The sequence below is a fragment of the Streptomyces sp. LaBMicrA B280 genome (assembly GCF_049222185.1).
Classification (GTDB): Bacteria; Actinomycetota; Actinomycetes; order Streptomycetales; family Streptomycetaceae; genus Streptomyces; species Streptomyces murinus.
In genome coordinates this window covers 1-111,424 of sequence record NZ_JBMJCT010000008.1, presented here as the reverse complement: position 1 = coordinate 111,424, position 111,424 = coordinate 1, and the positions used below count along the sequence as shown (strand labels likewise).

Genomic DNA, 111,424 nt, shown 5'->3' with positions numbered 1-111,424 from the left:
TGACGGTGGCGGTGGCGACCTCGGCGACGCGCTTGCCGACGCCGGTGGAGCCGGTGAAGGAGGTCATGGCGACGTCGGCGTGCCCGACCAGGTGCTCACCGGCCTCCCTGCCGGTGCCGGTGACGATGTTGAGCACGCCGTCCGGGAGGCCCGCGGCGGTGGCGGCCTGGGCGAAGAGCAGCGAGGTCAGGGGGGTCAGCTCGGCGGGCTTGAGCACGATGGTGTTGCCCGCGGCGATCGCCGGGAGCACCTTCCAGGCGGCCATCTGGAGCGGGTAGTTCCAGGGCGCGATGGACCCGACGACACCGATCGGCTCGCGCCGGACGTACGACGTGTGGTCGCCGGAGTACTCACCGGCGGACTGCCCCTGGAGGTGCCGGGCGGCGCCCGCGAAGAAGGCGGTGTTGTCGACGGTCCCGGGGACGTCGAACTCGCGGCTGAGCTTGAGCGGCTTGCCGCACTGGAGCGACTCCGCGCGGGCGAAGTCCTCGGCGCGCTCGGCGAGCACGGCGGCGAAGCGGTGCAGGGCGTCCGAGCGCTCGCCGGGGGTGGCCGAGGACCAGCCCGGGAACGCCGCGCGCGCGGCGGCGACGGCCGCGTCGACGTCGTCGGTGCCGGCCAGGTCGTAGGTGTACACCTCGTCGCCGGTGGCCGGGTCGACCACGGCGTGGCGGCGCCCCGAGGTGCCCTTGGTCAGACGGCCGGCGATGAACTGAGCGCCTTCCGCGAAACGGTCCGCTGCGGGAAATCGTTCCTGGCTGGCGGTGCCCGGGTTGTGCATGTCGCTCTCCTCCGCCGATGACCCCCGTCCCGGGGGTGGGTGGCGTAGCTCCAGCTCGATTTGAGTGCCGATCCTGACAGAGCTATAAGCCTCCAACAAGTGATTCCGTTGTTGCCTTTTGGTTACGCGACGGAATCTGTCGACCAGGTGTCGAGTCGGGCGAGGAAAAGCCGGACGGAGTGTCAGTGGTGCGTGCCACACTCGCGTGCATGGGGAGGATCACTGGGCTGGAAGCCCTGGTCAGCGAGGTCCGGGCGGGGTCCCGGATCAAATACCTGCACTTCTGGGGCCATCGCCCCCGGCCGGACGGCAGCATCGGCGCGAGCTGTCTGAGCCAGTGGTGGCCCTCACCCTTCGTGGTCGACGGCAGGCGGTACGCGACGGCGGAGCATTGGATGATGGCCGCGAAGGCCCGCCTCTTCGACGACGCGGAGGCGGAGCGCCATGTCCTCGCCGCGGCGCATCCCGCCCAGGCCAAGAAGGCGGGCCGCCTGGTCCGCGGCTTCGACGAGGCGATATGGGAGCGGGAGCGGTTCCGGATCGTGGTCGAGGGCAGCGTCCACAAGTTCGCCGCCGACCCCGCGCTGCGCGCGTTCCTGGTGAACACGGGCGAGCGGATGCTGGTCGAGGCGAGCCCGGTGGACCGGGTGTGGGGCATCGGCCTGACGGCGGACAGCGAGGCGGCCTTGGACCCGGAGCGCTGGCGGGGGCTGAACCTGCTGGGCTTCGCGCTGATGGAGGCACGAGCGGAACTGACCGGGGGCTAGGCCGGGGCGGGCAAGGGGTGAAGGGGTCAGTCCTGTGCCGTCACCGTCAGCGGCGCCGAGACGGAGTGCAGGGAGCCGTAGTACGGATCGGGGCTGGAGTCGTGGTCGTTGATCGCGGCGGTGATGCCGATCGCGAGGAGCACGATCATGGCGACGCCCACGATGATCCCGATGACGCCCATGATCAGACCGGCCTGGGCCTGGCCGTGGTTGGTCGCCTCGCCGCGCTCGGCCCGGCGCCGTCCCTTGACGCCGAAGACCACCGCGAGGATGCCCAGGATCACGGAGGCGACGCCGTACAGGCAGAACAGGCAGATCGAGAGGATGCCGAGCACCATCGCCGCGGTGCCCATGCCGTTCTGCGGGGTCATCGGCACACCGGTCCAGCCGTAGCCGCCGCCGGCCGGGTAGCCGGGGTAGCCGTAGCCACCCGCGGGCGGCGCGGACACCGGGGGCACGCCGGGGCCGGTGGGCGCGATCGGCGGGGGCGGCACCGGCTCACCCGTGCCGGGGGAGATCCCGCCTCCTGACGACCCTGCTGCGCCAAGCACCGGAACCACCGCAGGCCGGGACCGAGGCGGACAGCCCGGAGGAAACGGCCTCAACTCCGTGACGAGCACTGGGAAACTGACCGACGGGGGCAGGTCGGTCACGGTGGCCTGCTCGTGCACGGACGGCGGCTGCGCCGGGGGCTGTCCCGCACCGGGCGCGGCGGGCTGGTCCTTGTTCAGCGACAGGCCCGGCTCGGGCGGCGCCCACGGGTCATGGCCGCCGCCGGCCGCGCCACTCGACTGCGTTCCGTCTGACACGCGTACTTCCCCCTCGGTCGTTCGTCCCGCCATGCTACGGCCTCCCCGACCCGCCCCGACCGGCCGGTCCCGCCGTCCCGGCGGCGGAGCGGAGCCCGGCCGCACCGCTCGTCCGGCCCCTCCCCGTCCGGCGCCCGCCGCCCCTGCCCCGCGCCCACCCCGGCCGCACGGTTCCTCCACCCCGCGCCACCCGTTCCCACCCAGCATCCGCGCGGCCCTCCCCCCGGCCGGGCCGCGCCCCCACCCGCCTACGATGTCCTCTGACGATCAGCCGATCACCCGCGCCGCGCCCGTGAGGGCCTGTCGGCGCCCCGCCCGGGGAGGCCCCCTTGTCCGACAGTTCCGTACCCGCCACCGGCTCCGCCGACCGCGACCTGCGCGCGTTCATCGCCGGACTGCCCAAGGCCGAACTGCACGTCCACCACGTGGGCTCCGCCTCCCCCCGCATCGTCTCGGAACTGGCCGCACGCCACCGCGACTCCAAGGTGCCCAGCGACCCCGAGGCCCTCGCCGAGTACTTCACCTTCACCGACTTCGCGCACTTCATCGAGGTGTATCTGTCGGTGGTGGACCTGATCCGCACCCCGGAGGACGTCCGGCTGCTCACCTACGAGGTGGCCCGCGACCTGGCCCGCCAGCAGGTGCGCTACGCCGAGCTGACCCTCACCCCGTTCTCCTCCACCCGGCGCGGCATCGACGAGCGCGCCTTCATGGAGGCGATCGAGGACGCCCGCAAGAGCGCGGAGGCCGAGTTCGGCACGGTGCTGCGCTGGTGCTTCGACATCCCCGGGGAGGCCGGGCTCCAGTCGGCGGAAGAGACCGTGCGGCTCGCCACCGACGACCGGATCCGGCCGGAGGGCCTGGTGTCGTTCGGGCTCGGCGGGCCCGAGATCGGCGTGCCCCGCCCGCAGTTCAAGCCGTTCTTCGACCAGGCCATCGCGGCCGGACTGCGCTCGGTCCCGCACTCCGGCGAGACCACGGGCCCCCAGTCGGTGTGGGACGCGCTGAACGAGCTGGGCGCCGAGCGCATCGGACACGGCACCAGCTCCGCGCAGGACCCGGCGCTGCTCGCGCACCTCGCCGAGCGGCGCATCCCGCTGGAGGTCTGCCCGACCTCCAATATCGCCACCCGCGCGGTGCGCACCCTGGACGAGCACCCGATCAGGCAGTTCCAGCAGGCCGGGGTGCTGATCACGATCAACTCCGACGACCCGCCGATGTTCGGCACCGACCTCAACAACGAGTACGCGGTGGCCGCCCGCCTCCTCGACCTGGACGAGCGCGGCGTCGCGGACCTCGCCAAGAACGCGGTCGAGGCGTCCTTCCTGGACCCGGCGGGCAAGGCGCGGCTCGCGGCGGAGATCGACACGTACACCGCCGACCGGCCCGCCGGCTGAGGCACACCACGATCCGCACCACAATGGGGACCATGCAGACCGTGACCGCCGTGGCTCATCGCGGCGACCCCTACCGCTTCCGTGAGAACACCCTCGACTCGCTGCGCTCCGGTCTCGACCGGGGCGCGGACGCCGTGGAGTTCGATGTCCGGCTCACCCGTGACGGGGTGCCCGTGCTGCTGCACGACGACACGCTCGAACGGCTGTGGGAGGTGGCACGGCCGCTGAGCGCGCTGTCCGCCGAGGAGGTGCGCGGGCTCACCGACGGCGGGGTGCCGACGCTGGCCGAGGCGCTCGCGGTGACCGGTGACAGCCGGGTGATGGTGGATCTGTGCGGGCGGGTGACGCGGCGGACGATGGAGCGGATCCTCGACGTGGTCCGGCAGAGCGGGGCCGGGGACCGGGTGTACTACAGCGCGGGCGCCGAGACGATGCTCACCGTGCGCGCCGCCGACCCGGCCGCGGAGATCGCGCTGACCTGGACGACCCTGGCCCCGCCCCGCCCCGCCCTGCTGGCCGCGATCAACCCCCGCTGGCTCAACTACCGCTTCTCCCTGGTCGACCACGACCTGATCGCCCAGGTGCACCGCGCCGGTCGGCTCGTCTCCGTGTGGACCCCGGACACCCGACGCTCGCTGCGCCGCCTGATGGCCCTGGGCGTCGACTCGATCACCACGAACCGCATCGACGCGCTGCACGATCTGCGCTCCCGTTAGGCCAGCGCCTCAAGGCGCTTGATCTTCGCGCGGACGACGTACAGCGGGACGATCCCGAAGACGCCGAAGGACATGTCGATCAGGCTCCACCAGAACGGGATGCCGCGGATCGGGCCGCAGACGAGGGCGAGCGGGACTATGCCGGCGCAGGCGATCATGCCGAACTCGATCACCCAGATGTTGCGCACCGGGTCGCGGTACGGGCCGTAGAAGGCGACGGCGATGACGAGATGGGCGAACGCCAGCCAGTCGGTGCCGTAGAGGACGAACGGGTACTTCGCGTCGACGGCGTCGAGCCCGTCCCGCACCCGCGTGATCCAGTCCATCAGGCCGGGCAGCAGATCCGGCACCCCCAGCGCCCGCAACACGCCCTCCGTCCAGCGCAGTTCATGCACCAGCGGAAAGGCCGTGGCGCCGCTCAGCACCAGGCACACCACGAAGAAGACCAGCCAGCGGCGAATGCCCTTCACCAGGGCGGCTCTGTCGCTCATGGGTAGAGCGTAGCCCTGAATTGAACGCGTTCAAAACCCAAGGGGCGCGATCGCCGAGAGCCTGACCGGCCGCCAATCACGCCCCACTCCCCCCTATGCCTGTACATTTCGGACCACCGTTTCGAGAGGTGGTCGCCGGGCGCCCCGCCGGGAAGGACGGATCCGTCGATGTCATCAACTCCGGTCGGCAGCAGGGAGATCCGAGGGTTCCGGGCCGGTGACGGGCCGCCGCTCGTGGCCGCCTGGTGCCGGAGCGCGCCGGCCGATCCGATCACCCCGGACCGCTTCCGCACCCTCGTGCTGCTCGACGCCAACTTCGACCCCGCCGGGCTCCGGGTCGCCGTGGCCGACGGGCGCGTCCTCGGCGCCGCCTACGCGGTGCGGCGGCTGATCCCGACGCACGGCACCGACCTGGAGCCGGAGCAGGGCTGGATCCCGTTCTTCTTCGTCGACCCCGCCGCCCGCGGGCAGGGTCTCGGCCGCCTGCTGCTGACGGACGCCCTGGACTGGCTGCGCGCACAGGGCCGTACCAGCGTGGACTTCTCCTCCTACACCCCGCACTACATCCTCCCCGGCCTGGACGCCGAGACCTATCCGCAGGCGGCGAAGCTCCTCGACTCGCTCGGGTTCCGGACGCGGTACGAGGCGGCCGCGATGGACCGCTCGCTCGTCGGCCACCGGATGCCGGACGCCGTCGCGCGACGCGCGGACGAACTCACCGCCCAGGGCTACCGGTTCGGCACTCCGGCCGACGACGACCTGGTGGAGCTGATCGCGCTCGCCGGGGACCGGTTCACCCCGGACTGGGCGCGCGTGATCCGGGAATGCCTGGCGGGCGGGGCCCCGTCGGACCGGATCGTCGTCGTCCGGGAGCCCGGGGGGCGGCTGGTGGGGTGGGCGATGCACGGGGCGTACGAGTCGGCCGTCGAGCGGTTCGGGCCGTTCGGGGTGCTCGCGGAGATGCGCGGCACCGGGCTCGGCAAGGTCCTGCTCCACCTGGTGCTGGCCCGGATGCGGGCGCGCGGCGCGCACGGGGCGTGGTTCCTGTGGACCGGCGAGCGGTCACCGGCGGGCCATCTCTACCGCGCCGCCGGGTTCCGCACGACCCGGGTGTTCCGGGTGCTGCGCCGGGAGAGCGCCCGATGACGCGGGCCCAAGGCGGCCCGAACCGGCGGCACTTCGCGCTCGCGCTCCCCGCCGCCCTGCTCACCGCGGGCTGCGCGGCACCGCGCCAGGGCACCGGCCGACCCGGGGACCCGATCGTGCTCACCCTGCTCTCGCACTATTCCAGCGGGGTGCTGAAGAAGGCGCTCCAGGACCCGGTGGACGAGTGGAACGCCACGCACGACCGGGTCAAGGTCCGTACGAAAGCGGTGGAGTTCACCGATCTGCTGACCACGTTCATGGTCCGGCAGGCGGCGGGACAGGGCGCCGACATCATCCAGCCGTACTGCCTGTGGACCGGCCAGCTCGTCCGGGCCGGGGTGCTGCGGCCCGCCCCGCCCGAGCACACGGCGGAGATCCGGCGCGGCTACAGCGCGGCCGCGGTCGCCGCAGCGTCGGTCGGAGGCCGCGTCTACGGCTATCCCACCGAGACGCAGACGTACGCCCTCTACTACAACGCACGGCTGCTGCGCGCGGCCGGCGTCCCCCGACCGCCGCGCACCTGGCCGGAGTTGACCGACGCGGCCGAGCGCACCACGCGCCGGGACCGGTACGGCAACACGCTGGTGCAGGGGTTCGGTCTCTCCTCGTACGACGACTCCACCACCGTCGGCCAGACCCTCGCGCTGCTGAACGCGGCCGGGGGCACCTTCGTGCGCGCGGACGGCCGGGGCACCGCGATCGACTCGGCGGCCGGGCGGGCGGTGTTCGAGCTGGAGCACCGTCTGGTGGCCAAGGGGGCGAGCGCCCCCGGCGTCAATGTCTACCAGGCGTTCCCCGCCGGGCAGGTGGCCATGGTGATCAGTGCGGGCTGGTGGACCGGCAGTCTGAAGCCGCTGATGGGCGCGGGCTACCGAGAGGTCGGCGTCGCCCCCGTGCCCGTCCCCCGCGCGGGCGAGGGGCCCGCCACGCTCTCCACCGGGTTTCTGCTCGGGGTCAACGCGGCCAGCCGATTCCCGCGCGAGGCCTGGGAGTTCCTGCGCTGGCTCAACGCGGAGCGGACCGGCGCGAAGGGCGTGACCCGCATGAGCGCCCTCCAGGTGTCGGTCGGCTCGCTCACCGGCCGGGCCGACGACATGCGGGCGCTGCTCGGCAGGGACGGGGACCCGAATCTGCGGCCGTTCCTGGACGCGCTGGCGTACGCGGTGCCGGAGCCGAACATGCCGGGCGCGCAGCAGGCGAAGACGCTGCTGCGCGCCAATATCGAGGCGCTGTGGACCGGTCAGCAGTCGGTCGAGGAGGCGCTGCGCCGTACGCGCCGGCAGGTCGATCAGGAGGTGTCGCGGCTGTGGTGAACACGCTCGCCCCGGAGCGGGCCGGAGATCCCGCGGCCCGCGTACGGCCGCCGGGCCCCGGTCTCGCCGCGCGCGCCCGCCGCCGTCAGACGGTGGTCGCCTATCTCTTCCTGGCCCCGGTCCTGCTGTTCTTCGCGGTCTTCCTCGTGCTGCCGCTCGGCTTCGCGCTGCTGCTGTCGATGTCGCGCTGGTCCGGGTTCGATCTCGGGGACATCCGACCGGTCGGCCCGGCCAACTTCACGGCGCTGTTCGCCCGGGGATCGACGTTTCTGGCGCCGGTCCTCACCAACACGGTGCTGTTCGCGCTGGGCACGGTGGTCCTCGCGCTCGGTGGCTCGGTGCTCGTCGCCACCTGCGTCGACCGGCTGCGGTTCCAGGGGCTGTGGCGGACGCTGTACTTCCTGCCGATGGTCACGACCGTGGTCGCCGTCGGCAATGTGTGGAAGTACATGTACGAGCCGGGCGGCCTCGTCAACGGCGCGCTGAACGCCCTCGGGCTCGGCTCGGTCGCCTTCCTCCAGGATCCGCACACGGCGCTGCCCGCGGTGGTGGTCGTCCAGGCGTGGGCCTCGGCGGGGTCGGCGATCCTCGTCCTCACGGCGGGGCTGAAGTCGATCCCGCGCTCGTACTACGAGGCCGCGGAGCTGGACGGCGCCGGTACCGGCACGGTCTTCCGGAAGATCACGCTGCCGTTGCTGCGGCCCTCGCTGCTGTTCGTGTGCGTCACCCAATTCCTCACCGGGCTCCAGTCGTTCGCGCTGATCACGGTGATGACCAAGGGCGGTCCCGGTGACGCGACGGCGGTGGCGGCGCTGGAGATGTACCGGCAGGCGTTCTCGTACGGCGACTGGGGCACGGCGAGCGCGGCCGCGTTCGTGCTGTTCGTGGTGGTGCTGGTGATCACGCTGGCGCAGTTGTGGGTGTTCCGGCGCAAGGGGGAGGACGCGTGAGCCGTCGTCGCAAGCGGGTGCCGTGGGTGTCGTACCTCCTGGTCCTGTCCGGTGCCGTGCTCATGGTGGTGCCGTTCCTCGACATGGTGATGACGTCCTTCAAGGGGCCGGGCGAGTCGGGGAGGCTGCCGTACCGCTTCCTCCCCGAAGGGTTCGGCTTCGGCAACTACCGCGCGGCACTCGACCAGTTGGACCTCCCGGTGCTGTTCCGCAACAGCGTCACCGCGACGGCGCTGATCACCGGTTCGGTGCTGCTGACGTCATCGCTCGCCGGGTACGCGCTCGCCAAACTGCGGTTCCGGGGGCGGGACTTCATCTTCCGGCTGGTGCTGGCCACGATGATGTTCCCGCCGTTCCTCTTCTTCATCCCGCACTTCCTGATCCTGGTGCACTGGCCGCTGGCGGGCGGCAACGATCTGCTCGGGCGGGGCGGCGCGGGGCTGACCGTCAGCATCGTGGCGCTCGCGATGCCGTTCCTCGTCAACGGGTTCGGGATCTTCCTGATGCGGCAGTTCATGGTCTCCGTCCCGGACGAGATCCTGGAGGCCGCCCGTCTGGACGGCGCGGGCGAGTTCACCCTCTGGTGGCGCATCGTCCTCCCCCAGACCAAACCGGTCCTCGTCACGCTGGCCCTGCTGACCTTCGTGGACGCCTGGAACGAGTACATCTGGGCCCTGCTGATCTCCACCGCCGACCCGGACGTGATGACCCTCCCGGTCGGCATCCAGCTCCTCCAGGACTACGTCGACCCCACCCGCACCATGCCGGTCGTCATGGCCGCCCTGGTCCTGAGCATCCTCCCGGTCCTCGCCCTCTTCCTGCTGCTCCAGAAGCACTACATCCGGGGCGTGCTGCTCAGCGGTCTGAAGTGAGGCACCAGCGCGCCTCCAGATCCGCGCAGCGGACGGTGATCGAGGCGTCGGTGAGCGCGATCTCGTGCGTACACCCGCCGTCCCCGTCCGGGAGGATCTCGTCCAGCAGCACGGTGTCGACGAGCAGCCAGTCGATGGAGCGGTGGTGGTCGACGGCGAAGTGCCGCACGCCCGAGTAGGTGATGCGCAGCCCCTCCTCGTGCTTCCACCGGTTCGGCGCGAACTCCAGCACCAGTGTGCCGCTCTTGTCGGTGGCGAGGTGGATCCCGGACAGCTCCAGGTCCTTCACACAGCGGGTGGCGCCCGGGATGTCGTAATGCCCGGGGTCGCAGGCGAAGTCCCGCGCGCCGGGCGGCAGTTCAGCGCGGATCTTCGGAAGTTCCGCCAGGTACGCCCGGGGATCCAGGAAGAACCCGTGGTCCTGCCAGACGGCGGTGACGTGTCGCATCCGTGTCCCTCACAGCCCCACGATCTGGTTCCAGCGGCGGGCGAACTCCACGCGTTCCACGGAGGTGATGTCGCGGGCGATGGCGAGACGGGAGCGCATCGTGGAGTCGGGGAAGATCAGGGGGTTGTCGGCGAGGGCCGCGGTGTCCTTGTCGGCGGCATCGGCCAGGACGTCCTTGGCGGCCGGGACCGGGCAGACGTAGTTGACCCAGGCGGCCAGCTTCGCGGCGACCTCGGGCTGGTAGTAGTAGTCGACCAGCCGCTCGGCGTTGGCCTTGTGATCGGCCCGGTCGGGGATCATCAGGGAGTCCGACCACAGCTCGGCGCCCTCCTCGGGGACGACGAAGCGGATGTCGGGGTTGTCCGCCTGGAGCTGGATGACGTCGCCCGAGTACGCCTGGCAGGCCAGGACGTCGCCGCTGACCAGGTCCTTGGTGTAGTCGTTACCGGTGAAGCGGCGGATCTGGCCCCGGCGGACCTGCCGTTCCACCTCGTCGCACATGGTGTGGAAGTCGTGCGCGGTCCACTTGGTGACGTCCACGCCGTTGCCCTGCATCAGCAGCGCGAAGGACTCGTCCAGGCCGGACAGGAGGGTGACCCGGCCCTTGAGGCCGGGCGCCCAGAGGTCCTTGACCGCACGGATCTCGCGGCCGAGCTTCTTGCGGTTGTAGGCGATGCCGGTGATCCCGGACTGCCACGGCACGGTGTACCTGCGGCCCTTGTCGAAGGCGGGCGTGCGCAGCAGCGGGTCGAGGTACCTCGCCACGTTCGGCTGGTGCGCGCGGTCCATCTCCTGCACCCAGCCCAGCCGTACGAACCGGGCGCACATCCAGTCGCTGATGACGATCAGATCGCGCCCGGTGGACTGGTGGTTCATCAGCGCGGGGCTGATCTTGCCGAAGAACTCGTCGTTGTCGTTGATCTCCTCGGCGTACTCCACCCGTATCCCGGTGCGCTTCTCGAACGCGTCGAGGGTGGGCCGACGGTTCGGGTTCTTGTCGTCGGTGTCGATGTACAGCGGCCAGTTCGCCCAGGTCAGCCGGTGATCGGTGGCGGAGACGTCGCTCACCGAGCGATCGCCTGCCCGGACGTAGGCGGCGGGCACTCCACAGCCGGCCAGCGCGCCGAGCGCGGCGGTGCCGCCGAGCGCGCGCAGCAGGGAACGGCGGGACACGGTCGTACGCGAAGAAGTCTGGGGCACCCCGGAAGGATGCCGCTCCCCCGTCCGGGCACACAATCGACGCTGCGTCGAGCGGGGAGCGCCCTGTCCGACACCTTGTCGATCAGTCGGGTTCACCAAAAGGCGGCCCCCGCACAGGAAGGTGAACCTGTGCGGGGGCCGCCGGTGATGTTCCGGGAGGACTAGCCCAGCGACGTCATCACGTGCTTGATCCGGGTGTAGTCCTCGAAGCCGTACGCCGAGAGGTCCTTGCCGTAGCCGGACTTCTTGAAGCCGCCGTGCGGCATCTCCGCGACCAGCGGGATGTGGGTGTTGATCCACACGCAGCCGAAGTCCATCTTCTTGGACATGCGCATCGCGCGGGCATGGTCCTTGGTCCACACCGAGGAGGCCAGGGCGTACTCCACGCCGTTGGCGAACTCCAGGGCCTGGTCCTCGTCCGTGAAGGACTGGACGGTGATGACCGGCCCGAAGACCTCCTTCTGGATGATCTCGTCGTCCTGCTTGACACCGGAGACCACGGTCGGCGCGAAGAAGTAGCCCTTGTCGCCGACCCGCTTGCCACCGGCCTCCACCCGCGCGTGCGCGGGCAGCCGCTCGATGAAGCCCTCGACCTGCTTGAGCTGGTTGGGGTTGTTCAGCGGGCCGTAGAGCACGTCCTCGTCGTCCGGCTGCCCGGTCTTGGTCTCCTCGGCGGCCTTGGCCAGCGCGGCCACGAACTCGTCGTGGATCGACTCATGGACGAGGACGCGGCAGGCGGCCGTACAGTCCTGGCCGGCGTTGAAGAAGCCCGCCACCGAGATGTCCTCGACGGCCTTGGCGATGTCGGTGTCCTCGAAGACGACGACCGGCGCCTTGCCGCCCAGCTCCAGGTGGACCCGCTTGAGGTCCTTGGACGCGGACTCGGCGACCGACATGCCGGCGCGCACGGAGCCGGTGATGGAGGCCATCGCCGGGGTCTCGTGCTCGACCATCAGACGGCCGGTGTCACGGTCGCCGCAGATGACGTTGAAGACGCCCTTGGGCAGCACCGAGCCGATGATCTCCGCGATCAGCACCGAGGAGGCGGGGGTGGTGTCCGAGGGCTTGAGGACGACGGTGTTGCCCGCGGCGAGCGCCGGGGCGAACTTCCATACGGCCATCATCATCGGGTAGTTCCACGGCGCGACCTGGGCGCAGACGCCGATCGGCTCGCGGCGGATGATCGAGGTCAGCCCCTCCATGTACTCGCCGGCCGAGCGGCCCTCCAGCATCCGCGCCGCACCGGCGAAGAAGCGGATCTGGTCGACCATCGGCGGGATCTCCTCGGAGCGGGTGAGCCCGGTGGGCTTGCCCGTGTTCTCCACCTCCGCCGCGATCAGCTCCTCGGCCCGCTCCTCGAACGCGTCCGCGATCTTCAGCAGGGCGCGCTGGCGCTCGGCCGGCGTGGCGTCGCGCCAGGCGGGGAAGGCGCGGGCGGCGGCCTCCATGGCGGCGTCCACGTCCGCCGGTCCGGACAGCGGCGCGGTCGAGTACGCCTCACCGGTCGCGGGGTTGACCACCTCGGTGGTCCGTCCGTCGGCGGCGTCCCGGAACTCACCGTCGATGTAGTTGCGCAGACGACGCAGCTCGGTGCTCACTGCCGGCCTCCTGATCTGGTTCGAGGGTTCGAGCGGCCCAGCCCGGACGGCCGCTGGGGCTGTCCGATCACTGAGACACCCCACCCTAGTCGGCACCCCCACGTTTTCAACACCCCCAGCCCGGCCACTTCTGCGAAATCCGCAAGCTTTGATCCCTCAAACAACGAATTTCATCGATCGGGGCTTGCGAAACTGACGAGACCTCGTGCACAGTGAGCGCGTGGCCAGTCGAAGCGCAGACCAGAGGGACTCCTCCCGCGAGTCCAGGAACGGCAGTCCCACGTTGGACGCCGTCTCCCTCGCCATCATTCAGCAGCTCCAGGAGGACGGCCGTCGGCCGTACGCCGCGATCGGCAAGGCCGTCGGCCTGTCGGAGGCGGCCGTGCGCCAGCGCGTCCAGAAGCTGCTGGACCAGGGCGTGATGCAGATCGTCGCCGTCACGGACCCGCTCACCGTGGGCTTCCGGCGGCAGGCGATGGTGGGCATCCACGTCGAGGGCGATGTCGAGTCGATCGCTGACGTGCTGACTGACATGTCGGAAGTCGAGTACGTGGTGATGACCGCGGGCTCGTTCGACATCCTCGCCGAGATCGTCTGCGAGGACGACGACCACCTGCTGGACGTCATCAACAAACGCATCCGGGCACTGCCCGGCGTGCGCTCCACCGAAAGCTTCGTATACATGAAGCTGAAGAAGCAGACCTACATGTGGGGAACCCGATAACCGTGACCCAGAAGGACCTCAGCCGCACCGCGTACGACCACCTGTGGATGCACTTCACCCGCATGTCCTCGTACGAGAACTCTCCCGTCCCGACGATCGTCCGGGGCGAGGGCACCTACGTCTACGACGACAAGGGCAAGCGCTACCTCGACGGTCTCGCGGGCCTGTTCGTGGTCCAGGCCGGGCACGGCCGCACGGAGCTCGCCGAGACCGCGTTCAAGCAGGCCCAGGAGCTGGCCTTTTTCCCGGTGTGGTCGTACGCCCACCCGAAGGCCGTCGAGCTCGCCGAGCGCCTCGCCGACTACGCCCCCGGCGACCTGAACAAGGTCTTCTTCACCACCGGTGGCGGCGAGGCCGTCGAGACCGCCTGGAAGCTGGCCAAGCAGTACTTCAAGCTGACCGGCAAGCCCACCAAGTACAAGGTCATCTCCCGCGCGGTCGCCTACCACGGCACCCCGCAGGGCGCCCTGTCCATCACCGGCCTGCCGGGCCTGAAGGCCCCCTTCGAGCCGCTGGTGCCGGGCGCGCACAAGGTGCCGAACACCAACATCTACCGCGCGCCGCTCTTCGGTGACGACCCGGAGGCCTTCGGCCGCTGGGCCGCCGACCAGATCGAGCAGGAGATCCTGTTCGAGGGCCCGGACACCGTCGCCGCGGTCTTCCTGGAGCCGGTGCAGAACGCCGGTGGCTGCTTCCCGCCGCCGCCCGGCTACTTCCAGCGCGTGCGCGAGATCTGCGACAAGTACGACGTGCTGCTCGTCTCCGACGAGGTCATCTGCGCCTTCGGCCGCCTCGGCACGATGTTCGCGTGCGACAAGTTCGGCTACGTGCCGGACATGATCACCTGCGCCAAGGGCATGACCTCGGGCTACTCCCCGATCGGCGCCTGCATCGTCTCCGACCGCCTGGCGGAGCCGTTCTACAAGGGTGACAACACCTTCCTGCACGGCTACACCTTCGGCGGCCACCCGGTCTCCGCGGCCGTGGGCCTCGCCAACCTCGACCTGTTCGAGCGCGAGAACCTCAACCAGCACGTGCTGGACAACGAGGGCAACTTCCTCCAGACACTGCAGAAGCTGCACGACCTGCCGATCGTCGGCGACGTCCGCGGCAACGGCTTCTTCTACGGCATCGAGCTGGTGAAGGACAAGGCCACCAAGGAGTCCTTCAGCGACGAGGAGACCGAGCGCGTCCTGTACGGCTTCCTCTCCAAGGCGCTGTTCGAGAACGGCCTGTACTGCCGTGCCGACGACCGCGGCGACCCGGTCATCCAGCTCGCCCCGCCGCTGATCTCCAACCAGGAGACGTTCGACGAGATCGAGCAGATCCTGCGGGCCACCCTCACGGAGGCGTGGACCAAGCTGTAATCAGCTGACGGTGTGACCGCGACCGGCCCCGGAGCCGCCCGTTCGAGTGAGAACGGGGGCCCGGGGCCGTGTGCTGTCCGGCCACCGTGCGGCGGCTGCCTAGCGTGCCAGTGACCGATCGGCCCTGCCTTCGTTCCCCCATATGGAGGAACGGGCACGGGAAAACGGATCAGAACCGAGGTGTACGCCCATGGAGGCTCCGCCGGACAACGACGTGCTGTGGGCACGGTCCCTGCACTTCACGCACCCCGACGGCTCCCCCGGTCTCGCCGGGGTCTCGATCGCCGTCCGGGAGGGCGAGATCCTCGCCGTCAGCGGCCCCCGGGGCAGCGGCAAGACGACCCTGCTGCGGTGTCTGTCCGGCCTGGAGCGGGTGCGCGAGGGCGAGGTCTGGTTCAACAGCACGCCCGTGCACACCCTCGGCCCGGCGCACCGCGAGCGGCTGCGCCGCGACCGCTTCTGCTGGATCGGCCCCGAGCCGGGCCTGGTGCCCGAGCTGAACGCCTGGGAGAACACGGCGCTGCCGCTGATGCTGCGCGGCACCAGCCGCCGCCGGGCCAAGGCCACCGCGCTGGAGTGGCTGGAGCGCCTGGACATCGGGGAGGTGGCCCGCAAGCGCCCGCACCGGCTGCGCCAGTCCGAACGCCAGCGGATCTCCATCGCCCGCGCGCTGGCCCCTGCGCCCACCGTGCTGTTCGCCGACGAGCCGACGGCCCCGCTGCACCGCGCCGACCGCGGCCATGTGCTGCGCACCCTCACCAGCGCCGCCCGCTCGCACGGCATCACCGTGGTCCTCGCCACCCACGACCCGGAGACCGCGGCCCTCGCCGACCGCACGGTGAACCTGCTGGACGGCCGGCCGGTGCGGACCGTACACCTGCCGGAGGTCCCCGACCCGGAAGGCCGGGCCGCGTGCTCGATCTCCGTCTGACCCGCGCGGCCCGGCCCGCCGTCCAGCTGCGCCGCCTGCTGGTGGCGGCGGCCTCGGCGGGCACCGGGTTCCTGCTGCTGTCCTGCCTCGGCTACGCCCTGAAGCGCCCCGAGGCCGCCGGCTCGGGCGCGCTGCGGCTGGCCTGGTGCGGGGTGCCGGTCGCCGCGACGGTGTACCTCGCCCTCGCCGTGGCCCGCACCGACCCCGGTACCCGCCCGCGCCCCGGCCTCTCCGCCATCGGCCTCGGCCCGGCCCGGCTGATGGCCGTCTCCGCCCTGGTCACGGCCCTGTCCACCACCCTGGGCTCGCTCGTCGCCCTCTCCCTCTTCCTGCATCTGCGGGGCGATCTGACGGGGCTGCCGTTCGACGGCGCGGCCGCGTCCTTCCTGGCCGCCGGGAAGGCCCTCCCGCTCGCGGCGACCGTGACCCTGCTGGCGGTGGTACCGGTGGTGGCGACGGTCGCGGTGGCGCTGGCGCTGCGGCCGAGGGACCCACGGCCGGTGGTGCGGCCGCAGCGAAGGTATCTGCCGTTCGTCCGGCAGGCCGGTGGTGCGGCCGCGGGCGGTTCGGCGGGCGGTTCGGCCGCGGGTGGCCGGACCGCGGAGGCGGAGGCGGAGGCGGCGGGCGGCGGGCGCGGCTCCGCCGGGGAAGGCGGCCCGGCAGCCCGGGGCGGCGTGATCGACCCGCGGTTCACACCGCCGTCGACCGCCGCCAAGGACGACGACAAAGGCCCCGGCGACACCCCCTTTGGCCTCCCCTGGGCGGTGGCCCTCGTCGCCGCCGGTCTCACCGCCCAGGCGTACGCGGGCCGCAGGCCCCCCGCCCCCGTCTTCACCTTCACCGCCGCCCCCACCGGCGCCGGTCTCTTCCTGCTCGGCTGGCTCCTCACCGCCGTCGGCCTGGTCCTGGCCGCCCCCGGCCTCACCCACCTGTGCGGCCGGCTCCTGCAGTGCGCCCGCCCCGGCGCCCTCCGCCTCCTCGCGGGCCGGGGCCTGATGGCGGAGGCCACCAGGATCGGCCGCCCCCTCGGCATCCTGTGCGCGGTCACCGCCACCGGGTACGCCATGACCACCCTGTACGACTCCCCCGGCCGCCCCTTCGGCCCGCTGAGCGCCCTCGGCGCACTGGTCGTCGCCGGTTGCGCCTTCGCCACTTTGCTGACCGTGGCCGTCGAAACCCGCCAGAGCCGCGCCGAGACCACCGACGCGCTGCTGCGCCTCGGCGCCCCCGCGACGGTGCTGCGCGGCGCCGCCGCCCTGCGCGCGTTCGCCCTGCTGGCCTTCTTCGCACCGCTCACCCTGGCGATCGCCGCGCTGGCCGCCTTTCCGCTGACCCGCTGACCCGCTGACCCACTGAAGGCTTGAAGACGTGAAGGGTTGGGGGCTGCTTGGGGGGCGTCGCCGCCCACGGACCCGCGCCCGGCACTCCCGAAGCGCCCCGCGCGGCGCTCATCCGAAGTTCGAGTTCTCCAGCCAGAACTCCAGCACCGCACGCTCTCCCACGACTTCGAGCCCCGGCGCGTCCAGGGGCAGCCGCTGGTAGAAGGCGAGCAGCACCGAGGTCAGCGGCCCGCGCAACGCGACCGTCGCCTTCTCGTGGCCGCGCCGCCAGCTGACCCCCTTCTCGTCCATCTCGACCAGCCACTCGGCGTTCAACTCCGGCTCGGCGTCGGTGGCGTGCAGATGGATGCCGCGGGCGGGCCCGCGCAGCTCCGCGGCCCATGGTCGGGCGCCGGTGCGCTGCACCCACTCCACCAGCTCAAGCCACTCGTCCAGCGCGTCGACGGCGATGTCCGGCGCGAGCTCGTACGGCGCCCCCGCGGTGAGCGCCGCGTCGGCGCGGTGGACGGTGATCTCATGGGTCATCCGGCGCGCCCAGAAACCGCTGGTGACCATGCCGGTCCAGCTCCACACCCCGAGGTCGGGGCCCGCCTCGCGCAGCGCGCCGACGACCAGTTCGCCGCACTCCCCGAGCCACGCGTCCAGCGCGGCCGGATCGCCCTGCTGCTCGGGGCCGCCGCCGAGCGGAATCCGGTCCCACGGGATCATCTCCTGGGCCCGCTCCCGCACCAGCGTGCCGGACCAGCGCAGGGCGCCGCCCATGTGTCGTACGAGCCGTTCCAGTGACCACTCCGGGCAGGTCGGGACCGTGGCCGACAGATCCGCGCCGGAGGCGATCAGTTCCCTCAACTGGCCTACTTGGAGGGCGATTTCGTCGCAGTACCGCTCATGCGCGAGGTAGGTCATGGGCCCACCCTAGGCGGCGGCGTTCAGTCGAGCACGACGATTTCGGCGGCGTCGAACTCCGCGCCCACCGTGTCCCCGCTCTCCGGCGCGTCCCGCAGCGCGCAGGCCGCTTCGAGGCGGGGGCCGTCCTGGGGCTGGAGGTGGACGGCGACATGGGTGCCCTTGAAGGTGCGGGCGGCGACCGTGCAGGTCAGCCCGGTGTCGGCGGGGACGAGGCGCACCCCGGCGGGCCGGACGAGCAGGGTCCGCGCACCCTGCGGGGCGTCCTGCGGGACCGGCAGTTTGCCCCAGGGGCTGTCGGCGACCGTACCCGAGACCGTCGCCGGGACCACGTTCTCGAAGCCGAGGAAGTGGGCCACGAACGCGTCGGCGGGGCGCTGCCAGACGTCAAGTGGGGCCCCGGACTGGGCGATCCGGCCGTCCCGCATCACCACCACCCGGTCGGCCAGCGCGAACGCCTCGCCCTGATCATGGGTGACGGCGAGCACGGTCGTACCCAACCGCCCGAAGAGTTCGCGGAGTTCGACCACGAGGCGTTCGCGCAGCGAGCGGTCGAGCTGGCCGAGGGGTTCGTCCAGCATCAGCAGCCGGGGCCGGGGGGCGAGCGCACGGGCGAGGGCGACGCGCTGCTGCTCGCCGCCGGACAGCGCGGCCACCGCCCGGCGGGCCGCGCCCGGCAGCCCGACCAGTTCCAGCAACTCGCCCACCCGGGCGTCCCGTTCGTCCTTCGCCACGCCGTGCATCCGCAGCCCGAACGCCACATTGGCACCGGCGTCGCGCTGCGGGAAGAGCTGGTGGTCCTGGAACATCAGGCCGACCCCGCGCTGATGCGCGGGCACCCCGCCCTGGTCCCGCCCGGCGAGCGACACCCGCCCGGCGTCCAGGGGCTGGAGCCCGGCGACCGCCCGCAGCAGGGTGGACTTGCCGCTGCCGCTGGGCCCGAGCACGCACACCACCTCGTGCTCGGCGACCTCCAGGTCCACCGCGTCCAGCACGGGCCGCCCGCCGAAGCGCACGGTCGCGCCCTGAAGGCTCAGCATCAGAACTCCCCTGTCCGGTCCGTCCGCAGCCGTTCCAGGAGGAGCAGGGCGGCGGCGCACACCACCATCAGAATGGTCGAAAGGGCCATCGCCTGGCCGTAGTTGAGATCGCCGGGGCGGCTGAGCAGCCGGGCCACGGCGACCGGCAGGGTCGGGTTGTCGGGCCGGGCGATGAACACGGTCGCGCCGAACTCGCCGAGCGAGACGGCGAACGCGAACCCGGCCGCGACCAGCAACGCCCGCCGCACCAGCGGGAGATCGATCTCCCGCCACACCCGCCAGGGCGAGGCCCCGAGCACGGCCGCGGCCTCCCGCAGCCGGGTGTCGACGGCGCGCAGCACCGGCAGCATGGTGCGGACCACGAACGGGGCGCCGACCAGGGCCTGGGCGAGCGGCACCAGGATCCAGGACTGGCGCAGGTCCAGCGGCGGCTTGTCGAGGGCGATCAGGAAGCCGAAGCCGACGGTCACGGCGGACACCCCGAGCGGCAGCATCAGCAGCGCGTCGAAGCCCCGTACCAGACGGCCCGCGTCCCGGCGGGCCAGCGCGGCGGCGGCGAGGCCACCGATCAGCACGGCGATGGCGGTGGCGGCGACGGCGTACTGGAGCGAGGTCCACACCGCGTGCACCGGCGCCACCAGGAACGTACCGCCGTCGGTGCGGGTCAGTGCCCGGTAGTAGCCGAAGCCGGGGGCGTCCAGGGAGCGGCGGACGAGGACGGCGAGCGGCAGCACCAGGAGCAGCGCCACGGTGGCGAGGACGCCCGCGAGCAGGGCCCGCTGCCCGGCGCCGCGCGGCCGGCGCGCGGTGAGCCGGGGGTCGACCAGGCGCAGGGCGCTCTCCCGGCGTCGTACCGTCCAGGCGTGCACGCCGAGGATCGCGCCGACGGCGGCGAACTGGACGAGGGTGAGGACGGCGGCCGTGGTCAGGTCGAAGACCTCGGAGGTCTGCCGGTAGATCTCCACTTCGAGGGTGGAGAAGGTGGGGCCGCCGAGGATCTGGACGACGCCGAAGGAGGTGAAGGTGAACAGGAACACCATCAGCGCGGCGGCGGCCACGGCGGGCGCGAGGGCGGGCAGGGTCACCTTCCGCCAGGCGGCGAACGGTGAGGCGCCGAGCATCCGCGCGGCCTCCTCCTGGCGCACATCGAGCTGGGCCCACAGTCCGCCCACGGTCCGTACGACCACCGCGTAGTTGAAGAAGACGTGCGCGAGCAGGATCGCCCACACGGTGGTGTCCAGGCGTACGCCCCACAGCTGGTCGAGCAGTCCGCCGTGGCCGACGAGCGCGAGGAAGGCGCTGCCGGCGACGACGGTGGGCAGCACGAACGGGACGGTGACCACGGCCCGCAGCACCTGTTTGCCGGGGAAGTCGAGGCGGGCGAAGACGAACGCGGCGGGCAGCGCGAGCAGCAGGGTGAGCGCGGTGGAGGCGAGCGCCTGCCAGGTGGTGAACCACAGCACATGCCGGATGTCCGGCTGGCTGACCACGTCCGCGATCCGCCCGAGCTGCCAGCCGCCGCCGGTCTTCAGGCCGCGGGCCACGATCGCGGCGACGGGCCAGGCGAAGAACAGCGCGAAGAACGCGACGGGCAGGGCCATCAGCCCCAGCCGCGCCGCGCTCCCGCGCCGGGTGCGCGCGCGGGCGGTCACTTGAGTACGAGTGACGTCCACGTCTTGACCCACTGATCACGGTTGGCGGCGATCTTCTCGGGGGCCATCGTCTCGGGGTGCCGGGCGGCCGGACCGTACTTCGTGAAGTCCGCGGGCACCTGGGCGCCGGCGACCACCGGGTAGACGTACATGTTCAGCGGCATGTCCTCCTGGAACTCCTTGGAGACCAGGAAGTCGAGGAACGCCTTGGCGCCCTTGGGGTTCTGCGCGTTGCTCAGCAGCCCGGCGAACTCGATCTGCCGGAAGCAGGTGCCGGTCGCCACGCCGGTGGGTGCGGTGGCGGGGCGCTTCTTGGCGTAGATCACCTCGGCGGGCGGGGAGGAGGCGTACGACACGACGAGCGGCCGGTCGCCGCCGGCCTTCTTGCCCTCCGAGGAGCCGGAGAACTCCTGGTAGTAGGCCTGCTCCCAGCCGTCGACGACCTTGACGCCGTTGGCCTTGAGCTTCTTCCAGTAGTCCTGCCAGCCGTTGTCCCCGAACCGCGCGGCGCTGCCCAGCAGGAAGCCGAGGCCGGGCGAGGCGGTGGCCGCGTTCTCGGTGACCAGGAGGTTCTTGTACGCGGGCTTGGCGAGGTCGGCGTAGGACTGCGGCGGCGCGAGGTGGTGCTTGCTGAAGTACGCCTTGTCGTAGTTGACGCAGATGTCGCCGTGGTCGACGGGCGTGACGCGGTGCTTGCCGTCGAGCTGGTACTGGGCGCCGACCTTGTCCAGGCCCTTGGCGGTGTACGGCTGGAACAGCCCGTTGTCGAGGGCGCGCGAGAGCAGGGTGTTGTCGACGCCGAAGAGGACGTCGCCCTGCGGGTTGTCCTTGGTCAGGATGGCCTTGTTGACGGCCTGTCCGGCGTCGCCGTCCTTGAGGACGCGGACCTTGTACCCGGAGCGCTTCTCGAAGTCCGCGAGCACGCTCTTGGAGACGGCCCAGGAGTCATGGCTGACGAGCGTGACGGTCTTGCCGTCCGCCTTGTCCTGGCCCTGGGTCGAGCCGCACGCGGACAGCGCGACCAGGCCGAGCCCGACCGCCGCGACCACGAAGGTCTTGTTGTGCACTTGGTTGTCCTCCTGGGGTTGACCAGGAAGAACGCGGCCCTGTCCGGAGGATCCGGACAGGGCTCAACAGCTTGAGTAGTGACCGAACTTCCTACCCAGAATGACCTGGGCGAGGTTCAGAGGGTCTGCGGCCTGATGCCGCACTCTCAGCGCTGTGGCGCTCCCCTGTCGGAATATGAAGATGTTTCGACTATTTCAACGGCGGGCCCAGACTACCGCTCGGTGGCGGCGAGCTGACCACAGGCTCCGTCGATCTCCTGCCCACGGGTGTCCCGGATCGTCACCGGCACACCATGGGCGGCGATCGCCTCCACGAACGCCTTCTCGTCCTCGGGCCGCGAGGCCGTCCACTTGGAGCCCGGCGTCGGGTTCAGCGGAATGAGGTTGACGTGCACGGGCCTGCCGCGCAGCAGCCGGCCGAGCCGGTCGCCGCGCCACGCCTGGTCGTTGATGTCACGGATGAGGGCGTACTCGATCGACAGCCGGCGCCCGCTCTTCTCGGCGTACTCGAACCCGGCGTCCAGCACCTCGCGCACCTTCCACCGCGTGTTCACGGGGACGAGGGTGTCGCGCAGCTCGTCGTCCGGGGCGTGCAGCGAGATCGCCAGGCGGCACTTGAAGCCCTCGTCGGAGAACCGGTGGATGGCCGGCACCAGCCCGACGGTGGAGACGGTGATACCGCGCTGGGAGAGACCGAGGCCGTCCGGCGCCGGGTCGGTGAGCGCGCGGATGGCGCCGACGACCCGCTTGTAGTTGGCGAGCGGCTCGCCCATGCCCATGAACACGATGTTCGACAGCCGCGCCGGGCCGCCCGGCACCTCGCCGTCGCGCAGCGCCCGCATGCCGTCCACGATCTGGTGGACGATCTCCGCGGTGGACAGATTGCGGTCCAGGCCGGCCTGCCCGGTCGCGCAGAACGGGCAGTTCATCCCGCAGCCCGCCTGTGAGCTGATGCACATGGTGACCCGGTCCGGGTACCGCATCAGCACGGACTCCACGAGGGTGCCGTCGAACAGCTTCCACAGCGTCTTGCGGGTGGTGCCCTCATCCGTCGACAGATGCCGGACGACCGTCATCAGCTCCGGGAACAGCGCCTCGCGCAGCTTCTCCCGGGAGCCGGCCGGGATGTCGGTCCACAGCTCCGGGTCGTGCGCGTACCGCGCGAAGTAGTGCTGGGACAGCTGCTTGGCACGGAACGGCTTCTCACCGATCCCGGCCACCGCTTCCTTGCGCTCGGCGGGCGAGAGATCGGCGAGATGCCGCGGCGGCTGCTTGGCTCCGCGCGGCGCGACAAAGGTGAGTTCTCCGGGCTTGGGCATGGTGGTACCAGTGTCGCAGATCCATTGGAGTGACCCGCGGCATGCGCTCGCCCCGGTCCCCCCGTCCGCATCCGCCGTCTACATCGGGGCGGGCTTGATCATCGCGAAGGGGGCGCCCTGGGGGTCGGCGACCACGGTCATCCGGCCGGCCATCATGTCGAAGGGCGGGGCCAGGACCGTGCCGCCGCTTCTGACCAGGGCGTCCACGGTGGAGTCGACGTCGTCGACCGCGAAGTAGCTGAGCCAGTGGGCCGGGGTGCCGGGCGGGTCGTCGGCGAGCTGGGTGACGCCGCCGACCGCGCGGCCGCCGACCAGCAGCGCCCAGTAGGAGTCCGCGCCCTCCATGGGCTCGATCTCGATGCCGAACGCCTCGCCGTAGAAGCCGGTGGCCCCGGGCACGTCGCTGGTGTGCAGCTCGTTCCAGGTCAGCGCGCCGGCCTCGTTGACCACCTGGGCGCCGGAGAACTCGCCGGGCTGCCAGACACCGAAGACGGCGCCCTGCGGGTCGGCGGCGATCAGCATGCGGCCGAGGCTGCCGACGTCCATCACCGGGACCAGCAGGGTGCCGCCCGCCGAGACGATCGCGTCCTGGGTGGCCTGGGCGTCGGTGGACGCCAGATAGCTGGTCCAGACGGTGGGTGGCGGCTCCGGCATGTCCTGGGGCTTGGGGCCGAGCCCCGCCACGGCCTTGCCGTGCAGCTCGCAGACCGTGTAGCCGCCGAACTCGGCCGGTCCCGGCTGACCCTGCCAGCCCAGCAGGTCGCGGTAGAAGTCCAGCGCGGCCTGCTGGTCCGAGGCCATCAGGTCGACCCAGCACGGGGTGCCGGTCGCGTACGGAGTGGTGACTTCGGGCATCTCTCGCTCTCCCTACCAGGGGCCACGCCAGGGGCCGCTCTTTGTCACCATCGTGTGGCCAAACGTGAGCGCCCGCGCGTCAGGGACGAGGCCCTGGGGGGACCGGGTGATCCCTGGGGTGCCGGGTGAGCGGACGGCCGTACGACGACGGGCCCCGGCCCTGGGGAACCAGGACGGGGGCCCGTCGTCGTACGGACGTGACGACGCGCGCCACCGGGTTTCGCGCGCGCCACCGGGTTTCGTCAGGTGGAGCCGACGAAGAGCACCAGCAGGAGCCAGACCACCGGCGCCGTGGGCAGCAGGGAGTCCAGGCGGTCCATGATGCCGCCGTGCCCGGGGAGCAGGGTGCCCATGTCCTTGATGCCCAGGTCCCGCTTGATCATGGACTCGCCGAGGTCGCCCAGGGTGGCGCTGGCCGCGACCGCGAGGCCCAGCAGCAGGCCCTGCCACCAGTGGCCGCCGTCGATCAGGAACTGCATGCACAGCGCGCCCACGACCATCGCGAACGACACCGCGCCGAACAGGCCCTCACGGGTCTTGCCGGGGCTGATCCGGGGGGCGAGCTTGTGCTTGCCGAAGCGCCAGCCGACGGCATAGGCGCCGGTGTCGCTGACGACGGTGAGCAGCAGGAAGGTCAGGACCCGCCAGGGACCGTCGTCCGCGGTGAGCATCAGGGCGACGAAGGTGGCCAGGAAGGGCACGTAGAACGCCGCGAAGACACCGGCCGTGACGTCCTTGAGGTAGCCCTCCGGTGGCTCCGTCATCCGCCAGACCAGCACCGCGAGCGCGGTGAGGGCCATGGCGACCCAGGCGCCCTCGGCGCCGCGCACATAGCCGGCGACCACCATCGCCGCGCCACCGACCGCGAGCGGCACGAGCGGCGCCTTGATCTCCTTGCGCTCCTGGAGCCTGCTGGTCAGCTCCCACAGGCCGACGACGACGGCGACCGCGATCACACCGACGAACACGGCCTTGACGATGAACAGCGACGCGATGATCACCACGCCGAGGCCCACGCCGACGCCTATGGCCGCGCTGAGGTCGCGGCCCGCGCTCTTCTTCTGCGGCGCCGGCGTCGGCTGCGGGGCGTCGGGCATGGGTACCGGATTCTGGCTCGGGCTCGGGCTCGGGCTCGGGGTCGGAGCCGGGGTCGGCTGGGGCGTCCCGTACGGGGGCTGCGGCTGCGACCCGTAGGGCTGCTGCTGTCCGTACGGCGGCCGCTGCTCGAACGGCTGCTGCGGCGGCTGCTCGTACGACGGCGGCGCCCCCGTAGGGGACTGGGTCCCGTAGGGGTCGTACGGTCCCGAACCCATGGGCGGATGCGGGGTGCCGTGGCCAGGCCCCCGCTCGTACGGCGACCGCTCCCCGTAGGGGGGCTCGGTGCCGTACCGCGGCGGTGTCCCGTACTGCGGCTGGGGCTCGTCCCGGAACAAGGGGCCGCTCAGCCGAGCAGCCCCCCGGGTGTCGTCCTGGTCTCCGCCATACGCGGGTACATCGGGCACGATGGGCATGGGGCGCGTCTGCTGCGCCGCGGGCGCGTCGTACGCGGGACCCGCCGGGGCGTCCCCGCCCTGGGCGGGCCCACCCTCGGTGGGCCCCCAGTAGCCGGTCTGCCCCGCCGGTGGCGGCGCCCCCCAGGAAGAGTCGCTCATCAGACTTCGAGCAGCTCCGCTTCCTTGTGCTTGAGGAGCTCGTCCACCTGAGCGACGTACTTCGACGTCAGGTCGTCCAGCTCCTTCTCCGCACGGCGGCCCTCGTCCTCGCCGGTCTCGCCATCCTTGATCATCTTGTCGATGGCGTCCTTGGCCTTGCGGCGCACGGAACGGATGGAGACCTTGGAGTCCTCGGCCTTGCCCTTGGCGACCTTGATGTAGTCGCGACGGCGCTCCTCGGTCAGCTCGGGGAACACCACCCGGATGATGTTGCCGTCATTGCTGGGGTTGACGCCCAGGTCGGAGTCGCGAATCGCCTGCTCGATGTTGCGCAGCGCGCTCTTGTCGAACGGCGTGACGACCGCCATCCGCGGCTCCGGCACGGAGAACGAGGCCAGCTGGTTGATCGGCGTCAGGGCACCGTAGTAGTCGGCCACGATCTTGTTGAACATCGCCGGGTGCGCACGGCCGGTGCGGATCGCGGCGAAGTCCTCCTTGGCGACCACGACGGCCTTCTCCATCTTCTCCTCGGCTTCGAGGAGGGTCTCTTCGATCACCACTTGCTCCTGCGTGTCTTGAGTAAGGCCCGGCTGCGGTTCCTCAGCGGTTCGCCGGCCGGCTGCGTCGCGTCTTCTTCCTGCACGGTTCCCGACCGGCAGGACATTGTCCATCCCCCGGCCGAGGCGCGTCCCGTCCGTCCCTCGGACAGGTGTCGTACCCGGGCGACGGGGGCGTGCCGGTCAGTTCCGGCTGCCGTGGTCACCCACCAGCGTGCCGATCTTCTCACCCTTGACGGCACGGGCGATATTGCCCTCCGCGAGAAGCTCGAAGACGAGGATCGGGAGCTTGTTGTCGCGGCACAGCGTGATGGCGGTGGCGTCGGCGACCTTCAGGTCCCGGGTGATGACCTCGCCGTAGCCGAGGGCGTCGAACTTGACGGCGTCGGGGTTGGTCTTGGGGTCGGAGTCGTAGACCCCGTCCACCCCGTTCTTGCCCATGAGCAGCGCCTCGGCGTCGATCTCCAGGGCGCGCTGGGCGGCGGTGGTGTCGGTGGAGAAGTAGGGCATGCCCATACCGGCGCCGAAGATGACCACGCGGCCCTTCTCCAGGTGGCGCACGGCGCGCAGCGGGATGTACGGCTCGGCGACCTGGCCCATGGTGATGGCGGTCTGCACCCGGCTGTCGATGCCCTCCTTCTCCAGGAAGTCCTGGAGGGCGAGGCAGTTCATCACGGTGCCGAGCATGCCCATGTAGTCGGAGCGGGCACGGTCCATGCCGCGCTGCTGGAGTTCGGCGCCGCGGAAGAAGTTGCCGCCGCCGATGACGACCGCGACCTGCGCGCCGTCCCGTACGACGGCCGCGATCTCGCGAGCGATCTTGTGCACCACGTCCGGGTCGACACCCAGGCCGCCGCCACCGGAGAACGCCTCTCCGGACAGCTTCAGCAGAAACCGGCCGCGTACTTTGCCGTCGTCGCTCTTCTGGGCCTTGTCGGTCATGGGAGATCCCGCCTCTTTCACGTGTTGCACATACGAAGAAGGCCATTGCCGGTGGGGTCGCTATTCGCTCCCATACTCGGCAATGGCCTCCTCGTCAGATCTGCTGCCGTCCGCCCCACACCCGGGTGTGGCGGTGGTCGCGGACGACTGCTGTCGACCCTATCGGGATTTCTCCGCGGGTCGCGCGTCGATCGCGGTACGGACTCAGATGCCGACCTTGATGCGCGTGAAGCGCTTCAGGGTGACACCGGCCTCGTCCAGCACCTTCTGGACCGACTTCTTGTTGTCCAGCGCGTACGGCTGGCCAAGCAGGGTGGCGTCCTTGAAGAAGCCGTTGACGCGACCCTCGACGATCTTGGCGATCGCGGCCTCGGGCTTGCCCTCGGCGCGGGTCGTCTCCTCGGCGATGCGACGCTCGGACTCGACGACCTCGGCCGGGATGTCCTCCTTGGCCAGGTACTTCGGCGCGAACGCGGCGATGTGCTGGGCGATGCCCTTGGCGACGTCGGCGTTCGGCTTGTCCAGCTCGACCAGGACACCGATCTGCGGGGGCAGGTCGGGCATGGTGCGGTGCATGTAGGCGGTGACGTAGCCGTCGGAGAACTGCGCGAAGCGGTCCAGGACGATCTTCTCACCGAGGTTGGCGTTGGCCTCGTCCACGAACGCCTGGACGGTCTTGCCGGCCTCGATCTCCGAGGCGAGCAGGGCCTCGAGGTCGGCCGGGGAGGTCTTGGCGACGTGCTCGGCGATGGTCTTGGCCACGGCCTGGAACTTGTCACCCTTGGCGACGAAGTCCGTCTCGCACTTCAGCTCGACCAGGACGCCGGAGGAGTTGTCGTCGGCGATGATGGAGACCACGGCGCCGTTCTCGGCGGAGCGGCCCTCGCGCTTGGCGACGCCCTTCTGGCCCTTGATGCGCAGCGCCTCGACGGCCTTGTCGACGTTGCCCTCGGCCTCGTCCAGCGCCTTCTTGCAGTCCATCATGCCGGCGCCCGTGAGCTCACGGAGCTTCTTGACGTCGGCGGCGGTGTAGTTCGCCATGAGTCAGTGAGTCTTTCTCGAAGTCTGGGAGATCTTCAGATCCGCACGGTTTGCGATCCACATGTAGTCGCAGAGCGCATATGTCGTACCGACCTATGGGTGAACAGCGGGGGCGGAGTTGATGTCGCCGCCCCCACTGTCAAACGCTGACGCGGCGGATCAGGCCTGCTCGCCCTCGGCGGCCTTCTCCTCGGCCGGAGCGGCCTCGGCGGCGGGAGCCTCGGTGGCCTCAGCGGCCGGAGCCTCGGCGGCCGGAGCCTCGGTGGCCTCGGCGGCGGGGGCCTCGGCAGCCGGAGCCTCGTCCTTCTTCTCACCCTCGAGCAGGTCGCGCTCCCACTCGGCGAGCGGCTCGGACGCGGCCTTCTCGCCCTTGTCACCGGTGGCGACGCGCGAGCGGGAGATGAGGCCCTCGGCGACGGCGTCGGCGATCACGCGGGTGAGCAGGGTGACGGAGCGGATCGCGTCGTCGTTGCCCGGGATCTTGTAGTCGACCTCGTCGGGGTCGCAGTTGGTGTCGAGGATCGCGACGACCGGGATGTTCAGCTTCCGGGCCTCACCAACGGCGATGTGCTCCTTCTTGGTGTCCACGATCCAGACGGCGCTGGGCACCTTCTGCATCTCGCGGATACCGCCGAGGGTCTTCTCCAGCTTGGCCTTCTCGCGGGAGAGGACCAGCAGCTCCTTCTTGGTCAGACCGGAGGCCGCGACGTCCTCGAAGTCGATCTGCTCAAGCTCCTTGAGGCGCTGCAGACGCTTGTAGACGGTCGAGAAGTTGGTGAGCATGCCGCCCAGCCAGCGCTGGTTGACGAAGGGCATGCCGACGCGGGTGGCCTGCTCGGCGATGGCCTCCTGCGCCTGCTTCTTCGTGCCGACGAACATGACCGTGCCGCCGTGGGCGACGGTCTCCTTGACGAACTCGTAGGCGCGGTCGATGTACGACAGCGACTGGAGCAGGTCGATGATGTAGATGCCGTTGCGCTCGGTGAAGATGAAGCGCTTCATCTTCGGGTTCCAGCGACGGGTCTGGTGACCGAAGTGGACGCCGCTCTCCAGCAGCTCCCGCATCGTGACGACGGCCATGGCCATCTCCTTGAGTTTCTCGGTTGTGCCGCGTCCGCCGGACGGCGGTCGCGCCTGACGCCCGCGTGCGCCGTGCCGCGAAGGACCGAGAGGCGCTTGGTACGGACCGTTTCCGGATGCCGTACCGGGGCGTGCGAAGTCGACCCGGTGACCCGGATCGCCAGAAGAAGTGTACGGGACCGCCGGGCCACCGGGTGACGCAGCTGTCCACAACCGGGGAGTAGCCCACAGGTGAGGAGGCCGGGGCGGTGGGGTGCGGGACGGTGGGGGCATGCGACGACGTGTGTGGTGCGGGGTGGGCTGGGCGGTCCTGGTGACGGCCTTGACGCTGATCGGGTACGGGCTCGCGTTCGGGAGTCGGGCGTGGGCGGGGGCGGCGGGGCCGGGACCCTCCCGGGCGGGGTCTTCGGCTCCGGCTCCGGCTGCGGGCGTGGCTTCGGAGTCGGCCGGGGCCAGGGCTGGGACCGGGACCGAGGCCGGGGCCGATGTCGCAGTGCCCGCGATCGCCCGGGTCTGGCCGGTGGGTGTACGGCCGTCGGTCCTGCGCGGCTGGGAGCCACCGGCGACACCGTACGGGCCCGGGCACCGGGGCGTGGATCTGGCGGCCGCGCCCGGGAGCCCGGTACGGGCGGTGGCGGCGGGCCGGGTGGCCTTCGCGGGCCGGGTGGCCGGGCGCGGAGTGGTGACGGTGGAGCTGGCGGGGACGGGGCTGCGCACGACGTACGAACCGGTGAGCCCCTCGGTGGCGGAGGGGGCGGAGGTGGGGGCGGGCGACGTGGTCGGGGTGGTGGTGGCGACGGGTGCGCACTGCGGGGCCACGGCCTGTGTGCACTGGGGTCTGCTGCGCGGCGGGACCTATCTGAACCCCTTGTCCCTGCTGCCGCCGTGGCTGCTGGGGCGGGGGCCGTCGAGACTGCTGCCGGTGCTCACCGGCTGACTCCAGGGCGCTCAGCCCTGTACGCCCCGAAGCGCCATCCTGACCGCGGCCTCCGTCACCGCCGCCGGGTCCTCCGCACCGATCTCGATCCGCCGGACCGCCGCGTCCACGACGCCCTGGAGCAGCATCGCCGCCAGCCGCGGCTGCGCCTGCCCCAGCTCTCCCAGCGCCTCGACGATCATCGCGACCAGCTCGCCGTGCGCCGCCCTGATCTTCTCCCGGGCCCCGGCGTCCAGCTCGCTCGCGGAGATCGCCACGACCGCACGGTGCCGCCGGTCCCCGACGAGGGCCAGCTGCCGGCGGACGTACGCCGCCACCTTCCCCTCGGGTGAGTCCGCGCGCTCCATGGCCGCGGCCACCTCCGCCGCCCACAGCGGGAAGTCGACCTCGCACAGCTCCTCGACCACGGCCGCCCGGGACCGGAAGTACTCGTACACCGAGGAGCGCGCGAGCCCCGTGCGCTCGGCCAGCGCGGGGAAGGTCAGCGCTTCCGTCCCGCCCTCGGACAACAGGGAACGAGCCGCGTCCAGCAGGGCGGCTCGCTGCATCGACCGGTGCTCGGCCACGGAGGCCGCTCGAATCCTTGGCACGTCGACCACTTTAGGACGCGCCCTCGCGAACCGGCGTCCGCTCAGCGTCCAAAGCTCGCCAGCTTGGCCCGCAGCTGGAGCACCGACTTGGTGTGGATCTGGCTGACCCGGCTCTCGGTGACCCCGAGGACATTGCCGATCTCGGCGAGCGTGAGGCCCTCGTAGTAGTAGAGCGTGACGACGGTCTTCTCCCGGTCGGGCAGCGTGTTGATGGCCCGCGCGAGGAACCTCCGCAGCTCCCGGTCCTCGGCCACCTCCACGGGGTTGTCCGCGGCGGTGTCCTCCAGCGTGTCCATGAGGCTGAGCCGGTCCCCGCCCTCGCCGCCGACATGCAGCAGCTCCTCCAGGGCGACCACGTTGGCGAGCGACAACTGGCTGAAGACGGCGTGCAGTTCGTCCACCTCCATGCCCAGCTCCGCGGCCACCTCGCTCTCGCTCGGGGTGCGCCGCAGCCGGGCCTCCAGGGTGGCGTAGGCGCGCTCGACATTGCGCGCCTTCTGCCGCACCGAGCGCGGGATCCAGTCCAGCGCCCGCAGCTCGTCGATCATGGCGCCGCGGATCCGGGTGATCGCGTACGTCTCGAACTTGATCTCCCGGTCGATGTCGAACTTCTCGATCGCGTCGATCAGCCCGAACACCCCGGAGGAGACGAAGTCGGCCTGCTCCACATTGGGCGGCAGGCCGACGCTCACCCGCCCCGCCACGTATTTCACGAGCGGCGAGTAGTGCAGGATCAGCTGCTCCCGCAGCCGTTCGTCCCCCGTCGCCTTGTACGACCGCCACAGCTCGTCGAGCGTCGAGGGAGCGGGCGGCCGCACGCTGCCACCGTCGCGGGCGGCTGGGGGGATCGCCGCCCGGTCGGACCCGGAGGTGTGCTGGGGCATTCGTCGCCTTGTGCCGTTCTGCCGTGAAGTGCCGTCAAGTGCCGTGACCGTGTGTGCGGTGCGGGGAGGTCATGGGTCGAAAGGGGGCCGCCTGGGTGAGGTGTCGGTCTGATGTCGAGTTGGGTGGTCTGTGGAGACGTCTTCGTGAGCGTAGCGTGACTGGGGAGTCGCGGTGCGCGAACGGCGAGGCGCCACCCCTGCGCGGGTCCCGGAGGCCCCTTCGGCATCACCTTGCGCAGCTCGCTCTGTGTGATGGCCGATGGGCGCCAACTCCGGGAAACCCCAAGGGCGTCGGGTGTTCCCCCGGACGGCCGAACACGCTCGGTCAGCACGGGGGGCGACCCGTGCGGGCCGAGATCACCGCCTGGCGTGTCAACTTCCAGCCATCGCCGTGTCGTTCGACGTAACCAAGCGCTCGGAGTTCGTACAGTCTCGCGATCGCCTCGTCCGGGGTGGTGCGGGCGGCCGCGGCGATCTCCCCGGCCAGGGACGCGCGGTCGCCGGGGAGCGCGGCGAGGACGGTCCTGGCGGCCGGGGTCAGCAGGTCGCGGGGCAGCACCGGACCCCTGCGGGGCGGGGCCAGGTCACCCATGTCGCCGACGAGTTCGGCCACCTCGGCGGCGTCGGTGACCAGGGTGGCCTCGCCGCGCAGCAGTTCGTGCACCCCGGCGCAGAGCGCGCTGGTGACCGGGCCCGGTACGCCCATGGTGTGTCTGCCCAGGCGCTGCGCGGCCCGCGCGGTGGCCAGCGAGCCGCTGCGGCAGGCGGCCTCCACGACGACGGTGCCCCTGGTCAGGGCGGCGATGACGCGGTTGCGCAGGATGAAGCGGCTCGGGGTCGGGTGGTCGCCCGGGGGCAGCTCGCCGATCACCAGGCCCTGTTGCGCGATCCGTTCGATCAGGTTGGTGTGGCCGCGGGGGTAGGGCCGGTCGACGCCACCGGCCAGGACGGCGACGGTGGCTCCACCGGCGGCGAGGGCGCCGCGATGGGCGGCGGCGTCGATGCCGTAGGCGCCGCCGGAGACGACGACCCAGCCGCGCTCCGCGAGGCCGGCGGCGAGGGTGGCGGCGACGTGGGCGCCGTACTCGGTGCAGGCGCGGGCGCCGACCACGGCGACGGAGCGCAGGGCCCACAGGCGCAGGCTGGGGCCCCCGCGGACCCAGAGCCCGAGGGGGCGGGCGTCCGCGAGATCGTCCAGCTGGCTCGGCCACTCGGGGTCCCCCGGCGCGACGAACCGGGCGCCCGCGGCCCGCGCCTGCGCGAGATCCCGCTTCGGCTCGGCCCGCGCGCCGCGCGCCACCAGCCCGGCCCACCGCACCTCGCTGACCCCCGGCAGCGCCTCACCCCCGTCCCTGACCCGCCGCATCACCTCCCTCACCCCGAACTCCCTCACCCAACGCCCCCCGACCTCGTCCCCGGGCTCGATCACCCGCCCCAGGAAGATCCGGCCGAGTGTGTCCTCGTCCACGGTGGGATCAGGGACCGGCCGAGCGGCCCCGGCCGACCCGCGGCCCGGGAAGGCGGTCTGACTACGCCCCGTCCCGGAGCCGCGTGCCTCGGCCGCACCAGGACCGGCCTCGATCCGGTCACCTCCAGGGCCAGGAGTCGGTGGCCCCTTCTCGGCCGGTCCCTGGGTCGACCGGCCGGGTTCGGGAGCAGCACCGTTCATGTCAGCGCGCCGATGGCCATCGGGACCCCGCGGGGGACGCCGGTGCGCAGATGCAGGGCGAGGGCGACGTCGGTCGCGCCGGGCCGGTCGTGCCCGACGAGGTCGGCGACCGTCCAGGCGACGCGCAGCACCCGGTCGATGCCGCGAGCGGTGAGCACGCCCCGCTCCAGATTGCGCTCGGCCTCGTCCATCGCGCCGCTGACGGCCTGGAACCGGCCGCGCAGCTCTCTGCCGGGCACCTCGCCGTTGGTGCGCCAGGGTGTTCCGGCGAGGCGGGCGGCCGTACGCTCCCTGGCCGCCCGGACCCGGTCCGCGACGGTCGCCGTGGACTCTCCTCGGGCGCCCGGCGCGGTGAGCTGGGCCCGGGTGAGCGGATCGACCTCGACGCGCAGGTCCACCCGGTCCAGAAGGGGTCCGGAGAGCCGGGCCTGGTAGCGGCGGATCACCGAGGGCGGGCACTCGCACAGGGCGTCGCGCTGGGAGAAGCGGCCGCAGGGGCAGGGGTTGGCGGCCAGCACCATCAGGAAGCGCGAAGGAAAGCGGACCACTCCCGCGCTGCGCGCGATCACGACATGCCCGGACTCCAGGGGCTGCCGCAGGGCGTCCAGGGTCTGGCTGTGGAACTCGGGCGCCTCGTCCAGGAACAGCACACCGCGATGGGCGAGGGACACCGCCCCCGGTCGCGCGATGCCGGGGCCGCCGCCCACGAGCGACTGCATCGTCGCCGAGTGGTGCGGGGCGCAGTAGGGGGCGATGTCGATCAGCGGCCTGCCCGGTGGCAGCAGCCCTGCCACCGAGTGCACCGCGGTGACCTCCAGGGACTCCTCCCTGGTGAGTCTCGGCAGCACGGCGGGCAGGCGTTCGGCCAGCATCGTCTTGCCCGCTCCCGGCGGCCCTTCGAGGAACAGATGGTGTCCCCCGGCGGCGGCCACCTCCACGGCCGTACGGGCCGAGGTCTGGCCGACGACGTCCGCGAGGTCGTGCTCGGAGTCGTGCTGGGCCGCGCCGAGGCTGTGCATGCCGGTGGCGGCGCCGGTGCCCGGCATCCGCAGCCCGGCCAGCAGCGGGTCGGGGCGGCCCAGTTCGTGGGGCTCCTCCTCGGGCACGGGTTCCTCGGCCAGTACCGCGATGAGCTGGCGCAGACTGCGGACGCCGAGCACCGAGACGCCGGGGACCAGCGCGGCCTCGGCGGCGGCGCACTCGGGCACGACCACCTGCTCGTAACCGGCGTCGGCGGCGGCCAGCACGGCGGGCAGGATGCCGCGCACCGGGCGCACCCGGCCGTCCAGGCCCAGCTCGCCGATCATGACGATGTCGGCGAGGACCCGGGGGTCGATGCGTTCGGCGGCCCCGAGCACCGCGCAGGCCACGGCGAGGTCGAAACCGGAGCCGGCCTTCGGCACCGAGGCGGGGCTGAGGCCGACCGTGAGCTTCTTCTGGGGCCATTCGGCGCCGGAGTTCACCACCGCCGCGCGCACCCTGTCCCTGCTCTCCGTCAGGCTCTTGTCCGGGAGGCCGACCAGGGTGAAGGCGGCGACGCCGGGTTCGAGGTCGGCCTGGACCTCGACGACCACGCCCTCGACGCCGACGAGGGCGACGGAGCAGGTGCGGGCGAAAGCCATTCAGGCCACCCCCCTGGCGTGCTCGACCCGGGGTGCGCCGCGGCCGGGGACGAGGACGCCGACCAGGTCGATGCGGACACCGCCCGGTGGGGCGCCGCCATGGGCGTGGATCCAGTGTTCGGCGAGGTCGCGCAGCCGGGCGGCCTTCTCGGGGGTCACCGCGGCCATGGGATGTTCATAGCGGTCGCCCGCGCGGGTCTTGACCTCGCAGACGACCAGGACCTCGCCGTCCCTGGCCACGATGTCGATCTCGCCGCTGCGTCCGGCGCGCCAGTTGCGCGCCAGGATCGTCATCCCGCCCTCGGCCAGCCGCCGGGCGGCCAGATCCTCTCCGTACCTGCCGATCGCTTCTCGTGCGTTCATGTCGGCACCACCTCCGGCGCCAACCGTCACGCATCCCGCCCCACCGAGTGGATCTTGGTGGGCTACCGGGCGGTTGTGGAAAACCCTGTCACCCGGATGGAGCAAGCGGGCGAAACCCGCAGGTCATCAGCCGCCCGGCAGTTCCAGATCGCTCTTGTTCAGCTCCTCGATGTTCACGTCCTTGAACGTGAGCACCCGGACCTGCTTGACGAACCGAGCGGGCCGGTACATGTCCCAGACCCAGGCATCGGCCATCGACACCTCGAAGAACACCTCGCCCTGGACGGAGTGCACCTGCATCTCGTAGTCGTTGGTGAGGTAGAAGCGCCGTTCCGTCTCGATCACGTATTTGAACAGACCGACGACGTCTCGGTACTCCCGGTAGAGCTTCAGCTCCATCTCGGTCTCGTACTTCTCGAGGTCCTCGGCGCTCATGGCATGTTCCCCTTCAGCCGTGCGATCCACCCATTGTGCGCCAGTTCCGCCGGCCCTCAGACGATTTCCGTGTCGAGGGTCACGGGGCCGGCCGGGGGACCCTCGTCGAGCAGGGTGCGCAGCAGCTCGGCGAGCCTGGTCGGATACACCGTCTCATGCGCCCGGGTCAGTTCCTGACACGTCCACCAGCGCGCTCCGGCGACGCTGCGCCGTTCCAGCTCCGTCAGGCCCGTCGCCGCGATCGCGGTCCGGGTCGTACGGGCCAGGTAGTACCACTCGTCCTGGTCCCAGCGGCGGCCCGCGAACGGGAAGGAGCAGCGGCGCCGCCACAGCACCGGGCCGAGGTCGACCTCGGTGATGCCGGTCTCCTCGGCGAGTTCCCGCAGCGCGGCCTCCTCGCGGGTCTCGGCGCCCTCCACGCCGCCGCCGGGTGTGAACCACCAGTCGTCGGCGGGGTCGTCGGGCTCATGTCCGTGCAGCAGGAGAATGCGGTCCTGGGGGTCGAGCAGCACCACGCGGGCCACCTTGCGCAGGCCACTCTCGTACGGCTGTTCGCACTCGGGCTCAGCGGACACCGGCCGCCTCCGCGCGGGCGGCACGGGCCCGGGAGCGGCCGGTGCGCTTGGCGATCGGGCCGTAGGCGCCGCCGCCGAGAACCAGGACGGCGCCGATGACGATCAGCAGCTCGATGGTGGAGAGCGGTCCCGGCTGCGAGAGGGCGCCCAGGGCCTCGAATCCGGTGGGGCGCTTCAGCCCGCCCTTCCACGGGAAGACGACGGCGTCCACCCGGGCGATGACCGCGGTGCGGGCGACGGTGCCCTTGGCCGCGTCGGTGAGGTGGGCGGTGGAGTCCAGGGAGCCCTGGCGTTCGTCGCCGAGCAGGAAGAGCCGGCCCTGAGGGACGGTCACGGTGGCGAAGTTCTGGTTCTCGGCCAGGGTGCCCTTGGGCAGATACGGCTCCTCGATCTGCTTGCCGTTGACGGTCAGCTTGCCGTCCGTGCAGCAGGAGACGGTGTCGCCGCCGACCGCGACCACGCGCTTGACGACATCGGAGCCGGTGACCCAGCTGTTGTCGCGGAAGACGACCACATCGCCGCGGCGCACCTCGCCGCCGTCCACGCGCTGGGCGAGCACGCGGTTGCCGGCGTCGATGGTGGGGGTCATGGAGCTGGTGGGCACGGTGTAGGGCCGATAGCTCAGTGCCGCCCAGCCGAAGCCGCCGAGGAACAGCACCAGGCCCAGGGCCACGGCCACTCCGGACAGCCGCTGCCCGAGCCGGCCGCCGCTCGCCGCCGTCCCGGTGCCGCCGCTGCGCGGGGCCGTACGCGTCGTACTCTCACCACCCATGGACCCGCACCCTACCTGTCGGTACCGAGCGAGGTCAGCCCCTCTTTCAGGACCCGGGGCACAGCTTTCCCGGAGCTTCACACACAGCCCGGGAAAGCGACGGCGCGGGGCTCAGCGCTGTCCGCTGACCGACTTCCGCACGGCGTCCGAGCGCAGCCGGTCCGCGCGCCGGCGCCGCCACACCACGACGGGGGCGACGGCCGCGACGGCGACGCCCTCGGGGGCGACCGTCAGGGAGGCGGCGGAGGAGGACTGCTGGTTGCCCAGACCGGGCTGGTCGAAGGTGTCCGGGACGGGCAGGGTGCCCCAGTGGCTGATGGGCCAGGCCTTGACGATGGCGCGGCCGACGACCTTGTCGACGGGCACGAAGCCGTGGTTCTTGTCGGTCTGGTTGTAGCGCGAGTCCCGGGAGTTCTGCCGGTGGTCGCCCATCACCCAGATGAAGCCCTTGGGGACCTTCACCTTGAACTGGCCGCCCTGGTCGTCCTGGCTGCACGGGGTGTTGCCCGCGTAGACGTACGACGATTCGTTCAGCGCCTTGCCGTTGACCAGCAGGGGGCCCGTGCCCTTGCACTCGATGGTGTCGCCGCCGACCCCGATCACACGCTTGATCAGGTCCTTCTCATTGGCGGAGGGCATCAGCCCGATCCAGCTGAGGACCTTCTGCACCGCGTTCGGGTTCGGCGCGGGCTCGCCCGCCAGCCAGTCGTCCGGGTCGTGGAAGACGACGACCTCGCCGCGCTCGGGCTCGGAGCCGAACCACGGGGTGAGCTTGTCGACCAGGACGCGGTCGCCGATCTGGAGGGTGTTCTCCATCGAGGCGGAGGGGATCGAGAACGCCTGGACCAGGAAGGTCTTGATCAGCAGCGCGAGGACCAGCGCGATCACGATCAGGATCGGCAGCTCCTTCCAGAAGGAGCGCGGCTTCCTGGGCGGTGGCGTGGCGTCGCCGGTGCCGCCGCTGCCGAAGCCCTGTCCCTCGCGCGGGGTGCCGTCGCCGCCCGTCGCGTCATTTCCGGTGGTCATCGCGCCGCCCGAACCTGAGTCGTCCGCCGCCGCGGGGTTTCCGCGGGGCTCCTCGCCGTCGTGACCCGACCGTGCGCCAACCGCCACATCCCCCACGCCAACTCCTCACTCCGTGCCGCCGCCCGCGCCACAGACGGCGCAGGCCCACCACTCCCATAACGAGCGGGAGTTCCGCAGGGGTCGGGAGCCGGGTCATTCCGTTCGGATTCTCATGGTCAACCCTATGCGACGGGGGCGGGGCCGCAGCCGTCCGCGTCCCGGCGCGGGCAACGCTTGCAAAGGTTTTAGGTTCCTCCAGGCGCGTCCAGTGGCCGATCGGCCAGCCGATCCACATGGCCCGCCCGACCACCGATTTCACCGACACCGTTCCGCCGAACGGGGAGTCCCGGTGGTAGCGGGAGTCCGCGGAGTCGGCCCGGTGATCGCCCATCACCCACAGCCGGCCCTTGGGGACGGTGATGTCGAAGCGCATGTCGGACGGGTCATTGCCCGGATAGAGGTAGTCCTTCTCGGACAGCGGCACGCCGTTGACGGTGATCCGCCCTTGCGCGTCACAGCACTTGACGTGGTCGCCGCCGACCCCGATGACCCGCTTGATCAGGTCTTTCTCGTTGTCGGACGGCAGCAGCCCGATGAAGCTGAGGCCCTGCTTGAGCTGCTTGACGACGACCGGGTCGGGCTTCTGGGCGGCCTGTTCGCCCGCCAGCCAGCCGCCCGGGTCGTGGAAGACGACGACGTCACCGCGCTTCGGCTCGGCGCCGAACCAGGGCGTCAACTTGTCGACCAGCACGCGGTCGCCGATGCGGATCGTCTGCTCCATGGAGCCGGACGGGATCACGAACGCCTGGACGAGGAAGGTCTTCAGGACCAGCGCGATCAGCACCGCGACACCCACCAGAAGGGGGATCTCCCGGACGGCTGAACGTCTGCGCTTGCGCTTGACCTTGCGCTGGAGTTTCCGCCGTTCCGCGCGGGTACGGCCGCCACCGGGCGCGGAGCTGCGCCGGGAGCCGGCGCCTGACGACCCGGGGCCGGCCGGGCCGGAGCCCGCGGGGCCGGCCGGGCCGGAGCCCGCGCGCGGCCTGCCGCGGTTACCCATGGGCGCCGCCCGTCGCGGCGGGCACGCGCGCGTAGGCGGGCGGCCGGGTCAGATGGGTCCAGCGGGAGTAGGGCCAGACGATCCAGTCGGCCCGTCCGATGACGCGGCCGACCGGGACCATGCCGCCGCCCGGCGAGCCGAGGTGGTCGCGGGAGTCGCTGGAGTCGCTGCGGTGGTCCCCGAGGAGGAAGAGGGTGCCCGGGGGCACCACGAGGTCGAACGGCACGCTGGAGGGGCTGTCCCCGGGGTAGAGGAACGACGACTCGTCGACCGCGCGGCCGTTCACCTCGATCCTCCCCCGCTTGTCGCAGCAGACCACATGGTCCCCGCCCACCCCGACGACGCGTTTGATGTAGTCGCCGTCCCCGAAATACCCGCTTCCGTCGAACACAATCACGTCTCCGCGGGCAGGCCCGGCGCCGAAGCGGTAGGTCAGCTTGTTGACGAGGACGCGGTCGCCGATCCGCAGGCCCTCTTCCATGGATCCGCTCGGGATCTGGAAGGGCTGCACCACGAAGGTGCTCAGCAGGAGCAGGAACACCAGGCAGGCGAAGAGGGTGAGGGTGACGCGGCCGCCCGGCAGCCATTCGGTGATCCGCGTCAGCGACGCGAAACGCGACCGCTCCTCCGGACCCGGGGAATCCGGGCGGGAGGTGCGGTCGCGTTTCGTCGGCTGTGCTTCGGTGTCCATCGGGGCGAGATGTTATCCGGCCCCGCTATGACTCCGGGGAGGCGCTCAGCTCTCGCGCTTCTCCTTGATCTTCGCGGCCTTGCCGCGCAGCTCACGGAGGTAGTACAGCTTGGCGCGGCGCACGTCACCACGGGTGACCAGCTCGATCTTCTCGACGATCGGGGTGTGCACCGGGAAGGTGCGCTCGACGCCGACGGAGAACGAGACCTTGCGGACCGTGAAGGTCTCGCGGACACCGGAGCCCTGGCGACGGATCACAACGCCCTTGAACTGCTGCACACGGGAGCGGTTGCCCTCGATGACGCGCACGTGGACGTTGACGGTGTCACCCGGGCGGAAGGACGGGAGGTCGCTGCGCAGCGACGCGGAGTCGACGGTGTCGAGCAGGTGAGACATTTCGTCTGCTTTCTTCGCTGATGCCACAGGTCATCAACGGAAGTGGCGATGTACAGGGAGCTGCCGCGCGCGTCGGGTCGGGCGTCTTGTCCCCCTGTGGCAGGGGCGCACACCGGACGAGCGCACAGCAGCGGCCTATTCTTCCATGCCGGGGGCCCGGCGCCAAAATCGGCCGTACGAGTGACCGTCCGGGTCCGGTTCCCAGCCCAGGATGGACAGCATCTCGCGGTCCTTCTTGTCGAACGCCTTCGGGTCGCAGTGCTCGATCAGATCGGGCCGGTTGCGGGTCGTACGGCGCAGGGCCTCGTCGCGGCGCCAGCGGGCGATCCTGCCGTGGTGGCCGCTGAGCAGCACCTCCGGTATGTCCCGGCCGCGCCAGGCGGGCGGCTTGGTGTAGACGGGGCCTTCCAGGAGGTTTGCCATGGCGCCGGGCGCGAAGGAGTCGTCGCGGTGGGACTCGGCGTTGCCGAGGACACCGGGCAGCAGCCGGGCGACGGCCTCCGTGACGACCAGGACGGCGGCCTCGCCGCCCGCCAGGACGTAATCGCCGATGGAGACCTCGTAGACGGGCATCCGGGTGGCGTACTCGTCGAAGACACGCCGGTCGATGCCCTCGTAGCGCGCCGGTGTGAAGATCAGCCAGGGCCGCTCGGAGAGCTCCACCGCGAGTTCCTGGGTGAAGGGCCGGCCGCTGGGGGTGGGGACGATCAGCGCGGGGGCGTGGGCGCCGCTCTCGTAGCCGTCGGCCAGGACGGTGTCCAGGGCGTCGCCCCAGGGCTCGGTCTTCATGACCATGCCGGGGCCGCCGCCGTACGGCGTGTCGTCGACCGTGTTGTGCCGGTCGTACGTCCATCCGCGCAGGTCATGGATGTGGACGGCGAGCTGTCCGCGGTGCCGGGCCTTGCCGACAAGCGAGACGTTCAGGGGATCCAGGTACTCGGGGAAGATGGTGACGACGTCCAGGCGCATTACGCGTCTTCCCCCGGCTCGCGGCTGGAGGCGATCTCGGCGCGGTCGTCGATCAGGCCGGGCGGGGGCGTGATGACGGCCCGCTGCTCCTCCAGGTCGATCTCGGCGACGATCTCCGCCACGAAGGGGATCATGACCTCGGTGCCGTCCGGGCGCTCCACGATGAACAGGTCCTGCGAGGGCAGGTGCGAGATCTCGGTGATCCGGCCGACCTCCACCCCGTCCACGGTGACCACGTCCAGGTCCATCAGCTGATGGTCGTAGTACTCGTCCTCGTCCTCCGGCATCTCCTCCGGGTCCACCTCGGCGATCAGGAGGGTGTTGCGCAGGGCCTCGGCGCCGGTCCGATCGGTGACGCCCGCGAAGCGCAGGAGCAGACGGCCGCTGTGGACGCGGCCCGTCTCGATGGTCAGCGGCCCCGTGGCGGCGGGATCCGTGGCGAGTACGGCGCCGGGGGCCAGCCTCAGCTCCGGCTCGTCGGTACGTACCTCGACGGTGACCTCGCCCTTGATGCCATGGGCCCGGCCGATCCGTGCGACTACCAGCTGCACCTGTCCAATTCTCCTGTCATCTGCTGCGCGTGTCCTGCCGATACGACTGCTCGTACGACTGCGGGCTGATACGACTACGGGCCGGGGACGGCCGAGTGGCCCTCCCCGGCCCGAGCCGGTTGCGATGAAGCGTCAGCGGACGTTGTCCACGTCGACCAGGTCGACGCGGACACCGCGACCGCCGATGGCGCCCACGACGGTACGCAGAGCGCGCGCGGTGCGACCATTGCGGCCGATCACCTTGCCGAGGTCTTCGGGGTGCACCCGGACCTCCAGCACGCGCCCGCGGCGCAGGTTGCGCGAGGCGACCTGCACATCGTCAGGGTTGTCGACGATGCCCTTCACGAGGTGCTCAAGCGCCTCTTCGAGCATGCTGCTCAGGCCTCGGTCGACTCGGACTCAGCCGCGGCCTCGTCCTTCTTCTCAGCCTTCTTCTTCTGGGTGATGGCCTCACCCTTGGCGTCGTCGTCGCCACCGAGGGCCTCGAACGACGGACGGGCCGGCTTCGGCGCAGCGACGAGCAGCGGCGCGGGGGCCGGCTCGCCCTTGAACTTCTGCCAGTCGCCGGTCTTCTTCAGGATGGCGAGCACGGGCTCGGTCGGCTGGGCGCCGACGCCGAGCCAGTACGCCACGCGGTCGGCGTCCACCTCGATGACCGACGGGTTGTAGGTCGGGTGGTACTTGCCGATCTCCTCGATGGCCCGGCCGTCACGGCGGGTACGGGAGTCGGCGACGACGATGCGGTAGTGAGGCGAACGGATCTTGCCCAGACGCTTCAGCTTGATCTTGACTGCCACGGGAGTGGATTCTCCTGGTTTTGACGTGGTGGGGCACGGCGCGTTGCCGCGTGGGGTTGCGGTACCCGTGTGCCCGACGGACGCGTCAGCCGGAGGAGAGAGGGGTCCTGTGCGGCTGTCGAGTACAGCCATCCATTCTGCCATACCCGGCGGACCGCTCTCGGCCGGGGGCGGATACCCGGCCGCGCCCGCCGGCCTGGGGTGCCGACGGGCGCGGGGTGTGGTCGTGGTGTGGGGTCCGGCACCCACGAGATGCCGGGGCGAGGGTCAGGCGGCGCCCGACATCTCCGGGATGCGGAAGGGTTTGCCGCAGCCGCCGCAGACGATGGGCGCCTGGGCGAGGACGGAGGGGACCACGCGGACGTTGCGACCGCAGTCGCAGACGGCCTTGACGCGGACGCCGCCACCGGAGGAGCCATGGCGGGCGGCGGGTCCCCGGAAGGTGCGGGAGGTGTCCTCCGTCGTGGCCGCCGAGTGCGCCTTGAGGGCGCGCTGGAGACGCTCGATGGTCGGCCGGTAGCGCCGCTTCGCCTCGGGGTTGAGCGTGACCAGGGAGAAGCCGCTGCTGGGATGCGGTTCCTCGGGGTGGTCCAGGCCCAGCTCCTCGGCGATCGAGAGGAACCGTCGGTTGTGGTAGCGACCGGCGCGGGAGGTGTCGCGCACCCCGCGCGCGGCGGCGATGCCGTGGACTGCCTCGTGAAGCAGTCGTTCGAAGGAGAGCTCGTGTCCGCACGCGGACGACGACTCTCCGATCAAGGACTCTGGCGCGGCGAGATCCGGCAGATCGGGGTGGTACCGCTGAATGTCGGCCCACGCCTGTGCCAGCTCTGCGGCGAGAACAGGTGGTGTCTGTGTCGTGCTCACGTAATGACAACGAGCGGAGGGCACGCTGTGTTCCTATTCCGGGGCATCCCAAATAATTTGCACGTACCCGTCAGTTGGCACTGATGCGTCCTGACGAGGGCGCGTGCGCCGATGTGCGGAGGAAGCCTCACAGCTCGTAACAAGCCGGTGCGTAGGCGGCACTGCGATCCGCCCGGTACGCCCTGTCACGACGGTGGCCCGCGGCTGTGCAAGGGGCGATTCGGCCGCTCTGGATGCCGAGCATCACCTCGGCCGGCGCCCGTGCCGGTCGCGACGTTACCGTGCGCGACCGCGCCCCCCGGCACCGGCCCGTCCTCCGGCGTGATCACCGTAAGGGCAGCCTGATTGCCGGGATGTGAATTCTCGCCACACCGGCGCACTCCGTCCAAGCGGGCCCCCTCGACCCCTGGACGGGGCCGCGAGGCGGGAGTTACCTGGCATACGTGGAACGTCCGCGAGGGCGGCACGGGGGCCACACACGGCCGGACACAGCGGCGAACCGTCGGCGGATGGGAGCGCTTATCCATGACAGCCTCGCTCGTACGGCGGCATCCGCCGCACGTGGCCCCCGCGGCTCACGAGGACGCGGGGGCACGCGCGCGGGACTGGGCCGAGATCCAGGAACGCGTGCTCGTCCCGCTTCACGAGGCCGTGTACGAACGGCTCGACGTGGGCCCGGACACCCGCCTGCTGGGCCTGCGCTGCGGCTCCGGCCTCGCCCTTCTCCTCGCGGCCGCCCGCGGCGCCACCGTCACCGGCGCCGACCCCTCCCCCGGTCTGCTGGCCCTCGCCCGCGAACGGCTGCTCCCGCCGAACGGCGGCGTCCCGCGCGCGGAACTCCTGCACGGCTCACCGGCGGACGCCAAGACCTTCGAGTCGTACGACCTGATCACCGCACTCGACCCGGTCCGGGGCCCCTCGGGCGACCCCCGGGCGCTCGCCGACCTGCTCGTGGAGGCGCTCCCGCGCGCCGTGCCCGGCACCGCCGTGGTGCTCGCCGGCTGGGGTCCGCAGGAACGTTGCGCCACCTCCGGCGTGCTGCGCGTCGCGGCGAAACTGGCTGATCCTTTGCGCAGCGACGGCGGCTGGCGCCCGGCCCGGCGGGACGATCTGGAGGAGGCCGCCCAGCGGGCGGGGCTGCGCCCGGACGGCTCCGGGCGGGTCTCCTGCCCGTTCGGCTACGCCGACCCGGACAGCGCGGTGCGCGGACTGCTGTCCACCGGGCTCTTCGACGCGGCGATCGCGGCGACCGACGCCAAGCAGGTCGACAAGGAATTGACGGAGGCCCTGCATCCGTACCGCCGCGCCGACGGCACCGTCTGGATGCCCAATGTCTTCCGCTATCTGATCGCCCGCGTCCCATGAGGCACGGTCAGCGCGGCTCCTCGGGGTCCTTGGCCAGTCGCGTGATCCCGGCGATCCGGTACGCGTCCGCCTCCTCCAGCGTCTCGTGCTCAAGGAGCGCCAGCGCCAGCGCGTCCAACTGGCCCCGGTGGTCCCGGAGTTTGTGCCGCGCCTCGTCGTAGCACTCGTCCACGATCCGCCGCATCTCGGTGTCGATCACATCGAGCGTCCCGGGCGCGGCGGCCAGCCCGTACGCCTGCTGGGCGTCGCTCGGCAGCGCGGACAACCGGCCGACCCGCTCGCTCATGCCCCAGCGGGCCACCATCGCACGGGCGATGTTCGTCACCTGTTCGAGGTCGCTCTCGGCGCCCGTGGTGACCACGCCGTAGACGACCTCCTCCGCGGCCATGCCACCCAGCGCACCGATGATCCGACCGCGCAGATACTCCTCCGAATGGGCGTACCGCTCCACCTCGGGCGTGGACATCGTCACCCCGAGCGCCCGGCCGCGCGGCACGATGGTGATCTTGCGGACCGGGTCCGCGCCCGGCTGGAGCATGCCCAGCAGCGCATGGCCGCTCTCGTGGTACGCCGTACGCCGCCGGTCCTCCTCCGGCATCACCAGGGTCCGCTCGGCGCCCAGCTGGACCTTCTCCAGCGCCTCGGAGAGATCCGCGCCGGTCACCCGCTCCTGCTTGCGCTTGACCGCGAGCAGCGCGGCCTCGTTGGCGAGGTTGGCCAGGTCCGCGCCGGTCATACCGGGGGTCGCGCGCGCCATCCGGGCCAGGTCCACGTCCGGCTCCAGCGGCACGTCCCGGGTGTGGATCCGCAGGATCGCCTCACGGCCCGCGCGGTCCGGCGGGGCCACCGTGACCACCCGGTCGAAGCGGCCGGGGCGGGTCAGCGCCGGGTCCAGGATGTCGGCGCGGTTGGTCGCCGCGATGACGATCACACCCTCCGAACCCGAGAACCCGTCCATCTCGGTGAGGATCTGGTTGAGCGTCTGCTCGCGCTCGTCGTGCCCGCTCATGGCCGTACCGCCGCCGCGCGCCCGGCCGATGGTGTCGATCTCGTCGATGAAGATGATCGACGGGGCCACCTTGCGGGCCTCCGCGAACAGCTCGCGCACCCGGGAGGCGCCGACGCCGACGATCATCTCGATGAACTCCGACGCCGAGGCCGAGAAGAACGGCACCCCGGCCTCGCCCGCGACCGCCCGCGCGAGCAGTGTCTTGCCGGTGCCGGGCGGGCCCGCGAGCAGCACGCCCCGGGGCAGCTTGGCGCCCATTTTGCGGTAGGCGTCGGGGTGCTCCAGGAAGTCGACCACGTCGTCCAGCTCGCCCTTGACCTCGTCGATCCCGGCCACGTCGGCGAACGTCGTACGGCGGGTCTCCGGCTCGGGCCCCACCGGCTTGGGCGGCGCCCGGCGCCCGAACAGACCGCCCGCGCCGGGCAGCGAGCCGCCGAGCTTACGGGCGAAGAACACCCACACCGCGACCAGGACGAGGATCGGGATCAGGGAGAGCAGCAGATTGGACAGGAAGCTGCGCTCCTGCACCATCGGCCGGGCGGTCACCGTGACGCCATGACCGCTCAGGTTCTGCCACAGCCGGTCGTCCGCGAAGGCGGGACGCTGCGTCTTGAACTTGGTGTACCGGCCACCGCCCTCGGGATTGCTCCGGGACGTCTTCAGCTGCCCCTGGATCGCGTCGCCCTTGGAGTAGATCGTGGCGACATTGCCCTCGGAGACCTGCCGGCTGAACTCGGTGTAGGAGATCGTCGGCTGATTGGCCTGGCCGAGGTAGTTCAGGCCGAGATAGGCCAGCAGGAAGACGATCACCGCGGTGACGAGGAGCCCCCACCACTTCCCGCCCCGAAGCCCTCCCCCACCGGACCGCCGGGGCCCTTCCGGGGTGCCCTCGGCGCGCCACGGCTGCTCCGGGTCCTTGCGCGGGGGCGGCGCGTTGCTCATATAGGGACGTTAAGGCAGATAGCGGCTCACGGCACATGATGAAGGGCGCCCCCTCGGAGAGGAGGCGCCCTTCCAAGCCGTACGGCAAAGTCGTACGGCCGTCATGTCATACGGCCATGTCGTACGACCGTCAGCCCATGAACTTCTTGAACTCGTCCGGCAGCTCGAACTCCTCGGCGCCCTGCTGGGGCAGCTGGAAGGCGTTGCCGCTCTGGGCCGCGGCCTCGCGGCGCTGGGCGTCCTCCAGCTCCTGCTGCTTGCGCTTCATCGGGTTGCCGGAGCGCTGCTTGCCCTTGGCCTTCTTCTGCTGCTTCTTCTGCCGGCCGGGGCCGCCGCCCATGCCCGGGATCCCCGGCATGCCCGGCATGCCGCCGCCCTGGGCCATCCGGGACATCATCTTGCGGGCCTCGAAGAACCGCTCGACCAGGCCCTTCACGGCGCTGACCTCGACACCGGAACCCTTGGCGATACGGGCGCGGCGGGAGCCGTTGATGATCGTCGGGTCCTGGCGCTCGCCCGGGGTCATCGACTTGATGATCGCGGCGGTGCGGTCGACATCGCGCTCGTCGATGTTCTGGATCTGGTCCTTGATCTGCCCCATGCCCGGCAGCATGCCGAGCAGCTTGGAGATCGAGCCCATCTTCCTGACCTGTTCCATCTGGGACAGGAAGTCGTCCAGGGTGAAGTCCTGGCCCTTCTTGGACGCCAGCTTGGAGGCCATCTTGGCGGCCTCTTCCTGGCTGAAGGTCTTCTCCGCCTGCTCGATCAGGGTGAGCAGGTCACCCATGTCGAGGATGCGGGAGGCCATCCGGTCCGGGTGGAACGCGTCGAACTCGTCCAGCTTCTCGCCGTTCGACGCGAACATGATCGGCTTGCCGGTGATCTGCCGGATGGACAGCGCGGCACCACCGCGGGCGTCACCGTCGAGCTTGGAGAGGACGACACCGTCGAAGCCGACGCCGTCCCGGAACGCCTCGGCCGTGTTGACGGCGTCCTGGCCGATCATGGCGTCGACGACGAAGAGGATCTCGTCCGGGGAGACGGCGTCGCGGATGTCCGCGGCCTGCCGCATCATCTCCTGGTCGATGCCGAGACGGCCGGCGGTGTCGACGATGACGATGTCGTGTACGCGGGTCTTCGCGAACTCGATGGAGTCCTTGGCGACCTTGACCGGGTCGCCGACGCCGTTGCCCGGCTCCGGCGCGTACACGGCGACGCCCGCGCGCTCGGCGACGACGCTGAGCTGGTTGACGGCGTTGGGGCGCTGGAGGTCACAGGCGACGAGCAGCGGGGAGTGGCCCTGCTCCTTGAGCCAGCGGCCGAGCTTGCCCGCGAGGGTGGTCTTACCGGCACCCTGGAGACCCGCGAGCATGATCACGGTGGGCGGCTGCTTGGCGAAGCGCAGGCGCCGGGTCTCGCCACCGAGGATGGTGACGAGCTCGTCATTGACGATCTTGAGGATCTGCTGGGCCGGGTTCAGCGCCTTGGAGACCTCGGCGCCGAGGGCACGTTCCTTGACGTTCTTGATGAACGTACGGACGACAGGAAGGGCCACGTCCGCTTCGAGGAGCGCGATGCGGATCTCGCGTGCCGTGGCGTCGATGTCCGCCTCGGACAACCGGCCCTTGCCGCGGAGGTTTTTGAAAGTCGCGCTGAGGCGGTCGGAGAGGGTATCGAACACGGTGGCGTCGGTCCTCGGGGTCGGAGGGATCTGGGCTGCCCTCCAGGGTATCCGGCCCGGCAGGCCATCAGTCCCCGCCCGTCGCATTCGGCGTCCCTCAGGGCGCCCGCAGCGTCTCCTCCAGCACCCTCGCCACCGACCCCGCGTCCTGCTCCGGCAGCGGCGCGCCCGCGCCGGTCGTCACGTAGAAGGCGTCGACCGCGTTGGCGCCCAGCGTCGAGACGTGCATGCTGCGGACCCGGACGCCCGCCTTCTCCAGGGCCATGCCGATGCGGTGCAGCAGGCCGGGGGCGTCCTGCGCGCGGACCTCGATCACCGTGGCGTGGTGGGAGGCGGCGGGGGCCACCGTCACCCGGGGCGGCGGGGCGAGCAGGCCCCGGCGCCTCGGATAGGCGGCGTCGCGCTCGGCGAGGCGGCCCCCGATGTCGAGCGAGCCGTCCAGGGCGCGGACCAGGTCGGCGCGCAGCCGGGCGGCCTCGGGCAGGGAGCCGTACTCGGCGGCGACCCGCCAGTCGAGCAGCAGCACCGAGGCGTCGCCGTCGCCGTCGTGCACGTCCTGCGGCAGCCGCAGGGTGCGCAGCTCGGCGGTGCGGACGGTGAGCCGGTGCACCGCGAGGACACCGGCGACGGCGGGCAGCACGGCGCTCTGGTCGGGTACGGCGATGAGCAGCTCGACGCCGAGGGGCTCGGGCGCGCCGGACGGTTCCTCGGCGGGCACCGGCTCGCTGCGGGCGCGCAGCGCGAGGACCGGGCCGCCGGTGCGGAACGCCTCGACGGCCAGGCGTTCCTGCTCGGCGCTGGGCGCGGTGGGCGCGGGCTCGTCCGGCAGGCCCCCGGCGAGCAGGGCGCCGACGCGGCGGACGAGGTCGGTGACGAGGGAGCCGCGCCAGGAGGACCAGGCGGCGGGTCCGGTGGCGAGGGCGTCGGCCTCGGTGAGGGCGTGCAGGAGTTCCAGCGTGCCCTGGGTGCCGACGGCGTCGGCGACGGAGCGGACGGTGGCGGGGTCGTCCAGGTCGCGGCGGGTGGCCGTGTCGATCAGCAGGAGGTGGTGGCGGACCAGGGTCGCGAGGACGGCGGCGTCCTCGGGACCGAAGCCGATACGGGTGGCGACGTCCTTGGCGATGATCTCGCCGGCCACCGAGTGGTCGCCGGGCCAGCCCTTGCCGATGTCGTGCAGCAGGGCCCCGACCAGGAGGAGGTCGGGGCGGTGGACGTGCCGGGTGAGCGCGGCGGCCCGTACGGCGGTCTCGATCAGATGGCGGTCGACGGTCCAGATGTGCACGGCGTTGCGCTGGGGGCGGCAGCGGACCCGCTCCCAGTCCGGGAGCAGCCTGCTGATCAGCCCCTCGGCCTCCAGGGCCTCCCAGACCTCGACGGTGGGGCGGCCGGAGCCGAGCAGGGTGACCAGTTGCTCGCGGGCCTCCGCGGGCCAGGGCGTGGGCAGCGGGCGGGCGGCCGCGGCCAGGCGTCGCACGGCGTACGGGGAGAGCGGGAGGCCGGCCTGGGCGGCGGCGGCCGCGGCGCGCAGCGCGAGCACGGGGTCGCGTTCGGGGCGTGCGGCGCGGGCGAGCACCACCTCGCCGTCCTGTTCGACCACGCCCTCGGCCAGCGGGGACCGTTCGGCGACCTGTTTACCGCCGCCGATCATGGCGCGCAGGCGCGGTCGTACGGCGCGCGAGCGGAGCACGCGCCCCACCTCGCGCCAGGTGACGTCCGTGGCGTAGGAGATGACGCCGGCCGCCTCGTAGACCTGCCGGAGCAGGACGTCGGCGTCGAGCAGCCCCAGCTCGGCCGCGACCTGGTCCTGTTCCTGGAGGGCGAGCCGGTCGGTGGCGCGGCCGGTGCTCAGATGGAGGGCGTCACGGACGTCGAGCAGGGTGCGGCGGGCCTCGGCCAGGCCCTCGCGGGGGGCGTCGGCGAGCCAGGAGGCGGCGACGGCGCGCAGCGCGGTGGCGTCGCGCAGTCCGCCGCGGGCCTCCTTGAGGTCGGGTTCCAGCAGGAACCGCAGTTCGCCCTGGCGCTCGGCGCGTTCGTCGCACAGCTCCTTCAGCTCGGGCAGCCGCTTGGGGGCCTGGTTGCGCCAGTCGGCGAGCACGGCGGTGCGCAGTCCGGCGGTCAGGCCGAGGTCGCCCACGAGGTGCCGGGCGTCCAGCAGGCCGAGCTGGACCTTGAGGTCCTCGCCGGCCGTCCTGCGGGCCTCGGCGAGGGTGCGTACGGAGTGGTCGAGAGCGAGGCCGAGGTCCCAGACGGGGTACCAGAGGCGGTCGGCGAGGGCGGCGACCGCGGCGGGGTCGGAGCCGTCGTGCAGCAGCAGGAGGTCCAGATCGCTGCGCGGGGACAGCTCGCCGCGGCCGTAGCCGCCGACGGCGACGAGGGAGATGCCCTGGGGTTTCCCGGCCCCCGCGGTGAAGAGTCCGGCGAGCCAGTCGTCGGTCAGTTCGGCGAGGGCGGCGCGGCGCGGCGGCCCGGTCCGCGCCCCCTCGGTGAGGAGGCGCAGCCGGGCCGCCGCGTAGCCGCCGGGTCCGGGGCTCTCGGCCGATGTCCGCTCTTCCGTTCCCGTCACCCAGCGACTCCCGTTCCGTTCCGGTGTTCCAGGGCTGATCTCGGTTCCAGGGCTGATCTCAGAGGGCGTCCGGGCCGCGTTCCCCGGTGCGGACGCGTACGGCCGTCTCGACCGGGACCGACCAGACCTTGCCGTCGCCGATCTTGCCGGTGCGGGCGGCCTTGACGATGGCCTCGATCAGTTCCTCGGCGTCGTCGTCCTCGGTGAGGACCTCGATACGGATCTTGGGGACCAGGTCGACGGTGTACTCCGCGCCGCGGTAGACCTCGGTGTGGCCCCGCTGCCGACCGTAGCCGCTGGCCTCGGTGACCGTCAGTCCGTGGACGCCGAAGGACTGAAGGGCCTCCTTGATCTCGTCGAGCCGGTACGGCTTGACGACGGCCGTGATGAGCTTCATGCGTCCACCTTCTTGGTCTGCTTCCCGCTCTTCTTGTCGCCCTGATTCTCCGGCTGCTTCCCGCCGCCCGCGCCGGCCGCGGCGGAGAGGGCGGAGCCGAGGACGCCGCCACCGGCGCCGCTGTAGTCGTAGGCGCTCTCGGCGTGCTCGGCGCGGTCGATGCCGGAGACCTCCTCGTCCTGGGTGACCCGCATCCCGATGGTCTTGTCGAGGAGGAAGGCGAGGACGGCGGAGACGATCAGGGAGTAGGCGAGGACACCGCCGACACCCGCGCACTGCTTCCACAGCTGGGTGAAGGAGTGGTCGCCGTAGAAGACGCCGGTGGCGGTGGACTGGCCCGTGCCGCTGGCGAAGAAGCCGATCAGCAGGGAGCCGATGATGCCGCCGACCATGTGGACGCCGACGACGTCGAGGGAGTCGTCGTAGCCGAAGCGGAACTTCAGTCCGACGGCCGCGGCGCAGGCGACACCGGCGATGGCGCCGACCGCGATCGCGCCGAGCGGGGTGACCGCGCCGCCGGAGGGGGTGATGGCGACGAGGCCTGCGACCGCGCCGGAGGCGGCGCCGAGGGTGGTGCAGGCGCCGTGCCGGATCTTCTCGTAGCCGAGCCAGGCGAGCATGGCGGCGGCGGTGGCGATCTGGGTGTTGACGAACATCAGGGGGCCGACGCCGTCGTCGTTGCCGAGCCAGGAACCGGCGTTGAAGCCGAACCAGCCGAACCAGAGCAGACCGGCGCCGAGCATGACCAGGGGCAGGCTGTGCGGGCGCATCGGGTCCTTCTTGAAGCCGACGCGCTTGCCGATGACGAGGATGACGCCGAGGGCCGCGGCACCCGCGTTGATGTGGACCGCCGTACCGCCGGCGAAGTCGATCACGCCCAGTTCGTAGGCCCAGCCGCCGGTGCCCCAGACCCAGTGGGCGACGGGGAAGTAGACGATGGTGACCCACAGCACCAGGAAGACGGCCCAGGCGCTGAATTTCACCCGGTCGGCGAGGGCGCCGCTGATGAGGGCCGGTGTGATGATCGCGAACATCATCTGGAAGACGGCGAAGACAAAGACCGGAATGGTGTAACCGGGCCACAGGTCCATCTTGCCGATGCCGGTCCAGCCGACGAAGTCGGAGGTCCAGCCGATCAGCGAGCCGTGGTCCGTGCCGAAGCTCATCGAGAAGCCGTAGAGCACCCACAGAATGGTGACGATGCCCATGCTGATGAAGCTCATCATCAGCATGTTCAGGGTGCTCTTGACGCGGACCATGCCTCCGTAGAAGAAGGCCAGGCCCGGGGTCATGAGCAGCACCAGGGCGGAAGCAATGAGCATGAAGCCTGTGTTGGCGGACGACAGCTTGGGTGCGTCCGCCGCAAGCATGATGGCTGGGGCCATCGGCGTCTCCTCGTCGATCGGGGCGCCCCGTGCGGGCGGTGCCTCGGCGGTCCGGTGGGGTGGGGGGCCGGTATGCGCCAGAGACTGACGTAGCACCGTTTCCACGGAAGCCACTCGTTGTTTCACCGGGGTGACGAAGACGACCTGTGTGTTACGCGTCCATGAACCGGCCGCGGCGCGGGCCTCTCGATGACCTGGCGTTGGGGGAGCCGAGTCGGGCGGTTCGGGAGGTCCGGCCGCGGCCGGGGTTTCGGGGGTGCGGGCCGGGTCAGACGGCCTCGGACTCGGGGAGGTCGACGGCGAGCTGTTCGGCGAGGTCGACCACGGCACCGAGATCGCCGTGGTCCCGCACGGCCGTGCCGACGGTCTTTCGGATACGGGTGTTCACGCGCTCGGAGCGGACCTTCTTGGCCACGGTCATCGCCCGCGAGGCGAACTCGGTGCCGGCCTCGGGCTCGTCCTGGAGCAGATGCACGGTGGCCATGCCGATCAGATTGAGCGCATACGACCGCTGGTGCTCGCTGTCCTTGGCGAACAGGTCCACCGCCCGGCGCATCAGCGGCTCGGCGAGGGAGGCGTAGGCGGGGCTGCGGCCCGCGCTGTAGGCGAGGTCGCGGAAGGAGTGGGAGTTCTCCGCGTACAGCTCGGCCTCGGAGAAGAAGCGGATCCAGTCGGGGTCCGGCTCGTCCCACTCGTCGGCCTCGGAGAAGGTGTCCTCGGCCATCCGCACCGCGCGCTTGGTGCGGCCGGGCTGGCCCATGTTGGCGTAGGCGCGGGCCTCCATCGCATACAGCATGGACTGGGTGCGCGGACCCGCGCAGTCGCGGCTGCCGTACTGGGCGAGGTGGATCAGCTCCAGGGCGTCGTCCGGCCGCCCGAGGTGGATCATCTGGCGGCTCATGCTGGAGAGGATGTACGAGCCGAGCGGCCGGTCCCCCGCCTCCTTGGCGGCGTGCAGCGCGAGGACGAAGTACTTCTGCGCGGTGGGCTGGAGCCCGACGTCGTACGACATCCAGCCGGCCAGTTCGGCCAGTTCGGCGGCGACCTTGAAGAGCTTGCGGGTGGTGGCCTCGGGCTGGGGTTCCTGGAGCAGGTCGGTGACCTCGTGCAGCTGGCCGACGACGGCCTTGCGGCGCAGTCCGCCGCCGCACTGGGCGTCCCACTGGCGGAACATCCGGGTGGTGGACTCCAGCAGCTCAAGCTCCGGCTTGGACAGGCGGCCGGGCCTGCGGGAGTCGAAGGCGGACTCGGGGGCGGGCGTGGCCGGGGTGCCGGGGGTGGGCACCAGCCAGCGCTGCATGGGTTCGATCAGGGAGGGGCCCGCGGACAGCGCGAGGGAGGTGCCGAGGAAGCCGCGCCGGGCGAGCATCAGGTCGCTGCGGGAGAACTCGCCGAGCTGGGCGACGGTCTGGGGGCCGGTCCAGGGCAGGTCGACACCGGAGGCGGCGGTCGACTGGCGGGCGGCGCGCAGGCCCAGGTCCTCGATGGAGACCACGCAGCCGAAGCGCTCGGAGAACAGCTCCGAGAGGATGCGCGGGATCGGCTCGCGCGGATTCTCGCCGTCCAGCCAGCGGCGCACCCGTGAGGTGTCGGTGGAGATGTGGTTGGCGCCCAACTGGCGTGCCCTGCGGTTCACTTGGCGGGCCAGCTCGCCCTTGGACCAGCCGCTGCGCACGAACCACGAGCCGAGCAGCTCATTGGGGCGCTTGTCAGCGTTTGTCCCGCTTCCGCCATTGACGCCCACTGGAACGCCCCCATCCCTGAGACCTCTTGCCGCCTGAGTGCGCCAAGCCCTATCAGAATGCCGGTAAATACGGTCCGGCGTCCCCCGGTTCTCAGCCTTCGAACGCGATACCGAGCCGTTCTCGGGCCTCAATCGGGTTACCGCCGAGTCGCCTTCGGGTTGCCCCCGGCATACCCGGGGGCGCATGTGCCCCGAGGATTCCGCACACTCACAGTAACCCTGTGATCACCGGCTCAGCCACGCGGATCAGAGAAACGCCACCATTCGCCACCCCTTCGAATGAACTCCCGTTCCGTCGCACGCGATTCACTTGACACAGGACGAACGCAAGCGGGCGGAGCGATGCACAAAGGGGCGCGTGAATCCCGGCGCGCCACCCGGCATGCTTCAAAGCGCCGCCCCGGTTCCGTCACGACGAAGGCGGTCGGAGCCGTAGCGTTACGTTCCGCTTCCGTCTCGTTCCGTGTCGTAACCACCGGCGCGCTGGACCCGTTGGAGGGGGCATGGGCTTCACGATCGGCGGCATTCGCGAGATCCGCTCCGGCACGCGTCGGCGTGGCCGGTCCGCGGAGTGCACCACCGTCGCCGAGTTCACCGGGCTGTGGGGCTGGGACGTGGTGCCGGGCGCGCGAGCCGCGGCGGGCGCCTGCTCCTGCGGGTTCGAGGACTGTCCGGAGCCGGGCGCGCATCCGCTCGACTTCGCGCCCGAGGTGCCGGCCGGGGCCACGCTGGACGATGTGGCCAAGGCGTGGGCGGAGTGCCCGGGCGCCTCGGTGCTGCTGCCGGTGGGCCGCGCCTTCGACGTCGTGGAGGTCTCCGAGTCGGCCGGCCGGCGCGCCCTGGTCCGGCTGGAGCGGATGGGCCTGCCGCTGGGTCCGGTGGCGGTGACCCCGGAGGGCCGGGCGCACTTCTTCGTGGCCCCGGGCGCCGCGGCCGAGCTGCCCCGGCTGCTGTACCGCATGGGCTGGGACGACCCGCGCACCCTCGATCTGCGCGGCCTCGGGGCCGGTACGTACATCACCGCGCCGCCCTGCGACCGGGGCGGCCGGGGCCCGGTGCGCTGGCTGCGCCCGCCCGCCCTCGACTCCGCGACCCGCCCCCCGGCGGCCCGGCTGCTGCTGGGCACGCTGGCGTATGTGGCGCACCGGTCGCGGTGGCGGTCGTAGGGGCGTCCCGTCCGGGGAAGGCGGTCGGCACGCGGCCCGGAAAAGCGAAGTGCCCGTCCTCAACTGCACCTTGAGGGCGGGCACTTCTTCATGTCAGGTGATAATCCGGCGACGGTCAGTCTCCGATCAGCGCGTCCACGAACGCCTCCGGCTCGAACGGCGCCAGGTCGTCCGCGCCCTCGCCGAGCCCGATCAGCTTGACCGGCACGCCCAGCTCGCGCTGGACGGCGACCACGATGCCGCCCTTGGCCGTGCCGTCCAGCTTGGTCAGCACGATGCCGGTGATGTCCACGACCTCGGCGAACACCCGGGCCTGCACCAGACCGTTCTGCCCGGTGGTGGCGTCCAGGACCAGCAGCACCTCGTCCAGCGGCGCGTGCTTCTCGACCACGCGCTTGACCTTGCCCAGCTCGTCCATGAGACCGGTCTTGGTGTGCAGCCGACCCGCGGTGTCGATGAGGACGACGTCGACCCCCATCTCCTTGCCCTCCTTCACCGAGTCGAAGGCCACGGAGGCGGGGTCGCCGCCCTCGGGACCGCGCACGGTGTAGGCGCCGACCCGCTCGCCCCAGGTCTGGAGCTGGTCGGCGGCGGCGGCACGGAAGGTGTCGGCGGCGCCGAGCACCACGCTGCGGCCGTCGGCGACCAGGACGCGGGCGAGCTTGCCGGTGGTGGTGGTCTTGCCGGTGCCGTTGACGCCGACGACCATCACGATGCCCGGCTTGCGGTCGGCGGGCTCGGTCTTCACGGTGCGGTCGACATCGGTGCCGACCAGCTTGAGCAGCTCCTCGCGCAGCAGGCCGCGCAGCTCCTCGGGGGTGCGGGTGCCGAGCACCTTGACGCGCTCGCGCAGGCTCTCGACCAGTTCCTGGGTGGGCTGCACACCGACGTCGGCGGTGAGCAGGGTGTCCTCGATCTCCTCCCAGGTGTCGTCGTCCAGGTGCTCGCGCGAGAGCAGCGTGAGCAGGCCCTTGCCGAGGGCGTTCTGGGAGCGGGACAGGCGGGTGCGGAGCCGGACCAGCCGGCCCGCGGTGGGCTCCGGGATCTCGATCTCCGGAGCCTCGACAGTGGGGACGGGAGGCTCTTCGACGGCGACCGGCGGGCCGCCCGGGAGATCCACCTCCTCGATCGTCCGGCGCGGTTCGTCGCGCGGCGTCTCGGCCTCTTCGCCGACGTGCGGCTCGGCCGGGGGCGCGGTGATGTCGGGCGCCTTCGGGGGCGGCGGGGGCAGCGACTTCCGGCGTCGGGTGCCCACGATCAGCCCGCCGAGCGCGCCGAGCACGACCACGGCGATGACTACAGCAAGGATGATGGTTTCCATAACGCCCCCAGTATCGGCCATGGGTTCCGCCAGGAGGGGGCTTGTGTCTTCCTCCGAGAGACAAACGCCACGTTTGGCGAGGAGTCGGAGCAAAGTACGATGGTCCGGGCTGCGTTGACGCGCGTAGAGTCCGACCGTCCCCTTCCCCCCACCTCTAGGGCACCCTTCCCCATGAGCAAAACCGTCGAGACCGAAGGCGCTCTCGAGACCCGTGGCATCGAGCAGGTCCCGGACCATGAGCGGACCGGCCGGACCCGTGAGCTGTTCCCGACCTGGGTCGGCGCCAACATCAGCGTGCTGCTGCTGACGATGGGCGCGAGCCTCGTCGTGGCGTACCACCTGAACATCTGGCAGGCGCTGGTCGTCGCGGTGGCGGCGCCCGTCGTGTCGTACGGCCTCGTCGGCCTGATCGGCATCGCGGGCAAGCGGGGCGGGGCGCCGGGCATGGCGCTGTCCCGCGCGGTGTTCGGCCAGCGGGGCAACCTGCTGCCGGGCTCGCTGATCTGGGTGGCCCGCTGGGGCTGGGAGACGATCAACGCGGTGACCGGCGCCTACGCCATGCTCTCCATCCTGGAGATCGTGTTCGGCATCAAGGCGAACAGCGTCCTGGACATGGTGACGCTGCTGGTGTTCGTGGTGGCGACCTTCGCGATCTCCGGGCTCGGCATCAACGCCGTGCAGAAGTGCAACAAGTACGCCACCTACTTCTTCGGCGCGTTCTCGGTGCTGGTCCTCGTCTACCTTGCGGTGAAGACGGACTGGTCCAAGGTGATGGACCACAGCGCCGGTTCCACGGCCGCGGTGATCACCGGCATCGGCATGATCGCGGCCGGTGGCGTCAGCTGGATCCCGACGGCCCCGGACTTCACCCGCTATCTGCCGCGCACGGCCTCCTCGAAGGCGATCGTGGGTACGGCGGTCGGCGGCGCCGGTGTGGTCGTGCTGCCGATGGTCCTGATGGGCGCGGTGATGGCGGTCGCCACCCCGGACCTGGCCTCGGCCGCCGACCCGGTGTCCTTCCTCGGCAAGATCCTGCCGACGTGGATCGCGGTGCCGTACCTGCTCATCGCGCTGGTCGGCATGCTGCTGATCAACTCGATGTCGATGTACTCGGCGGGCTTCACCGCGCAGACCCTCGGCTTCAAGGTGCCGCGGCACTGGGCGGTGTCGGTCAACGCGGTGATCTCGCTGGTGTTCGGCGGGGTGCTGATGCTGGTGGCGACGAGCTTCATGGGCTCCTTCATCGCCTTCCTGTCCCTGCTCGCGGTCGCGTTCTCGGCGTGGGTCGGCGTGTTCGGCGCGGACATGTTCCGCCGCACGGAGTACGACGGCCGGGCCATGGCCGACACGACGCGCACCAGCGCCTACTGGTACAAGGGCGGCTTCTCCCCCGCCGCCGTGGCCGCCTGGGCGATCGGCCTGGTCTCGGGCCTGCTGTTCACCACCTCGGACTGGTTCACCGGCCCGCTGGCCAAGAACAACGTCATCGGCGAGTACGGCCTCGGCTGGGTCGCCACGATCGTGATCTCCGGCGCGCTGTACATGGTCCTGCCGAAGCCGGGGATCGAGACCCCGGCGAGCACCGAGGACGCCGCGCGGGCCGAGGGGTCGGCCGAGCCTGTCTCCGGACCTACGGGTGAGCAGGCGACCGCCGCGGTCTGACCGACCGACACCACGTCACCCAGAGCCCCCTCCGGCGCCGCGCGCGGGAGGGGGCTTTCGGTTGCAAGGGCGGGAAGCGTTCGCACGCGACGGGCGCACTCCGGGCGCGCGCCGAAGAGCCCGCGCCGACCGCCAGAGCGGCCGGGAGCGGTCCCGGCCCCACCGGTGGGTGGGCGGCCGGTCACGCGCCCGCCGGGCTCAGTGGCCGCTCTTGTGCAGGGCGGCACTCGCGCGAAAGCGCAGCCGGGCGCAGCGGGACCTGGTCTCCTCGTCCGCGTCGGCCGGGCAGCAGCAGTGGCCGGCGAGCCACCGCAGATCGTCGGGGCCGAGCCAGAGCGCCACCCGGCCCCGGCCGGCCTCGGCCTCCGGGTCCGTGGGCAGGCCGGTCAGCCGGTGGCTCCGGCTCCGCGGCGGTTGCGTTCGTATGACGGCACGTCAGCCGCCCTTGCGCTCCGACGCCTCGCGCCGGGGCGGGACGCCCGCCTCGATGGACGCGAGCTGGGCCGCGAGGATCTCCTCGAACGCGGCGCGGCGGTCGACGCCGAGGGGGCGGACGTCGCGGGCGTAGTGGGCGAGCGCGGGGAAGCGCTCGGGGTCGGCGCCGAGGACGGCGACGCGGAAGTGCTCCATGCCCTGCTCGAACTCCTGCGGCGAGATGGCGCTCATTCCGGCCTCGGCGGCGATCAGCGCGGCGATGAGGATCACGATCCGGTGGTAGCGGGCCGGGATCTCCTCGTCGGGCAGGCCCGAGGCCCGCAGCGCCTGGAGGATCTCCTCCATGACCAGCCGGGACCCGGTGCCGCTCGACGCGTAGCGCCCCCAGACCGCCGCGAGCTGGGGCTGCCGGCCGAAGGCCTCGCGCAGGCGCAGGGCCAGCGCGGTGATGCGCTGCTTCCAGTCGCCCTCGGGGCGGTGGCCCTCCAGGGCCGCCAGCAGGATCCGGTCGGCGACCGCGCGCAGCAGCTCCGTCTTGTTGCGGAAGTGTCGGTAGAGGCTGGAGGAGTCGGTGCCGAGCACCGCGGCGAGCCCGCGCACGCTGAACGACTCCGTGTCGCCCGTGCGCAGCAGCTCCGCCGCCGCGTCCAGGATCTCCTCGCTCGACCAGCGCCTTCGGCCTGCCATCTCGCCCCTCTCGTCGGGCGCCAGTCTAGCTGTGCACTTGTTGTTGCACGCACCGCGTGCATAATGAGGACACATGCCTGGGGAGGGAGCAGGGGACATGAGCGAGGCCACTGCCGCGACACGACCGCCGGAGCCGGACTGGTCGACGATCACGGCCGGGGAACTGGCCGCCTACCGCACCGCGGAGAACCGCTTCCGGGCCTCCGGCGCGGCGCGCGCGATGACCGGGGAACCGGATCCCGGTGCCGTCATCGAGTGGCGGGAGGTGGCGCTGCCCGGGCGCGGCCTCCCGGTCCGGGTGCACCGCCCGGCGGCCGGGAGCGCGGACGGGGGCGGTCTGCCGTTCGTGCTGCATGTGCACGGCGGTGGGTTCGTCGGTACGGCGACGCAGTGCGACTGGGTCACCAGCCATGTCGCCGCCCGGCTGCCCGCCGTCGTCGTCTCGGTGGAGCACCGGCTGCTCGACCCGGACACCCCGCTGTCGGCCGCCGCCGCCGATGGCTGGGACGTACTGCGGCATGTGCTGGAGCACGCGCGGGAATGGGGTGTCGACCCCGCGCGCACGGCCGTGTTCGGCGAGAGCTGCGGCGCGTTGATCGGCGCCCTCGCGGTGCTGCGGGCCGGCGAGGCGGGCCTCGCGCTGAGGGCACAGGTGCTGGTCAATCCGGCCACCGATGTGACCGACGCGATGCTCGACCACCCGTCGATCGCCGCGTACGGGCAGGGCCCGGGCCTCTCCGTGGCCCAACTGCGCTTCTTCCGGCGGCTCGCCGTGCCGCCCGGCGCCGACGCACGCGCGCTCTCGCCGTTGTACGCCGCCGACCTGTCCGGGCTGCCTCCGGCGCTCGTGGTGGTGCCGACCGACGACCCGCTGGCCGACCACGGCCGCCGCTACGCCGAACGCCTGCTCGCGGCCGGGACCCTCGCACGGCTCACCGAACACCCCGGCGCCCGGCACGCGTTCCTCAGCGTGCCGGGGCTTGAACGGCGGGCGGCGGTGGCGCGGACGGAGATCCTGGATTTCCTGCGGACCGCGCTGGCTGCGTGAGCGGGAAGCCGTGAGCCGGGGCCGTCGCGGCGATGGACGCGGGGCTCACGACCGCGCGCGTGAAGCCGGCCGCGGCACAACGTGGCACGGGCGCTCGGTCATCCCGCCCTGTCGGTCGTCGCCGCGAGCCAGGTGGTGAAGTGGCCGACCTCGTCGCCGAGCAGCGGTGTGCCGTGGGAGAAGCCGACGGCGGTGACATCGCGAGGCAGCCGGGCGTACGAGGCGTCGCGGGTCGCGGGGTCGGCGGCGAGGGCGTCGGGGCCGGTGGCCAGGGCGCCGCGGTGGAAGACGGCGTCGCCCACCAGCAACGCTCCGCTGGGCTCGTGCAGCAGCGCGATGTGGCCGGGGCTGTGACCCGGGGTGTGGATCACCCGCAGGGAACCGACGCGCTCGCCGTCGGTCAGCGTTCCGGTCGCGGTGACGGGCTGCCAGTGGAGCAGGGGCAGCCGGTCGATCGTCCGGCCCAGGCGGCCGGACCTGCCGTGGCGGGGGACGCGGCCGGCCGCGAGCCAGGGCGCGTCCTGCTCGTGGACGAGTACGTCGGCACCGGTGCGGGAGGCCAGTTCGGCGAGGCCGCGGACGTGGTCGGGATGGGCGTGGGTGATCACGATGCGCCTGACGTCGGCCAGCCTTCCGCCCGCCGTTTCGACGGCGTGGCGGATGACGGTGGGCGCGCTCTTCCAGCCGGCGTCGACCAGGGTGAGTCCGTCCTCGTCGGTGACGACGAAGCAGTTGTCGCCGTCACCGCGGGTGGGGATGCGCAGGATCCCGGGGGCCAGGTCGCTCATGCGCCGCTGCCCTGGCCGGCCGCCGCCACCGCGGGTGAGCGCAGGACGTCGGCGAGGTCGGCCGGCAGATAGCCCTGCCGTGCCAGCCGGGACAGGGCTCCGCCGCCGGCGATGATCTCCAGGACCAGGCCGGGCAGCACGGGTACCTTGCCGGTCGTCTTCGTGGTCAGGTTCGTCCAGGTTCCGGTGGCGAGATCGATCGCGGCGCGGTCGCCGTCGCTGAAGACGGACGTCGCGTCGGGCACCGTCATCGCCGGGAGGCCCGCGTTGACGGCGTTCCTGAAGAACAGGGAGTTGAATTCCTCGGCGACGAGCGCCGCGACACCGAGCTGGTTGAAGAGCGCCGCGACCGGTCGCGAGGAGCCGAGTCCGAAGTTGCGTCCGGCGACCACGATGTCGCCGCGCCGCACCTGATCGGTCCAGCCGGGGCGGACGCTGTGGAAGACCTGTGTCGCGGCCTCGGGGATGTCGCGTTTCATCGCGTCCGGCGGGTACATGTCGTCGGTGGTCAGTCCGTCGCCGAACACCCAGACCCGTCCGGTGACCCGCAGGCCCTCGGTTTGCGGCGTGCCGCTCATCGCGCGCTCTCCTCACGTGCGTCGACGATGCGCCCTGCGACCGCGGAGGCCGCGACCGTGGCCGGGGACGCCATGTAGATCTCTGCTTCGGGCGAGCCCATCCGGCCGGTGAAGTTCCGGGTGGACGAGGTCAGGCACACTTCGCCGGGGCCGACGAGCCCCATGTGGTAGCCGAAACACGCGCCGCACGTCGCGTTCGTGACCACACCCCCGGCGTCCGCGATGTCCTGGAGGTAGCCCAGCCGCATCGCGTCCCGGTAGACCCGCTGGCTGGCGGGTGTGACGATCAGCCGCACCCCGGCGGCGACCCGCTTGCCGCGCAGCACGCCGGCGGCGATGCGCAGGTCGTCGAGCTGGCCGTTGGCACACGAGCCGATGAATGCCTGGTCTATCTTCCGGGGCTCGATCCCGGTGACGGGCAGCCCGTTGCGGGAGACCGTGCCGGGGCGCGCGACGTAGGGCACGAGGGCCGACAGGTCGATCTCGCGCACCTCGGCGTACTCGGCGTCCGGATCGGCGGCGGCGGGCTCGTAGCCGGTGACGCCCAGCGCCTCGAAGTGCGCGGCGAGCACGTCGTCATGGGCGAAGGTCGAGAAGTCCGCCGAGACCTCGGCCCCCTGGGTGGCGATGGTGCGCCGGTCGTGCAGGGGGATCGAGGCGAGGCCGGAGCCGCCGTACTCAAGGTTGAGGTTGGTGGCGTCGCCGAACTCGTTGGCCAGGTGGAGGAAGACGTCCTTGCCGCTGACGCCCTCGGGCAGCTCGCCGAGCAGCTCGTACCGGATCGTCGGGGAGACCTGGAACCAGGTGCGCCCGGTGCACAGGATCGAGTAGACCTCCGCCGGGCCGAGGCCGCGCGCCGCGGTGTTGTACGCCCCGCCGGCGCAGGTGTGGCTGTCGGTGCAGGCAAGGATCTCGCCGGGCCTGGCGAGGCCGTTCTCGGCGATGACCTGGTGGCAGATGCCGTGCCGGCCGACGTCGTAGAAGCGGGAGATCCCGAACTCGGTGGCGAACCGGCGGGCGTGCGGCCCGCCCGCGGCGTCCTTGACCGTGGGGGCGGGGACGGCGTGATCCATCACGATCGCGACCTTGTCGGGGTCGGCGATCCTGAGCGGCTGCATCCACATCGTGGCGAATTGCAGGTCGATCAGGACCGTCATGTCGACATCCACGGTCACGGTGTCGCCGGGCGCGACGGAGGCGAGTCCGGCCTTGCGGGCCAGGATCCGCTCTATCATGGTCATGCCCATATCAGGCTCCTGTTCCTTCTCCGGCCGGAACACCGGCCGGAACGGGCCGGTGCTTCTCGCCGAGTTCGAACCACTCGGCCATGCCGACGAGGTCGAAGAACTCCTCCGGCCCGGTGGGCAGGAACGCGTCGGCCTCGATCCCGCGCAGCCGGCACAGCGCGGTCAGTGATCCGAGCGCGCTGTGCGCGAGCGCGGCGGAGGGGTGGATCGCGATGGCGAAGCCGAGTTCCTGGAGCCGCTCGGCGGACTGTTCGGGGGTGAGGCCCCCGATGACCAGGTTGAGCAGGAGCGGCGCCTCGACCTCGGCGGCGATCCGCTCGATCTCCACCGTGCTCCGCGGTGCCTCGACGAACAGGATGTCCGCGCCCGCGGCGGCGTACGTGTTCGCCCGGGCGATCGCCTCGTCGATGCCGAGCGGGCCGCGGGCGTCGGTGCGGGCGATGATCAGCATGCCGCTGTCGGTGCGCGCCGCGCGGGCGGCGTCGAGCGTCCGGACGAAGTCCGCGGCGCCGACCAGCTCCTTGTCGGGCAGATGACCGCACTTCTTCGGGAACGCCTGGTCCTCGAGCTGGATCGCCGCGACTCCGGCGTCCTCGTACTCGCGTACGGTCCGGATGACGTTGAGGGGGGCTCCGTAGCCGGTGTCGGCGTCGGCCAGGAGGGGCACGTCGCCGAGCGCGCGGACCATCATCCGGGCACGTTCGACCATCTCGGTCTGGGTGACCAGCCCGATGTCGGGCAGTCCGAATCCGGAGGCGGCGACGCCGGCGCCGGTGAGGTACGCGGCGACATGGCCGGTGCGTCTGGCCAGTTGGGCGCTGATGCCGTCGAAGACGCCCGGTGCGACGACGAGCCGCCTGCCGTCGAGCAGCTCGCGCAGGCGGGCGCGGGCGGGTGTGGTGGTCATGGTTCCTCCGGTGCTCTTCATCAGTCGAGCGCCCTTCCCACGGGTGCGGCCAGCAGGGCGACGAGCGGGGTGATCGAGTCCGCCTCCGCGAGTCCGCGCACGGCGTCGACGATCGCCGAGGCGCGGTCGGCGTCCATGACCCGGCCGGTCAGGGCGTGGAACTTGGCGACGACCTCGTCATTGGTGACCGGGTCGAGCGGATTGCCGTGCGGGGAGACGACAGACTCGCTGTCGGCCGACCCGTCGGTGAACGTGAGGGTGATGTGGGTCTGGAACCGTTCGCTCAGCGGCAGTTCGTCGATCGAGCGGTCGAGGGTGACAGTCGTGCGGTCGATGAGCCGCCAGACGTCGTCGGCGTCGAGCCGCTCGGCGGTGAACTGCTCGGGCATCGCGGTGCCGTCGAGGAGCGTGACGGCGGTGGCGTAGCCGATGTTCATCTGCGCGCCGATCGCCTCCAGCGGGCGCTGCGGCGTCCACCAGCCGTGGTGGTGGACCACGCTGCCGACACGGAGTTCGACGCGTTCGACCGTGCGTCGCGCGAGCCTGCCGCGCAGCGCACGGGCGCCCTGGACGGCACCGTGCAGACCGCCCATGACGGCCCAGGACTTCACCATCGCCGTCATGGTCTCCCAGTTCTCGCCGAGGCCCCGGACGATGGCTTCGAGATCGGTGGGGTGCCCTTCTCCGTACACCGCGACATAGCCGCCGTATTCGCGTTCGAAGACCTGGTCGATGCCGGTGTAGCCGGTGGCGGCGAGGGCCGCGGAGTAGAAGCCGTTGCGGGCGGCGAAGCCGTGCTGCATCCGCTTGCCCATCGCCTCGTACTGCGCCGACATGAGCCCCGCCGACTGGGTGGCGGCGAAGCCGAGGGCGTCCTCGGTCCGCGCGGGGTCGAGTCCGCGCAGCTTGGCGCAGGCCGCCGCGGCGGAGGCGTTGCCGAACACGGGGCCGGAGTGCCAGCCGCGCAGGAGCATCTCGGTGCCGCCGATCGAGCAGCCGATTCGCGGACCGACCTCGAACCCGGTGAGGGCCGCAAGCAGCAGGTCGCGACCGCTCACCTCGCCCCCCAGATGGCTCGCCGTGGACAGCAGCGAGGGCACCAGCAGCGAGGCGCTGTGCAGGGGCGCGAGCGGGTGGAAGTCGTCGAGTTCAAAGCCCTGGATGTAGGCGCTGTTGAGCAGCGCCGCGCCCGCGGGGGTGGTGGTGCGGCCGGTGCCGATGACGACGGCGTCGCCGCCGCCCTCGATGCCGAGCACCGCCTCGGTCGCCAGCCTCGACCAGGGCAGTTGGGCGCCGACCAGGGCGCAGCCGAGGCCGTCGAGCAGCAGATGGGCCGCGCGGTCGCGGACGTGGGTGGGGACGTCGTCCCAGGTGAGGCCGTGGATCCAGGTCACGAGGCGGCCTGTGACGCCGTCGGCGTCGGACGGAGCGTTCATGGGGGTATTGCCCCACGGCCCCGGTCGCCGCTTCCACTTTACTTGCGTATTCCGCAAGCATGGCAGCATGGCCGGTGTGAGTACGGCGCTGCGCGGATTGCAGATGCTGGAGGTCCTCGCGGGGATGCGCCAGCCCGCTTCGCTGCGCGCGGTCGCCGAGCGCGTGGGACTGTCGCAGTCCCAGACCTTCCGTGTCCTGCGGGAGTTGGAGCGGGCCGGCTACCTCGACCATCTCGGCCGCAGTGGCTACCGGCTCGCCGGCCGGTCCGTCGCCCTGGCCACGCTGATCGGGCCGCGCCCGGCCATGCTCCGTGCCGTCCAGCCTGCCGTCAGCCGACTGGCCCACATCACGGGGGAGGCCGTCGTCCTGCATCTGCGCTCCGGGTCCGCGCGCGTCCTCGTGCTCGGTGTGCCGGCCCCTACGGGCCCGATCGCGGAGCCCGCGGGTGTGCTCGGCGAGCGCTCGCCCCTGGCGGTCGGCGGCAGCGGCCGTATCATCCTCGCCCATCTGCCCCCGTCGGAGCTGGCGACGATCGACCTCGCCGGTACCACTCCCGCGCAGCTGGCCGCGATCCGCGACCGCGGCTACGAGACGTCGTTCGGCGAGAACCACCCCCGGGTCAACGGCGTCTCGGCGCCGCTCCTGGCCTACCGGGACGAGCACGACCCGGACGAACCGACCGCGCTCGGCGCGATCACCGTCGCCGGGCCGGCCTCGCGCCTCGCCGAAGCCGACTTCCCCCGCGTCCTGACGCCTCTGCTCTCCGCCTGCCGCGACCTGGGCCCCCGGCTGGCCGCCGTCCTCGGACCCTGTCCCGGCGAGACGATCCGCGCGCTGGACCTCTGACCACCTCGAAGCCCGCGCGGCGGCCCGGACCCGAAGGGGCACGGGTACGGCTCGCCCCCCCCTGTGCCGCGCCGACGGAGAAAAGCCCTCGCCCCCGGCCCGGGCAGTGGCCGGGCCGGGGGCGAGGGGAGGAACGAGGAGAGGGGCAGCGGGGTCTGAAGGCCCTTCTCCCCGGGTTCGGGGGTGCCTCGGGGGCGGGGCTCAGCCCATCTCCTCCAGGGTCTTGCCCTTCGTCTCCTTGACGAACTTCAGGACGAAGGGGATGGAGAGGGCGGCGAACACGGTGTAGATGACGTACGTGCCGGAGAGGTTCCAGTCGGCCAGCGACGGGAAGCTCGCGGTGATCGCCCAGTTGGCGATCCACTGCGCGGCGGCGGCCACGCCCAGGGCGGCGGCGCGGATCCGGTTCGGGAACATCTCGCCGAGCATGACCCAGACGACCACACCCCAGGACAGGGCGAAGAAGAGGACGAAGATGTGCGCGGCGATCAGGGCGACCCAGCCCTGCGTGGCGGGCAGCTTGCCGTCGACCAGGTGGTACGAGAACGCCCAGGCCTCCAGCGCCAGGCCGACGACCATGCCGACCGAGCCGATGAGCGCGAGCGGCTTGCGGCCGATCCGGTCCACGAAGATCATCGCGATCACGGTGCCGACGATGTTGATGATGGACGTGGTGAAGGAGTAGAAGAACGAGTCCGTCGGGTCGACGCCGACCGACTGCCACAGCGTCGAGGAGTAGTAGAACGCGACGTTGATGCCGACGAACTGCTGGAAGACCGACAGGCCGATGCCCACCCAGACGATCGGCTTGAAGAAGAAGCCGCCGCCCAGCAGGTCCTTGAAGGTGGAGCGGTGCTCGCTCTTCATCGCGTGCTCGATGTCGGCGACGCGCTTGTCCAGGTCGGCGCTCTCGCCCTCGACCTCGGCCAGGATCTCCTTGGCGCGCTCGCGCTTGCCGACGGAGAGCAGGAAGCGCGGGGACTCGGGGATGGCGAAGGACAGCAGGCCGTACAGGGCGGCCGGGATCACCATGACGCCCAGCATGACCTGCCAGGCCTCCAGGCCCATGAGGTGGCCGCGCTGGTTGCCGCCTGCGGCGTTCAGCAGGCCCCAGTTGACCAGCTGGGAGATGGCGATGCCGACGACGATCGCGGCCTGCTGGAAGGAGCCGAGCCGGCCGCGGTAGGCGGGCGGGGCGACCTCGGCGATGTAGGCGGGGCCGATCACGGAGGCCATACCGATGGCGAAACCGCCGACGATGCGCCAGAAGGCGAGGTCCCACAGCGCGAAGGGCAGCGCGGAGCCGACGGCGCTGATCGTGAACAGCGTGGCCGCGATCTGCATACAGCGGATACGGCCGATCCGGTCGGCTATCCGGCCCGCGGTGGCGGCACCGATGGCACAGCCGATCAGGGCGATGGCGATGACCTGCGCGAGCCCGGCGGAGCCGATGTCGTAGCGGTCGCGGATGGCCTCGACGGCGCCGTTGATGACGGAGCTGTCGTAACCGAAGAGGAAGCCGCCCATGGCCGCGGCCGCGGCGATGAAGATGACATGCCCGAGATGTTCGGGATGAGCCGTCCCGGCTCCTGACTGAGGTGCCTGCGCTGTGCTGGTCACGTGAAACTCCTCGGGCCACGGCAACGCTGCCGGGGTGGGGTGAGCCCTTCCAGGTCTCCAGTGGCGCATACGTTTGCGCTACTTACACCTGAAGGAAAAAAGCAACGTTGCAGAGACTATGCCTTCAACTTCCGAAGTCAATAGGCAGAATGCTGTGAGTTAGGAGATACGGCTCCTCGCTCCGTGTTCAAGAAATGAACAGGGAGTGAGGTGATCTTGATCGTCGGTATGAGTTGATCTTGAAATGGGTCAGCGCAGGCGCTGCGAGATGACCTTCGACACACCGTCGCCCTGCATGGAGACGCCGTACAACGCGTCGGCCACCTCCATCGTGCGCTTCTGGTGCGTGATCACGATCAGCTGCGAGGACTCCTGCAACTCCTGCATGATCCGGATCAGCCGCTGGAGGTTGGTGTCGTCCAGCGCGGCCTCGACCTCGTCCATCACATAGAAGGGACTCGGCCGGGCCTTGAAGATCGACACCAGCAGCGCGACGGCCGTCAGCGACCGCTCACCGCCCGAGAGCAGGGACAGCCGCTTGACCTTCTTGCCCGGCGGCCGCGCCTCGACATCGACGCCCGTGGTGAGCATGTTGCCGGGGTCGGTGAGCACGAGCCTGCCCTCGCCGCCCGGGAACAGCCGGCCGAAGACGCCCTCGAACTCGCGCGCGGTGTCCCGGTAGGCCTCGGTGAAGACCTGCTCGACCCGTTCGTCGACCTCCTTCACCACCTGGAGCAGATCGGCCCGGGTCTTCTTCAGGTCCTCCAGCTGCTCGCTGAGGAACTTGTGCCGCTCCTCCAGCGCCGCGAACTCCTCAAGGGCCAGCGGATTGACCTTGCCGAGCTGCTGGTACGCCCGCTCGGCCGCCTTGAGCCGCTTCTCCTGCTCGGCCCGCACGAAGGGGCGCGGCTGGTTGCGGGGGTGCTCCGGGTCCTCCGGCAGCGCCTCGCCGTCGGCGGGGGGCGAGGGCGGCACGGGCTGGTGCGGCCCGTACTCCGTCTCCAGCCCCGCCGGTTCGACACCCAGCTCCTCCAGCGCCCTGGTCTCCAGCTGCTCGATCCGCAGCCGCTTCTCGGCGCCGAGTACCTCACCGCGGTGGACCGAATCCGTCAACTTGTCGAGTTCCGACTTCAGTTCACGTCCGGTGCCGCGGGCGGCGGTCAGTTCCTGCTCACGCCGGGCCTTGGCGGCCTCGGCCGCGGCGCGCTCCTGATCGGCGCGGACCAGGGAGATCTCGACATGCGCCAGCAGCTGCCGGGCGCCGTCGGCCACGGCCCGGGCGACGGCCGCCTCGTGGCGCAGCCGGGCCTTGCGCTGCTCGGCCCCTACACCGCCGACGTGGTGGGCACCGACAGCTCCAAGGACCTCGCGCTGATCAAGCTGCAGGGCGCCTCGTGGCGCAGCCGGGCCTTGCGCTGCTCGGCCCGCGCCCGCGCCTCCCGCTCCGCGCGGGCGGCGCGGTCGAGGGAGTCGGCGCGACCGGCCAGGCCCTTGACCCGCTCCTCGTGGGTACGGACCTGGAGGCGGGCCTCCATCTCGGTCTGCCGCGCGTTGGCGCCGTCGGCGGAGAGCCGGTCGCGCACCGCGGTGTCCGGCTCCTCCGCCACCGGCATCTCCTCGGCGACAGCGAGCCGCTCCGCGAGTTCCTCCGCTTCCTGTACGGCGCCCTCCAGCGCGTCCTGCGCCCGCGCGGCCGCGGCGGCGGAGCGGTCGGCCTCACCGGCGGCGGCACGGGCCTCACCGGCGAGGCGGCCGAGCTGCTGGGCGACGGTGGACTTCTCCCGGTCGGCCGCCCGGCGCCGTTCGCCCAGCTCCTCCACCAGGGCGGCGGCCTCGGTACGGCGGTCCGTCGCGGTGTTCTCCGCCTCGGCCAGCTCCGCGCAGCGCACCGAGAGCTCCGCGAGTTCGGCGGCGGCCTCGTCCACGGATGCCTGGACCTCCAGGAGGCTCGGGGCACCGGCGGAGCCGCCGTGGGCGAAGTGGGCGGCCAGGAGGTCGCCTTCGGCGGTGACGGCGGTGAGGTGGGGGCGGGAGCGGACGAGGTCTTCGGCGGCGTCCAGGGTGTCGACCACGACGGTGTTGTGGAGGAGCGTGCGGATCGCCGGCATCAGATCCGATGGGGCGCGGACGTATTTTTCGGCCAGGACCGGTCCGCCGTCGGGTGCGGGTACGGGTGCGGATGCGGATGCGGATGCGGATGCGTCGTGGTTGCTCGCGCAGTTCCCCGCGCCCCTGAGGGGCGCCTCCGGTGAGCCGGTGATGAGCAGGGCCGCCCGGCCTCCGTCCTGTTTGTGCAGGAGGCGCAGGGCGTCGGCGGCCGACGCCGGGTTGGTCACGGCGAGCGCGTCGGCGGCGGCTCCGAAGGCTGCGGCCAGGGGGATCTCGTAGCCCGGGGTGACGGTCAGGAGTTCCGCCGCGGGGCCGAGGAGGCCGGTGAGGTGGGCCTTGGAGTCCAGCAGTATGCCGGTGCCGTCCTTGCGGCGCAGGCCCAGGGCCAGTGCCTCGTGGCGGGCCTGGGTCGCGGCGCGGCGGCGTTCGGTGGTGGTGACGGCCTGGCGGGCCTCGGTCAGGGCGGTCTCGGCGGCGGCGAGCCGCTCCCTGGCCGCCCGGTGCCGTTCGGCGAGGTCGGTGTCGTCCGCGTCGAGCCCGTCGACCTCGGCCTTGAGCGCCTCGTACTCCTCCTGGGCGCGCACCGCGCGGTCCCGTGCCTCGTCGCGGGCCGTGGCCAGCCGGTCGATCTCGGCCTGGGCGGCGGCCGCGCGCGAACGGGCCGCGCCCACCTGGCCGTTCAGCCGGGCCAGGCCCTCGCGGCGATCGGCGATGGCGCGGGCTACGTCCTTGAGCCGGCGCTCCTCGACGGCCAGTTCCCGCTCCAGTTCGGCGCGGTGGGCGACGGTGTCGTCCAGGGCGTGCCGGGCCGCTTCCAGGGCGGCCTCCAGCTCGGCCTCCTGCTCACGGACCCGGGCGGCCTCGCGCTCCAGGTCCTCGGGGTCGCGGCCGTGGCGCTCCTCGGGCGGGGCGGAGGTGGCGCTCTTGATCCGGGCGTCGGCCAGCGAGACGGTGCCGCGCACCCGCTCGGCCAGCTGGGACAGCTCGTACCAGGTCTGCTGGGCGCGCTGGAGGCGGGGCGTGAGCCGGCGCGTCTCCTCCTCCAGGAGGGACTCGCGGTGCAGGGCCTTGCGCAGCTCCTGCTCGGCGGCCTCCTTGCGCTCCTTGAGGGCGGCCTCGTCGGCGATCTCCGCGTTGAGCGCCCCGCGCAGTCGTACGAGGTCGTCGGCGAGCAGCCGCAGCCGGGTGTCACGCAGATCGGCCTGGATGACGGCGGCCCGGCGGGCCACCGCCGCCTGGCGGCCGAGCGGCTTGAGCTGGCGGCGCAGTTCGTCGGTGAGGTCCTGGACGCGGGCGAGGTTGGCCTGCATCGCGTCCAGTTTCCGCAGCGCCTTCTCCTTGCGCCTGCGGTGCTTGAGCACGCCGGCCGCCTCCTCGATGAAGGCGCGGCGGCCCATCGGATCGGCGTGCAGCACGGAGTCCAGCTGGCCCTGGCCGACGATCACATGCATCTCGCGGCCGATGCCGGAGTCGGAGAGCAGTTCCTGGATGTCGAGGAGGCGGCAGGTGTCGCCGTTGATCTGGTACTCGCTGCCGCCGTTGCGGAACATGATCCGCGTGATGGTGACCTCGGCGTACTCGATGGGCAGCGCCCCGTCGGAGTTGTCGATGGTCAGGGACACCTCGGCACGGCCCAGCGGGGGGCGCCCGGTGGTGCCGGCGAAGATGACGTCCTCCATCTTGCCGCCGCGCAGCGACTTGGCGCCCTGCTCGCCCATGACCCAGCTCAGCGCGTCCACCACATTGGACTTGCCCGAGCCGTTCGGTCCGACGACGCAGGTGATCCCGGGTTCGAATCGGAGCGTGGTCGCGGAGGCGAACGACTTGAAACCGCGCAGGGTCAGGGCCTTGAGGTGCACGCCGCCGGACTCTACCGGCCGCCGCTGTCTCACTCCATGAACCCTCGTGACCGCGCGGTTTCACCGCCGGACATGCAGGGCACACCAGATGTTGAAGAAGGTGAAAGGATGCGCGGGGGAAGAAAGAAGGGACGCCGAAGCGTCCCTTGCGATTCTATGGACGGCCTCGGATGCCGGTCGTCCGATCCGATGAGCGGCTGATACGGGCTGCCCAACCACTGCTGCTGTCGTGAAGCGATGCAGCGATCAGGTGAGCGCAGGCTCCGCCTGGTGTGCGTCGATGCTCTCCATGATCCTGTCCTGAGAGGCGGCAGCCGCCAGCGCGTCGTTCTCCGCCTGGATCCTGACCAGCTCGGACTCCAGGTCCTGAACACGCTGCTGCAGCCGTCGCATCTCGGCGAGGAGTCGAGGGTCGGAGCCGCCGACGTAACCGAGAAGCGCCTTTGCCATGATGGATGGTCCTCCACACTGAGTGACCGACCGATGCGGTGTGGGTCGTGAGGGATTCGCACCCGCGGTGCTTGGCACATCCGAGTGTTGCTCTGCTGTTGCTCCATGCCAAACAGCTAAGGTGCGCGGGGCTTTCAGCGTCTCACCAAAAAGTTTGACGGTCAACACGATCACACCCCGTATTGGCGGGCGGACCGGGGCGCGCGGCCGGAGGGACACGGCGACGCAGCGAGTCGTCCAGGCCCTGGGGCGCAGCGATCAGCTGTATCTGCGGAGCCTGCCACGCCACGTCCTCCTTGGCAACCACCAGGCCGTTTCCGCTCCGGGCCGCCGCGCGAGGGGGCCCGGCGGCCGGGGCCGGGCGGCTTCGGCTCAGCGGATCGCGAAGCCGTCGTAGCCGCCGCGAGGTGTGTCCCAGATCTCGGTGACGCCGTCCACACGGCCGGGCGTGTCGGCCCCCTGGAGCCAGTCGAGCAGCCCTTCGCAGCCCTCGCGCGCGCCCTCGGCGACGACCTGGACCCGGCCGTCCGCCAAATTGAGAGCAAAACCACTCAGACCGCCGATCTCCAGTGCCTTGGCACGTGTGAACCAGCGAAATCCCACGCCCTGTACGTGTCCACGCACCCAGGCGACCAGTCGAACATCCTCACTCATGGGGGCAACCTAACCGGCCGGTGTCGTTCGGGACACATCGCCCTCGAAGGGCATGAGGTACGGTCCGCACGCGGGCGCATCCCCGGGGAAACTCACTCGATCGAGTGGGTTGGGTCGGCCTGAAGCACCAAGGAAGTACGAGGAAGAGGGCAAGGCCATGGGACGCCACCGACGCTCGGACGCCGACCGCGCCGCCGAGGGCGAGGAACCGCGCGCCTTCGCCGCCGGGAGCGACGATCCGGCGGCCGCGCCCACGGCGCCGATACCGATGGGCACCGCGCCCTATCTGAACCCCGAGGCGTACGCGGCGGCGCAGGCCAAGGCGGACGCGTATCTGTACGCGGCCGGGCCGGGGGATCCCTCGCGTCACTCGCATCCGGAGCCGGGTGCGGCGGGCGGTCCGGTGAGCGGTTCCGGCGCGGCCGAGGGCGCCGGTGCGCACCCCGACGCAGGTGCCGGTGACGGCCTCGGCGAGGCCCCGGACGACGGCCCCGCCCGCGGTCCGCGGCGCCGGAAGCAGGCCGGGCGCGCGGTGAGCATGACGCTGCTCGGGATGTGCGTGGCCGTCGCCCTGGGCACCGCCGCGGTGGCCGCCGGTGTGGTCCCGGGCTTCCAGGGCTACCGCCTCGACGGCAGCACCCACACCACCGGCGGCGACCGGATCCGGGCGGCGGACTCCCCCGGCAACACGGCCGACGCACAGGGTGGCACGTCCGGCAGCGCGGACGGCGGCGGCACGGGCACGGGCGCGGATACGGGCACCGGCACCGGCACCAGCACCGGCACCGGTGATTCGGCGGCCGGTCGGGGAACCGTACGGTCGCCCTCGTCCGCCGCCTCGACCCCGACCCCGTCCTCGTCGCCGACGCCCACGAAGTCCCCGTCGGCCTCGCCCTCGGCCTCCGCGTCCTCCGCCGCCTCTCCGACCCCGTCGAAGTCCGCGAAGCCCAGCGCCTCGGCCTCGTCCGCGAAGCCCGGCGCCCCCCGGACCACCCCGGCCGCCCCCGGCACCCCGAAGCCCAAGCCCTCTCCCACCAGGGCGAAGCCGAGTCCGACCGCCACGAAGACCGCGGCCCCCGCGCCGACCGCCCCGCCCGTGACCGTCTCCGCGCGGGCCGCCGCCGAGGCGCAGGTGCTGAAGCTGGTCAACGACGAGCGGGCCAAGGCGGGGTGCAGCGCGCTGTCCGCGAACTCGGCGCTGACGAACCTGGCCGAGTCGTACAGCGACGACATGGCGGCGCGGGGCTTCTTCTCCGACACCGACCCGGACGGGAAGTCGCCGTGGGACCGGGCGGCGGCGGCCGGTGTCAGCGGGCTCGGCGCCGAGAACATCGCGCGCGGCCCGGCGGACCCGGCGGCCGTGGTGAAGGCGTGGATGGCCAGCCCCGAGCACCGGGCCAACATCCTCAACTGCGACTTCCACACCCTCGGCGTCGGTGTGCACTTCGGCGCGGGCGGGCCCTGGTGGACCGAGGAGTTCGGCAACTGAGCCGAACTCCCCTGCCCGGTGGCCGAGTTACGCGGCGGCCCGGCCCCGCGCGAACGTCCGCGCGGTCTCCGTCACCCGGCGCCCGAGGTGCTCGGCGGTGGCGATGTCCGCCTTGTGGACGCCCTCGGGACCCTGGTCGGTGTCGGTCTGGGCGGCGGCTCCGGCGAAGAAGCCGAGGCGGTTGAGGTCGTTCTCGGAGGCGGTGCTGCTGTTCCAGCCCGGGAGCAGACCGAGGTTCACCCAGTGCATGCCGTGCTGTGCGGCGAGCGTCTGGAAGAACTGGAGCGTGTGCAGCTTGTCGCCGCTCTTGGCGCCCGAGTTGGTGAAACCGGCGGCCAGCTTGTCCGACCAGTCCTGGCCGGCCCAGCGCGAGGAGGTCGCCTCGCCGAAGACATGGAAGGCACCGGAGGCGGTGCCCATGTAGGTGGGCGAGCCAAAGACGATCGCGTCCGAGCGGTCGAGTATCCCCCACTGCTCCTCGGTGATCTCGTCCACCTTGATCAAATGCGCCTCGGCACCCGCCTCGACGGCACCGGCGCGGACGGCCTCGGCGAGGACGGCGGTGTGGCCGTAGCCCGAGTGGTAGGCAATGGAAAGAACGGGGGCGGTCATGACTCTCCTCGAAAGGGCAGCTCAATAACGGTGACCACAGGAAAGCACTAACCAGAAGTTAGTGCAACCCACTAGTTAGCGCTGTATGGGCGTATCCTGGTGTCATGACCGCACGCCCCCAGGATCCCGACGAGCTCGCCTACAACGTCTTCGCCAAAGCATGCCCCTCCCGCTGCACGCTGGAGAACGTCACGGGCCGCTGGGGCGGACTGACCCTCGGCGCGCTGTCCGAGGGCTCACTGCGCTTCAACGAGCTGCGCCGCCGCGTCGACGGGGTGAGCGAGAAGATGCTCTCCCAGACCCTGCACGCACTGGAGCGCGACGGCCTGGTGCACCGCGAGGCCCAGCCGACCAACCCGCCCCGCGTCGACTACGAGCTGACCCCGCTCGGCCGCGAGGTCGCCCGGCGCCTGCTCGCCCTCATCGAATGCGTGGAGGGCGCCATGGACGACGTACTGGCCTCGCGGGAGCGTTACGACGAGACGCGCGGCGCCCGCTGACACTTCGGGCAGAAGTAGCTGGAGCGGTTCATCCACGGGCGGCGCCGCATGGGGGTGCCGCAGCGGCGGCAGGGCTCGCCCTCCCGGCCGTAGGCGTCGAGCGAACGGTCGAAGTAGCCCGACTCGCCGTTGACGTTGACGTACAGGCTATCGAAGCTGGTGCCGCCGACGGCGAGGGCCGCGTTCATCACGTCCCTGATGTGGCCGAGGAGTTCGGCCGTGACCGGGCGGGTGAAGTGGGCGGTCGGGCGCTCGTAGTGGATCCGGGCGCGCCAAAGGGCCTCGTCCGCGTAGATGTTGCCGACCCCGCTGATCAACGACTGGTCCAGCAGGGCCCGTTTGACGGTAGTGCGCTTGCGGCGCAGCGCCTGGTGGAAGGCGTCGTCGTCGAAGAGCGCGTCGAGCGGGTCGCGGGCGATGTGCGCGATGACGTCGGGCAGCCCGTCCGGGGTGTTGTCGTGCAACGACAGCCCGCCGAAGGTGCGTTGGTCCACGAACCGCAGCTCGGTGCCGAGCGAGTCGGCGAACCGGATCCGGATGCGCAGATGCTTCTCGTCCGGCGACTCCTGCGGCTGCACCAGCAGTTGCCCGCTCATCCCGAGGTGCGCGAGCACCGACTGGTTCGTCTCCTCCAGCGGCAGCCACAGATACTTGCCGCGTCGGCTGGGGTCGCCGATGTGATGCCCCTTGAGCCGGTGCGCGAAGTCCTCGCCGCCGGCCACATGCCGGCGGACGGCGCGCGGGTGCAGCACCTCGGTCTCGGCGACGGTGCGATGGGCCACCCACCGCGCCAGCCCCCGCCGGACGACCTCGACCTCGGGCAACTCGGGCATCGGGACCCCCGTAGAAAGGCGCTGTGCGAGACAGCGGGGCGCGGTAGCGGAAACGCCCGCCCCGTCCGGAATCGGTGGGGCGGGCGCTCGGTGCTGCTTGTCGTGCTGTCGTGCTGTTCCGTCAGGCGGTGGCGGACGACGTGTCGTCGTCCTCAGCGGCTTGCGCGAGGGCCTGTTCGGCCTCCGTCGCCGCCTTGGCGCGCTCGTCCGCGGCTGCCTTGATGGCACGCCAGGCGGACTCGGCGGCCTGCTGCTCCGCCTCCTTCTTGCTGCGGCCGGTGCCGGTGCCGTACGAGACGCCTCCGACGCGGGCGGCAGCAGTGAAGGTCTTCTCGTGGTCGGGGCCGGTCTCCGTGACCAGGTACTCGGGCACGCCGAGTCCCTCGATCGCGGTCAGCTCCTGGAGCGACGTCTTCCAGTCCAGGCCCGCGCCCAGGTTGGAGGACTTCTCGATCAGCGGGTCGAAGAGCCGGTGCACCAGCTCGGACGCCGCGTCGAGGCCCTGGTCGAGATAGACCGCGCCGATCACCGCTTCAAGGGTGTCGGCGAGGATGGACGCCTTGTCCCGGCCACCCGTGCCCTCTTCACCCCGGCCGAGCCGGATGAAGGCGCCGAGGTCGAGGCCGCGCCCCACCTCCGCCAGCGCACGCGAGTTGACCACCGCGGCCCGCAGCTTGGCCAGTTGGCCCTCGGGCAGGTCGGGGTGGGTGCGATACAGCGTGTCCGTCACGACGAGGCCGAGCACGGAGTCCCCGAGGAACTCCAGCCGCTCGTTCGTCGGCAGACCGCCGTTCTCGTACGCGTAGGAACGGTGGGTGAGCGCACGCACCAGAAGGGCGGACTCGACCTGGTAGCCGAGCCGCCCTTCCAGAACTGTGTGGGACGAGGCCAGTGAGCTACCCCCGCGCTGACGGGGGCCAGCTGCTTTCGCGTCTGTCATCGGGCCTCTCACCAACCGCTCAGACTTCGAGGACCTGGCGCTTGTTGTAGGTGCCGCAAGACGGGCACGCGATGTGCTGCTGCTTGGGCTCGTGGCAGCGCTCGCACGCAACCAGGGTGGGGACCGCAGCCTTCCACTGCGACCGGCGGTGGCGCGTGTTGCTGCGCGACATCTTCCGCTTCGGAACAGCCACGGCTACTTCTCCTGCTTCTCGTCGACGCCCGCTTCGGCGCCGCTCATCTCGTCCTTCTCGCCGTCCGTCGTGGTGCCGGCGAGTCCCTGCAAAGCCGCCCATCGGATGTCGACGGCGTCATGATGGTGTTCCGGGTCGTCCGCGAGCCGGGCTCCGCACTCGGAGCACAGACCCGGGCAGTCTTCCTGGCACACCGGCTGCATCGGCAGTGCGAGCACCACCGCATCGCGCAGCACAGGTTCGAGGTCGAAAAGACCGTCCTCGATGAAGAGCCTGTCCTCGTCGTCCTCGGCGTCGTCGCCCGGTTCCGCGATCACGCGGCCCCGGTCGTCGGCGTCAGGGTACGAGAACATCTCCTGGAAGTCCGCTTCGAGCTCCAGCTCGACCGGCTCCAGACACCTTACGCACTCCCCCTCGGCCGTGGCACGGGCGGTGCCTGTGACAAGCACCCCTTCCATGACCGACTCGAGTCGGAGGCCGAGCTCCATCGGGGCGCCTTCCGGCACCTCGATGACTCCCGGGATGCCGAGATCCCTCGGGGCGTCGATCTCGCGGGTCAGCCGCTGCAGCGCGCCAGGACGCCGACCCAGCTCGTGAGTGTCGAACACGAGGGGGTTGCGGTGGTCGAGGCGGGCGTTGGAGGCCATTCCTGCTTTCGATCTACGAACTCGAAGGGACACCGCCCGTCGGTGTTTCCGGGCAGTGTGGTCGCGGGCAATTCCGTACGCGAGCGTCAGGGCACGCGCGACCGAAGAGCCAGGATACTGGACCTTGCGCCCAGGGCCCAATCCGGCCCCGTCAGCGGGTACCGCGCCCCTGCTCGTAGGCCCGCAGCTGCTCCGCGCTGATCATGCCGGTGTCGAAGAGGCTGGTCTCGTCCAGGGCGTAGTCCTGCTGGGGCTGGGACTGCTGCGGCGCCTGGGGCAACTGTTGCTGCTGGGGGTCGTAGCCGCCCTGCTGGACGTAGCCGTTCTGATACGTGTAGGGGTCGGCCTGCTGCTGGTAGCCGTACGGGTCCTGCCCGCCGTAGCCGGTCTGCTGCGGGAAGCCGGGGTAGGCGCCCTGCTGCTGGTCGTAGGCGCCGTAGGCGGGCTGCGGCTCGTAGGCGGGCTGCTCGGGCGACCGGTCGTACACCGGCTGCTCCGGCCCCTGGTCGTACGCGGGCTCGGTCCCCGGGTCGTACGCGGGCCGCTCGGGTCGGGGCTCGTACGACGGCTGCTCCGGCCGGGCCGCCGGGCGCGCGGCCGGGGTGTCCGCGAGGGCGGCCAGGTCGGCGAGGTAGTCGGCGTCGCTGGAGTGCTGGAAGGTCGTGGTGTCGTCGGCGAGGGCGCCGAGGTCGTCGGTGGCGATCCGGCCGTGCAGCTTCTGCCGGCCGCGGCCGACCGCCTCCAGGGTCTTGGCGAGCACCGCCTCGAAGGCGCCGAGCTTGGTGTCCACGTACGCGTCGGCGTTGTGCCGCAGGGTCTCGGGGTCCAGGCTGCGCTCGGGGGCGTCCTCGTCCTCGTAGCCGTTCTCGTCCAGGCCGGGGCCGGTGCCGAGGAGCTTCTCGCGGCCGCGGCCGACCGAGCCCAGGGTCTTGGTGAGGACGACCTCGAAGTTGGCGAGCTTGGAGTCGACGTAGTCGTCGGCCTCGGCGCGGACCTCCTCGGCCTCCTGGCGGGCCTCGGCGAGGATCCGGTCGGCCTCGGCCTGGGAGCGGCGGGCGACCTCGGTGCCGGAGACCAGCGAGCCGCGTTCGGCGTGCGCGGTCTCGATGATCCGGTCGGCCTCCTGGCGGGCCTGCTCGACCATCTGCTCCCGGTCGCCGATCAGCTCCTGCGCCTGCGCGAGGGAGCCGGGCAGGGCCTGGCGCACCTCTTCGAGCAGCGCGAGCAGGTCGGCGCGGTTGATCACGCAGGACGCCGACATGGGCATGGCCCGTGCCCCGGCGACCGCGGAGACGATCTCGTCGAGCTTCTTCTGCACGTCCACCTGTGCTCGCCACTTCCTACAGCCGGATCGGAGACGGACGGGACGACTGTAGTCCCAAGTCCCATCAGTCCTTGCGCAGCCGCCTGTTGAGGGCGGCGAGGACCTGCGGCGGCACCAGGTGGGAGACGTCGCCGCCCCAGGCCGCGACCTCCCTGACGAGCGAGGAGGACAGGAAGCTGTAGGTGGGGTTGGTCGGCACGAACAGCGTCTCGACGCCGGTGAGCCCGTTGTTCATCTGGGCCATCTGGAGCTCGTAGTCGAAGTCGCTGACGGCGCGCAGGCCCTTGACGATGGCGGGGATGTCGCGCTGCTTGCAGTAGTCCACGAGAAGGCCGTGGTGGGTCTCCACCCGTACGTTGGCGAACTCCGAGGTGACCTCGCGGATCAGCTCGATCCGCTCGTCGACCTCGAACAGGCCCTTCTTGGACTGGTTGATCATCACCGCGACGTAGACCTCGTCGTACAGCCGGGAGGCCCGGGCGATGATGTCGAGATGTCCATTGGTGATCGGGTCGAACGACCCGGGACAGACGGCGCGGCGCACTTGTGATCCCTCGCTCTCCGGTCCGGTCATCGTGCGTCTTCGCACGTAGAGGCGGCGCGACCGTACCAAAACGTTCCCTCGCCGTAGCGACGGGACCGGAGCGCTTCGAAGCCGTCCGGCCACCGGAATTCACCGCCTCTGGTGCTGCGCTCCACGGTGACCAGCGCGTCCTCCCCGAGCCACCCCCCCGAGCGGAGTGTGAGGAGAATCTCCCGAAGATCGTCGTCGGTGACGGCGTAGGGGGGATCGAGGAAGACCAGGTCGTACGGGGCGGCGGGGGGCGCGGCCTTGATGATCTGTTCCGCTTTGCCCGCTCTGACCTCGGCGCCGGGAAGACCCAGGTTCCGCACGTTCTCGCGGACGGTCTTCGCGGCGCGGGCGTCGGCCTCCACGAGCAGGGTGTGCCCCGCGCCTCGGGAGAGGGCCTCCAGGCCGACGGCGCCGGATCCGGCGTAGAGATCGAGGACGCGTTCGCCCTCCAGGGGGCCGCCGAGGAGGGACTGCCAGGTGGAGAAGAGACCTTCGCGTGCGCGGTCGGAGGTCGGCCGGGTGCCGGTTCCCGGCGGGACTGCCAGGCGACGTCCGCCGGCTGCGCCGGCGATCACGCGGGTCATGTTCGGTCCTTCGTCGTGGGTGGTTACAGCGTTCATTGTGGCTGGTGGCGCCCCGCGGCGGCAGCCGCACGTCCGATACGGCCCCGCGCCCCTGGGTCGGCATACCTCAGCCCTTTTCCAGGTACTGCTCCCTCTCCTCGTCCAGGAGCGCGTCCAGCGCGGTGCGCAGGCCCGGCAGACGGTCCAGGTCCGGGTCCGCAGTCACCAGGGCCATCGCCTCGCTCCGGGCCTCCCCGATGACCTCCTCGTCCTCGATCACCTCCAGGACGCGCAGGCTGGAGCGGGCACCGGACTGGGCCTGGCCGAGGACGTCGCCCTCGCGGCGCTGTTCGAGGTCGATACGGGAGAGCTCGAAGCCGTCGAGGGTGGCGGCGACCGCGTTCAGCCGCTGGCGGGCGGCGCTCGCCTCGGGCATCTCGGTGACCAGGAGGCACAGGCCGGGCGCGGAGCCGCGGCCCACCCGGCCGCGCAGCTGGTGCAGCTGGGAGACGCCGAAGCGGTCGGCGTCCATGATGACCATCGCGGTGGCGTTCGGGACGTTCACGCCCACCTCGATGACCGTGGTGGCGACCAGGACGTCGGTCTCGGCCGCGGCGAAGCGGCGCATCACGGCGTCCTTGTCGTCCGGGTGCATCCTGCCGTGCAGCACCTCGACCCGCAGGCCCTGGAGGGGGCCCTTGGCCAGCTGGTCGGCCACGTCGAGGACGGCGAGCGGGGGCCGCTTCTCGGCCTCGTCCTCGGCGGACTTCTTCCTGGCCGCCTTCTTCGGATCGGCCGCCTCGTCGATGTCGTCGCCGATGCGGGGGCAGACGACGTACGCCTGATGGCCGTTCTCCACCTCCTCCCGCACGCGTTCCCAGGCGCGGGCGAGGAAGTGGGGTTTGTCGGCGGCCGGGACGACATGGCTGGCGATCGGGGAGCGGCCCGCCGGGAGCTGGTCGAGGACGGAGGTCTCCAGGTCGCCGAAGACGGTCATGGCGACCGTGCGCGGGATCGGGGTGGCCGTCATGACCAGGAGGTGCGGGGGTTGTTTGCCCTTGCCGCGCAGGGCGTCGCGCTGCTCCACGCCGAAGCGGTGCTGTTCGTCCACGACGACCAGGCCGAGGTCATGGAACTGGACCTTGTCCTCGATCAGGGCGTGGGTGCCGATGACGATGCCGGCCTCGCCGGTGGCCAGGTCTAGCAGGGCCTTGCGGCGGGCCGCCGCGCCCATGGAGCCGGTGAGCAGCACCACCTTGGTGGCGTGCTCGGTGCCGCCCAGCATGCCGCCCTCGGCGAGGTCGCCCATCATCTCGGTGACCGACCGGTGGTGCTGCTGGGCCAGCACCTCGGTGGGCGCGAGCAGGGCGGCCTGCCCGCCCGCGTCGACCACGGCGAGCATGGCGCGCAGGGCGACCAGCGTCTTGCCGCTGCCGACCTCGCCCTGGAGGAGCCGGTGCATGGGGTGTTCGGTGGCGAGGTCGGCGAAGATCTCGCGGGAGACCTTCTGCTGGCCCTCGGTGAGGGTGAACGGCAGCCGGTCGTCGAAGGCGGTGAGCAGGCCGTCGGCCCGCGGGCGGCGGGCGACCGCCGGGAGCTGGGCGTCCGCGTACCGGCGGCGGGCCAGGGCGACCTGGAGGACGAACGCCTCGTCCCACTTGAGGCGGGCGCGGGCGGCCGCGATGTCGGCCTTGGTGGCCGGGCGGTGGATCTTGAGCAGGGCCTCGGGGAGCGGGAGCAGCCCGCGGCCCTCGCACAGGGCGGGCGGCAGCGGGTCGAGGGCCTCCTGGGCGGCGGGCAGGACGGTCTGCACCGCCTTGCCGATCTTCCAGGACTCCAGTTTGGCGGTGGCCGGGTAGAGCGGGATCAGGGAGCCCGCCCAGCTCTCGACGGCCTCCTCGCCCTCGCCGCGCAGCAACTCGTAGGCGGGGTGGGCGAGCTGGAGGCGGTGGTTGAAGACGGAGACCTTCCCGGCGAACATCGCGCGGGTGCCCGGCAGCAGGTCCTTGTGCGGCTTGTGCACGCCGTTGCCGAAGAACACCAGCTGGAGGCGGCCGCTGCCGTCGGTGATGGTGACCTCCAGGCGCTGGCCCTTGCCGCGGGGCGCCCGGGAGGAGGCGAAGGAGTGCAGGCGGGCCTCGGCGACCTGGGCGACCACGGTGACGTGCTCGTCCATGGGGAGGTCGGCGAGGTGGGTGAGCTGGCCGCGCTCCTCGTATCTGCGCGGGTAGTGGTGCAGGAGGTCGCCGACGGTGTGCAGGCCGAGGTGCTCGGCCATCACCTTCGCGGTGGCGGGGCCGAGCACTGACTTCAGTGGCTGTTTCAGTGGTTCTTCCAGTGCGGGCACGAGATCCATTGCACACCACCGCACTGACAATGCCGTAGACGCCTGCCCTGCGGGTTCGTCACGGGGTGCCGTGCACAATGCCGTAAGGATCCCGGAAACCCCTGGTCGGCCCGGTGGCCGGGGCCCTAGGATGGCGCGTTCCGGCCGTCCTTCGCGGTCACCGCCCTTCGCTGCGGGACCGCCCGACCCCGCGCCGCGTCCTGACCCTTCGGCGCAGTGACGATGGATTCCCAGACCTCACAGTCATCCCAGTCCTCCCAGTCGCCTCTCCCCCCTCACACCTTCCAGGTCGATCTGCGCGGTCTGGTCGATCTCCTCTCCCATCACCTCTACTCCAGCCCGAAGGTCTACCTGCGCGAGCTGCTCCAGAACGCCGTGGACGCCGTCACCGCCCGGCGGGCCCTGGCGCCCGACGCCCCGGCGCTGGTCCGGCTGCACACGGCGGACGGCGGCCTGCGGGTGGAGGACAGCGGCATCGGGCTCACCGAGTCGGACGTGCACGAACTGCTGGCGACCATCGGGCGCAGCTCCAAGCGCGCCGACGGACTCCAGGAGGCCCGCTCCGGCTTCCTCGGCCAGTTCGGCATCGGCCTGCTCGCCTGCTTCGTCGTCGCCGAGCGGATCCGCGTGGTCAGCCGCAGCGCCCGCACCCCCGACGCGCCCCCGGTGGAGTGGACGGCGCGGGACGACGGCTCGTACACCGTGCGGACCCTGCCCGACACGGCGCGGCCCGAACCCGGTACGACGGTGCAGCTGACGCCACGGCCCGGGGCGGCCGAGTGGCTCGCGCCGGAGCGGGTGCGCGCGCTGGCCCGGGACTTCGGCGCGCTGCTGCCGTACGACGTCCGGGTGGGCGAGGAGCGGATCACCGAGCTGCCCGCGCCCTGGGACCGGCCGTATCCGAGCCCCGGCGCGCGCCGGGTGGCGCTGGCCCGGCACTGTCAGGGGCTGTTCGGGTTCACCCCGCTGGACTCGATCGACCTGGACGTGCCGCTGGCCGGGATCCGCGGGGTGGCCTATGTGCTGCCGTCGGCGGTGAGCCCGGCGCAGCGGGCGACGCACCGGGTGCATCTCAAGGGCATGCTGCTGACCGAGCGGGCCGAACAGCTGCTGCCCGACTGGGCGTTCTTCGTGCGCTGTGTGCTGGACACCGACAGCCTGCGGCCGACCGCCTCGCGCGAGTCGCTGTACGAGGACGAGACGCTGGCCGCCGTGCGGGAGGCGCTCGGCGAGCGGATCCGCGACTGGCTGACCGGGCTCGCGGCCGGTGACCCGGAGCGGCTCGCGGCGTTCCTCGCGGTGCACCACCTCGGGGTCAAGTCGCTGGCCCGGCACGACCACGAGATGCTGCGCACGATGCTGCCGTGGCTGCCGTTCGAGACGACCGACGGGCAGGTGTCGCTGGCGGAGTTCGCGCGCCGGCACCCGGTGGTGCACTTCACCCGGAGCGTCGAGGAGTACCGGCAGGTCGCGGCGATCGCCTCGGCGCAGGGCGTGGGCGTGGTCAACGGCGGTTACACGTACGACAGCGAGCTGATCGAGGCGCTGCCGTCGGTGCGGTCGGGGACGGTGGTCGCCGAGCTGGACGCGGACACCGTGACCGCGCATCTGGACGGCGTCGACCCGGGCGTGGAGCTGCTGCTCACCGGGTTCCTCGCGGCGGCGCGGGCGAAGCTGGACCCGCTGGGCTGCGATGTGGTGCTGCGCGCCTTCCATCCGCTGTCGGTGCCCGCGCTGCATCTGGACGACCGGGCGGCCCGGCACGAGCAGGCCCGGGCGGACGCGGAGGAGCAGGCCGACGATCTGTGGGCGGGCATCCTGGGTTCGCTGCGCGGCGGCGCGCCGCGCGCCCGGCTGGTGCTCAACCATCTCAACCCGCTGGTCCGCAGGCTGAGTTCACTGGACGACGCGGAACTGATCGGCACCGCGGTCGAGTCGCTGTACGGGCAGGCGCTGCTGACGGCCCAGCGGCCGCTGCGGCCCGCGGACTCCGCGCTGCTCAACCGGGCGTTCATCGATCTGCTGGAGTGGGCGACGCGAGGGACGGCCGATGACTGAGATCACCGACCTCGCGGCGCTGCGCCGGGCGATGGCGGAGAACGCCGAGCAGCCCGAGGGCCCGGCCCGCAACGCCCGTGCCGAGCAACTGCTGGGCGCGGCCGAGGGGTTGCGCGTTCCGCTGGCTGTCATCGAGGCGCTCGGGCACCAGTTGAGCGTCTACAACTACAGCTCCGAGAAGGACAAGATGTTCGTCCCCTTCGCGCGGCTGCTGCGCCTGTGGGACGAGCGGCCCGGGGACTTCGACGCCTACGAGACGCATTCGCTGCACTGGGTCTTCAAGTGGATGTCGGCGGGCATGCTGGACCAGCCGCACATCCCGCTCGCCTCGATCGAGAAGTGGCTGGGCGAGATGGAGCGCCGCTACCGGCTCGCCGGGTACTCCGAACGGGCCGTGCGCGGCGCCGAGTTCAGCGTGGCGACACATGTCGGGGACCTGGCGCGGGCGGAGCGGGCGTACGCCGCGTGGCTGGCCGCCGACCGGGACGAGATGGCCGACTGCCATGCCTGCGAGCTGTACGGGCAGGGCCTGTGGCAGGTGGAGCGCGGCCGGGACGAGGCGGCGCTCACCGCGTGGCGGCCGGTGCTGGCGGGCGAGTTCGGCTGTGCGCACGAGCCGCACTCAGTGCTCGCCGCGTCCCTGGTTCCGCTGCTGCGGCTGGGCCGCGCCAAGGAGGCGCGGGCGCACCATCTGCGGGGGCTGCGGCTGGTGCGGCCCATGGAGAGCATGCGGGCCGCGTACGCCGAGCACGTGGAGTTCTGCGCGCTGACCGGCAACGAGGCGCGCGGTCTGGAGCTGCTGGCCGAGCGGCCCGCCTATTTCACGGACACCGGGCAGCCGCGCAGCAGGCTGGACTTCCTGGCCGTGGTGACCCTGCTGACCGACCGGCTGACCGAGCTGGGCCTCGGCGGGGAGCGGGTGCCGGGGCCCGCCGGGCGCGCCTGGACGGCACGGGATCTCGCGGCCCATGCCCGCACCCAGGCGCTGGCCCTGGCCGAGCGGTTCGACGCGCGCAACGGCACGTCGTACGTCGGCGACCGGACGCGGGCGCGGATGGCCCGGCGGCCACTGGTGGACCGGCTTGCGCTGGGTGTCCGCACCCCGCGCACCGCGCCCGCCGCCCCGGCGGCCGCTCCCCCGTCGGCCCCGGCCGCCGAAACGTCACTCCCCGCCCTGCTCGCCGAGGCGCACCGGCTGGCGGACACCCTGCGTCCGGAGGCGGTGGACGCCTGGGCCGCGGTGGCGCGGGCCGCGGGTGACGGTGAACTCGCCCCGGCGGACCGCGCGTCGGTCGCCGACCACGAGGCGATGTCCCGGGGCCCCGAGGGCGCCGAGCTGTTCGAGCGGGCGGCCGGGCTGTACGCGGCGGCGGGCGACCCCGGTGAGGCGCTGGCGGCACGGGCCCGGGGCGCCTACTTCCGCGCGCTGCGGGGCGAGCCTGACCCGGCCCTGGCCCGGGTGACCGCTCTGGCCGAGGAGGTCCGCGCGCTGTACGCCGCCGAGGTCACCGGGGTACGGCAGACCGCGTCGGTCCTGATGAGCAGGGCGCGGATCCTGATGCACCGGGCGCGCACCGGCGCGGGTCCCGCCCGGGACGCGGACGCCGCGGTGCGCGAGGTGCCGGCCCTGATCGAGGGGCACGGTGCGCGGGACGCGGGGGATGCCCGGCTTGCGGCGCGGGTCGCCGAGTCCTGGGGGATGCTCGCCGAGCTGGCCGGGGCCGCCGGGGACGGCGCGGGGGCGGCGGAACTGCTCCGGCGGGCCGTCGCGGAGTACGTGCGCGCCGGGGTGCCGTGGTGTGCGGTGGAGTACGAGGTCCAGATCGCCGCGCTCGCCGAACAGGCCGGTGACGGGGAGGGGGCCGAGCGGGCGCTGCGGGCGGCACTGGAGCACGGCGGCCGGTACGTGGAACCGGCCGGTCAGGTCCAACTGCACCTGCGAATAGCCGATTTGACGGCAGAGCGCGGTGCGGTCGCCGCCGCCGCGGAGCACGCGCTCCAGGCCGCGCACCGGGCGGACGAGGCCGGGGAGTCCGGCACGTCGGGGGCCTGGGCGCGGCAGCGGCTGGGCGGATATCTGCTGCGGCAGGGGCGGTGCGCGGAGGCGGCCGAGGTGCTGGAGTCGGCGCTGGCCGACCTGCGCGCCGGGACGCACGGTGACGAGGCCGTCGTACAGGCGCGCTGGTGGCTCGGGGACTGCCTGGAGGAGCTGGGGGAGCACCGGGCGGCGGCCGAGCAGCGGCTGCTGGCCGCCGACATCGCCCGGCACTGGCCCGAGCAGCGCGACCACGCCACGCTCGCGCACCTCGCCGCGGACTCCCTGGGCGGCGCGGGCCTGGTGGCGGAGGCCGACCGGGCGTACGCCCGCGCGGGCGAGCTGTGGCGCGCCCTCGGCGACACCCGTCTCCTCGTCCGCTCGCTGCGGGCCCGCGCATGGCTGGCGCCGCGCGAGGACTCCGGGACGGCGGCGGCCGAGGGGCTGATGGCCGAGGCCGTGGAGGTGTGCGAGCGGGCGCTGGAGAACGCGGCGGACGCCCGCGCGCTGGGCGGGCTGACCCGTGAACTGGCCCAGACCCACCGCCAGTTCGGCGACCTCCTCGCCCAGGCCGGGGACCCGGCCGGGGCCCACTTCGAGCGGGCGATCACCCTGTTCGCCTCCCTCGGCCCGGCCGCACTGCACGACCGCACCGCCGCCGAACTCGCCGCGGCCGAACTGGCGTCGGAGCTGGGCCACCCCGGGGAAGCGACGGCCCGCGCCCACGCCGTACTGGCCGCCTACGAGAACGCGGACGAGGCGGACGAGACCGTCCGGGCACGACGCGCACAGGCCGCCCGGCTGCTCGGGACGGCCGGGTGAACGGGGGCTCGGGCTGTTCGAGAGCGGGTCGGGGGCGGGGCACTCACTCCACGCCGATGAGCAGCAGCGCTCCCTGGTGGCCGCCCCGGTAGACCGCTGTGTCGACGGCCAGGTAGGACTCCCGTACCCGGGTCTCCAGATGGCCGGCGACGGTCTCGGGGGCTTCGTCACCGATGACGAGGGTGACCAGCTCGCCGCCGGCCTGGAGCATCCGGTCCAGGACGGTCTCGGCGGTGGCGGTGACGTCCGCGCCGATCACCGCCACATCGCCGTCGATCAGCCCGAGCACGTCCCCGGCCTGGCAGATCCCGGCCGTCGTCCAGGAGCGGTGCTCGGCGACGACGACCTCCGCGTAGCGGGTGGCGCCCGCGGCCGAGGTCATCTGGACGACGTCCTCGTCGAACCGGCGCCCCGGCTCCGACACCGCGAGCGCCGCGATGCCCTGCACCGCCGAGCGGGTCGGGATCAGCGCCACCCGGACCCCCTCGGTACGGGCCTGCTCGGCCGCCGCGGCCGCGGTGTCGCGCAGCTCGGCGTCGTTGGGCAGCAGCACGACCTCGCGCGCGTGGGCCCGTCGTACCGCCGCCAGCAACTCCCCGCTGGCGGGCGGCTCCCCGGGCCGCGCGAGCACGGTGGTCGCACCCGCCTCGGTGTACAGCTCGGCAAGGCCCTGACCCGGTACGACGGCCACCACCGCCCGCTGGGCCCGCTCGCGCGGCGGGCGCGGCCCACCGGTGTGCACATCGCCCAGCCCGAAGTGCGTGATCCTGATCCGGTACGGGCGCCCGGCCTCCACGCCCGCCTCCACGGCGGCACCGGCGTCGTCCACATGCACATGGACGTTCCACAGTCCGTCGCCGCCGACGACGACCAGGGAGTCGCCGAGGGCGTCGAGCCGGGTGCGCAGCCGGGCCACGGCGGTGTCGTCGGCCTCCAGGAGGTAGATCACCTCGAAGGCGGGGCCACCGGCGTCGGCGGGGGCGCAAGCCCCGGTCTCGGCATCGCTCGCGGCATCGGTCTCGGCGTCGGTCCCAGGTTCGGCTTCGGCTTCGGCTTCGGGCAAGGCGTTCGGCGTCGGGGCCGTCCGGTCCGGTCCCGCGTCCACCGCCTCCCCCGTGCACGCCTCCACCAGCGCGCCGAGCACCGCCACCAGACCGCTGCCCCCCGCGTCGACCACTCCGGCCGCCGCCAGGACGCTCAGCTGGGCCGGGGTCGCCGCCAGGGCCGCGCGGGCGCCCTCGTGGGCGGCCCGCGCCTGCCGCGCGGAATCGGCGGCCCGGCGCAGGGCCAGCCGCAGCGCGGGACCGTCGCAGCGCGGCTCCGCGCCGTCCGCCGCGAGCACCTGGGCCATGCCGCGCAGCAGCTGCGCGAGGATCGTGCCGGAGTTGCCCCGGGCGCCGATCAGCGCTCCATGGGCCATCGCGCGCACCACGTCCGCGAGGCTGGGTCCGGCGGGCCGCGTCTCGTACCCGGGCCGCGTCTCGTACCCGGCGAACACGGCCTCCACGGCCGTCGCCGCGGACTCCACGGTCAGATAAAGGTTGGTCCCGGTGTCGCCGTCGGCCACCGGATAGACGTTGATCGCGTCGATCTCCGCACGCGCCCGCCCCAGCGCACGCAGGGCCAGACCGCACCAGGTGCGCACCGCGAGACCATCGAGGAATGTCTGCGGCACCTGCGCCACCTGCGCCTCCCTGAGCCGGCTTGACGTGGTCGCAGCGTAGACCCCGGGACGGTGCCGACCGGAAGTGGGCCGGGGGCGGGACCCCTCGCGACCATGGTAGTTTCGCTCTACCGACGCAGGCTTGCTATGCTGCTCCGGTTGCCCGATCTGATCGGGCTCTCCCCCTGGCAACGCCTTCCAGATCTCAGGTCGTACGATCTCGATCCCGGCATGCCGGGATCAACCGTAAGTGCATCTGAAGTCTTTGGAGTGACCCGTGGCTGCCAACTGCGACGTCTGCGGCAAGGGGCCGGGCTTCGGCAACAACATCTCGCACTCGCACCGCCGTACGTCCCGCCGCTGGAACCCGAACATCCAGCGTGTGCGTACCGTGGTGGGCGGGACGCCGAAGCGCGTGAACGCTTGCACCTCGTGCATCAAGGCCGGCAAGGTCTCGCGCTGACGCTACAGCTGAGCGCGCGGCCACTTGCTGGTTCGCTGCACTGAGCCGGTCCATCTCAGGATGGACCGGCTTTTTGCCGTACCCTCTCGCCGTTTCCCCCTCGGATCAGCCCGTCGGCATGCCGACCTGATGCCGTTCGAGGGCGGAACGCAGCCTTGAGAGGGTTTGCGCGGCCGCCGTCGTCGAAGCGTCGCCGAGCACCCCTGCCATCAGTTCGGCCAGCGTCGCGCCGAACGTCTCCTCCGCCGCGCCGACGAGTTCCGCGCCCTCCTCGGTCAGGGCCAGCAGGGAGGAGCGGCGGTCGGCCGGATTCGGCCTCCGGACCGCCCAGCCCTGTCTCTCCAGCCGGTCGACACCCTTGCTCGTCGCCCCGATGCCGATCGCGAACTCCGCCGCGAGATCCGCCACCCGCGCCCCCTCGTGGTCGCGCAGATAGCGCAGGGCCTCGAACTGCGAGGTCACGATCCCGTGCCGCTCGCGGAGCCGGTCGTTGAGCGCGTTGTACAGCCGCGTCTCACAGCGCACCAGGTCGGAGAAGAAATCCAGGAGCCCGGCGGTGTCTCCGGTCGTTTTATATGCCACGGCATATAGTGTAGAGGAAGTTACTAGCGGGGAGAGCACCCATGAGCAAGGAACAGCGCGCCCGTCTCGACGCCATGCTGCGGCAGCCGCGCGGCGAGGGGCCCCGGACGATCGAGGAGATCCGGGCCGGGTTCGAGGCGTTGATGAGCGGGATGACCGTGCCCGACGGCATCCGTACGACACGGACCGCGCTCGGCGACCGGCCCGCGCTGCGCGTGGCGCCCGAGGAGCGTCCGCGCGCCGGGACGATCCTGTACTTCCACGGCGGCGGCTGGGTGAGCGGCTCCCCCGAGGCGGCGCTGGCGGTGACCGGGCACCTCGTGACCAGGACCGGCCGCACGGCGTACTCGCTGGACTACCAGCTGGCCCCCGAGCATCCGTTCCCGGCCGCGATCGAGGACACGCTCGGTGCCTACCGCGCGCTCCTCGACGGCGGCGCCGACCCCTCGGCCGTCGTGTTCGCCGGGGACTCGGCGGGCGGCGGCCTCGCCGTCACCACCTGCCTGGCCGCCCGGGACGCGGGCCTGCCGCTGCCCGCCGCGATCCTGGCGTTCTCGCCGGGCCTGGACGCGACCCGCACCGGCGAGAGCATCGACACCAAGGCGGGCGCCGACCCGTTCTTCACCCGCGCGTCCGTCGAACACACCGGGGTGATGTACCTCGCGGGCGCCGACCCGCGCCAGCCGCTGCTCAGCCCGGCCGTCTGCGCCGACCTGAGCGGACTGCCGCCGATCCTGCTCCAGGTGGGCACCAACGAACTCCTGCTGGACGACTCCACCCGCCTCGCCGCGCGCGCCAGGGCCGCCGGGGTGGATGTGATCCTGGACGTCACGGCCGATGTGCCGCATGTCTTCCAGGCGTTCGCCGGCGAACTGGACGAGGCGGACGAGGCCCTGGACCGCGCGGCCCTTTTCCTCGACCAACGCCTGCGCGCGGCCACGGCGTAGCGTCGTCTCAGGTGTGTCGTCTCAGGTGTACGGGGGCCCGCTCCATGGACTCGACTCGGGCGGCCCCGGCACATGGGCCCGCGAAGGCCCCCGCACACCCCCACCACCAGGGCCCCTCACCCCCTGAAACGCCACCCGTGATCCACCGGCCCGATGCCCGTGCCCAAGGCGAAGCCCGCCGCGATCGCTCCGGTGACGTACTCCTTGGCCGCCGCGGTCGCCGCCGGGACGGTGAGGCCCCGGGCCAGTCCTGAGGCGATGGCGGAGGCGAGTGTGCAGCCGGTGCCGTGGGTGTGCCGGTTGTCGTGGCGGGGCGCGCGCAGCCAGTGCTCGCCCGCCGCGGTGCCGTCCGTCAGGAGGTCCACCGCGTCACCGGCCAGATGCCCGCCCTTGATCAGCACCCAGCGCGGCCCGTAGGCCAGCACGGCGTCCGCGGCCCGTCGCAGATCGTCCTCCGACTCGACCTGGACACCGGTGAGTTGGCGCACCTCGTCCAGATTCGGGGTCGCCACCGTGGCCGCCGGGAGGAGCCGGGTGCGCACGGCGTCCAGCGCGGAGTCGGCGAGCAGCGCGTCGCCGTGCTTGGAGACGCCGACCGGGTCGACCACCGCGGGCGCGTCCGTGCCCGCGATCAACTCGGCGACCGTCTCGACCAGTTCGGCCGAGCCCAGCATGCCGGTCTTCACGGCCTGGACGCCGATGTCGTCCACGACGCTGCGGTACTGGGCCCGCACCGCCTCGGCCGGGAGTTCCCAAACACCTTGTACGCCAAGGGAGTTCTGCGCGGTCACGGCGGTGAGCACGCTCATCCCGTGGACGCCGAGCGCGAGCATCGTCTTGAGGTCGGCCTGGATCCCGGCGCCGCCGCCGGAGTCGGAGCCGGCCACCGTGAGCACCCGGGGCGGGGTCACGGTTCTATGTCCCCGAAGTGGTCCCAGCCGCCCGCGCTGGTCCAGGGCGCCCCGTCCACCGTCACCTGCGGCAGCGCGGAGGGGTTGAGGACCTCCCCGATGACCTTCCAGCGGGCCGGGAGCTTGGTGTCCGGCGGGAAGGTCGCCACGATCGCGTGGTCCTCTCCCCCGGTCAGCACCCACTGGAGCGGGTCCACACCGACGGCCTGCCCGATGTCGTTCATCTGCGTGGGCACGTCGACCGCGCCGGAGCGGATGTCGATACGGACCTTGCTGGCCTCGGCGATATGGCCGAGGTCGGCGATCAGCCCGTCGCTGACGTCGCACATCGCGGTCGCGCCGAGCGAGGCGGCGGCCGGGCCCGCGTGGTACGGCGGCTCGGGGCGCCGGTGGGCCTCAACGAAGGCGCGCGGCGAACGGAAGCCGCGGGAGAGCACCGCGTAACCGGCCGCGGACCAGCCCAGCCAGCCCGTGACGGCCACCAGGTCGCCGGGCTGGGCGCCGGACCGGGTCACCGGCTCCTGGTTGCGCAGATCGCCGAGCGCGGTGATCGACACCGTGATGGTGTCGCCCCGTACGACATCCCCGCCGACCACGGCCGCGCCCGCGACCTGGCACTCGTCGCGCAGCCCGTCCATCATCTCGGTCGGCCAGCTGACCGGGAGTTCGGCCGGCACCACGAGGCCCAGCAGCAGGGCGGTCGGTACGGCGCCCATCGCGGCGATGTCCGCGAGGTTCTGCGCGGCCGCCTTGCGCCCCACGTCGTAGGCCGTGGACCAGTCGCGGCGGAAGTGCCGGCCCTCCAGCAGGACGTCGGTGCTCGCCACCACCCGCCGGTCCGGCGCGGCCACCACTGCGGCGTCGTCACCCGGGCCGATACGGACCGCCGGAGTGGTGGTGAGACGGGAGGTGAGCTCCCTGATGAGCCCGAATTCCCCGAGCTCACCAACCGTGCCCTTCATGTCCCTGACTCCCCTTCTCTGCCTTCGCCTGACCGTGCTGACTCGCGCCTCATCAGTGTCCCCGATACCGTCGAGATGACCCCGACGCGGTCGGGACGGACCGCCGATACGGTCCCGGACGACCGTCAACTTCCGTCGTGCCTGCACCCTGGCGCGCAAGCCCGGTTCCCGCAGGTCTCCCCGCGAGGAGCGGCGACGCGATACCGTGGCGTTCCTTTTCCCCACATGATCCTCGTGGCCGCCCTGGAGGTTCCGTGGTACAGGCGTACATCCTGATCCAGACGGAGGTCGGCAAAGCGTCGACCGTCGCCGAGACCATCAGCAAGATCCCTGGAGTGATCCAGGCCGAGGACGTCACGGGTCCGTACGACGTCATCGTGCGCGCCCAGTCCGAAACCGTCGACGAACTCGGTCGCATGGTGGTCGCCAAGGTCCAGCAAGTGGACGGCATCACCCGCACCCTGACCTGCCCGGTCGTGCATCTGTAGCCCCCGTCTACGCTTGGCCGGTGAACCTCTTCCGGCACCGGCCCCCCGTCCTGCTCGCCGCCCTGTCCGCGCCGCTCGTGCTGCTCGCGGTCGCGGGCTGCGCCGCGGACGACAGCGCCACGGTCGCGGTTCCCCGTCCCGACGCGAAGACCGCTCCGCTGTGCCGGGGCCTGCACCCGGTGCTGCCCACCGAGGTGGACGGGCAGCGGCGCGCCGACCCCGAGCCCCGGTCCGTCTACACGGCGGGCTGGGGAAACCCGGCGATCATACTGCGCTGCGGGATCGTCCGGCCGCCGAAGATGATCGACCCCAAGGTGGCCCAGGGCCAGGACCCCGACGCGATCGCGGGCGGGGTCAACGGCGTGGACTGGCTGATGGAGAAGCAGGGCGACGGCACCTGGCGCTTCACGACGGCGGGCCGCAAGGCGTATGTCCAGGTGACCCTGCCGAAGAAGCTGTCCGGGCCGGACGACAGCACCCAGGTGCTGGAGGATCTGGCCGCGGCCGTGAAGAAGGCCATCCCCACGGGGATGGCCTCCATGCGCGGCTAGCCGCTCGCTCGGTCGCTCAGCGCAGTCCGGTGGACCTGCGCAGCGCGGCCTGTACCAGCAGGTCGATCAGCTCGGGGTAGCTGACCCCGGTCGCCTGCCACATCTGCGGGTACATCGAGATCGGGGTGAACCCGGGCAGCGTGTTGATCTCGTTGATCACGAACTCCCCGTCCTCGGTGAGGAAGAAGTCCGCGCGCACCAGGCCCTCGCAGGACGCCGCCTCGAACGCGTCCACCGCGAGCCGCCGGATCTCCGCGGTCTCCTCCTCGGTGAGCGGCGCCGGGACGATGCCGGGCGTGGAGTCGATGTACTTGGCCTCGAAGTCGTAGTAGGCGTGCGCGTCCGGCGGCGGGATCTCCGCCGGGAGCGAGGCCCGGGGACCGTCCTCGAACTCCAGGACACCGCACTCGATCTCACGGCCGGAGATCGCCGCCTCGACCAGGATCTTCGGGTCGTGCGACTGCGCCTCCGCGATCGCCTCGTCCAGGCCGGAGAGGTCGTCGACCTTGGTGATGCCGATGGAGGAGCCGGCCCGCGCGGGCTTCACGAACAGCGGCCAGCCGTGCTCACCGGCGAAGTCCACGATCTTCTTGCGCGCGGCGGCCTCGTCCTGCTGCCACTCGCGGGGGCGGATCACCACGTACGGGCCGACCTTGAGCCCGAAGGAGGTGAAGACCCGCTTCATGTACTCCTTGTCCTGGCCGACGGCCGAGGCGAGCACGCCCGCGCCCACGTACGGCACTCCGGACAGCTCCAGCAGGCCCTGGAGGGTGCCGTCCTCGCCGTAGGGGCCGTGCAGCACCGGGAAGACGACGTCGACCTCGCCGAGCGCCTTGGGCACGGAGCCGGGCTCGCTGTAGACGACCTCGCGGTTGGCGGGGGCCACGGGGAGCACCACATCGCCCTCGTGCGACTCCGCCAGGTCCTCGACGGCGGGCAGGGCGCGGTCGGTGATGGCCATCCGCTCCGGCTCGTCGGCCGTCAGCGCCCAGCGGCCGTCCCGGGTGATGCCGATCGGCAGGACGTCGTACTTCGTCCGGTCGATGGCCTTGAGTACGGCGCCGGCGGTGACCACGGAGATCCCGTGTTCGGAGCTGCGGCCACCGAACACGACGGCCACGCGGGGCTTGCGCGACGGCTGCTCAGGGCTCTGGGGAAGGTTCTCGGTGCTCATATCGCGTTGAGAGTACCCGTTGGTAGAGCCCGGATACAGCGTCGGCTCCGCCCCTGAACGCACAAAAACGGGCGGTTTCGCTCAGCGTCGTTCAGGCTTCGCGCTGCGCGACATCAGCTCCTTGAGCGCGACGACCGGCGGCTTGCCCTCGTGCACGATGCCGACGACCGTCTCCGCGATCGGCATGTCGACGCCGTGCCTGCGGGCCAGATCCAGCACGGACTCACAGGACTTGACGCCCTCCGCGGTCTGCCGGGTGACCGCGATGGTCTCCTCCAGGGTCATGCCCTTGCCGAGGTTGGTGCCGAAGGTGTGGTTGCGCGACAGCGGCGAGGAGCAGGTGGCCACCAGGTCGCCGAGACCGGCGAGTCCGGAGAAGGTCAGCGGGTCGGCGCCGAGCACGACACCGAGCCGCGCGGTCTCCGCGAGACCCCGGGTGATCAGCGAGCCCTTCGCGTTGTCGCCGAGCCCCATGCCGTCCGCGATGCCGACGGCGAGCCCGATGACGTTCTTCACCGCGCCGCCCAGCTCGCAGCCGACCACGTCGGTCTCGGTGTACGGCCGGAAGTACGGCGTGTGGCAGGCCGCCTGGAGCCGCCGGGCCACGGCCTCGTCGGCGCAGGCCACCACGGCGGCGGCGGGCATCCGGGCGGCGACCTCGCGGGCCAGGTTGGGACCGGTGACGACGGCGACGCGCTCCGGGCCGACCTTGGCGACGTCCGCGATGACCTCGCTCATCCGCATCGCGGAGCCGAGTTCGACGCCCTTCATCAGGGAGACCAGCACGGTGTCCGGGGCGAGCAGCGGAAGCCACTCGGCGAGGTTCTGGCGCAGGGTCTGGGAGGGGACGGACAGGACCGTGAAGTCCGCGTCCGCCGCCGCCTCGGCGGGGTCGGTGGTCGCCCGCAGGTTCTCCGGGAGTTCGACGCCCGGCAGATAGTCGGGGTTGATACGGGTCGTGTTGATCGCGTCCGCGACCTCGGCGCGACGGGCCCACAGGGTGACCTCGCAGCCGGTGTCCGCGAGGACCATGCCGAACGCCGTGCCCCATGAACCGGCGCTGAAGACCGCCGCCTTGACCGCCTTGCTCACTTGCCCTGCTCCTCCGCTTCCCTGACCTGGTTCTGCGCCCGTGTACGGCGCCGCTGCTCGATCCGCTCACGGCGCGGGTCGTACGGCGTCTCGGGCGCCTTCTCGCCGCGGATCTCCTCCAGGAGGCGGGTGATCGCCGCCATGATGACCTCGGTGGCCTCCTTCTGGAGGTCCGGGGTCAGCTCCTTGTCGTAGAAGCGCGACAGGTCCACGGGCGGGCCCGCCAGCACATGGTGGGTCTTGCGCGGGAAGAGGTTCGGCTTCTTCGCATATGCCGGGAGCAGTTCATTGGCGCCCCACTGGGCGACCGGGATCACCGGGCACTTGGTCTGCAGGGCGACGCGGGCGGCACCGGTCTTGCCGGTCATGGGCCAGCCGTCGGGGTCGCGGGTCAGGGTGCCCTCGGGGTAGAAGGCGACGCATTCACCGCGCTCCACGGCGTCGATCGCGGCACGGAAGGCGCTCAGCGCGTCCGTGGACTCGCGGTAGACGGGAATCTGTCCGGTGCCGCGCATCGCGGCGCCCACGATTCCCTTCTTGAAAAGGCCGCTCTTCGCGAGGAATCGCGGAACCCGTCCGGTGTTGTACTGATAGTGCGCGTATGCGAAGGGGTCCACGTGGGAATTGTGGTTCACCACGGTGATAAATCCGCCCTCGGCCGGAATGTGCTCCATTCCACGCCAGTCCCGCTTGATCAGAACCACCAGCGGTGGTTTGCAGATCACCGCGGCGAAGCGGTACCAGAAGCCGATTCTGCGGCGGGGCACAAGGACACCTTCCTCTAGGGGACCCTCGGGGGACTGACCCCGGCGGGGGCCGCACAAGTGTCGCCCCGGAGCGCCGGTCTGTCGAGAACACCGTACGCCCGCCCGTCACCCGCCCCCGCCCTTCCAAGGAGCTTCGCGCGCCTCCCGACACGCCCCAGGCCGGCGGCTGCGGTGACAATGATCGCGACGAGATGAGGGGCGGTACGCCGGTGCAGTGGACGTTGGTCATCCCCCTGAAGCCCCTGTCCCGGGCCAAGAGCAGGCTCGCGGACACCGTGGCGGACGGGGTGCGCCCGGGGCTGGTCCTCGCGTTCGCGCAGGACACGGTGGCCACGGGCCTCGCGTGCCGCGCGGTCAGGGATGTGGTGGTCGTCACGGACGATCGACGCGCCGGGCGCGCACTGTCCGCGCTGGGCGCGCGGATCGTCCCGGACACCCCGGCGCGCGGCCTGAACGCGGCGCTGGCGCACGGGGCGGGGGCGATACGGCTGACGCGCCCGGGGGCCGCCGTGGCCGCGCTGAACGCCGATCTGCCGGCGTTGCGGGCGGCCGAGCTGGAACAGGTGCTGTGCGCCGCCGCGGAATTCCCGAGGGCTTTTCTCGCGGACGCGGCGGGGGTCGGTACGACATTGCTGGCGGCCGGTGCGGGCCGTGATTTGCGGCCGGGCTTCGGGGCGGGGTCGCGGGCGCGGCACCGGGCCTCCGGCGCGGAGGAACTTCTGCTGGGGGGCGTGGATTCGGTACGGCAGGACGTGGACACGGGGGACGACCTGCGGGCGGCGCTGGCGCTGGGGGTCGGACCGTATACGACCGCGGCGTGCGCGGATCTGCCGGTACCCGGCGTCTGAGAGGGCGGCCGGACGGTCACGGGCACTACCCTGAATGCCATGCAGGCCACCGCGTACACGTACGACAGCGAGACCCGGAGCGGGCAGGTGCTGCTCGACGACGGCACCCCCGTGCCCTTCGACGGCGCCGCGTTCGACCGCGGCGGCCTGCGGCTGCTGCGGCCCGGGCAGCGCGTGCGGATCGAGACGGAGGGGGCCGAGGGGTCCCTGCGGATCACCCTCGTCACGCTCCAGACCCTGTAACTCCCCTTGCGCACGCCGCGGGCCGGACTCCGGCGGGAGTCCGGCCCGGCGCGTGAGTGCCCTGATCGACGACCTACGCCTTGCGCGCGGTGGCCTTCTTCGCGGTGGTCTTGCGGGCCGTCGACTTCCTGGCCGGCGCCTTCTTCGCGGTGACCTTCTTCGCCGGGGCCTTCTTCGCGGTGGCCTTCTTGGCGGTGGTCTTCTTCGCCGCCGCGGTCTTGGCCGTCGCCGTGGTCTTCTTGGCGGTCGCCTTCTTCGCGGTGGTCTTCTTCGCCGCCGCGGCCGTGGTCTTCTTCGCCGTCGTCTTCTTGGCGGTGGTCTTCTTCGCCGCCGCCTTGGCGGTCTTCTTCGCGGCGGCCTTCTTGACCGTCGCCGCGGCGCCCCCGGTCAGGCTGCCCTTGGGCGCCTTCTTCACCGAGACCTCGCCACCGCGCGGGAGCTTCTTCGAGCCGCTCACCAGGTCCTTGAAGCCCTGACCGGCGCGGAAGCGCGGCACGGAGGTCTTCTTGACCCGAACCCGCTCGCCCGTCTGGGGGTTACGGGCGTACCGGGCGGGGCGGTCCACCTTCTCGAAGGACCCGAATCCGGTGACCGAGACCCGCTCGCCCGCGACGACCGCGCGGACGATGGCGTCCAGAACATGATCGACGGCTTCCGCCGCCTGCTGGCGGCCGCCAACCTTCTCGGCAATCGTTTCTACGAGCTGCGCCTTGTTCACGTCTTCCCCTTCGGAGACATCGCCAGAACGAATGTGTTCAAGCTTTTTCGCACGTTAGGCAGATATATACCGCAAATCAAACACGAAACGGGCTTATCACCCTTGTGCCGCAACGGACTCGGCGTTCTCGGGCTGTTCAGCGGTCCTCGTCGGGGATCCGACCCTCGTCGAGGTCCGCGTTGAACCGCTCAAGCCGCCTTGCCGCACCGGCGAGATCGTGCTTGGCCGCGGCCGTAATGACCAGCAGCTTCCGGGTCAGCGCCATCCGTACGCCCTCCGGGACTTGCAGTGAGCGCACTCTTGCGTGCGCTTCCTTGAGTTGGTTCGCGACCGCCGCATAGAGCTGGAGTTGGCCGTCGTGTCCCATGCACAGATTGTGCCATCTGGGGCGAGTTGTCGCCTGCCCAGGGGGCAACTCCCGCCACAAATGGCCTTCCAGGCCCTTGCGGACGGCGCGATCCTCTGCCCCATCTACCCTTCCAACGCCCTTCATAACACGCCGAGTTGAGAGAATCCCCTGAGCCGGGAGGGTCTGTACGGGCCCCGACATGCCTGTACCCCCGATCGGGGCGATCGGGGGTACAGACGGGTTCGTTGGGTGGCCGAAACCCGACCCTCACGGGGATCCGGGACAGGCTACCGGGTCAGCCCTGGAGGGTCTGCGGCTTGTGGGCGGGCCGCCGCTGCTCGTACGCGGCGATGTCGGCCTCGTTCCGGAGGGTGATGGAGATGTCGTCCAGGCCGTTCAGCAGCCGCCAGCGGGAGTTCTCGTCCAGTTCGAAGGAGGCGGTGACGCCCTCGGCGCGCACCTCGCGCGCTTCCAGGTCCACCGTGATCTCGGTCGTCGGGTCGGCCTCGGTCAGCTCCCACAGCGCGTCCACGGTCTTCTGCTCCAGAACCACGGTGAGCAGGCCGTTCTTCAGCGAGTTACCACGGAAGATGTCCGCGAAGCGGGAGGAGATCACGGCCTTGAAGCCGTAGTTCTGGAGCGCCCAGACGGCGTGCTCACGGGAGGAGCCGGTGCCGAAGTCGGGTCCGGCGACCAGCACGGTGGCGCCCTGCCGCTCCGGGCGGTTGAGGACGAACTCGGGGTCCTTGCGCCAGGCCTCGAAGAGCCCGTCCTCGAACCCGTCCCGGGTCACCTTCTTGAGCCAGTGGGCGGGGATGATCTGGTCGGTGTCGACGTTGCCGCGGCGCAGCGGGACGGCCCGGCCGGTGTGGGTGGTGAAGGCTTCCATCGTTCTCAGACTCCAGCGGGCGTGCGGTCGTCGGTCAGGTCGGCCGGGGAGGCCAGGTGGCCCAGGACGGCGGTGGCCGCCGCGACCTGCGGCGACACCAGATGGGTACGACCGCCCTTGCCCTGCCGGCCCTCGAAGTTGCGGTTGGAGGTGGACGCGGAGCGCTCCCCCGGGGCCAGCTGGTCCGGGTTCATGCCCAGGCACATCGAGCAGCCCGCGTACCGCCACTCGGCACCGGCCTCCTTGAAGACCACGTCCAGACCCTCGGCCGCCGCCTGGAGGCCGACCCGCGCGGAGCCCGGCACGACCAGCATCCGTACGCCGTCGGCGACTTTGCGGTCCTTCAGGATCTCGGCGACATTGCGCAGGTCCTCGATCCGGCCGTTGGTGCACGAGCCTACGAAGACGGTGTCCACCTTGATGGAGCGCAGCGGCGCTCCGGCCGCCAACCCCATGTATTCCAGGGCCTTTTCGGCGGCCAGGCGCTCCGATGCGTCTTCGTACGAAGCCGGATCGGGGACGTCCGCCGAAAGCGGCGCGCCCTGGCCGGGGTTGGTGCCCCAGGTGACGAACGGGGACAGCGCGGCGGCGTCGATGACGACCTCGGCGTCGAATTCCGCGTCGTCGTCCGTGCGCAGCGTCTTCCAGTGCGCGACGGCCGCGTCCCATTCGGCGCCCTCGGGGGCGTGCGGGCGGCCCTTGAGGTACGCGAAGGTGGTCTCGTCCGGGGCGATCATGCCCGCGCGGGCGCCGGCCTCGATCGACATGTTGCAGATGGTCATCCGGGCCTCCATCGAGAGCTTCTCGATGGCGGAGCCGCGGTACTCCAGGATGTAGCCCTGGCCGCCGCCGGTGCCGATCCGCGCGATGATCGCCAGGATCAGGTCCTTGGCGCTGACACCCTCGGGCAGTTCGCCCTCCACGGTGATCGCCATGGTCTTCGGGCGGGCCAACGGCAGCGTCTGGGTGGCCAGCACATGCTCGACCTGGGAGGTGCCGATGCCGAACGCCAGCGCGCCGAACGCGCCGTGCGTGGAGGTGTGGGAGTCGCCGCACACCACGGTCGTACCGGGCTGGGTCAGGCCCAGCTGGGGGCCGACCACGTGCACGACGCCCTGCTCGACGTCGCCCAGCGGGTGCAGCCGCACCCCGAACTCGGCGCAGTTCTTGCGCAGCGTCTCCAGCTGGGCGCGCGAGACCGGGTCGGCGATGGGCTTGTCGATGTCGAGGGTGGGGGTGTTGTGGTCCTCGGTCGCGATGGTGAGGTCGAGGCGGCGCACCTGGCGGCCGTTCTGGCGCAGCCCGTCGAAGGCCTGCGGGCTGGTCACCTCGTGCAGCAGGTGCAGATCGATGTAGAGGAGGTCGGGCTCGCCCTGGGCGCGCCGGACGACGTGGTCGTCCCAGACCTTTTCCGCGAGTGTCCTACCCATCGCTTTCCCTCCGGCCGGCACGCTCGCGCCGGCCCAACTAGAGATCTTGAGGGCGGCGCCCGCACCCCTGTTTCCGGGCGTCCGCCGCCGGGTCCGCCGAGGGACGGACCGCCGTGTTCATCCAGAGTGGCGCGTTCCGCGGAAAATTGAACTTGCGTTTCACAGAGTGAGACGTGAGTATCGTTGCATGGACAACAGTAGCGGCGTCGGCGTTCTGGACAAGGCGGCCCTCGTCCTGAGCGCTCTGGAGTCCGGTCCGGCCACCCTCGCGGGTCTGGTCGGAGCCACCGGACTGGCACGACCCACGGCCCACCGCCTGGCCGTGGCCCTGGAACACCACCGCATGGTGGCACGCGACATGCAGGGCCGGTTCATCCTCGGACCGCGCCTCGCGGAGCTCGCGGCGGCGGCGGGCGAGGACCGCCTGCTGGCGACGGCGGGCCCCGTGCTCACCCACCTCCGCGATGTCACCGGCGAGAGCGCGCAGCTCTATCGCCGCCAGGGTGACATGCGGATCTGCGTGGCCGCGGCGGAACGGCTGTCCGGACTGCGGGACACCGTCCCGGTCGGTTCCACGCTCACGATGAAGGCCGGTTCCTCGGCGCAGATCCTGATGGCCTGGGAGGAGCCCGAGCGGCTGCACCGCGGTCTGCAGGGCGCCCGCTTCACGGCGACGGCCCTGTCGGGCGTGCGGCGCCGCGGCTGGGCGCAGTCCATCGGCGAGCGCGAGCCGGGCGTCGCGTCCGTCTCGGCCCCGGTGCGCGGACCCTCCAACCGCGTGGTCGCCGCCGTCTCCGTCTCGGGCCCGATCGAGCGGCTGACCCGCCACCCGGGCCGGATGCACGCCCAAGCCGTCATCGACGCCGCGACCCGCCTCTCGGAGGCCCTGCGCCGCACGGGCTGAGTGTTCTCCGCACGGGTCCGCCTCAACGCCGCGGCGGACCCACGCGGGGCACGGCAGCCGGTGTCAGGCGCTCTGGTCCGCGGATTCCGCGGGCCGCGCCGTCCGATGGGCGAACCGGTCCTTCGCGTAACGCCCGCGCGCGGCGAGCGGCACCTGACCGTGCGCCCCCGCCAGCCCGAACGCCGGCATGTCCGCGTAGATCGCCTCGTACGACCCCTCCGGCACCACGTACGCCTCGTGCCAGATCCCGACCTCGCCCCGCAGCTCGCCCGCCCGCTCCTTGCGGTTCAGCCTCGCCCACACCTCGTGATGGAAGGCGTCGGGCGCCGTGGCGTAGGCGTACAGCTTCTCCTTGGACTCCCAGTACTGCACGACGTAGTACGTCCGCGGCGACGCCGTGAGCAGCACCTTCTCCAGCAGTCCTCGCTCCGGGTCCTTCGCCAGCTCCCGCAGCATGCGGAGCATCGCGAGCATCACCGGCACCCACAGATGCACCGCCCAGAAGCGGTTGATGCGCATCCCTATCAGCAGGACGACGACATCGCCCTGCGCGTCGGCGGTCGTACGGGACACCATGGCCTCCCCCTTCATCGCGTGTTTGGATAGTGCTCTTATCCAAGAAGGGGCGCAAGAGATGCGGCTGGCCGAACTGAGCAGACGCAGCGGGGTCTCCACCGCGACGATCAAGTACTACCTGCGCGAGGGCCTGTTGCCACCGGGCCGGCAGCTGAACGCGACCACGGCGGAGTACGACGAGGAGCATCTGCGCCGACTGCGGCTGGTGCGGGCGATGATCCAGGTCGGGCGGCTGCCGGTGGCGAAGGTGCGCGAGGTGCTCGGGCATGTGGACGACGAGTCCCTGGGCAGCACGATCCGGCTGGGCGCCGCGCTGTGGGCGCTGCCGCAGGTGCCGGAGCCGGACGAGGACGACGCGTACGTACGGGCCGCGCACGAGGAGGTCGCGGCGCTCGTGGACCGGCTCGGCTGGGACAACGCCAGGTGCCTCGCGACCCTCTCCCCCGCGTACCGCTCGCTGGTGGTGACGGTGGCCGCGTTCCGCCGGCTCGGTTACGACTGGGGGGCCGAACAGCTCGCGCCGTACGCGGAGTTGATGCACCGCACGGCCGTACTCGACCTGGACAACATGGAGACGCTGCCGCCGGGGGCGGAGCGGGTCGAGTTCGCGATCCTCGGGGCGATCCTGAACGAGCCGGTGCTGCGGGCGCTGCACCGGCTGGCGCAGGAGGAGGAGACGACGCGGCGGTACGGCTTCGAGTGAGCGGGACCGGAGAACGGCGAAGGCCCTCCGCCGAAGCGAAGGGCCTTCATTCTGTACCCCCGACCGGATTCGAACCGGCGCTACCGCCTTGAGAGGGCGGCGTGCTAGGCCGCTACACAACGGGGGCCTTGGACGCTGCGTTTCCGCAGGTCCGAGCTGGTCTACCTGGACTCGAACCAAGACTAACTGAACCAGAATCAGTCGTGCTGCCAATTACACCATAGACCAATGATGGTTTAGACCAGTCGTACCCCCGACCGGATTCGAACCGGCGCTACCGCCTTGAGAGGGCGGCGTGCTAGGCCGCTACACAACGGGGGCCCTAGCGATCCCGACAAGATCAGGATCAGTACCCCCGACCGGATTCGAACCGGCGCTACTGCCTTGAGAGGGCAGCGTGCTAGGCCGCTACACAACGGGGGCTTTGCAGATAAGCTCTGCGAGCTGGCCTACCTGGACTCGAACCAAGACTAACTGAACCAGAATCAGTCGTGCTGCCAATTACACCATAGGCCACTGGAACTCAACCCCCTGCGGGGTTCTTGTTCTAGTTTGCTCCTCGGAGTTCCGGCCCTTTCGGCCCGTTCCCCTCGGCGCAGGAAGAACATTACCCGAAGGTGGACGGGGCTCCAAAACGAGTATCCGAGCGGAGCAGCGCGGGGAGTTCGGACAGGCCGGCGATGCGGTGCACGACGACGTCACCGGCGTCCCGCGCGGGCGTCGCGGCGCGGTCGATCCACACGGACAGCAGCCCGGCCTCGGCGGCGCCCCGCCCGTCGATCTCCGGATGGTCGCCGACGTACGCCACCTCGTGCGGGGCGAGGCCCAGCGCCTCGCAGGCGGCCAGGAAGGCGCCGGGCCGCGGCTTGGAGACGCCCAGTTCGGCGGCGCACAGCACGGCCTCGAAGCGGTCCAGCAGGCCGAGGGCGCGCAGCTTGTGCTCCTGGACGGTGATGCTGGAGTTCGACAGGACCGCGTGCAGCGCTGCCCTCGGCATGAACCGTTCCCCGTTCCGTGCCATACGGATGCCGTAGCGTGGAGCCATGAGCGAGTACCGAATCCAGTTCACCGTCGAGGCCCGCTCGGCCTATGACTCCCTGCCCGGCTCGCGCCAGGCGCAGCTGGACAAGGCCCTGCGGATACTGGCCCGCGATCCGTTCCGCAAGACCTCGACCGCCCAGCTCGGCCCGGACGAGCACCTGCGCAAGGCGTACGTGGCCCCGGGCGTGGTGCTGGAGTACATGGTGGCCGGCGCGATCATGGTCATCGTCGTGCTGGAGATCTTCGACGAGAGCGCCTACCTGGTCGACGAGGCCGACGCGCAGTGACCATGTGACAGGGGCGGCACCCGGAGTTCCGGATGCCGCCCCTTCGGCGTGCGGTGAGCCCTACGCGGTGAGCCTCGTCAGGGCCGCGTCGATGCGGGCCAGGGTCGTCTCCTTGCCCAGGACCTCGAGGGACTCGAAGAGCGGGAGGCCGACGGTGCGGCCGGTGACGGCGACGCGCACCGGGGCCTGCGCCTTGCCGAGCTTGAGGCCGTGGGCCTCGCCGGCGGCCAGGACGGCCTCCTTGAGGGACTCGGGCGACGTCCAGTCCGCCGACTCCAGCTTCTCGCGGGCCGTGCGCAGCAGGGCGTCGCTGCCCTCCTTCATCGCCTTGGTCCAGGACGCCTCGTCGAAGACCGGCTCCGGCAGGAACAGGAAGTCGACGTTCTCGGTGATCTCGGAGAGCACCTTCAGACGGGTCTGGGCGTGCGGGGCGACGGCCTCCCACTTGGCCTCGTCGAACGCCTCCGGCGCCCAGGGCGCGAACGGGGCCTTCAGCCAGGTGCGGCAGCGCTCGGTGAACTCCTTCACATCCAGCAGGCGGATGTGGTCGGCGTTGATCGCCTCGCACTTCTTCAGGTCGAAGCGCGCCGGGTTGGGGTTCACGTCGGAGATCTCGAAGGCCGCGATCATCTCCTCGATCGTGAAGATGTCCTTGTCCGCGGAGAGCGACCAGCCCAGCAGGGACAGGTAGTTGAGCAGGCCCTCGGGCAGGAAGCCGCGCTCGCGGTAGAGGTTCAGCGAGGCCTGCGGGTCCCGCTTGGAGAGCTTCTTGTTGCCCTCGCCCATCACGTACGGCAGATGCCCGAAGGCCGGGGTCCGCTTGGCGATGCCCAGCTCCGTCAGCGCCTTGTACAGCGCGATCTGGCGCGGGGTGGAGGAGAGCAGGTCCTCGCCGCGCAGCACGTGCGTGATGTCCATCAGCGCGTCGTCGACGGGGTTGACCAGCGTGTACAGCGGGGCGCCGTTGGCGCGGACGATGCCGTAGTCCGGCACGTTCTCCGGGGTGAAGGTCAGCTCGCCGCGCACCAGGTCGTCGAAGGTGATCGTCTCGTCGGGCATCCGGAACCGGACGATCGGCTCCCGGCCCTCGGCCCGGTACCGCTCGACCTGCTCGGCGGACAGGTCGCGGCAGTGGCCGTCGTAGCCGGAGGGCTTGCCGGCGGCGCGGGCGGCCTCGCGGCGGGAGTCCAGCTCCTCCTGGGAGCAGTAGCAGTGGTAGGCGTACCCGCCGTCCAGGAGCTTCCGCGCGACGTCGGCGTAGATGTCCATGCGCTGCGACTGCCGGTACGGCGCGTGCGGGCCGCCGACCTCGGGGCCCTCGTCCCAGTCGAAGCCGAGCCAGCGCATCGCGTCGAGCAGCTGGCCGTAGGACTCCTCGGAGTCGCGGGCGGCGTCGGTGTCCTCGATGCGGAAGACCAGGGTGCCCTGGTGGTGCCGGGCGAACGCCCAGTTGAACAGGGCGGTGCGGACCAGGCCCACATGAGGGTTACCGGTGGGCGAGGGGCAGAAGCGGACGCGGACGGGAGAGACGGGGGAGGCGGGTGCGCTAGCCACGCTTGACAACCTTGTTGGTGAGAGTGCCGATGCCTTCGATGGTGACGGCGACGTCGTCGCCGACGTTCAGGGGGCCGACCCCTGCCGGGGTGCCGGTGAGGATGACGTCGCCGGGCAGCAGCGTCATGGCCTCGGTGATGTTGACTATCAGGTCCTCGATGGGGTGGATCATCTCGCTGGTGCGGCCCAGCTGGCGCTGCTCGCCGTTGACGGTGAGCTGCACGGTGAGGTCGCCCGCCCGGGCGAGGTCGATGTCGGTCTCCACCCAGGGGCCGAGCGGGCAGGAGCTGTCGAAGCCCTTGGCCCGGGCCCACTGCTTCTCGCGGCGCTGGACGTCGCGGGCGGTGATGTCGTTGGCGCAGGTGTAGCCGAAGATCACGTCCTTGACGCGCTCCCGGGGCACCTCGCGGCACATGCGGCCGATGACGACGGCCAGCTCGGCCTCGTGGTGCAGCTCCTCGGTGAACGAGGGGTAGCGGATCTCGTCCCCGGGACCGATCACCGAGGTGGACGGCTTGAAGAAGGCGAACGGGGCGTCGGGGACCTCGTTGCCCAGCTCCCGAGCGTGCTCCGCGTAGTTGCGGCCGAAGGCCACGACCTTGTTGGGGAGGACCGGGGGGAGCAGCCTGACCTTGCTCACCGGCACCTTCGTGCCGGACAGCTCATGGTCGGCGAAGGGGATGCCCTTGATGATGTCGAGGACGAGTTCGTCCTGCTTGTCGCCCTCGACCGCGCCGAAGGCTACGTTCCCGTCGATGGAGAACCTGGCGATGCGCACGGGTGCTTGCGCCCCTCACTGAGAACCGGCGTACTGACGCCCAAGGTTAACCGGTCGGGCGGCGCGATGTTCGGACGGGAGGGCGCGGCGAAGGGTTTTCCCGGGGCGGTAATGCGCTTAAGGGGAATTCCCGTTTCCGGTGATTTCGGGGGCGCCGCCGGAGGGACATCGAACGTCCCTCGCGGCTCTGACCTGCGGGGATGCCGTCCGCTCCGGTCGGGCGCCGGGGACCGGGAAGGCTACGGCACCCACCGTCCTCGGCTCCGATAAACGCCACGGCGCGAATGCGCTGGAAAACATGTGCGGCCCGCCGCGGGGGCCGCCGAAAAGACGAGCGCGGCCCGGGGTGCCTCGGTCGCCGCCGCGGTCACTCGCCGGCGGTGACCGCCGCGGCCTCGGGGAGGTCCATCAGGATGGTGCGCCGGGGGTTGGCCGTCTGGGCGGGGAGTTCGACGGACTGCTCCGGCAGCGCGGGCGTCTGCAGCTCACCGGCGTCGTCGAGGTGCACCAGGGTCGTGCGTCGCGGGTTGGCTATGTTGCGGAACATCATCGTCGTCTTCACGGTTGTACGCGTCCTAGTCCTGTGTCGGCGGGTGACAGTGCGGGGTGACAGATACGTCCCTCAAGTAAAGCGTCAGGCTAAACATCCGATTCCCTGACCAACTCGCCAACCAGCCCTGATGGTTATGTGATTTTGCTCACCAACCTGGGGACAAACAGGTCAATTCCGGCCTACAACCCGCCCTAACGAAACGGACATTGGGTGCTGGAAGCCCTCATTCCGCTGCCGATCATGGCGACTGGGACACGTGCCACCGAGCGGCGACTCGCAGGGATACGTCCGTTATGGATGAGATCGACTTCCACGACTGGTGACCCGACATGCACAACCTGTCACGGTTGTCACAGCTCGGCACGCGGCCCTTGTTGGAGATCCGCCACTGTGCTGGAATTCCACGGACCGCCGCAGGATCGACCCGGCGCGCAGGGCGCAACGCAGCGCCGAGTGGCGGCGAGACAAGGGGGAACCAGCGCCGGTCACTCAAGACCACCGGGGGGCGTTTTCAGGGCGCCTTCCACGACGCCGACACCGTGTTCCGCCGCTCGCGCGGAGGGACGCCTGGTCCAGAGGTTGCGACGCTAGTGCAGGGACGTTTCAAGAGGGATGGCAGCGCTTCGGCGGAGCCGGAGCCGCACGACGGGACTGGCCCCATGAAGGGCAGCGCCTCTCCCCAGCACGCCCAGAACCCGGGCCCGACCCCGCCCGGTGAGGGCTCCGACCGCGCACGCCCCGGCGCGGCCGCCTCCGCCGCCAAGGGCTCCGCGTCCGGCAAGGGCGGCTCCGCCTCCGGCAAGGGCTCCGCGAAGCCCGCGGGCGGCGCGTCGTCCGCCAAGCCCGCCCCGGCCCCGAAACCGGCGTCGGCGCCGGCCAGTTCCGGCTCGCGCCTGGCACTGCGCAACTGGCGCATCTCGACCCGTCTGGTCTCGCTGCTCGCGCTCCCCGTGGTCGCGGCGACCTCGCTGGGCGCCCTGCGCATCAACGAGAACCTGAACGACATCCAGCAGCTCGACAACATGAAGCTGCTGACCGACATGACCAAGCAGGCCACCGAGCTGGCCGCCGCGCTCCAGGAGGAGCGCGACCAGTCCGCCGGTCCCATGTCGCACGGGCTCACCGCGAGCGACTACACGGTCAAGGGCTACCAGCAGAAGACCGACCGGGCCCGCGCCAACTTCCTCGACGCCTCCGAGCAGATCGACGAGGCCAGCAAGGACGGCCAGCTCCAGGGCGTGCGCGACGCGCTCGTCGGCCTCGCCAACCAGCTGGACGACCTGGCGAAGATCCGCCGGTCCGCCTATGAGTCCAAGGGCAACTCGACCCAGACCATCGAGTCGTACCACCGGCTGATCACCCAGCTGATCGACCTGTCCCAGGACATGGCCGAGGCGTCCAGCAACCCCGAGATGATCTCGCGCACCCGCGCCCTGGCGGCGTTCTCCACCGCCAAGGAGTACGCGTCCGTGCAGCGCGCGACCATCGCCGCGGCGCTGCCCTCGACCACCTCCAGCAAGGCCGACCTCTCCGAGAACGACCGCCTGTACGGCGAGTCGGCGTACGAGAGCGAGAACTCCGAGCTGGCGATCTTCCGCAAGATCTACGCGAGCCAGAACGCGGAGGAGCTGCTCAAGCCGATCGACGGCGGCAACAACCCGACGATCGAGTCCGCGGACACCTACGCCAAGCGCGCCTTCGCGCAGCGCGGCGGCCTGTCCGACCTGCCCCCGCGCTCCTACCGCGACTGGGTGGACGACAGCTCGACCAAGATCGAGCAGATGAAGAAGATCGAGCACACGCTGCTCGAGGACATGGAGCAGAAGGCGCGCGAGCTCAAGAGCGCCACCCAGCGCGACGCCATCATCTCCGGTGTGCTGATCCTGCTGGTGCTCGGTGTCTCGCTGGTCGGCGCGTTCGTCGTGGCCCGCTCCATGATCCGCTCGCTGCGCCGGCTCCAGGAGACCGCCACCACGGTCGCCCAGGAACGCCTGCCCGAGCTGGTCAAGCAGCTCTCCGAGTCCGACCCGCAGGACGTGGACACCTCCGTCGAGTCGGTCGGTGTGCACTCCCGGGACGAGATCGGCCAGGTGGCCGCGGCCTTCGACGACGTGCACCGCGAGGCGGTCCGGCTCGCCGCCGAGCAGGCCCTGCTGCGGGGCAACGTCAACGCGATGTTCACCAACCTCTCGCGCCGCTCCCAGGGTCTGATCCAGCGCCAGCTGTCGCTCATCTCCGAACTGGAGTCCCGCGAGGCCGACCCGGACCAGCTGTCCTCGCTGTTCAAGCTGGACCACCTCGCCACCCGTATGCGCCGTAACGGCGAGAACCTCCTCGTCCTCGCCGGTGAGGAGCCGGGCCGCCGCTGGACCCGTCCGGTGCCGCTGGTCGACGTGCTCCGCGCCGCCGCCTCCGAGGTGGAGCAGTACGAGCGCATCGAGCTGGCCTCCGTGCCGACGACCGAGGTCGCGGGACGGGTCGTCAACGACCTCGTGCACCTGCTCGCCGAGCTGCTGGAGAACGCCACCTCGTTCTCCTCCCCGCAGACCAAGGTCAAGGTCACCGGTCACGCGCTGCCCGACGGGCGGGTGCTGATCGAGATCCACGACACCGGCATCGGCCTCTCCCCCGAGGACCTCGCGGCGATCAACGAGCGGCTGGCCTCGCCGCCCACCGTGGACGTCTCCGTCTCCCGCCGCATGGGCCTCTTCGTGGTCGGCCGGCTCTCGCAGCGGCACGGCATCCGCATCCAGCTGCGCCCGTCCGACTCCGGTGGCACGACCGCGCTGGTCATGCTGCCCGTGGACGTCGCCCAGGGCGGCAAGAAGGCTCCCGGCAAGCCCGGCGGTCCCGGCGCGGTCGGCGGTCCGGCCGCCGCGCAGGCCGCCGCCGGTGCGGAGATCGGAAGAGCGT

At 71.5% G+C, this 111,424-nt stretch carries 106 protein-coding genes, 5 tRNA genes and 2 pseudogenes (1 of these 113 cut by a window edge); 31 read left to right on the top strand and 82 right to left on the bottom strand.

Annotation, left to right across the window (positions count from 1 at the left end; genetic code table 11):
* Window positions 1-781, bottom strand: partial view of a gamma-aminobutyraldehyde dehydrogenase gene (locus ACLF5H_RS08260; protein ID WP_421675399.1) — the 5' portion only. It extends 755 nt beyond the left edge of the window; only the first 781 of its 1,536 coding nucleotides appear in the window; its start codon is at window positions 779-781; its stop codon lies off the left edge, out of view.
* A 209-nt stretch (window positions 782-990) separates the two neighbouring features.
* Between ACLF5H_RS08260 and ACLF5H_RS08255 the strand changes: the two genes are divergently transcribed.
* Complete coding sequence (locus ACLF5H_RS08255; RefSeq protein WP_421675398.1) at window positions 991-1,548, top strand: NADAR family protein; 558 nt, start codon at window positions 991-993, stop codon at window positions 1,546-1,548.
* A 26-nt stretch (window positions 1,549-1,574) separates the two neighbouring features.
* Here the strand turns inward: ACLF5H_RS08255 and ACLF5H_RS08250 are convergent, their stop codons facing one another.
* On the bottom strand, window positions 1,575-2,357 hold the full coding sequence (locus ACLF5H_RS08250; protein WP_421675397.1) for a DUF4190 domain-containing protein: 783 nt from the start codon (window positions 2,355-2,357) through the stop codon (window positions 1,575-1,577).
* Between the two features lie 329 nt (window positions 2,358-2,686).
* Here ACLF5H_RS08250 and ACLF5H_RS08245 point away from each other — a divergent pair, with 329 nt between their 5' ends.
* Together ACLF5H_RS08245 and ACLF5H_RS08240 are read left to right on the top strand one after the other, a co-directional pair.
* Window positions 2,687-3,754, top strand: a complete 1,068-nt coding sequence (locus ACLF5H_RS08245) for an adenosine deaminase (RefSeq protein ID WP_421675396.1) — start codon at window positions 2,687-2,689, stop codon at window positions 3,752-3,754.
* A gap of 32 nt (window positions 3,755-3,786) precedes the next feature.
* A complete protein-coding gene (locus ACLF5H_RS08240; RefSeq protein WP_421675395.1) occupies window positions 3,787-4,470 on the top strand; it encodes a glycerophosphodiester phosphodiesterase in 684 nt (227 codons plus the stop codon).
* On the opposite strand, the gene ACLF5H_RS08235 is transcribed toward ACLF5H_RS08240, so the two are convergent.
* The gene (locus tag ACLF5H_RS08235; RefSeq protein WP_421675394.1) at window positions 4,467-4,961 is read right to left on the bottom strand and encodes a hypothetical protein; all 495 of its coding nucleotides are present in this window, start codon (window positions 4,959-4,961) and stop codon (window positions 4,467-4,469) included. The two genes, ACLF5H_RS08240 and ACLF5H_RS08235, sit on opposite strands and share 4 nt — an antisense overlap.
* A 168-nt stretch (window positions 4,962-5,129) precedes the next feature.
* Between ACLF5H_RS08235 and ACLF5H_RS08230 the strand changes: the two genes are divergently transcribed.
* The 4 genes from ACLF5H_RS08230 to ACLF5H_RS08215 are packed head-to-tail and all read left to right on the top strand — an operon-like array spanning window position 5,130 to window position 9,242.
* Window positions 5,130-6,107, top strand: coding sequence for a GNAT family N-acetyltransferase (locus ACLF5H_RS08230; protein WP_421675393.1), 978 nt, complete (start codon window positions 5,130-5,132; stop codon window positions 6,105-6,107).
* Window positions 6,104-7,420, top strand: a complete 1,317-nt coding sequence (locus ACLF5H_RS08225) for an extracellular solute-binding protein (protein ID WP_421675392.1) — start codon at window positions 6,104-6,106, stop codon at window positions 7,418-7,420. The genes ACLF5H_RS08230 and ACLF5H_RS08225 overlap by 4 nt, the downstream gene beginning before the upstream one ends.
* On the top strand, window positions 7,417-8,370 hold the full coding sequence (locus ACLF5H_RS08220) for a carbohydrate ABC transporter permease (protein ID WP_421675391.1): 954 nt from the start codon (window positions 7,417-7,419) through the stop codon (window positions 8,368-8,370). Before ACLF5H_RS08225 ends, ACLF5H_RS08220 begins: the two co-directional genes overlap by 4 nt.
* Window positions 8,367-9,242, top strand: coding sequence for a carbohydrate ABC transporter permease (locus ACLF5H_RS08215; RefSeq protein ID WP_421675390.1), 876 nt, complete (start codon window positions 8,367-8,369; stop codon window positions 9,240-9,242). Before ACLF5H_RS08220 ends, ACLF5H_RS08215 begins: the two co-directional genes overlap by 4 nt.
* Here ACLF5H_RS08215 and ACLF5H_RS08210 read toward each other — a convergent pair.
* The 3 genes from ACLF5H_RS08210 to ACLF5H_RS08200 all read right to left on the bottom strand — a co-directional run bounded on the left by ACLF5H_RS08210 (window position 9,226) and on the right by ACLF5H_RS08200 (window position 12,488).
* Window positions 9,226-9,690, bottom strand: coding sequence for a hypothetical protein (locus ACLF5H_RS08210; RefSeq protein WP_421675389.1), 465 nt, complete (start codon window positions 9,688-9,690; stop codon window positions 9,226-9,228). The genes ACLF5H_RS08215 and ACLF5H_RS08210 overlap by 17 nt on opposite strands.
* Before the next feature lie 9 nt (window positions 9,691-9,699).
* The gene (locus tag ACLF5H_RS08205) at window positions 9,700-10,890 is read right to left on the bottom strand and encodes an extracellular solute-binding protein (RefSeq protein ID WP_421675388.1); all 1,191 of its coding nucleotides are present in this window, start codon (window positions 10,888-10,890) and stop codon (window positions 9,700-9,702) included.
* A 161-nt stretch (window positions 10,891-11,051) separates the two neighbouring features.
* Complete coding sequence (locus tag ACLF5H_RS08200; RefSeq protein ID WP_421675387.1) at window positions 11,052-12,488, bottom strand: gamma-aminobutyraldehyde dehydrogenase; 1,437 nt, start codon at window positions 12,486-12,488, stop codon at window positions 11,052-11,054.
* A gap of 205 nt (window positions 12,489-12,693) precedes the next feature.
* On the opposite strand from ACLF5H_RS08200, the gene ACLF5H_RS08195 reads away from it, so the two are divergent.
* The 4 genes from ACLF5H_RS08195 (at window position 12,694) to ACLF5H_RS08180 (ending at window position 16,850) form a co-directional block, all read left to right on the top strand.
* Window positions 12,694-13,212, top strand: a complete 519-nt coding sequence (locus ACLF5H_RS08195; RefSeq protein ID WP_421675386.1) for an Lrp/AsnC family transcriptional regulator — start codon at window positions 12,694-12,696, stop codon at window positions 13,210-13,212.
* Window positions 13,197-14,579, top strand: coding sequence for an aspartate aminotransferase family protein (locus ACLF5H_RS08190; protein WP_078967303.1), 1,383 nt, complete (start codon window positions 13,197-13,199; stop codon window positions 14,577-14,579). The genes ACLF5H_RS08195 and ACLF5H_RS08190 overlap by 16 nt, the downstream gene beginning before the upstream one ends.
* A gap of 190 nt (window positions 14,580-14,769) precedes the next feature.
* Window positions 14,770-15,510: an ABC transporter ATP-binding protein gene (locus tag ACLF5H_RS08185; RefSeq protein WP_421675385.1), complete on the top strand. Its 741-nt coding sequence runs from the start codon at window positions 14,770-14,772 to the stop codon at window positions 15,508-15,510.
* Window positions 15,492-16,850 (top strand): hypothetical protein, encoded by a 1,359-nt coding sequence (locus ACLF5H_RS08180; RefSeq protein WP_421675384.1) that lies wholly within the window; start codon window positions 15,492-15,494, stop codon window positions 16,848-16,850. Before ACLF5H_RS08185 ends, ACLF5H_RS08180 begins: the two co-directional genes overlap by 19 nt.
* Window positions 16,851-16,958: 108 nt before the next feature.
* Here ACLF5H_RS08180 and ACLF5H_RS08175 read toward each other — a convergent pair whose 3' ends face one another.
* From ACLF5H_RS08175 to rpsB, 11 genes are all read right to left on the bottom strand, one after another.
* On the bottom strand, window positions 16,959-17,756 hold the full coding sequence (locus ACLF5H_RS08175; protein ID WP_421675383.1) for a maleylpyruvate isomerase family mycothiol-dependent enzyme: 798 nt from the start codon (window positions 17,754-17,756) through the stop codon (window positions 16,959-16,961).
* A gap of 23 nt (window positions 17,757-17,779) precedes the next feature.
* A complete protein-coding gene (locus ACLF5H_RS08170; RefSeq protein WP_421675464.1) occupies window positions 17,780-18,799 on the bottom strand; it encodes an ABC transporter ATP-binding protein in 1,020 nt (339 codons plus the stop codon).
* A complete protein-coding gene (locus ACLF5H_RS08165; RefSeq protein ID WP_421675463.1) occupies window positions 18,796-20,397 on the bottom strand; it encodes an ABC transporter permease in 1,602 nt (533 codons plus the stop codon). Before ACLF5H_RS08165 ends, ACLF5H_RS08170 begins: the two co-directional genes overlap by 4 nt.
* A gap of 47 nt (window positions 20,398-20,444) precedes the next feature.
* Complete coding sequence (locus ACLF5H_RS08160) at window positions 20,445-21,515, bottom strand: thiamine ABC transporter substrate-binding protein (protein WP_421675382.1); 1,071 nt, start codon at window positions 21,513-21,515, stop codon at window positions 20,445-20,447.
* A gap of 212 nt (window positions 21,516-21,727) precedes the next feature.
* Window positions 21,728-22,834, bottom strand: coding sequence for a 23S rRNA (adenine(2503)-C(2))-methyltransferase RlmN (gene rlmN, locus ACLF5H_RS08155; RefSeq protein ID WP_421675381.1), 1,107 nt, complete (start codon window positions 22,832-22,834; stop codon window positions 21,728-21,730).
* A gap of 78 nt (window positions 22,835-22,912) precedes the next feature.
* Window positions 22,913-23,689 (bottom strand): VOC family protein, encoded by a 777-nt coding sequence (locus ACLF5H_RS08150; protein WP_421675380.1) that lies wholly within the window; start codon window positions 23,687-23,689, stop codon window positions 22,913-22,915.
* A gap of 242 nt (window positions 23,690-23,931) precedes the next feature.
* A complete protein-coding gene (locus ACLF5H_RS08145) occupies window positions 23,932-25,200 on the bottom strand; it encodes a phosphatidate cytidylyltransferase (RefSeq protein ID WP_421675462.1) in 1,269 nt (422 codons plus the stop codon).
* Between the two features lie 140 nt (window positions 25,201-25,340).
* Window positions 25,341-25,898 carry a ribosome recycling factor gene (gene frr, locus ACLF5H_RS08140; protein ID WP_037654542.1) on the bottom strand — a complete coding sequence of 186 codons (558 nt, stop codon included), beginning with the start codon at window positions 25,896-25,898 and terminating at the stop codon, window positions 25,341-25,343.
* A gap of 183 nt (window positions 25,899-26,081) precedes the next feature.
* Window positions 26,082-26,840, bottom strand: coding sequence for a UMP kinase (gene pyrH, locus ACLF5H_RS08135; protein WP_046421052.1), 759 nt, complete (start codon window positions 26,838-26,840; stop codon window positions 26,082-26,084).
* Window positions 26,841-27,044: 204 nt separating this feature from the next.
* Window positions 27,045-27,881 carry a translation elongation factor Ts gene (tsf, locus tag ACLF5H_RS08130; protein ID WP_421675379.1) on the bottom strand — a complete coding sequence of 279 codons (837 nt, stop codon included), beginning with the start codon at window positions 27,879-27,881 and terminating at the stop codon, window positions 27,045-27,047.
* Window positions 27,882-28,040: 159 nt separating this feature from the next.
* Window positions 28,041-28,961, bottom strand: coding sequence for a 30S ribosomal protein S2 (rpsB, locus tag ACLF5H_RS08125; RefSeq protein WP_421675378.1), 921 nt, complete (start codon window positions 28,959-28,961; stop codon window positions 28,041-28,043).
* 430 nt (window positions 28,962-29,391) lie between these two features.
* Between rpsB and ACLF5H_RS08120 the strand changes: the two genes are divergently transcribed.
* The gene (locus tag ACLF5H_RS08120; protein ID WP_421675377.1) at window positions 29,392-29,898 is read left to right on the top strand and encodes a peptidoglycan DD-metalloendopeptidase family protein; all 507 of its coding nucleotides are present in this window, start codon (window positions 29,392-29,394) and stop codon (window positions 29,896-29,898) included.
* 11 nt (window positions 29,899-29,909) lie between these two features.
* Here the strand turns inward: ACLF5H_RS08120 and ACLF5H_RS08115 are convergent, their stop codons facing one another.
* The 17 genes from ACLF5H_RS08115 to ACLF5H_RS08035 form a co-directional block, all read right to left on the bottom strand.
* Window positions 29,910-30,464 carry a TetR/AcrR family transcriptional regulator gene (locus ACLF5H_RS08115; protein ID WP_421675461.1) on the bottom strand — a complete coding sequence of 185 codons (555 nt, stop codon included), beginning with the start codon at window positions 30,462-30,464 and terminating at the stop codon, window positions 29,910-29,912.
* Between the two features lie 65 nt (window positions 30,465-30,529).
* Window positions 30,530-31,372, bottom strand: coding sequence for an RNA polymerase sigma factor WhiG (whiG, locus tag ACLF5H_RS08110; RefSeq protein WP_421675376.1), 843 nt, complete (start codon window positions 31,370-31,372; stop codon window positions 30,530-30,532).
* Between the two features lie 325 nt (window positions 31,373-31,697).
* Complete coding sequence (gene dprA / locus ACLF5H_RS08105) at window positions 31,698-33,041, bottom strand: DNA-processing protein DprA (protein WP_421675375.1); 1,344 nt, start codon at window positions 33,039-33,041, stop codon at window positions 31,698-31,700.
* On the bottom strand, window positions 33,038-34,663 hold the full coding sequence (locus ACLF5H_RS08100) for a YifB family Mg chelatase-like AAA ATPase (RefSeq protein ID WP_421675374.1): 1,626 nt from the start codon (window positions 34,661-34,663) through the stop codon (window positions 33,038-33,040). The genes dprA and ACLF5H_RS08100 overlap by 4 nt, the downstream gene beginning before the upstream one ends.
* A complete protein-coding gene (locus ACLF5H_RS08095) occupies window positions 34,664-35,056 on the bottom strand; it encodes a YraN family protein (protein WP_421675373.1) in 393 nt (130 codons plus the stop codon).
* Between the two features lie 96 nt (window positions 35,057-35,152).
* Window positions 35,153-35,461: a DUF2469 domain-containing protein gene (locus ACLF5H_RS08090; RefSeq protein ID WP_003965949.1), complete on the bottom strand. Its 309-nt coding sequence runs from the start codon at window positions 35,459-35,461 to the stop codon at window positions 35,153-35,155.
* Window positions 35,462-35,517: 56 nt separating this feature from the next.
* Window positions 35,518-36,036, bottom strand: coding sequence for an NUDIX hydrolase (locus ACLF5H_RS08085; protein WP_421675372.1), 519 nt, complete (start codon window positions 36,034-36,036; stop codon window positions 35,518-35,520).
* Complete coding sequence (gene lepB, locus ACLF5H_RS08080) at window positions 36,026-36,808, bottom strand: signal peptidase I (protein ID WP_421675371.1); 783 nt, start codon at window positions 36,806-36,808, stop codon at window positions 36,026-36,028. The genes ACLF5H_RS08085 and lepB (ACLF5H_RS08080) overlap by 11 nt, the downstream gene beginning before the upstream one ends.
* A 111-nt stretch (window positions 36,809-36,919) precedes the next feature.
* Window positions 36,920-37,930 (bottom strand): signal peptidase I, encoded by a 1,011-nt coding sequence (gene lepB, locus ACLF5H_RS08075; RefSeq protein WP_421675370.1) that lies wholly within the window; start codon window positions 37,928-37,930, stop codon window positions 36,920-36,922.
* Entirely contained in the window at window positions 37,818-38,933 is a 1,116-nt protein-coding gene (gene lepB / locus ACLF5H_RS08070; protein ID WP_421675369.1) for a signal peptidase I, read from the bottom strand. Before lepB (ACLF5H_RS08070) ends, lepB (ACLF5H_RS08075) begins: the two co-directional genes overlap by 113 nt.
* Window positions 38,926-39,624 carry a signal peptidase I gene (gene lepB / locus ACLF5H_RS08065; protein WP_421675368.1) on the bottom strand — a complete coding sequence of 233 codons (699 nt, stop codon included), beginning with the start codon at window positions 39,622-39,624 and terminating at the stop codon, window positions 38,926-38,928. Before lepB (ACLF5H_RS08065) ends, lepB (ACLF5H_RS08070) begins: the two co-directional genes overlap by 8 nt.
* A gap of 45 nt (window positions 39,625-39,669) precedes the next feature.
* Complete coding sequence (rplS, locus tag ACLF5H_RS08060; protein ID WP_421675367.1) at window positions 39,670-40,020, bottom strand: 50S ribosomal protein L19; 351 nt, start codon at window positions 40,018-40,020, stop codon at window positions 39,670-39,672.
* Window positions 40,021-40,155: 135 nt separating this feature from the next.
* Window positions 40,156-40,989 (bottom strand): tRNA (guanosine(37)-N1)-methyltransferase TrmD, encoded by an 834-nt coding sequence (gene trmD / locus ACLF5H_RS08055; protein WP_421675366.1) that lies wholly within the window; start codon window positions 40,987-40,989, stop codon window positions 40,156-40,158.
* Window positions 40,989-41,540, bottom strand: coding sequence for a ribosome maturation factor RimM (gene rimM / locus ACLF5H_RS08050; protein ID WP_421675365.1), 552 nt, complete (start codon window positions 41,538-41,540; stop codon window positions 40,989-40,991). The genes trmD and rimM overlap by 1 nt, the downstream gene beginning before the upstream one ends.
* Before the next feature lie 132 nt (window positions 41,541-41,672).
* Window positions 41,673-41,912 carry an RNA-binding protein gene (locus tag ACLF5H_RS08045; RefSeq protein WP_111585579.1) on the bottom strand — a complete coding sequence of 80 codons (240 nt, stop codon included), beginning with the start codon at window positions 41,910-41,912 and terminating at the stop codon, window positions 41,673-41,675.
* Window positions 41,913-41,917: 5 nt separating this feature from the next.
* The gene (gene rpsP / locus ACLF5H_RS08040) at window positions 41,918-42,337 is read right to left on the bottom strand and encodes a 30S ribosomal protein S16 (protein WP_037654569.1); all 420 of its coding nucleotides are present in this window, start codon (window positions 42,335-42,337) and stop codon (window positions 41,918-41,920) included.
* A 267-nt stretch (window positions 42,338-42,604) separates the two neighbouring features.
* Window positions 42,605-43,201 carry a hypothetical protein gene (locus tag ACLF5H_RS08035; RefSeq protein ID WP_037654570.1) on the bottom strand — a complete coding sequence of 199 codons (597 nt, stop codon included), beginning with the start codon at window positions 43,199-43,201 and terminating at the stop codon, window positions 42,605-42,607.
* A gap of 525 nt (window positions 43,202-43,726) precedes the next feature.
* Between ACLF5H_RS08035 and ACLF5H_RS08030 the strand changes: the two genes are divergently transcribed.
* Window positions 43,727-44,566 carry a methyltransferase domain-containing protein gene (locus tag ACLF5H_RS08030; RefSeq protein ID WP_421675364.1) on the top strand — a complete coding sequence of 280 codons (840 nt, stop codon included), beginning with the start codon at window positions 43,727-43,729 and terminating at the stop codon, window positions 44,564-44,566.
* Between the two features lie 7 nt (window positions 44,567-44,573).
* On the opposite strand, the gene ftsH is transcribed toward ACLF5H_RS08030, so the two are convergent.
* The 6 genes from ftsH to ACLF5H_RS08000 all read right to left on the bottom strand — a co-directional run bounded on the left by ftsH (window position 44,574) and on the right by ACLF5H_RS08000 (window position 54,287).
* A complete protein-coding gene (gene ftsH / locus ACLF5H_RS08025) occupies window positions 44,574-46,517 on the bottom strand; it encodes an ATP-dependent zinc metalloprotease FtsH (RefSeq protein WP_421675363.1) in 1,944 nt (647 codons plus the stop codon).
* Between the two features lie 130 nt (window positions 46,518-46,647).
* Window positions 46,648-48,198: a signal recognition particle protein gene (gene ffh, locus ACLF5H_RS08020; RefSeq protein WP_421675362.1), complete on the bottom strand. Its 1,551-nt coding sequence runs from the start codon at window positions 48,196-48,198 to the stop codon at window positions 46,648-46,650.
* A gap of 97 nt (window positions 48,199-48,295) precedes the next feature.
* Window positions 48,296-50,761, bottom strand: coding sequence for a [protein-PII] uridylyltransferase (locus ACLF5H_RS08015; RefSeq protein WP_421675361.1), 2,466 nt, complete (start codon window positions 50,759-50,761; stop codon window positions 48,296-48,298).
* A gap of 58 nt (window positions 50,762-50,819) precedes the next feature.
* Window positions 50,820-51,158, bottom strand: a complete 339-nt coding sequence (locus ACLF5H_RS08010) for a P-II family nitrogen regulator (protein WP_085566762.1) — start codon at window positions 51,156-51,158, stop codon at window positions 50,820-50,822.
* Window positions 51,155-52,543 (bottom strand): ammonium transporter, encoded by a 1,389-nt coding sequence (locus tag ACLF5H_RS08005; protein WP_199571197.1) that lies wholly within the window; start codon window positions 52,541-52,543, stop codon window positions 51,155-51,157. Before ACLF5H_RS08005 ends, ACLF5H_RS08010 begins: the two co-directional genes overlap by 4 nt.
* Window positions 52,544-52,811: 268 nt before the next feature.
* Window positions 52,812-54,287: a hypothetical protein gene (locus tag ACLF5H_RS08000; protein WP_421675360.1), complete on the bottom strand. Its 1,476-nt coding sequence runs from the start codon at window positions 54,285-54,287 to the stop codon at window positions 52,812-52,814.
* Between the two features lie 503 nt (window positions 54,288-54,790).
* Between ACLF5H_RS08000 and ACLF5H_RS07995 the strand changes: the two genes are divergently transcribed.
* The gene (locus ACLF5H_RS07995) at window positions 54,791-55,453 is read left to right on the top strand and encodes a bifunctional DNA primase/polymerase (protein ID WP_421675359.1); all 663 of its coding nucleotides are present in this window, start codon (window positions 54,791-54,793) and stop codon (window positions 55,451-55,453) included.
* A 115-nt stretch (window positions 55,454-55,568) separates the two neighbouring features.
* Here ACLF5H_RS07995 and ftsY read toward each other — a convergent pair whose 3' ends face one another.
* A complete protein-coding gene (gene ftsY / locus ACLF5H_RS07990) occupies window positions 55,569-56,774 on the bottom strand; it encodes a signal recognition particle-docking protein FtsY (protein ID WP_421675358.1) in 1,206 nt (401 codons plus the stop codon).
* A 171-nt stretch (window positions 56,775-56,945) separates the two neighbouring features.
* Here ftsY and ACLF5H_RS07985 point away from each other — a divergent pair, with 171 nt between their 5' ends.
* Entirely contained in the window at window positions 56,946-58,436 is a 1,491-nt protein-coding gene (locus ACLF5H_RS07985) for a cytosine permease (protein WP_421675357.1), read from the top strand.
* A gap of 198 nt (window positions 58,437-58,634) precedes the next feature.
* On the opposite strand, the gene ACLF5H_RS07980 is transcribed toward ACLF5H_RS07985, so the two are convergent.
* Together ACLF5H_RS07980 and ACLF5H_RS07975 are read right to left on the bottom strand one after the other, a co-directional pair.
* A complete protein-coding gene (locus tag ACLF5H_RS07980; protein WP_421675356.1) occupies window positions 58,635-58,778 on the bottom strand; it encodes a hypothetical protein in 144 nt (47 codons plus the stop codon).
* Window positions 58,779-58,871: 93 nt separating this feature from the next.
* Window positions 58,872-59,558 (bottom strand): TetR/AcrR family transcriptional regulator, encoded by a 687-nt coding sequence (locus ACLF5H_RS07975; RefSeq protein WP_421675355.1) that lies wholly within the window; start codon window positions 59,556-59,558, stop codon window positions 58,872-58,874.
* A 97-nt stretch (window positions 59,559-59,655) separates the two neighbouring features.
* Here ACLF5H_RS07975 and ACLF5H_RS07970 point away from each other — a divergent pair, with 97 nt between their 5' ends.
* Entirely contained in the window at window positions 59,656-60,606 is a 951-nt protein-coding gene (locus ACLF5H_RS07970) for an alpha/beta hydrolase (RefSeq protein ID WP_421675354.1), read from the top strand.
* Window positions 60,607-60,704: 98 nt separating this feature from the next.
* Here the strand turns inward: ACLF5H_RS07970 and ACLF5H_RS07965 are convergent, their stop codons facing one another.
* Genes ACLF5H_RS07965 through ACLF5H_RS07945 form a run of 5 tightly spaced genes read right to left on the bottom strand, consistent with a single transcriptional unit; the run spans window position 60,705 to window position 65,562 of the window.
* Complete coding sequence (locus ACLF5H_RS07965) at window positions 60,705-61,394, bottom strand: MBL fold metallo-hydrolase (RefSeq protein WP_421675353.1); 690 nt, start codon at window positions 61,392-61,394, stop codon at window positions 60,705-60,707.
* A complete protein-coding gene (locus ACLF5H_RS07960; RefSeq protein ID WP_421675352.1) occupies window positions 61,391-61,972 on the bottom strand; it encodes a 3-isopropylmalate dehydratase in 582 nt (193 codons plus the stop codon). Before ACLF5H_RS07960 ends, ACLF5H_RS07965 begins: the two co-directional genes overlap by 4 nt.
* The gene (locus ACLF5H_RS07955) at window positions 61,969-63,213 is read right to left on the bottom strand and encodes a 3-isopropylmalate dehydratase large subunit (protein WP_421675351.1); all 1,245 of its coding nucleotides are present in this window, start codon (window positions 63,211-63,213) and stop codon (window positions 61,969-61,971) included. The genes ACLF5H_RS07960 and ACLF5H_RS07955 overlap by 4 nt, the downstream gene beginning before the upstream one ends.
* Window positions 63,214-63,220: 7 nt before the next feature.
* Window positions 63,221-64,126 (bottom strand): isocitrate lyase/PEP mutase family protein, encoded by a 906-nt coding sequence (locus ACLF5H_RS07950; RefSeq protein ID WP_421675350.1) that lies wholly within the window; start codon window positions 64,124-64,126, stop codon window positions 63,221-63,223.
* 20 nt (window positions 64,127-64,146) lie between these two features.
* The gene (locus tag ACLF5H_RS07945; RefSeq protein WP_421675349.1) at window positions 64,147-65,562 is read right to left on the bottom strand and encodes an MmgE/PrpD family protein; all 1,416 of its coding nucleotides are present in this window, start codon (window positions 65,560-65,562) and stop codon (window positions 64,147-64,149) included.
* Window positions 65,563-65,629: 67 nt separating this feature from the next.
* On the opposite strand from ACLF5H_RS07945, the gene ACLF5H_RS07940 reads away from it, so the two are divergent.
* A complete protein-coding gene (locus ACLF5H_RS07940) occupies window positions 65,630-66,409 on the top strand; it encodes an IclR family transcriptional regulator (RefSeq protein ID WP_421675348.1) in 780 nt (259 codons plus the stop codon).
* Between the two features lie 201 nt (window positions 66,410-66,610).
* On the opposite strand, the gene ACLF5H_RS07935 is transcribed toward ACLF5H_RS07940, so the two are convergent.
* The 4 genes and pseudogenes from ACLF5H_RS07935 to ACLF5H_RS07920 form a co-directional block, all read right to left on the bottom strand.
* The gene (locus tag ACLF5H_RS07935) at window positions 66,611-68,029 is read right to left on the bottom strand and encodes a sugar porter family MFS transporter (protein ID WP_421675347.1); all 1,419 of its coding nucleotides are present in this window, start codon (window positions 68,027-68,029) and stop codon (window positions 66,611-66,613) included.
* A gap of 249 nt (window positions 68,030-68,278) precedes the next feature.
* Window positions 68,279-71,997 (bottom strand): annotated as a pseudogene (smc, locus tag ACLF5H_RS07930) (chromosome segregation protein SMC).
* 246 nt (window positions 71,998-72,243) lie between these two features.
* The gene (locus tag ACLF5H_RS07925) at window positions 72,244-72,447 is read right to left on the bottom strand and encodes a hypothetical protein (RefSeq protein WP_018544743.1); all 204 of its coding nucleotides are present in this window, start codon (window positions 72,445-72,447) and stop codon (window positions 72,244-72,246) included.
* A gap of 372 nt (window positions 72,448-72,819) precedes the next feature.
* On the bottom strand, window positions 72,820-73,101 hold the full coding sequence (locus tag ACLF5H_RS07920) for an acylphosphatase (protein WP_085566748.1): 282 nt from the start codon (window positions 73,099-73,101) through the stop codon (window positions 72,820-72,822).
* 157 nt (window positions 73,102-73,258) lie between these two features.
* Between ACLF5H_RS07920 and ACLF5H_RS07915 the strand changes: the two genes are divergently transcribed.
* Window positions 73,259-74,590, top strand: a complete 1,332-nt coding sequence (locus ACLF5H_RS07915; protein WP_421675346.1) for a CAP domain-containing protein — start codon at window positions 73,259-73,261, stop codon at window positions 74,588-74,590.
* 27 nt (window positions 74,591-74,617) lie between these two features.
* Here the strand turns inward: ACLF5H_RS07915 and ACLF5H_RS07910 are convergent, their stop codons facing one another.
* A complete protein-coding gene (locus ACLF5H_RS07910) occupies window positions 74,618-75,202 on the bottom strand; it encodes a flavodoxin family protein (protein ID WP_421675345.1) in 585 nt (194 codons plus the stop codon).
* A gap of 104 nt (window positions 75,203-75,306) precedes the next feature.
* Between ACLF5H_RS07910 and ACLF5H_RS07905 the strand changes: the two genes are divergently transcribed.
* Complete coding sequence (locus ACLF5H_RS07905) at window positions 75,307-75,702, top strand: winged helix-turn-helix transcriptional regulator (protein WP_421675344.1); 396 nt, start codon at window positions 75,307-75,309, stop codon at window positions 75,700-75,702.
* Here the strand turns inward: ACLF5H_RS07905 and mutM are convergent.
* The 8 genes from mutM to recG all read right to left on the bottom strand — a co-directional run bounded on the left by mutM (window position 75,675) and on the right by recG (window position 83,132).
* Window positions 75,675-76,535 (bottom strand): bifunctional DNA-formamidopyrimidine glycosylase/DNA-(apurinic or apyrimidinic site) lyase, encoded by an 861-nt coding sequence (mutM, locus tag ACLF5H_RS07900; RefSeq protein ID WP_421675343.1) that lies wholly within the window; start codon window positions 76,533-76,535, stop codon window positions 75,675-75,677. The two genes, ACLF5H_RS07905 and mutM, sit on opposite strands and share 28 nt — an antisense overlap.
* Window positions 76,536-76,656: 121 nt before the next feature.
* On the bottom strand, window positions 76,657-77,475 hold the full coding sequence (gene rnc / locus ACLF5H_RS07895) for a ribonuclease III (protein WP_421675342.1): 819 nt from the start codon (window positions 77,473-77,475) through the stop codon (window positions 76,657-76,659).
* A gap of 19 nt (window positions 77,476-77,494) precedes the next feature.
* Window positions 77,495-77,668 carry a 50S ribosomal protein L32 gene (gene rpmF, locus ACLF5H_RS07890; RefSeq protein WP_003951102.1) on the bottom strand — a complete coding sequence of 58 codons (174 nt, stop codon included), beginning with the start codon at window positions 77,666-77,668 and terminating at the stop codon, window positions 77,495-77,497.
* A 2-nt stretch (window positions 77,669-77,670) separates the two neighbouring features.
* Window positions 77,671-78,315, bottom strand: coding sequence for a YceD family protein (locus ACLF5H_RS07885; protein ID WP_037654605.1), 645 nt, complete (start codon window positions 78,313-78,315; stop codon window positions 77,671-77,673).
* Between the two features lie 151 nt (window positions 78,316-78,466).
* Window positions 78,467-79,639 (bottom strand): cell division initiation protein, encoded by a 1,173-nt coding sequence (locus tag ACLF5H_RS07880; RefSeq protein WP_421675341.1) that lies wholly within the window; start codon window positions 79,637-79,639, stop codon window positions 78,467-78,469.
* A gap of 64 nt (window positions 79,640-79,703) precedes the next feature.
* Window positions 79,704-80,183: a pantetheine-phosphate adenylyltransferase gene (gene coaD, locus ACLF5H_RS07875; RefSeq protein ID WP_216369648.1), complete on the bottom strand. Its 480-nt coding sequence runs from the start codon at window positions 80,181-80,183 to the stop codon at window positions 79,704-79,706.
* 26 nt (window positions 80,184-80,209) lie between these two features.
* Window positions 80,210-80,797: a 16S rRNA (guanine(966)-N(2))-methyltransferase RsmD gene (gene rsmD, locus ACLF5H_RS07870; protein ID WP_421675340.1), complete on the bottom strand. Its 588-nt coding sequence runs from the start codon at window positions 80,795-80,797 to the stop codon at window positions 80,210-80,212.
* Window positions 80,798-80,903: 106 nt separating this feature from the next.
* Entirely contained in the window at window positions 80,904-83,132 is a 2,229-nt protein-coding gene (recG, locus tag ACLF5H_RS07865; protein WP_421675339.1) for an ATP-dependent DNA helicase RecG, read from the bottom strand.
* Window positions 83,133-83,345: 213 nt separating this feature from the next.
* On the opposite strand from recG, the gene ACLF5H_RS07860 reads away from it, so the two are divergent.
* Together ACLF5H_RS07860 and ACLF5H_RS07855 are read left to right on the top strand one after the other, a co-directional pair.
* Window positions 83,346-85,181 carry an HSP90 family protein gene (locus tag ACLF5H_RS07860; RefSeq protein ID WP_421675460.1) on the top strand — a complete coding sequence of 612 codons (1,836 nt, stop codon included), beginning with the start codon at window positions 83,346-83,348 and terminating at the stop codon, window positions 85,179-85,181.
* Window positions 85,174-88,038 carry a tetratricopeptide repeat protein gene (locus ACLF5H_RS07855; protein WP_421675338.1) on the top strand — a complete coding sequence of 955 codons (2,865 nt, stop codon included), beginning with the start codon at window positions 85,174-85,176 and terminating at the stop codon, window positions 88,036-88,038. Before ACLF5H_RS07860 ends, ACLF5H_RS07855 begins: the two co-directional genes overlap by 8 nt.
* A gap of 43 nt (window positions 88,039-88,081) precedes the next feature.
* Here ACLF5H_RS07855 and ACLF5H_RS07850 read toward each other — a convergent pair whose 3' ends face one another.
* The gene (locus ACLF5H_RS07850; protein ID WP_421675337.1) at window positions 88,082-89,722 is read right to left on the bottom strand and encodes a DAK2 domain-containing protein; all 1,641 of its coding nucleotides are present in this window, start codon (window positions 89,720-89,722) and stop codon (window positions 88,082-88,084) included.
* 256 nt (window positions 89,723-89,978) lie between these two features.
* Between ACLF5H_RS07850 and rpmB the strand changes: the two genes are divergently transcribed.
* Entirely contained in the window at window positions 89,979-90,164 is a 186-nt protein-coding gene (gene rpmB / locus ACLF5H_RS07845; RefSeq protein ID WP_003993230.1) for a 50S ribosomal protein L28, read from the top strand.
* A 105-nt stretch (window positions 90,165-90,269) separates the two neighbouring features.
* Here rpmB and ACLF5H_RS07840 read toward each other — a convergent pair whose 3' ends face one another.
* Complete coding sequence (locus ACLF5H_RS07840; RefSeq protein ID WP_421675336.1) at window positions 90,270-90,746, bottom strand: MarR family winged helix-turn-helix transcriptional regulator; 477 nt, start codon at window positions 90,744-90,746, stop codon at window positions 90,270-90,272.
* A gap of 41 nt (window positions 90,747-90,787) precedes the next feature.
* Here ACLF5H_RS07840 and ACLF5H_RS07835 point away from each other — a divergent pair, with 41 nt between their 5' ends.
* Window positions 90,788-91,693: an alpha/beta hydrolase gene (locus ACLF5H_RS07835; protein ID WP_421675335.1), complete on the top strand. Its 906-nt coding sequence runs from the start codon at window positions 90,788-90,790 to the stop codon at window positions 91,691-91,693.
* A gap of 116 nt (window positions 91,694-91,809) precedes the next feature.
* On the opposite strand, the gene thiD is transcribed toward ACLF5H_RS07835, so the two are convergent.
* Together thiD and ACLF5H_RS07825 are read right to left on the bottom strand one after the other, a co-directional pair.
* Window positions 91,810-92,604, bottom strand: coding sequence for a bifunctional hydroxymethylpyrimidine kinase/phosphomethylpyrimidine kinase (gene thiD, locus ACLF5H_RS07830; RefSeq protein WP_421675334.1), 795 nt, complete (start codon window positions 92,602-92,604; stop codon window positions 91,810-91,812).
* Window positions 92,601-93,566, bottom strand: a complete 966-nt coding sequence (locus ACLF5H_RS07825) for a thiamine-phosphate kinase (RefSeq protein ID WP_421675333.1) — start codon at window positions 93,564-93,566, stop codon at window positions 92,601-92,603. The genes thiD and ACLF5H_RS07825 overlap by 4 nt, the downstream gene beginning before the upstream one ends.
* A 254-nt stretch (window positions 93,567-93,820) precedes the next feature.
* On the opposite strand from ACLF5H_RS07825, the gene ACLF5H_RS07820 reads away from it, so the two are divergent.
* Together ACLF5H_RS07820 and ACLF5H_RS07815 are read left to right on the top strand one after the other, a co-directional pair.
* On the top strand, window positions 93,821-94,054 hold the full coding sequence (locus ACLF5H_RS07820) for an Lrp/AsnC family transcriptional regulator (protein ID WP_037654619.1): 234 nt from the start codon (window positions 93,821-93,823) through the stop codon (window positions 94,052-94,054).
* A gap of 20 nt (window positions 94,055-94,074) precedes the next feature.
* Entirely contained in the window at window positions 94,075-94,605 is a 531-nt protein-coding gene (locus ACLF5H_RS07815; RefSeq protein WP_421675332.1) for a DUF3515 domain-containing protein, read from the top strand.
* Between the two features lie 16 nt (window positions 94,606-94,621).
* Here ACLF5H_RS07815 and ACLF5H_RS07810 read toward each other — a convergent pair whose 3' ends face one another.
* The 3 genes from ACLF5H_RS07810 to ACLF5H_RS07800 form a co-directional block, all read right to left on the bottom strand.
* On the bottom strand, window positions 94,622-95,779 hold the full coding sequence (locus ACLF5H_RS07810; protein WP_421675331.1) for a D-alanine--D-alanine ligase family protein: 1,158 nt from the start codon (window positions 95,777-95,779) through the stop codon (window positions 94,622-94,624).
* Window positions 95,780-95,860: 81 nt separating this feature from the next.
* Window positions 95,861-96,871 (bottom strand): NAD(P)H-dependent glycerol-3-phosphate dehydrogenase, encoded by a 1,011-nt coding sequence (locus ACLF5H_RS07805; protein ID WP_421675330.1) that lies wholly within the window; start codon window positions 96,869-96,871, stop codon window positions 95,861-95,863.
* Window positions 96,868-97,638, bottom strand: a complete 771-nt coding sequence (locus ACLF5H_RS07800) for a lysophospholipid acyltransferase family protein (RefSeq protein ID WP_421675329.1) — start codon at window positions 97,636-97,638, stop codon at window positions 96,868-96,870. Before ACLF5H_RS07800 ends, ACLF5H_RS07805 begins: the two co-directional genes overlap by 4 nt.
* 209 nt (window positions 97,639-97,847) lie before the next feature.
* Here ACLF5H_RS07800 and cofC point away from each other — a divergent pair, with 209 nt between their 5' ends.
* Entirely contained in the window at window positions 97,848-98,486 is a 639-nt protein-coding gene (gene cofC / locus ACLF5H_RS07795; protein WP_421675328.1) for a 2-phospho-L-lactate guanylyltransferase, read from the top strand.
* 39 nt (window positions 98,487-98,525) lie between these two features.
* A complete protein-coding gene (locus ACLF5H_RS07790) occupies window positions 98,526-98,729 on the top strand; it encodes a hypothetical protein (RefSeq protein ID WP_421675327.1) in 204 nt (67 codons plus the stop codon).
* A 73-nt stretch (window positions 98,730-98,802) separates the two neighbouring features.
* On the opposite strand, the gene ACLF5H_RS07785 is transcribed toward ACLF5H_RS07790, so the two are convergent.
* From ACLF5H_RS07785 to leuC, 4 genes are all read right to left on the bottom strand, one after another.
* The gene (locus ACLF5H_RS07785; protein ID WP_128791842.1) at window positions 98,803-99,447 is read right to left on the bottom strand and encodes an HU family DNA-binding protein; all 645 of its coding nucleotides are present in this window, start codon (window positions 99,445-99,447) and stop codon (window positions 98,803-98,805) included.
* Between the two features lie 136 nt (window positions 99,448-99,583).
* On the bottom strand, window positions 99,584-99,814 hold the full coding sequence (locus ACLF5H_RS07780) for a hypothetical protein (RefSeq protein WP_421675326.1): 231 nt from the start codon (window positions 99,812-99,814) through the stop codon (window positions 99,584-99,586).
* Between the two features lie 277 nt (window positions 99,815-100,091).
* The gene (gene leuD, locus ACLF5H_RS07775) at window positions 100,092-100,685 is read right to left on the bottom strand and encodes a 3-isopropylmalate dehydratase small subunit (RefSeq protein WP_421675325.1); all 594 of its coding nucleotides are present in this window, start codon (window positions 100,683-100,685) and stop codon (window positions 100,092-100,094) included.
* 5 nt (window positions 100,686-100,690) lie between these two features.
* Window positions 100,691-102,115 carry a 3-isopropylmalate dehydratase large subunit gene (gene leuC, locus ACLF5H_RS07770; RefSeq protein WP_421675324.1) on the bottom strand — a complete coding sequence of 475 codons (1,425 nt, stop codon included), beginning with the start codon at window positions 102,113-102,115 and terminating at the stop codon, window positions 100,691-100,693.
* Between the two features lie 187 nt (window positions 102,116-102,302).
* On the opposite strand from leuC, the gene ndgR reads away from it, so the two are divergent.
* Window positions 102,303-103,019 carry an IclR family transcriptional regulator NdgR gene (gene ndgR / locus ACLF5H_RS07765; protein WP_037654641.1) on the top strand — a complete coding sequence of 239 codons (717 nt, stop codon included), beginning with the start codon at window positions 102,303-102,305 and terminating at the stop codon, window positions 103,017-103,019.
* Window positions 103,020-103,082: 63 nt separating this feature from the next.
* Here ndgR and ACLF5H_RS07760 read toward each other — a convergent pair whose 3' ends face one another.
* Window positions 103,083-103,595 (bottom strand): DUF4188 domain-containing protein, encoded by a 513-nt coding sequence (locus tag ACLF5H_RS07760; RefSeq protein ID WP_421675323.1) that lies wholly within the window; start codon window positions 103,593-103,595, stop codon window positions 103,083-103,085.
* Window positions 103,596-103,653: 58 nt separating this feature from the next.
* Here ACLF5H_RS07760 and ACLF5H_RS07755 point away from each other — a divergent pair, with 58 nt between their 5' ends.
* Complete coding sequence (locus ACLF5H_RS07755) at window positions 103,654-104,298, top strand: MerR family transcriptional regulator (RefSeq protein WP_421675322.1); 645 nt, start codon at window positions 103,654-103,656, stop codon at window positions 104,296-104,298.
* 54 nt (window positions 104,299-104,352) lie between these two features.
* On the opposite strand, the gene ACLF5H_RS07750 is transcribed toward ACLF5H_RS07755, so the two are convergent.
* The 6 genes and pseudogenes from ACLF5H_RS07750 to ACLF5H_RS07725 all read right to left on the bottom strand — a co-directional run.
* Window positions 104,353-104,425, bottom strand: a tRNA-Glu gene (locus tag ACLF5H_RS07750).
* 29 nt (window positions 104,426-104,454) lie between these two features.
* Window positions 104,455-104,526 (bottom strand) — tRNA-Gln (locus ACLF5H_RS07745).
* Window positions 104,527-104,546: 20 nt separating this feature from the next.
* Window positions 104,547-104,619: transfer RNA gene (locus ACLF5H_RS07740), tRNA-Glu, on the bottom strand.
* Window positions 104,620-104,648: 29 nt separating this feature from the next.
* Window positions 104,649-104,721: transfer RNA gene (locus ACLF5H_RS07735), tRNA-Glu, on the bottom strand.
* Window positions 104,722-104,742: 21 nt separating this feature from the next.
* A tRNA-Gln gene (locus tag ACLF5H_RS07730) sits at window positions 104,743-104,814 on the bottom strand.
* Window positions 104,815-104,905: 91 nt separating this feature from the next.
* Window positions 104,906-105,277, bottom strand: a pseudogene (locus ACLF5H_RS07725) (HAD family hydrolase); the annotation flags it as partial.
* Window positions 105,278-105,341: 64 nt separating this feature from the next.
* On the opposite strand from ACLF5H_RS07725, the gene ACLF5H_RS07720 reads away from it, so the two are divergent.
* Complete coding sequence (locus tag ACLF5H_RS07720) at window positions 105,342-105,626, top strand: type II toxin-antitoxin system RelE family toxin (protein ID WP_086806473.1); 285 nt, start codon at window positions 105,342-105,344, stop codon at window positions 105,624-105,626.
* 60 nt (window positions 105,627-105,686) lie between these two features.
* Here ACLF5H_RS07720 and gltX read toward each other — a convergent pair whose 3' ends face one another.
* The 3 genes from gltX to ACLF5H_RS07705 all read right to left on the bottom strand — a co-directional run bounded on the left by gltX (window position 105,687) and on the right by ACLF5H_RS07705 (window position 108,520).
* Window positions 105,687-107,189: a glutamate--tRNA ligase gene (gene gltX / locus ACLF5H_RS07715; protein WP_421675321.1), complete on the bottom strand. Its 1,503-nt coding sequence runs from the start codon at window positions 107,187-107,189 to the stop codon at window positions 105,687-105,689.
* Window positions 107,173-107,958, bottom strand: a complete 786-nt coding sequence (locus ACLF5H_RS07710) for a fumarylacetoacetate hydrolase family protein (protein WP_421675320.1) — start codon at window positions 107,956-107,958, stop codon at window positions 107,173-107,175. Before ACLF5H_RS07710 ends, gltX begins: the two co-directional genes overlap by 17 nt.
* 367 nt (window positions 107,959-108,325) lie before the next feature.
* The gene (locus ACLF5H_RS07705; protein ID WP_421675319.1) at window positions 108,326-108,520 is read right to left on the bottom strand and encodes a hypothetical protein; all 195 of its coding nucleotides are present in this window, start codon (window positions 108,518-108,520) and stop codon (window positions 108,326-108,328) included.
* Window positions 108,521-109,101: 581 nt separating this feature from the next.
* On the opposite strand from ACLF5H_RS07705, the gene ACLF5H_RS07700 reads away from it, so the two are divergent.
* Window positions 109,102-111,424, top strand: a 2,323-nt coding sequence (locus ACLF5H_RS07700) for a nitrate- and nitrite sensing domain-containing protein (protein ID WP_421675318.1), incomplete at its 3' end; no start/stop codon positions are given.

What these genes read in the sequence shown, in the direction of transcription:
- ACLF5H_RS08045 (WP_111585579.1), bottom strand. Translation starts at nt 41,912, where the DNA reads ATGCTCGAAGAGGCGCTTGAGCACCTCGTGAAGGGCATCGTCGACAAC.
- rsmD (WP_421675340.1), bottom strand. Translation starts at nt 80,797, where the DNA reads ATGACCCGCGTGATCGCCGGCGCAGCCGGCGGACGTCGCCTGGCAGTC.
- ACLF5H_RS08185 (WP_421675385.1), top strand. Translation starts at nt 14,770, where the DNA reads ATGGAGGCTCCGCCGGACAACGACGTGCTGTGGGCACGGTCCCTGCAC.
- ACLF5H_RS08150 (WP_421675380.1), bottom strand. Translation starts at nt 23,689, where the DNA reads ATGCCCGAAGTCACCACTCCGTACGCGACCGGCACCCCGTGCTGGGTC.
- pyrH (WP_046421052.1), bottom strand. Translation starts at nt 26,840, where the DNA reads ATGACCGACAAGGCCCAGAAGAGCGACGACGGCAAAGTACGCGGCCGG.
- ACLF5H_RS07825 (WP_421675333.1), bottom strand. Translation starts at nt 93,566, where the DNA reads ATGAAGGGCACGGTTGGTGAGCTCGGGGAATTCGGGCTCATCAGGGAG.
- ACLF5H_RS07810 (WP_421675331.1), bottom strand. Translation starts at nt 95,779, where the DNA reads ATGAGCACCGAGAACCTTCCCCAGAGCCCTGAGCAGCCGTCGCGCAAG.
- ACLF5H_RS08165 (WP_421675463.1), bottom strand. Translation starts at nt 20,397, where the DNA reads ATGGCCCTGCCCGTCGCGTTCTTCGCGCTGTTCTTCGCCTGGCCCGTC.
- whiG (WP_421675376.1), bottom strand. Translation starts at nt 31,372, where the DNA reads ATGCCCCAGCACACCTCCGGGTCCGACCGGGCGGCGATCCCCCCAGCC.
- rpsB (WP_421675378.1), bottom strand. Translation starts at nt 28,961, where the DNA reads ATGGCCGTCGTCACGATGCGGGAGCTGCTGGAGAGCGGCGTCCACTTC.
- ACLF5H_RS08030 (WP_421675364.1), top strand. Translation starts at nt 43,727, where the DNA reads ATGACAGCCTCGCTCGTACGGCGGCATCCGCCGCACGTGGCCCCCGCG.
- ACLF5H_RS07940 (WP_421675348.1), top strand. Translation starts at nt 65,630, where the DNA reads ATGGCCGGTGTGAGTACGGCGCTGCGCGGATTGCAGATGCTGGAGGTC.
- ACLF5H_RS07970 (WP_421675354.1), top strand. Translation starts at nt 59,656, where the DNA reads ATGAGCGAGGCCACTGCCGCGACACGACCGCCGGAGCCGGACTGGTCG.
- tsf (WP_421675379.1), bottom strand. Translation starts at nt 27,881, where the DNA reads ATGGCGAACTACACCGCCGCCGACGTCAAGAAGCTCCGTGAGCTCACG.
- lepB (WP_421675368.1), bottom strand. Translation starts at nt 39,624, where the DNA reads ATGGACACCGAAGCACAGCCGACGAAACGCGACCGCACCTCCCGCCCG.
- ACLF5H_RS08005 (WP_199571197.1), bottom strand. Translation starts at nt 52,543, where the DNA reads ATGGCCCCAGCCATCATGCTTGCGGCGGACGCACCCAAGCTGTCGTCC.
- ACLF5H_RS07885 (WP_037654605.1), bottom strand. Translation starts at nt 78,315, where the DNA reads ATGGCCTCCAACGCCCGCCTCGACCACCGCAACCCCCTCGTGTTCGAC.
- ACLF5H_RS07780 (WP_421675326.1), bottom strand. Translation starts at nt 99,814, where the DNA reads ATGGGACACGACGGCCAACTCCAGCTCTATGCGGCGGTCGCGAACCAA.
- ACLF5H_RS07720 (WP_086806473.1), top strand. Translation starts at nt 105,342, where the DNA reads ATGAGCGAGTACCGAATCCAGTTCACCGTCGAGGCCCGCTCGGCCTAT.
- dprA (WP_421675375.1), bottom strand. Translation starts at nt 33,041, where the DNA reads ATGAACGGTGCTGCTCCCGAACCCGGCCGGTCGACCCAGGGACCGGCC.
- ACLF5H_RS07965 (WP_421675353.1), bottom strand. Translation starts at nt 61,394, where the DNA reads ATGAGCGACCTGGCCCCCGGGATCCTGCGCATCCCCACCCGCGGTGAC.
- ACLF5H_RS07855 (WP_421675338.1), top strand. Translation starts at nt 85,174, where the DNA reads ATGACTGAGATCACCGACCTCGCGGCGCTGCGCCGGGCGATGGCGGAG.
- ACLF5H_RS07985 (WP_421675357.1), top strand. Translation starts at nt 56,946, where the DNA reads ATGAGCAAAACCGTCGAGACCGAAGGCGCTCTCGAGACCCGTGGCATC.
- ACLF5H_RS07975 (WP_421675355.1), bottom strand. Translation starts at nt 59,558, where the DNA reads ATGGCAGGCCGAAGGCGCTGGTCGAGCGAGGAGATCCTGGACGCGGCG.
- ACLF5H_RS07910 (WP_421675345.1), bottom strand. Translation starts at nt 75,202, where the DNA reads ATGACCGCCCCCGTTCTTTCCATTGCCTACCACTCGGGCTACGGCCAC.
- ACLF5H_RS08230 (WP_421675393.1), top strand. Translation starts at nt 5,130, where the DNA reads ATGTCATCAACTCCGGTCGGCAGCAGGGAGATCCGAGGGTTCCGGGCC.
- mutM (WP_421675343.1), bottom strand. Translation starts at nt 76,535, where the DNA reads ATGCCCGAGTTGCCCGAGGTCGAGGTCGTCCGGCGGGGGCTGGCGCGG.
- ACLF5H_RS07995 (WP_421675359.1), top strand. Translation starts at nt 54,791, where the DNA reads ATGGGCTTCACGATCGGCGGCATTCGCGAGATCCGCTCCGGCACGCGT.
- ACLF5H_RS07925 (WP_018544743.1), bottom strand. Translation starts at nt 72,447, where the DNA reads ATGGCAAAGGCGCTTCTCGGTTACGTCGGCGGCTCCGACCCTCGACTC.
- ACLF5H_RS07835 (WP_421675335.1), top strand. Translation starts at nt 90,788, where the DNA reads ATGAGCAAGGAACAGCGCGCCCGTCTCGACGCCATGCTGCGGCAGCCG.
- ACLF5H_RS07960 (WP_421675352.1), bottom strand. Translation starts at nt 61,972, where the DNA reads ATGAGCGGCACGCCGCAAACCGAGGGCCTGCGGGTCACCGGACGGGTC.
- rnc (WP_421675342.1), bottom strand. Translation starts at nt 77,475, where the DNA reads ATGACAGACGCGAAAGCAGCTGGCCCCCGTCAGCGCGGGGGTAGCTCA.
- ACLF5H_RS08235 (WP_421675394.1), bottom strand. Translation starts at nt 4,961, where the DNA reads ATGAGCGACAGAGCCGCCCTGGTGAAGGGCATTCGCCGCTGGCTGGTC.
- rplS (WP_421675367.1), bottom strand. Translation starts at nt 40,020, where the DNA reads ATGTCTCACCTGCTCGACACCGTCGACTCCGCGTCGCTGCGCAGCGAC.
- ACLF5H_RS07950 (WP_421675350.1), bottom strand. Translation starts at nt 64,126, where the DNA reads ATGACCACCACACCCGCCCGCGCCCGCCTGCGCGAGCTGCTCGACGGC.
- ACLF5H_RS07955 (WP_421675351.1), bottom strand. Translation starts at nt 63,213, where the DNA reads ATGACCATGATAGAGCGGATCCTGGCCCGCAAGGCCGGACTCGCCTCC.
- ACLF5H_RS07760 (WP_421675323.1), bottom strand. Translation starts at nt 103,595, where the DNA reads ATGGTGTCCCGTACGACCGCCGACGCGCAGGGCGATGTCGTCGTCCTG.
- ACLF5H_RS08175 (WP_421675383.1), bottom strand. Translation starts at nt 17,756, where the DNA reads ATGACCTACCTCGCGCATGAGCGGTACTGCGACGAAATCGCCCTCCAA.
- lepB (WP_421675369.1), bottom strand. Translation starts at nt 38,933, where the DNA reads ATGGGTAACCGCGGCAGGCCGCGCGCGGGCTCCGGCCCGGCCGGCCCC.
- ACLF5H_RS07945 (WP_421675349.1), bottom strand. Translation starts at nt 65,562, where the DNA reads ATGAACGCTCCGTCCGACGCCGACGGCGTCACAGGCCGCCTCGTGACC.
- ACLF5H_RS07790 (WP_421675327.1), top strand. Translation starts at nt 98,526, where the DNA reads ATGCAGGCCACCGCGTACACGTACGACAGCGAGACCCGGAGCGGGCAG.
- ndgR (WP_037654641.1), top strand. Translation starts at nt 102,303, where the DNA reads ATGGACAACAGTAGCGGCGTCGGCGTTCTGGACAAGGCGGCCCTCGTC.
- ftsY (WP_421675358.1), bottom strand. Translation starts at nt 56,774, where the DNA reads ATGGAAACCATCATCCTTGCTGTAGTCATCGCCGTGGTCGTGCTCGGC.
- lepB (WP_421675371.1), bottom strand. Translation starts at nt 36,808, where the DNA reads ATGGGTGGTGAGAGTACGACGCGTACGGCCCCGCGCAGCGGCGGCACC.
- ACLF5H_RS07860 (WP_421675460.1), top strand. Translation starts at nt 83,346, where the DNA reads ATGGATTCCCAGACCTCACAGTCATCCCAGTCCTCCCAGTCGCCTCTC.
- ACLF5H_RS08255 (WP_421675398.1), top strand. Translation starts at nt 991, where the DNA reads ATGGGGAGGATCACTGGGCTGGAAGCCCTGGTCAGCGAGGTCCGGGCG.
- ACLF5H_RS08240 (WP_421675395.1), top strand. Translation starts at nt 3,787, where the DNA reads ATGCAGACCGTGACCGCCGTGGCTCATCGCGGCGACCCCTACCGCTTC.
- recG (WP_421675339.1), bottom strand. Translation starts at nt 83,132, where the DNA reads ATGGATCTCGTGCCCGCACTGGAAGAACCACTGAAACAGCCACTGAAG.
- ACLF5H_RS07905 (WP_421675344.1), top strand. Translation starts at nt 75,307, where the DNA reads ATGACCGCACGCCCCCAGGATCCCGACGAGCTCGCCTACAACGTCTTC.
- ACLF5H_RS08145 (WP_421675462.1), bottom strand. Translation starts at nt 25,200, where the DNA reads ATGCCCATCGTGCCCGATGTACCCGCGTATGGCGGAGACCAGGACGAC.
- ACLF5H_RS08090 (WP_003965949.1), bottom strand. Translation starts at nt 35,461, where the DNA reads ATGAGCGCCGAGGACCTCGAGAAGTACGAGACCGAGATGGAGCTGAAG.
- ACLF5H_RS07920 (WP_085566748.1), bottom strand. Translation starts at nt 73,101, where the DNA reads ATGAGTGAGGATGTTCGACTGGTCGCCTGGGTGCGTGGACACGTACAG.
- trmD (WP_421675366.1), bottom strand. Translation starts at nt 40,989, where the DNA reads ATGCGCCTGGACGTCGTCACCATCTTCCCCGAGTACCTGGATCCCCTG.
- ACLF5H_RS07915 (WP_421675346.1), top strand. Translation starts at nt 73,259, where the DNA reads ATGGGACGCCACCGACGCTCGGACGCCGACCGCGCCGCCGAGGGCGAG.
- rlmN (WP_421675381.1), bottom strand. Translation starts at nt 22,834, where the DNA reads ATGCCCAAGCCCGGAGAACTCACCTTTGTCGCGCCGCGCGGAGCCAAG.
- ACLF5H_RS07755 (WP_421675322.1), top strand. Translation starts at nt 103,654, where the DNA reads ATGCGGCTGGCCGAACTGAGCAGACGCAGCGGGGTCTCCACCGCGACG.
- ACLF5H_RS08100 (WP_421675374.1), bottom strand. Translation starts at nt 34,663, where the DNA reads ATGGCTTTCGCCCGCACCTGCTCCGTCGCCCTCGTCGGCGTCGAGGGC.
- ACLF5H_RS08210 (WP_421675389.1), bottom strand. Translation starts at nt 9,690, where the DNA reads ATGCGACACGTCACCGCCGTCTGGCAGGACCACGGGTTCTTCCTGGAT.
- leuC (WP_421675324.1), bottom strand. Translation starts at nt 102,115, where the DNA reads ATGGGTAGGACACTCGCGGAAAAGGTCTGGGACGACCACGTCGTCCGG.
- ftsH (WP_421675363.1), bottom strand. Translation starts at nt 46,517, where the DNA reads ATGAGCAACGCGCCGCCCCCGCGCAAGGACCCGGAGCAGCCGTGGCGC.
- ACLF5H_RS08225 (WP_421675392.1), top strand. Translation starts at nt 6,104, where the DNA reads ATGACGCGGGCCCAAGGCGGCCCGAACCGGCGGCACTTCGCGCTCGCG.
- ACLF5H_RS08010 (WP_085566762.1), bottom strand. Translation starts at nt 51,158, where the DNA reads ATGAAGCTCATCACGGCCGTCGTCAAGCCGTACCGGCTCGACGAGATC.
- leuD (WP_421675325.1), bottom strand. Translation starts at nt 100,685, where the DNA reads ATGGAAGCCTTCACCACCCACACCGGCCGGGCCGTCCCGCTGCGCCGC.